This window comes from Streptomyces sp. NBC_00016, from assembly GCF_045040885.1.
Classification (GTDB): domain Bacteria; phylum Actinomycetota; class Actinomycetes; order Streptomycetales; family Streptomycetaceae; genus Streptomyces; species Streptomyces coriariae.
Window position 1 is genome coordinate 2,173,640 of sequence record NZ_CP108304.1, and the last position, 115,343, is coordinate 2,288,982.

96 protein-coding genes and 4 pseudogenes (2 of these 100 running past the window's edge) are annotated in these 115,343 nt (G+C 71.6%); 40 read left to right on the forward strand and 60 right to left on the reverse strand.

The annotated features are described in order from the left end of the window. A protein-coding gene (locus OG933_RS09705) for a cellulase family glycosylhydrolase (RefSeq protein ID WP_405626529.1) crosses the window boundary here: on the reverse strand, positions 1–544 show its 5' end (the start). The gene continues 968 nt to the left of window position 1, outside the view; 544 of the gene's 1,512 nt are visible here — the first part of the coding sequence; it begins with the start codon at positions 542–544; its stop codon lies beyond the left edge, outside the window. A 265-nt stretch (positions 545–809) separates the two neighbouring features. Between OG933_RS09705 and OG933_RS09710 the strand changes: the two genes are divergently transcribed. Both OG933_RS09710 and OG933_RS09715 read left to right on the forward strand, forming a co-directional pair. Beyond that, complete coding sequence (locus tag OG933_RS09710; protein WP_405626531.1) at positions 810–3,725, forward strand: glycoside hydrolase family 48 protein; 2,916 nt, start codon at positions 810–812, stop codon at positions 3,723–3,725. Positions 3,726–4,002: 277 nt separating this feature from the next. Next, a complete protein-coding gene (locus OG933_RS09715; protein WP_405626532.1) occupies positions 4,003–6,681 on the forward strand; it encodes a cellulose binding domain-containing protein in 2,679 nt (892 codons plus the stop codon). Between the two features lie 49 nt (positions 6,682–6,730). Here the strand turns inward: OG933_RS09715 and OG933_RS09720 are convergent, their stop codons facing one another. Together OG933_RS09720 and OG933_RS09725 are read right to left on the reverse strand one after the other, a co-directional pair. Continuing rightward, positions 6,731–8,605, reverse strand: coding sequence for a rhamnogalacturonan lyase (locus OG933_RS09720; protein ID WP_405626533.1), 1,875 nt, complete (start codon positions 8,603–8,605; stop codon positions 6,731–6,733). Positions 8,606–8,701: 96 nt separating this feature from the next. Further along, positions 8,702–9,670 carry a helix-turn-helix transcriptional regulator gene (locus OG933_RS09725; protein WP_405626535.1) on the reverse strand — a complete coding sequence of 323 codons (969 nt, stop codon included), beginning with the start codon at positions 9,668–9,670 and terminating at the stop codon, positions 8,702–8,704. A gap of 142 nt (positions 9,671–9,812) precedes the next feature. Between OG933_RS09725 and OG933_RS09730 the strand changes: the two genes are divergently transcribed. Next, entirely contained in the window at positions 9,813–10,274 is a 462-nt protein-coding gene (locus OG933_RS09730) for a hypothetical protein (protein ID WP_405633316.1), read from the forward strand. Continuing rightward, positions 10,271–10,795 (forward strand): hypothetical protein, encoded by a 525-nt coding sequence (locus tag OG933_RS09735; protein ID WP_362522950.1) that lies wholly within the window; start codon positions 10,271–10,273, stop codon positions 10,793–10,795. The genes OG933_RS09730 and OG933_RS09735 overlap by 4 nt, the downstream gene beginning before the upstream one ends. Here OG933_RS09735 and OG933_RS09740 read toward each other — a convergent pair. The 3 genes from OG933_RS09740 to OG933_RS09750 form a co-directional block, all read right to left on the reverse strand. After that, positions 10,743–11,507 (reverse strand): class I SAM-dependent methyltransferase, encoded by a 765-nt coding sequence (locus OG933_RS09740; protein ID WP_054241572.1) that lies wholly within the window; start codon positions 11,505–11,507, stop codon positions 10,743–10,745. The two genes, OG933_RS09735 and OG933_RS09740, sit on opposite strands and share 53 nt — an antisense overlap. A gap of 131 nt (positions 11,508–11,638) precedes the next feature. Continuing rightward, entirely contained in the window at positions 11,639–11,944 is a 306-nt protein-coding gene (locus OG933_RS09745) for a 4a-hydroxytetrahydrobiopterin dehydratase (RefSeq protein WP_327185939.1), read from the reverse strand. An 87-nt stretch (positions 11,945–12,031) separates the two neighbouring features. After that, a complete protein-coding gene (locus OG933_RS09750; RefSeq protein ID WP_362522953.1) occupies positions 12,032–13,102 on the reverse strand; it encodes an ADP-ribosylglycohydrolase family protein in 1,071 nt (356 codons plus the stop codon). A gap of 29 nt (positions 13,103–13,131) precedes the next feature. Here OG933_RS09750 and OG933_RS09755 point away from each other — a divergent pair, with 29 nt between their 5' ends. From OG933_RS09755 to OG933_RS09775, 5 genes are all read left to right on the forward strand, one after another. Then, positions 13,132–13,980 carry a helix-turn-helix domain-containing protein gene (locus OG933_RS09755; protein WP_405626538.1) on the forward strand — a complete coding sequence of 283 codons (849 nt, stop codon included), beginning with the start codon at positions 13,132–13,134 and terminating at the stop codon, positions 13,978–13,980. Between the two features lie 109 nt (positions 13,981–14,089). Beyond that, entirely contained in the window at positions 14,090–14,953 is an 864-nt protein-coding gene (locus OG933_RS09760; RefSeq protein ID WP_405626539.1) for a helix-turn-helix domain-containing protein, read from the forward strand. 151 nt (positions 14,954–15,104) lie between these two features. Continuing rightward, entirely contained in the window at positions 15,105–15,926 is an 822-nt protein-coding gene (locus OG933_RS09765) for an SAM-dependent methyltransferase (protein WP_405626540.1), read from the forward strand. 143 nt (positions 15,927–16,069) lie between these two features. After that, positions 16,070–17,803: a right-handed parallel beta-helix repeat-containing protein gene (locus tag OG933_RS09770; protein WP_405626542.1), complete on the forward strand. Its 1,734-nt coding sequence runs from the start codon at positions 16,070–16,072 to the stop codon at positions 17,801–17,803. After that, on the forward strand, positions 17,800–18,207 hold the full coding sequence (locus OG933_RS09775; protein WP_405626544.1) for a hypothetical protein: 408 nt from the start codon (positions 17,800–17,802) through the stop codon (positions 18,205–18,207). The genes OG933_RS09770 and OG933_RS09775 overlap by 4 nt, the downstream gene beginning before the upstream one ends. Positions 18,208–18,302: 95 nt before the next feature. Here OG933_RS09775 and OG933_RS09780 read toward each other — a convergent pair whose 3' ends face one another. Then, positions 18,303–18,728 (reverse strand): OsmC family peroxiredoxin, encoded by a 426-nt coding sequence (locus OG933_RS09780; RefSeq protein WP_020125610.1) that lies wholly within the window; start codon positions 18,726–18,728, stop codon positions 18,303–18,305. 222 nt (positions 18,729–18,950) lie between these two features. On the opposite strand from OG933_RS09780, the gene OG933_RS09785 reads away from it, so the two are divergent. Beyond that, on the forward strand, positions 18,951–19,733 hold the full coding sequence (locus tag OG933_RS09785; RefSeq protein ID WP_405626546.1) for a tetratricopeptide repeat protein: 783 nt from the start codon (positions 18,951–18,953) through the stop codon (positions 19,731–19,733). Beyond that, positions 19,723–22,299 (forward strand): VWA domain-containing protein, encoded by a 2,577-nt coding sequence (locus OG933_RS09790; protein ID WP_405626548.1) that lies wholly within the window; start codon positions 19,723–19,725, stop codon positions 22,297–22,299. Before OG933_RS09785 ends, OG933_RS09790 begins: the two co-directional genes overlap by 11 nt. A gap of 22 nt (positions 22,300–22,321) precedes the next feature. On the opposite strand, the gene OG933_RS09795 is transcribed toward OG933_RS09790, so the two are convergent. From OG933_RS09795 to OG933_RS09810, 4 genes are all read right to left on the reverse strand, one after another. Next, a complete protein-coding gene (locus OG933_RS09795) occupies positions 22,322–24,118 on the reverse strand; it encodes a DUF2201 family putative metallopeptidase (RefSeq protein ID WP_405626550.1) in 1,797 nt (598 codons plus the stop codon). Next, complete coding sequence (locus tag OG933_RS09800; protein WP_362522971.1) at positions 24,115–25,176, reverse strand: MoxR family ATPase; 1,062 nt, start codon at positions 25,174–25,176, stop codon at positions 24,115–24,117. Before OG933_RS09800 ends, OG933_RS09795 begins: the two co-directional genes overlap by 4 nt. Before the next feature lie 107 nt (positions 25,177–25,283). Further along, positions 25,284–27,398 carry a phage holin family protein gene (locus OG933_RS09805; protein WP_405626551.1) on the reverse strand — a complete coding sequence of 705 codons (2,115 nt, stop codon included), beginning with the start codon at positions 27,396–27,398 and terminating at the stop codon, positions 25,284–25,286. Between the two features lie 82 nt (positions 27,399–27,480). Next, positions 27,481–27,882 (reverse strand): hypothetical protein, encoded by a 402-nt coding sequence (locus tag OG933_RS09810; protein ID WP_020125604.1) that lies wholly within the window; start codon positions 27,880–27,882, stop codon positions 27,481–27,483. Between the two features lie 84 nt (positions 27,883–27,966). Between OG933_RS09810 and OG933_RS09815 the strand changes: the two genes are divergently transcribed. Both OG933_RS09815 and OG933_RS09820 read left to right on the forward strand, forming a co-directional pair. After that, a complete protein-coding gene (locus OG933_RS09815) occupies positions 27,967–28,740 on the forward strand; it encodes an MBL fold metallo-hydrolase (protein WP_405626553.1) in 774 nt (257 codons plus the stop codon). Next, positions 28,737–29,366: a DedA family protein gene (locus OG933_RS09820; RefSeq protein WP_054241583.1), complete on the forward strand. Its 630-nt coding sequence runs from the start codon at positions 28,737–28,739 to the stop codon at positions 29,364–29,366. The genes OG933_RS09815 and OG933_RS09820 overlap by 4 nt, the downstream gene beginning before the upstream one ends. Before the next feature lie 266 nt (positions 29,367–29,632). Here OG933_RS09820 and OG933_RS09825 read toward each other — a convergent pair whose 3' ends face one another. The 4 genes from OG933_RS09825 to OG933_RS09840 all read right to left on the reverse strand — a co-directional run bounded on the left by OG933_RS09825 (position 29,633) and on the right by OG933_RS09840 (position 33,965). After that, entirely contained in the window at positions 29,633–30,694 is a 1,062-nt protein-coding gene (locus OG933_RS09825; protein WP_362522977.1) for an MBL fold metallo-hydrolase, read from the reverse strand. Then, on the reverse strand, positions 30,691–31,938 hold the full coding sequence (locus OG933_RS09830) for an aminotransferase class I/II-fold pyridoxal phosphate-dependent enzyme (protein WP_405626555.1): 1,248 nt from the start codon (positions 31,936–31,938) through the stop codon (positions 30,691–30,693). Before OG933_RS09830 ends, OG933_RS09825 begins: the two co-directional genes overlap by 4 nt. Before the next feature lie 329 nt (positions 31,939–32,267). Then, positions 32,268–33,014 (reverse strand): hypothetical protein, encoded by a 747-nt coding sequence (locus OG933_RS09835; RefSeq protein ID WP_405626557.1) that lies wholly within the window; start codon positions 33,012–33,014, stop codon positions 32,268–32,270. A 156-nt stretch (positions 33,015–33,170) separates the two neighbouring features. Next, entirely contained in the window at positions 33,171–33,965 is a 795-nt protein-coding gene (locus tag OG933_RS09840) for an RNA polymerase sigma factor SigF (RefSeq protein ID WP_362522983.1), read from the reverse strand. Positions 33,966–34,223: 258 nt separating this feature from the next. Here OG933_RS09840 and OG933_RS09845 point away from each other — a divergent pair, with 258 nt between their 5' ends. From OG933_RS09845 to OG933_RS09855, 3 genes are all read left to right on the forward strand, one after another. Further along, complete coding sequence (locus OG933_RS09845) at positions 34,224–36,020, forward strand: thiamine pyrophosphate-requiring protein (protein WP_405626558.1); 1,797 nt, start codon at positions 34,224–34,226, stop codon at positions 36,018–36,020. Positions 36,021–36,098: 78 nt separating this feature from the next. Beyond that, entirely contained in the window at positions 36,099–36,479 is a 381-nt protein-coding gene (locus tag OG933_RS09850) for a DUF2795 domain-containing protein (protein ID WP_362522987.1), read from the forward strand. A 76-nt stretch (positions 36,480–36,555) separates the two neighbouring features. Continuing rightward, complete coding sequence (locus OG933_RS09855; RefSeq protein WP_362522989.1) at positions 36,556–37,098, forward strand: type 1 glutamine amidotransferase domain-containing protein; 543 nt, start codon at positions 36,556–36,558, stop codon at positions 37,096–37,098. A gap of 315 nt (positions 37,099–37,413) precedes the next feature. On the opposite strand, the pseudogene OG933_RS09860 reads toward OG933_RS09855, so the two are convergent. The 3 genes and pseudogenes from OG933_RS09860 to OG933_RS09870 all read right to left on the reverse strand — a co-directional run. Then, positions 37,414–37,668: pseudogene (locus tag OG933_RS09860) on the reverse strand (DUF6158 family protein); the annotation flags it as partial. 87 nt (positions 37,669–37,755) lie between these two features. Further along, positions 37,756–39,375, reverse strand: a complete 1,620-nt coding sequence (locus tag OG933_RS09865) for an ABC-F family ATP-binding cassette domain-containing protein (RefSeq protein ID WP_054241590.1) — start codon at positions 39,373–39,375, stop codon at positions 37,756–37,758. 80 nt (positions 39,376–39,455) lie between these two features. Then, a complete protein-coding gene (locus tag OG933_RS09870) occupies positions 39,456–40,115 on the reverse strand; it encodes a histidine phosphatase family protein (RefSeq protein WP_405626559.1) in 660 nt (219 codons plus the stop codon). A gap of 68 nt (positions 40,116–40,183) precedes the next feature. On the opposite strand from OG933_RS09870, the pseudogene OG933_RS09875 reads away from it, so the two are divergent. The 3 genes and pseudogenes from OG933_RS09875 to OG933_RS09885 form a co-directional block, all read left to right on the forward strand. Beyond that, a pseudogene (locus OG933_RS09875) lies at positions 40,184–40,780 on the forward strand (phosphatase PAP2 family protein); the annotation flags it as partial. A 113-nt stretch (positions 40,781–40,893) separates the two neighbouring features. Further along, the gene (locus tag OG933_RS09880; RefSeq protein WP_405626561.1) at positions 40,894–41,715 is read left to right on the forward strand and encodes a class I SAM-dependent methyltransferase; all 822 of its coding nucleotides are present in this window, start codon (positions 40,894–40,896) and stop codon (positions 41,713–41,715) included. 119 nt (positions 41,716–41,834) lie between these two features. Next, positions 41,835–42,005, forward strand: a complete 171-nt coding sequence (locus OG933_RS09885) for a hypothetical protein (RefSeq protein ID WP_054241705.1) — start codon at positions 41,835–41,837, stop codon at positions 42,003–42,005. Positions 42,006–42,064: 59 nt separating this feature from the next. Here the strand turns inward: OG933_RS09885 and OG933_RS09890 are convergent, their stop codons facing one another. From OG933_RS09890 to OG933_RS09955, 14 genes and pseudogenes are all read right to left on the reverse strand, one after another. After that, positions 42,065–42,349, reverse strand: a complete 285-nt coding sequence (locus tag OG933_RS09890) for a gas vesicle protein K (protein WP_020125588.1) — start codon at positions 42,347–42,349, stop codon at positions 42,065–42,067. Next, entirely contained in the window at positions 42,346–42,534 is a 189-nt protein-coding gene (locus tag OG933_RS09895) for a gas vesicle protein (protein ID WP_054241593.1), read from the reverse strand. Before OG933_RS09895 ends, OG933_RS09890 begins: the two co-directional genes overlap by 4 nt. After that, complete coding sequence (locus OG933_RS09900) at positions 42,531–43,304, reverse strand: GvpL/GvpF family gas vesicle protein (RefSeq protein WP_362522997.1); 774 nt, start codon at positions 43,302–43,304, stop codon at positions 42,531–42,533. The genes OG933_RS09895 and OG933_RS09900 overlap by 4 nt, the downstream gene beginning before the upstream one ends. Before the next feature lie 71 nt (positions 43,305–43,375). Beyond that, a pseudogene (locus OG933_RS09905) lies at positions 43,376–43,702 on the reverse strand (gas vesicle protein); the annotation flags it as partial. Continuing rightward, complete coding sequence (locus OG933_RS09910) at positions 43,699–44,886, reverse strand: SRPBCC family protein (RefSeq protein ID WP_405626563.1); 1,188 nt, start codon at positions 44,884–44,886, stop codon at positions 43,699–43,701. The gene OG933_RS09910 and the pseudogene OG933_RS09905, both read right to left, overlap by 4 nt. Continuing rightward, positions 44,883–45,587: a DNA primase gene (locus OG933_RS09915; RefSeq protein WP_405626564.1), complete on the reverse strand. Its 705-nt coding sequence runs from the start codon at positions 45,585–45,587 to the stop codon at positions 44,883–44,885. Before OG933_RS09915 ends, OG933_RS09910 begins: the two co-directional genes overlap by 4 nt. Continuing rightward, complete coding sequence (locus OG933_RS09920) at positions 45,584–45,847, reverse strand: gas vesicle protein GvpG (protein WP_020125582.1); 264 nt, start codon at positions 45,845–45,847, stop codon at positions 45,584–45,586. Before OG933_RS09920 ends, OG933_RS09915 begins: the two co-directional genes overlap by 4 nt. 7 nt (positions 45,848–45,854) lie before the next feature. After that, positions 45,855–46,607, reverse strand: coding sequence for a GvpL/GvpF family gas vesicle protein (locus OG933_RS09925; protein WP_405626565.1), 753 nt, complete (start codon positions 46,605–46,607; stop codon positions 45,855–45,857). Further along, complete coding sequence (locus OG933_RS09930; protein WP_327185907.1) at positions 46,604–47,041, reverse strand: gas vesicle structural protein GvpA; 438 nt, start codon at positions 47,039–47,041, stop codon at positions 46,604–46,606. The genes OG933_RS09925 and OG933_RS09930 overlap by 4 nt, the downstream gene beginning before the upstream one ends. Positions 47,042–47,099: 58 nt before the next feature. After that, a pseudogene (locus OG933_RS09935) lies at positions 47,100–47,426 on the reverse strand (gas vesicle protein); the annotation flags it as partial. Between the two features lie 249 nt (positions 47,427–47,675). Further along, entirely contained in the window at positions 47,676–48,608 is a 933-nt protein-coding gene (gene ligD / locus OG933_RS09940) for a non-homologous end-joining DNA ligase (RefSeq protein ID WP_405626566.1), read from the reverse strand. Then, positions 48,605–50,461: a transketolase gene (locus OG933_RS09945; RefSeq protein ID WP_405626567.1), complete on the reverse strand. Its 1,857-nt coding sequence runs from the start codon at positions 50,459–50,461 to the stop codon at positions 48,605–48,607. Before OG933_RS09945 ends, ligD begins: the two co-directional genes overlap by 4 nt. A gap of 4 nt (positions 50,462–50,465) precedes the next feature. After that, complete coding sequence (locus OG933_RS09950) at positions 50,466–52,274, reverse strand: NAD(P)/FAD-dependent oxidoreductase (protein WP_405633319.1); 1,809 nt, start codon at positions 52,272–52,274, stop codon at positions 50,466–50,468. Between the two features lie 259 nt (positions 52,275–52,533). Continuing rightward, positions 52,534–53,034 carry a phage holin family protein gene (locus tag OG933_RS09955; protein WP_405626570.1) on the reverse strand — a complete coding sequence of 167 codons (501 nt, stop codon included), beginning with the start codon at positions 53,032–53,034 and terminating at the stop codon, positions 52,534–52,536. Positions 53,035–53,199: 165 nt separating this feature from the next. Here OG933_RS09955 and OG933_RS09960 point away from each other — a divergent pair, with 165 nt between their 5' ends. Together OG933_RS09960 and OG933_RS09965 are read left to right on the forward strand one after the other, a co-directional pair. Beyond that, positions 53,200–53,550: a VOC family protein gene (locus OG933_RS09960; RefSeq protein ID WP_020125573.1), complete on the forward strand. Its 351-nt coding sequence runs from the start codon at positions 53,200–53,202 to the stop codon at positions 53,548–53,550. A gap of 86 nt (positions 53,551–53,636) precedes the next feature. Then, on the forward strand, positions 53,637–53,984 hold the full coding sequence (locus OG933_RS09965) for a DUF6204 family protein (RefSeq protein WP_405626572.1): 348 nt from the start codon (positions 53,637–53,639) through the stop codon (positions 53,982–53,984). Here OG933_RS09965 and OG933_RS09970 read toward each other — a convergent pair. The 6 genes from OG933_RS09970 to OG933_RS09995 all read right to left on the reverse strand — a co-directional run bounded on the left by OG933_RS09970 (position 53,956) and on the right by OG933_RS09995 (position 60,053). After that, positions 53,956–54,507 carry a GNAT family N-acetyltransferase gene (locus tag OG933_RS09970; RefSeq protein WP_267021502.1) on the reverse strand — a complete coding sequence of 184 codons (552 nt, stop codon included), beginning with the start codon at positions 54,505–54,507 and terminating at the stop codon, positions 53,956–53,958. The two genes, OG933_RS09965 and OG933_RS09970, sit on opposite strands and share 29 nt — an antisense overlap. A 20-nt stretch (positions 54,508–54,527) precedes the next feature. Continuing rightward, positions 54,528–54,776, reverse strand: coding sequence for a LapA family protein (locus OG933_RS09975; RefSeq protein WP_362523016.1), 249 nt, complete (start codon positions 54,774–54,776; stop codon positions 54,528–54,530). 71 nt (positions 54,777–54,847) lie between these two features. Next, positions 54,848–55,771, reverse strand: coding sequence for an LD-carboxypeptidase (locus OG933_RS09980; protein ID WP_362523018.1), 924 nt, complete (start codon positions 55,769–55,771; stop codon positions 54,848–54,850). Then, positions 55,768–57,825, reverse strand: a complete 2,058-nt coding sequence (locus tag OG933_RS09985) for a S9 family peptidase (RefSeq protein ID WP_405626575.1) — start codon at positions 57,823–57,825, stop codon at positions 55,768–55,770. The genes OG933_RS09980 and OG933_RS09985 overlap by 4 nt, the downstream gene beginning before the upstream one ends. 15 nt (positions 57,826–57,840) lie before the next feature. After that, a complete protein-coding gene (locus OG933_RS09990) occupies positions 57,841–59,145 on the reverse strand; it encodes a M20/M25/M40 family metallo-hydrolase (RefSeq protein WP_362523022.1) in 1,305 nt (434 codons plus the stop codon). Between the two features lie 74 nt (positions 59,146–59,219). After that, a complete protein-coding gene (locus tag OG933_RS09995) occupies positions 59,220–60,053 on the reverse strand; it encodes a M55 family metallopeptidase (RefSeq protein ID WP_405626577.1) in 834 nt (277 codons plus the stop codon). Between the two features lie 240 nt (positions 60,054–60,293). Between OG933_RS09995 and OG933_RS10000 the strand changes: the two genes are divergently transcribed. Then, positions 60,294–61,241, forward strand: coding sequence for a sigma-70 family RNA polymerase sigma factor (locus OG933_RS10000; RefSeq protein ID WP_405626578.1), 948 nt, complete (start codon positions 60,294–60,296; stop codon positions 61,239–61,241). A 70-nt stretch (positions 61,242–61,311) separates the two neighbouring features. On the opposite strand, the gene OG933_RS10005 is transcribed toward OG933_RS10000, so the two are convergent. The 5 genes from OG933_RS10005 to OG933_RS10025 form a co-directional block, all read right to left on the reverse strand. Continuing rightward, positions 61,312–61,665 carry a DoxX family protein gene (locus OG933_RS10005; RefSeq protein WP_020125564.1) on the reverse strand — a complete coding sequence of 118 codons (354 nt, stop codon included), beginning with the start codon at positions 61,663–61,665 and terminating at the stop codon, positions 61,312–61,314. A 101-nt stretch (positions 61,666–61,766) separates the two neighbouring features. Continuing rightward, positions 61,767–62,492, reverse strand: a complete 726-nt coding sequence (locus OG933_RS10010) for a class I SAM-dependent methyltransferase (protein WP_405626580.1) — start codon at positions 62,490–62,492, stop codon at positions 61,767–61,769. A 151-nt stretch (positions 62,493–62,643) separates the two neighbouring features. Beyond that, on the reverse strand, positions 62,644–65,196 hold the full coding sequence (locus OG933_RS10015; protein WP_362523031.1) for a SpoIIE family protein phosphatase: 2,553 nt from the start codon (positions 65,194–65,196) through the stop codon (positions 62,644–62,646). A 154-nt stretch (positions 65,197–65,350) separates the two neighbouring features. After that, positions 65,351–67,747, reverse strand: coding sequence for an MFS transporter (locus tag OG933_RS10020; RefSeq protein ID WP_405626582.1), 2,397 nt, complete (start codon positions 67,745–67,747; stop codon positions 65,351–65,353). 153 nt (positions 67,748–67,900) lie between these two features. Continuing rightward, complete coding sequence (locus OG933_RS10025) at positions 67,901–68,344, reverse strand: SRPBCC family protein (RefSeq protein WP_054241614.1); 444 nt, start codon at positions 68,342–68,344, stop codon at positions 67,901–67,903. A gap of 201 nt (positions 68,345–68,545) precedes the next feature. Between OG933_RS10025 and OG933_RS10030 the strand changes: the two genes are divergently transcribed. The 3 genes from OG933_RS10030 to OG933_RS10040 all read left to right on the forward strand — a co-directional run bounded on the left by OG933_RS10030 (position 68,546) and on the right by OG933_RS10040 (position 71,847). Further along, on the forward strand, positions 68,546–69,589 hold the full coding sequence (locus tag OG933_RS10030) for an Rv2578c family radical SAM protein (protein WP_362523035.1): 1,044 nt from the start codon (positions 68,546–68,548) through the stop codon (positions 69,587–69,589). A 225-nt stretch (positions 69,590–69,814) separates the two neighbouring features. Continuing rightward, positions 69,815–71,392, forward strand: a complete 1,578-nt coding sequence (locus tag OG933_RS10035) for an alpha/beta hydrolase (protein ID WP_405626584.1) — start codon at positions 69,815–69,817, stop codon at positions 71,390–71,392. A gap of 56 nt (positions 71,393–71,448) precedes the next feature. After that, positions 71,449–71,847, forward strand: coding sequence for a RidA family protein (locus OG933_RS10040; protein WP_362523039.1), 399 nt, complete (start codon positions 71,449–71,451; stop codon positions 71,845–71,847). An 81-nt stretch (positions 71,848–71,928) separates the two neighbouring features. Here OG933_RS10040 and OG933_RS10045 read toward each other — a convergent pair whose 3' ends face one another. Together OG933_RS10045 and OG933_RS10050 are read right to left on the reverse strand one after the other, a co-directional pair. Further along, positions 71,929–72,915, reverse strand: coding sequence for a tryptophan dimethylallyltransferase family protein (locus OG933_RS10045; RefSeq protein ID WP_405626586.1), 987 nt, complete (start codon positions 72,913–72,915; stop codon positions 71,929–71,931). Between the two features lie 431 nt (positions 72,916–73,346). Continuing rightward, positions 73,347–73,922 (reverse strand): adenylosuccinate lyase, encoded by a 576-nt coding sequence (locus OG933_RS10050; protein WP_362523043.1) that lies wholly within the window; start codon positions 73,920–73,922, stop codon positions 73,347–73,349. A 436-nt stretch (positions 73,923–74,358) separates the two neighbouring features. Between OG933_RS10050 and OG933_RS10055 the strand changes: the two genes are divergently transcribed. The 10 genes from OG933_RS10055 to OG933_RS10100 all read left to right on the forward strand — a co-directional run bounded on the left by OG933_RS10055 (position 74,359) and on the right by OG933_RS10100 (position 86,735). Further along, positions 74,359–76,164: a 3-hydroxyacyl-CoA dehydrogenase family protein gene (locus OG933_RS10055; RefSeq protein ID WP_405626588.1), complete on the forward strand. Its 1,806-nt coding sequence runs from the start codon at positions 74,359–74,361 to the stop codon at positions 76,162–76,164. A 136-nt stretch (positions 76,165–76,300) separates the two neighbouring features. Next, on the forward strand, positions 76,301–77,116 hold the full coding sequence (locus tag OG933_RS10060; protein ID WP_200839964.1) for a TetR family transcriptional regulator: 816 nt from the start codon (positions 76,301–76,303) through the stop codon (positions 77,114–77,116). A gap of 431 nt (positions 77,117–77,547) precedes the next feature. Further along, positions 77,548–78,885 carry a crotonyl-CoA carboxylase/reductase gene (ccrA, locus tag OG933_RS10065; RefSeq protein WP_028806122.1) on the forward strand — a complete coding sequence of 446 codons (1,338 nt, stop codon included), beginning with the start codon at positions 77,548–77,550 and terminating at the stop codon, positions 78,883–78,885. A gap of 17 nt (positions 78,886–78,902) precedes the next feature. Continuing rightward, positions 78,903–80,930: a protein meaA gene (locus OG933_RS10070; RefSeq protein WP_362523047.1), complete on the forward strand. Its 2,028-nt coding sequence runs from the start codon at positions 78,903–78,905 to the stop codon at positions 80,928–80,930. Continuing rightward, a complete protein-coding gene (locus OG933_RS10075) occupies positions 80,927–81,886 on the forward strand; it encodes a CoA ester lyase (RefSeq protein WP_020125550.1) in 960 nt (319 codons plus the stop codon). Before OG933_RS10070 ends, OG933_RS10075 begins: the two co-directional genes overlap by 4 nt. Before the next feature lie 5 nt (positions 81,887–81,891). Beyond that, the gene (locus OG933_RS10080) at positions 81,892–82,416 is read left to right on the forward strand and encodes a MaoC family dehydratase (RefSeq protein ID WP_362273271.1); all 525 of its coding nucleotides are present in this window, start codon (positions 81,892–81,894) and stop codon (positions 82,414–82,416) included. Between the two features lie 2 nt (positions 82,417–82,418). Next, positions 82,419–83,633, forward strand: a complete 1,215-nt coding sequence (locus OG933_RS10085; RefSeq protein ID WP_362273270.1) for an acyl-CoA dehydrogenase family protein — start codon at positions 82,419–82,421, stop codon at positions 83,631–83,633. A 170-nt stretch (positions 83,634–83,803) separates the two neighbouring features. Beyond that, positions 83,804–84,460 (forward strand): phosphatidylserine decarboxylase, encoded by a 657-nt coding sequence (locus OG933_RS10090; RefSeq protein ID WP_020125547.1) that lies wholly within the window; start codon positions 83,804–83,806, stop codon positions 84,458–84,460. Positions 84,461–84,482: 22 nt separating this feature from the next. Continuing rightward, positions 84,483–85,301: a CDP-diacylglycerol--serine O-phosphatidyltransferase gene (pssA, locus tag OG933_RS10095; protein ID WP_081549332.1), complete on the forward strand. Its 819-nt coding sequence runs from the start codon at positions 84,483–84,485 to the stop codon at positions 85,299–85,301. Between the two features lie 207 nt (positions 85,302–85,508). Beyond that, entirely contained in the window at positions 85,509–86,735 is a 1,227-nt protein-coding gene (locus tag OG933_RS10100; RefSeq protein WP_405633322.1) for an alpha/beta hydrolase, read from the forward strand. A 7-nt stretch (positions 86,736–86,742) separates the two neighbouring features. Here OG933_RS10100 and OG933_RS10105 read toward each other — a convergent pair whose 3' ends face one another. Then, positions 86,743–87,861: a glycerate kinase gene (locus OG933_RS10105; protein ID WP_267021761.1), complete on the reverse strand. Its 1,119-nt coding sequence runs from the start codon at positions 87,859–87,861 to the stop codon at positions 86,743–86,745. 210 nt (positions 87,862–88,071) lie between these two features. Between OG933_RS10105 and OG933_RS10110 the strand changes: the two genes are divergently transcribed. Next, entirely contained in the window at positions 88,072–89,160 is a 1,089-nt protein-coding gene (locus OG933_RS10110; RefSeq protein ID WP_405626590.1) for an ADP-ribosylglycohydrolase family protein, read from the forward strand. Positions 89,161–89,272: 112 nt separating this feature from the next. Beyond that, positions 89,273–89,773, forward strand: coding sequence for an NUDIX domain-containing protein (locus OG933_RS10115; protein ID WP_405626591.1), 501 nt, complete (start codon positions 89,273–89,275; stop codon positions 89,771–89,773). Positions 89,774–89,800: 27 nt separating this feature from the next. Here the strand turns inward: OG933_RS10115 and OG933_RS10120 are convergent, their stop codons facing one another. Beyond that, positions 89,801–90,001: a type II toxin-antitoxin system VapB family antitoxin gene (locus OG933_RS10120; protein ID WP_054241626.1), complete on the reverse strand. Its 201-nt coding sequence runs from the start codon at positions 89,999–90,001 to the stop codon at positions 89,801–89,803. A gap of 77 nt (positions 90,002–90,078) precedes the next feature. Here OG933_RS10120 and OG933_RS10125 point away from each other — a divergent pair, with 77 nt between their 5' ends. Continuing rightward, a complete protein-coding gene (locus OG933_RS10125) occupies positions 90,079–90,813 on the forward strand; it encodes an SIR2 family NAD-dependent protein deacylase (RefSeq protein WP_405626593.1) in 735 nt (244 codons plus the stop codon). A gap of 31 nt (positions 90,814–90,844) precedes the next feature. On the opposite strand, the gene OG933_RS10130 is transcribed toward OG933_RS10125, so the two are convergent. From OG933_RS10130 to lpdA, 8 genes are all read right to left on the reverse strand, one after another. Next, the gene (locus OG933_RS10130) at positions 90,845–91,867 is read right to left on the reverse strand and encodes a TolB family protein (protein ID WP_405633326.1); all 1,023 of its coding nucleotides are present in this window, start codon (positions 91,865–91,867) and stop codon (positions 90,845–90,847) included. A gap of 23 nt (positions 91,868–91,890) precedes the next feature. Beyond that, positions 91,891–93,159 carry an MFS transporter gene (locus tag OG933_RS10135; protein ID WP_405626595.1) on the reverse strand — a complete coding sequence of 423 codons (1,269 nt, stop codon included), beginning with the start codon at positions 93,157–93,159 and terminating at the stop codon, positions 91,891–91,893. 5 nt (positions 93,160–93,164) lie between these two features. Then, on the reverse strand, positions 93,165–94,055 hold the full coding sequence (locus tag OG933_RS10140) for an alkaline phosphatase family protein (protein WP_362523057.1): 891 nt from the start codon (positions 94,053–94,055) through the stop codon (positions 93,165–93,167). A 204-nt stretch (positions 94,056–94,259) separates the two neighbouring features. Continuing rightward, positions 94,260–94,769 carry a methylated-DNA--[protein]-cysteine S-methyltransferase gene (locus OG933_RS10145; RefSeq protein WP_405626597.1) on the reverse strand — a complete coding sequence of 170 codons (510 nt, stop codon included), beginning with the start codon at positions 94,767–94,769 and terminating at the stop codon, positions 94,260–94,262. Positions 94,770–94,778: 9 nt separating this feature from the next. Then, entirely contained in the window at positions 94,779–96,269 is a 1,491-nt protein-coding gene (locus tag OG933_RS10150) for an AlkA N-terminal domain-containing protein (RefSeq protein WP_405626599.1), read from the reverse strand. Positions 96,270–96,384: 115 nt separating this feature from the next. Next, the gene (locus OG933_RS10155; RefSeq protein WP_362523063.1) at positions 96,385–96,849 is read right to left on the reverse strand and encodes a hypothetical protein; all 465 of its coding nucleotides are present in this window, start codon (positions 96,847–96,849) and stop codon (positions 96,385–96,387) included. After that, the gene (locus OG933_RS10160) at positions 96,846–98,132 is read right to left on the reverse strand and encodes a hypothetical protein (RefSeq protein ID WP_405626600.1); all 1,287 of its coding nucleotides are present in this window, start codon (positions 98,130–98,132) and stop codon (positions 96,846–96,848) included. Before OG933_RS10160 ends, OG933_RS10155 begins: the two co-directional genes overlap by 4 nt. A 133-nt stretch (positions 98,133–98,265) precedes the next feature. Next, positions 98,266–99,678: a dihydrolipoyl dehydrogenase gene (lpdA, locus tag OG933_RS10165; protein ID WP_405626601.1), complete on the reverse strand. Its 1,413-nt coding sequence runs from the start codon at positions 99,676–99,678 to the stop codon at positions 98,266–98,268. Positions 99,679–99,764: 86 nt separating this feature from the next. On the opposite strand from lpdA, the gene OG933_RS10170 reads away from it, so the two are divergent. Beyond that, positions 99,765–100,115 (forward strand): DUF6980 family protein, encoded by a 351-nt coding sequence (locus OG933_RS10170; RefSeq protein ID WP_405626603.1) that lies wholly within the window; start codon positions 99,765–99,767, stop codon positions 100,113–100,115. 147 nt (positions 100,116–100,262) lie between these two features. On the opposite strand, the gene OG933_RS10175 is transcribed toward OG933_RS10170, so the two are convergent. Both OG933_RS10175 and OG933_RS10180 read right to left on the reverse strand, forming a co-directional pair. Next, complete coding sequence (locus tag OG933_RS10175) at positions 100,263–104,171, reverse strand: glycoside hydrolase family 2 TIM barrel-domain containing protein (RefSeq protein ID WP_405633328.1); 3,909 nt, start codon at positions 104,169–104,171, stop codon at positions 100,263–100,265. 203 nt (positions 104,172–104,374) lie between these two features. Then, positions 104,375–108,535, reverse strand: a complete 4,161-nt coding sequence (locus tag OG933_RS10180) for a molybdopterin-dependent oxidoreductase (RefSeq protein WP_405633331.1) — start codon at positions 108,533–108,535, stop codon at positions 104,375–104,377. Positions 108,536–110,247: 1,712 nt separating this feature from the next. On the opposite strand from OG933_RS10180, the gene OG933_RS10185 reads away from it, so the two are divergent. Next, the gene (locus OG933_RS10185; protein WP_362523076.1) at positions 110,248–111,147 is read left to right on the forward strand and encodes a TetR/AcrR family transcriptional regulator; all 900 of its coding nucleotides are present in this window, start codon (positions 110,248–110,250) and stop codon (positions 111,145–111,147) included. A gap of 380 nt (positions 111,148–111,527) precedes the next feature. On the opposite strand, the gene OG933_RS10190 is transcribed toward OG933_RS10185, so the two are convergent. The 3 genes from OG933_RS10190 to OG933_RS10200 form a co-directional block, all read right to left on the reverse strand. Then, the gene (locus tag OG933_RS10190) at positions 111,528–113,093 is read right to left on the reverse strand and encodes a polysaccharide lyase family 1 protein (RefSeq protein WP_405626604.1); all 1,566 of its coding nucleotides are present in this window, start codon (positions 113,091–113,093) and stop codon (positions 111,528–111,530) included. Between the two features lie 929 nt (positions 113,094–114,022). Next, entirely contained in the window at positions 114,023–114,520 is a 498-nt protein-coding gene (locus tag OG933_RS10195) for a hypothetical protein (protein WP_362523080.1), read from the reverse strand. Positions 114,521–114,924: 404 nt separating this feature from the next. Then, positions 114,925–115,343, reverse strand: partial view of a hemolysin III family protein gene (locus OG933_RS10200; RefSeq protein ID WP_405626606.1) — the 3' portion only. 376 nt of this gene lie beyond the right edge of the window; the window shows 419 of its 795 coding nt (coding positions 377–795); its start codon lies beyond the right edge, outside the window; the stop codon is at positions 114,925–114,927.

Here is a 115,343-nt window from a genome sequence, read left to right on the forward strand (position 1 = left end):
CGGCGTCCACGAGCTTGTTTCCGGAGACGTGCAGTGCGGGCGGCTCGTCACCGGTGTCCGGCGGATCCGTCGTGGGTGGTGTGGTGGGTGGTGTGGTGGGGGTGGGGGTGGGCGTGGGGGTCGGGTCGGAGTCGGCGTTACAGGTCGTGCCGTTGAGCTTGAACGTCGTCGGTGCGGCGTTCGACTTCGAGGTGGAGGCGATGAAGCCCGCGCTGAGGCTCGCGCCGGTGCCCAGGGAGCCGTTCCAGCTCTCGTTCGCGGCGGTGACGGTGGTGCCGGACTGGGACCACTTGGCGCTCCAGCCCTGGGTGACCTTCTGGCCGTCCGCGAAGTCGAAGGTGAGGTTCCAACTGCTCAGGGCTGCCGCATTGTTGGTGATCTTCACGGCGCCCTGGAAGCCGGCGTCCCACTGGCCGGTGACCGAGTACTCGACCGTGCACGCGGGCACGGCTCCCTGCGCCGTGACGACCGGTAACAGGGCGCCCGCAACGAGGGCGACCGTGCCGGCCACGGCTAAAAGTACTGAACGCGGGGGGTGTCGCATGAGCGACTCCTTGCAGCTCAGGCGCGTCGTGAACAGACGCGTCGACTGATGGAACCGCTCCCACTGGTGTCTCGAAGCTAGCGCCAAGTGTCGGCAAAGAACAGAGGCGTCACTGACTTTCCCTCAACGTCCCTCGTCGAATCTTTTCGACTCTTCAAGCATCTTGACCGCCCCCACCCCCATCCCCACTATGGGAGCGCTCCCACTGGTTCAAGGCTTGTTGCTCCTCCCCCACTTCTCCGAGCCGCAAGGAGGAACCAGCACCATGGATCCCTCACGCAGACGCCGCGGGGCGCGGCGCCTGTGGACCGCCGCTCTGGCGGCCCTCGCGCTTCCCCTCGCCATGCTGAGCACGAGCACAACTCCCGCCCAGGCGGCCGCACTTCAGTGCAGCGTGGACTACAAGACCAATGACTGGGGTTCCGGCTTCACCGCGGACCTCACCCTCACCAACCGCGGCACCGACCCGATCAGCGGCTGGGCCCTGACGTACTCCTACGCGGGCAACCAGAAGCTGACGAACGGCTGGAACGGCAGCTGGTCGCAGTCCGGTCAGCAGATCACGGTGAACAACGCCTCCTACAACGGGACGATCGCCGCCGGAGCCGCGGTCAGCACGGGCGGGCAGTTCACCTACAGCGGGACGAACGCCGCTCCCGCGAGCTTCGCAGTCAACGGCACCACGTGTGTCGGCGCGCACCAGCCGCCGGTCACCGTGCTGACCAGCCCGACCGCGGGCGCGGTCTACACGCAGGGGGCCGCGGTGCCGCTCGCGGCGACCGCCGCGGCCGCCGACAGCGCGACCATCAGCAAGATCGAGTTCTATGACGACACGACCCTGCTGGGTACGGACACGAGCTCGCCGTACACGCTGTCCGCCTCCGGGTTGTCCGTGGGCAGTCATTCCCTGGTCGCCAAGGCGTACGACAGCCTGGGCGCTTCGGCCTCGTCGACCCCGGTCGGCATCACGGTCGCCTCGGGACCGGCCGTGGTCGCCTCCACCAACCAACTCGCCGTCCAGCAGGGCAAGACGGGCACCTACTCGCTGAAGCTGTCGACCCAGCCGTCGGCCAACGTGACCGTCACGACCGCCCGCACCACCGGTAACACCGGCCTGACGGTGACGGGCGGCGCGAGCCTGACCTTCACGCCGTCCAACTGGAGCGCCGCCCAGAACGTGACCATCACGGCCAACGCCTCGGGCACGGGCGCCGCGACCTTCGAGTCGACGGCCACCGGGCACGCGAAGGCCTCGGTCACGGCCACCGAGATCGCCGGAACCAAGGCGTACGACGCCCGGTTCCTCGACCTCTACGGCAAGATCACCAACCCGGCAAACGGTTACTTCTCCCCCGAGGGGATCCCGTACCACTCGGTCGAGACCCTGATCGTCGAGGCCCCGGACCAGGGGCACGAGACCACCTCCGAGGCCTACAGCTACCTTCTCTGGCTGCAGGCGATGTACGGGAAGATCACCGGCGACTGGACCAAGTTCAACGGCGCCTGGGACATCATGGAGAAGTACATGATCCCCACCCACGCCGACCAGCCGACCAACTCGTTCTACAACGCCTCCAAGCCGGCGACGTACGCACCCGAGCTGGACACCCCGAACGAGTATCCGGCGAAGCTGGACACCGGTGTGTCCGTGGGATCGGATCCCATAGCCGGTGAACTGAAGACTGCATACGGTACGGACGACGTCTATGGTATGCACTGGCTTCAGGACGTCGACAACACCTACGGCTACGGCAACGCGCCCGGTAAGTGCGAGGCCGGCCCGACCGACACCGGCCCGTCGTACATCAACACCTTCCAGCGCGGCTCGCAGGAGTCGGTGTGGGAGACGGTGCCGCAGCCGACCTGCGACGCCTTCAAGTACGGCGGCACGAACGGGTATCTGGACCTGTTCACCGGCGACGCCTCCTACGCCAAGCAGTGGAAGTTCACCAACGCCCCGGACGCCGACGCGCGGGCCGTGCAGGCCGCGTACTGGGCGGACATCTGGGCCGAGGCACAGGGCAAGGGCAGTGACGTCTCCGCGACCGTCGGCAAGGCCGCGAAGATGGGCGACTACCTGCGCTACTCCATGTACGACAAGTACTTCAAGAAGATCGGCAACTGCGTCGGACCGACCGCCTGCGCGGCCGGCACCGGCAAGGACGCCTCGCACTACCTGATGTCCTGGTACTACGCCTGGGGCGGCGCCACGGACACCAGCGCCGGCTGGGCCTGGCGCATCGGGTCCAGTCACACCCACGGCGGCTACCAGAACCCGCTGGCCGCCTACGCGCTCAGCAGTTACGCCGACCTGAAGCCCAAGTCGGCGACGGGGCAGGCGGACTGGGCGAAGTCGTTGTCCCGGCAGCTGGAGTTCTACCGCTGGTTGCAGTCCAGCGAAGGCGCCATCGCGGGCGGGGCGACGAACAGTTGGGCGGGCCGCTACGCGACTCCCCCGACCGGCACGTCGACCTTCTACGGCATGTACTACGACCAGCAGCCCGTCTACCACGACCCCCCGTCCAACCAGTGGTTCGGCTTCCAGGCGTGGTCCATGGAGCGGGTCGCCGAGTACTACCAGCAGACGGGGAACGCGAGCGCCAAGGCGGTCCTCGACAAGTGGGTCGACTGGGCGCTGTCCAAGACCACGATCAACCCGGACGGCAGCTTCCTGATCCCCTCCACGCTCCAGTGGTCGGGCCAGCCCGACACCTGGAACGCATCAAGTCCCGGAGCCAATACGGGACTTCACGTCACCGTCGCCGACTACACCAACGACGTCGGCGTGGCCGCCGCGTACGCCAAGACCCTGACGTACTACGCAGCCAAGTCCGGTGACACGAAGGCGAAGACGACCGCGAAGGCTCTCCTGGACGGGATGTGGGCCAACAACCAGGACGCCCTCGGCATCGCGGTGCCGGAGACCCGCGCCGACTACAACCGCTTCGACGACGGCGTGTACGTCCCGAGCACCTTCAGCGGCAAGATGCCGAACGGCGACGCGATCAACTCCTCCTCGACCTTCGCCTCGCTGCGGTCCTTCTACAAGAACGACCCGGCCTGGTCGAAGATCGAGAGCTATCTCGCGGGCGGAGCCGCGCCCGTGTTCACGTACCACCGCTTCTGGGCCCAGGCGGACATCGCCCTGGCCATGGGCTCGTACGCGGAGCTTCTCGAATAGGCCCCCGCTGAGCGCTCCGCGGGTCGGACGGTGTTCGTCTGCGGGCCGGATGTGGCCGGTCACGCAGCTCCCGGCGCCCCCTGGCCGCCCCTTCGGGGCTCGGGGGGCGCGGGGTGGCACCGCCCGTCGGCGCGGTCGCTCGAGGTTTCGCGTACGTGGCCCCGCCACCTGACGGCGGGGCCCAGGCCGGGCGGCCCCCACCGCGCAGGGGGCCGCCCGGCAGTCGCACGTCCCCCATCCCCCCGCACACATGGCTTCGCGAGGAAGGACCCCCACCGTGCGAAGAACCGGCATCCTCATGGCCGTGTCGGCGCTCGCCGCCGGCCTGATCGCGGGCAGTCCGCCCGTACTGGCCGCGGACGGCAGCCCGCAGACGACGCTGGCCGCAGAGTCGTACACCTGGAAGAACGCCCGGATCGACGGCGGCGGCTTCGTGCCGGGCATCGTCTTCAACCGCAAGGAGAAGAACCTCGCCTACGCCCGCACCGACATCGGCGGCGCGTACCGCTGGCAGGAGTCGAGCAAGACCTGGACGCCGCTGCTGGACTCGGTCGGCTGGGCGGACTGGGGGCACACCGGCGTGGTGAGCCTGGCCTCCGACTCCGTCGACCCGAACAAGGTGTACGCGGCGGTCGGCACGTACACCAACAGCTGGGATCCGGGCAACGGGGCCGTGCTGCGCTCCGCCGACCGGGGCGCGAGCTGGCAGAAGACGGACCTGCCCTACAAGCTGGGCGGCAACATGCCCGGCCGCGGCATGGGCGAGCGCCTGGCGGTCGACCCGAACAGGAACAGCGTGCTGTACCTGGGCGCGCCGAGCGGTAAGGGCCTGTGGCGGTCGACGGACTCGGGAGTCACCTGGTCGCAGGTGGCGAACTTCCCCAATGTCGGCAACTACCAGCAGGATCCGACCGACACCAGCGGGTACGCCTCCGACAACCAGGGCATCGTCTGGGTCACCTTCGACGAGTCCACGGGGACGTCCGGCAGCGCGACGAAGACGATCTACGTCGGCGTGGCGGACAAGGACAACGCCGTGTACCGGTCGACGGACGCGGGCGCGACCTGGACACGGCTGGCCGGGCAGCCGACCGGATACCTGGCACACAAGGGTGTACTGGATACCGTCAACGGCTATCTGTACATCGCATACAGCGACAAGGGCGGGCCGTACGACGGCGGCAAGGGCCGGCTGTGGAGGTACGCGACGGCGACCGGGACCTGGACGGACATCAGTCCGGTGGCGGAGGCCGACACGTACTACGGCTTCAGCGGACTGACGATCGACCGGCAGAAGCCGGGCACCGTCATGGCCACCGCCTACAGTTCCTGGTGGCCGGACACCCAGATCTTCCGCTCGACGGACAGCGGGGGCACCTGGACGAAGGCATGGGACTACACGTCGTACCCCAACCGTGCGAACCGGTACACGATGGATGTCTCGTCGTCGCCGTGGCTGACCTGGGGCGCCAACCCGTCGCCGCCGGAACAGACGCCCAAACTCGGCTGGATGTCCGAGGCGTTGGAGATCGACCCGTTCAACTCCAGCCGCATGATGTACGGCACGGGGGCGACGCTCTACGGCACGGAGAACCTGGCCAACTGGGACAGCGGGGGCCAGTTCACCATCAAGCCGATGGTGCAGGGGCTGGAGGAGACGGCCGTCCTGGACATCGCGTCTCCGCCGTCCGGCGCTCCGCTGCTCAGTGCGCTGGGCGACATCGGCGGCTTCCGCCACACGGACCTGACGAAGGTGCCGTCGATGATGTTCACCTCCCCGAACTTCACGTCGACGACGAGCCTGGACTTCGCCGAGACGAACCCGAACACGGTGGTGCGCGTAGGCAACCTGGACTCGGGTCCGCACGTGGCGTTCTCGACGGACAACGGCGCCAACTGGTTCGCGGGGACGGACCCTTCGGGGGTCAGCGGTGGCGGAACGGTCGCCGCGGCGGCGGACGGGAGCCGCTTCGTGTGGAGCCCGGCGGGCGCCGGTGTGCAGTACACCACCGGTTTCGGCACCTCGTGGCAGGCGTCGAGCGGGATCCCGGCCGACGCGGTCGTCGAGTCCGACCGGGTCGACCCCAAGACCTTCTACGGTTTCAAGTCGGGCAAGTTCTACGTGAGTTCGGACGGCGGCGCGACCTTCACCGGGTCCGCGGCGACCGGTCTGCCCAGTGGGGACAGCGTGCGATTCAAGGCGCTGCCGGGCACGAAGGGCGATGTCTGGCTGGCGGGCGGGGCGAGCGACGGGGCGTACGGGCTGTGGCACTCCACGGACTCCGGCGCGACCTTCACCAAGCTGTCGGGTGTCGAGCAGGCCGACACGATCGGGTTCGGCAAGGCGGCGACGGGCGCGTCGTACCAGACCCTCTACACCAGCGCGAAGATCGCCGGAGTGCGTGGCATCTTCCGCTCGACGGACAAGGGCGTGACCTGGACCCGCATCAACGACGATGTCCACCAGTGGGGTTGGACGGGAGCGGCGATCACGGGTGACCCGCGGGTGTACGGGCGGGTCTACGTCTCGACGAACGGCCGGGGTGTCATCTACGGCGACACCTCCGACACCGGCGGCGGGGACGGGGGTACGGATCCCACGGACCCGACAGATCCCACCGACCCCCCACCGACCGGTGCCTGCGCGGTGACGTACACCGTCACCAACCAGTGGTCGGGGGGCTTCCAGGCGGACGTCAAGCTCGCCAACACGGGCACGAGCGCCTGGTCCGGCTGGAACCTCAACTGGGCTTTCCCCAACGGCCAGACCGTCTCGCAACTGTGGAACGCCGACTACACGCAGTCGGGTTCGACGGTGACGGCGAAGAACGTGAGCTGGAACGCCAACGTGGCGGCCGGTTCGTCCGTGAGCTTCGGCTTCACGGGCAGCTGGTCGGGATCGAACACGAAACCGGCGGCGTTCAGGCTGGGTGAGCAGAGCTGCACGGTGAGCTGACGACCGTGGGTGCGCGCCCCGGGGACCGGGACGCGCACCCCTCGCTCGCTCAGGGCGTGTAGACCGTCGGGCGGGGTGCCGTCGGCATGCCGTTGCCGAGGAAGTAGCTCGGGTGCGGCGGTTGGTTGTATGCGGTATTTTGCCAGGCCAGGCCGGTGCGGTACATCGTGTCGTGGAGCAGGGTCGTGATGCGTGTCGTCGTCTCGTACGGCGTCGAGAAGACACGCAGGGCCGTGTTGTCGCTGGTCGGCCAGATGACCTCCTCGCGCCAGTCGCCGAGGATGTCGCCGGACAGCGACGGGGTCGCCTTGGTGCTGTTGTTGGAGTGGACGCCCGAACCGGTCAGCAGGCGGGTGTCCGAGGACGTGCCGTACTTGTCGATGTGGGTGCCGTCGAGGAGCTCGCGGACGGGGTCGGCGTCCCACCAGGAGAGGAAGTTGACGGAGGACGGCTCCCGGCCCTTGGTCGCGCCCGCCTCGTCACGGATCGAGGTGTCGGAGGCCGACCAGACCTCGGCACCGTCGTTGCCCGCCCAGATGTCACCGGCGACTCCGCGGCCGTTGTCGCAGCAGGCGGCCAGCTTCCAGTCGACCGTGCCGTTCGCCGGGTTGATGTACAGCTCGGCGGGCTGACCGGTCGACTCCGAGACCTTGAAGTACTCGAGGCCGGCGTGCGAGGGGTCGAGGTCGCCGAGGTGCTGGGCGTCGCCGTGGCCCGTCTTCGTGGTCCACAGGCCGTTTCCGTTGTCGTCGACCGCCATCGCGCCGTAGACGATCTCGTCCTTGCCGTCGCCGTCGACGTCCCCGACGGAGAGGCTGTGCGAGCCCTGGCCGTCGTAGCCCTTGCCGGTGTTGCTGGAGGAGTTGGTGTCGAAGGTCCAGCGGCGCGTGAAGGCACCGTTCCGCCAGTCCCAGGCGGCGATCACAGTACGCGTGTAGTAACCGCGTGCCATGATCAGCGAGGGGCGGGAACCGTCCAGGTAAGCGGTTCCCGCGAGGAAGCGGTCGACGCGGTTGCCGTACGAGTCGCCCCAGGACGAGACGGTGCCACGGGCCGGTACGTAGTCGACGGAACTCATCGCCTTGCCGGTCTGGCCGTTGAACATGGTCAGGTACTCGGGGCCGGACAGCACATAGCCGCTGGAGTTGCGGTAGTCGGCGGAGGAACTGCCGATCACCGCGCCCGTGCCGTCCACCGTCGCGTCGGCGGTCTTCATGGCAATCTCGGCCTTGCCGTCGCCGTCGTAGTCGTACACCTGGAACTGTGTGTAATGGGCGCCGGAGCGGATGTTGCGGCCGAGGTCGACGCGCCACAGGCGGGTGCCGTCGAGCTTGACGCCGTCGACGATCGTGTTGCCGGTGTAGCCCGACTGGGAGTTGTCCTTCGCGTTGGTCGGCTGCCACTTCAGGACGATGTCCAGGGCGCCGTCCCCGTCCAGGTCTCCGATGGAGGCGTCGTTGGCCTCGTAGGTGTAGGCGACGCCGTCGGGGGTCGTGCCGCCGGCCGGCGGGGTGATGGGGACGTCCTTGTAGCCGGTGCGGAACTGGATCGCGTGGACGGAGTCGGCCTGTTCGACGCCGTTCACGATCGCGCGGACCGTGTAGTCGGCCTGAGACGGGGCGCCGGAGTGGAAGTAGTTCGTGGAGCCGGTGACCGGCGCCGAGTTGACCTTGGTGCCGGCCCGGTAGACGTTGAAGGAGACGCTGTCGGGGTCGGTGCCGAGCCAGCGCCAGCTGACCAGGTTGCCGCTGTCGGTGTGCACGCTGACGACGCCCCGGTCGAGGGCCTCCACCTGGCGGGCCGTGGCGGCCTCGGCGGTGCCGGCGCCGAGTGTGGTCAGTCCGGCGCCGACCAGGGCCGTGGTGGCGACCAGCGCGGAGAGGACGACCCCTCGTCCGCGGTGCCTGGGCGAAGGGGGATCCACGTGCGGATGAGGCTCCGGGTACGGATGGGAAGGCGGGTGCGGATGCGGGTGCTGCACGAGACGTACCTCCAGGGAGGGACGGATGGGTTCCGTCTCTCAGTTGCCGCCGTCCACGGGCGAGTTGCCGTACACCGCGGCCAGTTCCGACACCGTCCGGGCGATCCGCTCACGCAGTTCCGGCGGCTGGAGCACCTCGATGTCCGCACCCAGCCGCAGGAATTCGGCGTGGGCGTGCTCGACGGACTCGATGGGGACCCTGGCCACCGTCCAGTCGTCCGCCGCGGCGGGTGCGTCGAGTCGCACCGCACGGGCGAGGGTCACTCCCGGGGCCAGTCGCACCACCGCCTCCGCCCCGCCCCCGTACAGCCGCTCGCGGAAGCCCTGCTGGTACGCCGTCCAGTGGGCGGCCAGGTCGAAGCCGTCCGGCCGGGTGAACACCTCGTCGGAGGCGGTGAGTTCGAGGATCTGGTCGACGCGGAAGGTGCGCGGTCCCGGGCCGGCGACGACGTACCAGCGTCCCGCCTTCAGAACCAGGCCGTAGGGCTCCAGCCGACGTTCGACGTCGGTGGGCTCACGCCAGCGACGGTATACGGTATGCAGAATCCTGTTGTTCCACACCGCGTCGGCTACCGCCGCCAGATGCGGCGTCTCGTCCGCCCCCGCGTCCGTGTACCAGCCGGGAGCGTCCAGGTGGAAGCGGCCGCTGATCCGGTCCGCGTGCGCCCGCAGTTCCGGCGGCAGCGCGGCGCGGACCTTCAGCTGGGCGGCGGCCAGGACCGGACCGAGGCCCAGCTGGGCGGCGGGACCGGGGACACCGGCCAGGAACAGGGCCTCCGCCTCGTCGGCGGTCAGCCCCGTCAGACGGGTGCGGTAGCCGTCGAGCAGGCGGTAGCCGCCGGCATGACCGGCGTCGCCGTACAGCGGGACACCCGCGGCGCCCAGTGCCTCCACATCCCGGTAGACGGTACGCACCGACACCTCCAACTCCTCCGCGAGCTGGGCGGCGGTCATCCGGCCCCGGGTCTGGAGCAGCAGCAGGATCGACACGAGTCGGCTGGACTTCACTGACACATGGTGTCAGTGAAGCGGGCCTAGCGTCCTGCCCATGACCCCTGCTTCCGATGTTTCCGAGGATCTCCATCCCCTCGCCCCCTCCCCATCGCCATCCCCCTCCCCCGCGCTCCCCTTCGCGGAGAAGCTGCTCACGGTGCTCCCGCCGATCGAGGTGGCGGGGCGGTGGATCAAGCGTTACCACGTCACCTCCGACCCGGCGGGCATCGCGCCCGGGGTGGAGAGGGCGGCGTACGCGATCCTTCCCGAACTGCTGCCGGCGCCGGACGGGACGCCGCCCGCCACCTTCGTCGTACTGCACCGGGGCGGCGACGACGGCGCCTACCTCAACGTCTACAGCTGGGTGTGGGACAACGTCCTGCACTTCCGGGGCGCGGCCGCGGGCCAGCCGGTGCTCGGCTGCCCGGACGACGACCCGAGCCACTTCGTGACGACCGACCGGCCCTGGATCGGCTGCGTCTGGGAACTGCCGCCGATCCTGCACGAACGGGACGCGTGGGTCCGGCACATGCTTGCCCGCCGCGCACCCGAAGTCCCAGACCTCGACGCCTACTTGACCGATTCCCTGCCCGAGGGAACGACGGGGGACCGCTCATGAGCAGCCCGCACGACTTCGACTTCCTCCACGGCGCGTGGGAGGTCAGGCACCGCCGGCGCACCGAGTTCCTCGACCCCGACAGCGACTGGGAGGAGTTCCCGTCCACAGCCCACTGCCGGCCGCTGTTCGACGGAGCCGCGAACATCGACGAGATCGACATGCCGCACCTCGGAGCGAAGGGGCTGACACTGAGGCTCTTCGACCGGGAGAGCGGCCAGTGGTCGCTGAACTGGTCGTCGAGCCGGAGCGGCAGGCTGTTCCCGCCGATGATCGGCGGCTTCGGCGACGCCGACGAACACCACGGCGGCCGTCGCGACCGCGGTGAGTTCTACGGCGACGACACGCACGACGGCAAGGACGTGAGGGCCCGGTTCGTCTGGTCCGGGGTGTGCGACACGTCCGCCCGCTGGGAGCAGGCCTTCTCGCTGGACGGCGGGGAGACCTGGCTGACCAACTGGATCATGGACTTCAGCCGTCCGGAAGGGGACCGGGAACCGGTTTCCGAAACGCCCTCAGCGTGAACGCGGGGTCCGGGCGGGGCCGGTCCTGGTCGGGCAGCGCCGCGAGGCGGGCGGCGAACCCCTCGGCCAGGGGGTGACCGGGCGGCAGGGTGACGAACCAGCCGCGGCGCAGGTCCACGATGGCCCGGCGCGGGCTGCGGCCCTGCCCCCGCCCGGCGAAACGGGCCTGCCCGGCCGGGACCAGGCCGGCTTCGACGGCGTACGACGCCACCAGCGCCGCGGTGTCGGAGGCCGGGCGGTGCGGGCGCGAGGACAGCACGACATCGATGTCGCTGCCCACGTTGTGGGAGGCACCCTTGTCGACGGTGGTGACGTACACCCCGCCGGGCCGCAGCACCCGGGCGCACTCGGCGACGATCCGCCGCGCGTCCGTGGCGTCCTCGACGAGGTGCAGCAGCCACACGCTGCTCACGGCGTCGAACTCCCCGTCCCGGAAGGGGAGTCGGCGGCCGTCGGCGAGGACGACCGCTCCGGGCAACCGGGCGGCGGCGTGGCCGACCATGGCCGGCGCCCGGTCCAGGCCCGTCACCCGCAGGCCGGGGCGCCCGGCCGCGAGGCGCCGGGTGACGATGCCCGTGCCGCAGGCCACGTCCAGCAGGCTGCGCGCCCGGGCCGGTACGAGACCGAGGACGCCCTCCGCGGCGGCCGCCGCCCTGGGCTCGCCGCCGCGCCAGGCGTCGTAGCGTTCGGCTTCCTCGTCGTAGTCCAGCACCCGCGCCCCCGTTCCGTGACCACCGACCACCGCACCCCTGCCCGTACAGTCCCGCGCTGCCCGCCGAACGCCGCGCCCGCACCGCCCCTTCCGTCGCGCGGGTCGGCGCAAGTCGGCGCGGTCGGTGCAGGTCAGCGCGCTCCGTGCGCGGGGGCCACGGCCTCCACGCGGCGGGCGAGTTCGACGTCGAGGTCGGTGACGGTGCCGCCCGCGCTGTGGGTGTTCACGGCGAGGGACACCGTGTTGTAGCCGAGGGTGAGCTCGCAGTGGTGGTCCAGCTCGTCCTGGATCCGCGCGACATGGACGACCAGGGCGGCCGCGGCGAAATGGGAGTCGAGCCGGTAGGCGCGGGTCAGGCGGTCGCCGTCCAGGGACCAGCCGGGCAGCTCCGACAGCCGGTCCTCGATCTCCTTCTGCGACAGCGGTTCGACGGCCATGGCACGGCTCCCTTCCTGATGTCGCGTACCTGTCCAGCGTGCCACAGGAAAGCCGTGACGGCCCTGGTCACCAGTGCGGCTCTCGGCTCAGTCGCGCAGGCATTCGGCCGCCAGGTCGTCCGCCAGCGCGGCGATCACGGCCCGGCCCTCCACCTGCTCCAGCCACTCGTGCGGCAGCCCGCCGTCGCCGTGCCGCGCGCCCAGGATGTTGCCGCAGATCGAACCCGTGGAGTCGCTGTCGCCGGAGTGGTTCACGGACAGGAGCAGGGCGTCCTCCACCCCGTGCGTGACCAGCGCCGCGTAGACGCCGATGGCGAGGGCTTCCTCGGCGACCCAGCCGGCGCCCAGCCGCTCCACCTTCCCGGGGCTCGGATCGCCCTCGGCGGCCAGGTCGAGGGCCTGGTTCAGGGCGGCCGAGGTCTCCTCGTGGCCGGGGTGGCGGCCGAGCAGCCGCAGGGCGCGCAGGGTGGCGCCTTCGACGGACTCCCCCCGCGTCAGGTACGCCACGATCGCGGCCAGCGCTCCGGCCGCGTAGTAGCCGGTCGGGTGGCCGTGGGTCGTCTGGGCGCAGCGGGCGGCCATGCCGAAGGCGAAGTCGGCGCAGGGGTGGGCCAGACCGAACGGCGCCGAGCGCATCACGGTGCCGCAGCCCTTGGAGCCGGGGTTGACCGGCCCGGGCGCACCGCTCAGCTCGGCCCGCGGGTCGGGAACGTGGCTCTGGGCGAGCCCGGACAGGCAGGCGTTGCCGGGGGCGCGGCGGGCGTACAGCCAGCGCTCGGCGAGGAGGCCGCCCGTGACCCCGTCGGCCGGCCCCGGCCGCTGCTGGGTCTCGAGCCAGCGGCCGTAGGCCTGGCGCACCAGGGCGGTCTCCGCCCCGCCGATGCCCTTGAGCCGGGCCCTCCTGGCCGCCGTACGAAGGCCCTCGACGGTGAACAGGGTCATCTGGGTGTCATCGCTGACGCGGCCGACCACACCCTCGCCGTCGGGCACGAGCCGGGTCAGGCCCCTGGGTCCGTGGGCCGCGCGGATCTGATCGAGGGAGGAGAACTCGACCGCGTAGCCGAGGGCGTCGCCGAGCGCCCCGCCGAGGAGGCAGCCCCGTACCCGGGCGCGGTACACCGCCGTCGACTCCAGGGAAGACTTCCGCCAGTCGTTCATCCAAGCGCTCCTCAACTACGGTCTTGCGTATGACCATTGTCCCGCCCGGTACGAACGCCTCCTCCGCCGCCCCCGCGGGCCAGGGCGTCGGCCCGCTGCTGCGGGCCTGGCGGGAGCGGCGGCGGATGAGTCAGCTGGAGCTGGCCCTGCGCGCCGACTCCTCGGCCCGGCACATCAGCTTCGTCGAGACGGGCCGGTCACGGCCCAGCGAGGAGATGGTGCTGCGGCTCGCCGAGCACCTCGACGTGCCGGTGCGTGAGCGCAACGCGCTGCTCCTGGCGGCCGGTTACGCCCCGCACTACCCGCAGACCCCGCTGGACGACCCGGCGCTGGACGCGCTGCGCGCGGGTCTGGAGCGGCTGCTCCAGGGCTACGAGCCGTATCCGGCGCTGGTGATGGACGCGCGGTACGACGTGGTGGCGGCCAACCGTGGGATCACGATGCTGCTGGAGGGCGTCCCGGAGTCGTTGCTCGCGCCGCCGCTCAACGCGATGCGCCTCACCCTCCACCCGCGGGGTCTCGCACCGCGCATCCATAACCTGCGTGAGTGGCGCGGTCACCTGCTGGCGCAGATGGAGCGGCAGATCGCCCTGTACCGCTCGGCACCGCTGCGGGAGTTGTACGAGGAGGTCGCCGCGTACCCGGTGGCGGAGGACGGGCCGGCGACGGCAGGCGGGCCCGTGGACGAACCCGCCGATCCCGTCCAGCACTTCGCGCTGCCGATGCTGATCGAGCACGAGGGGCGGGTGCTCTCCTTCATCTCGTCCGTCGCCACCTTCAACACCCCGATGGACGTGACGGTCGCCGAGCTGGCCGTCGAGACGTTCCTCCCGGCGGATCCCGCCACGGTCAAGTACCTCCACTCGCTGATCAACTGACGTCACCTCAGACAAGAATCCAGATGAATGTTCGACTCCGTTCCCGTGAGAGTGACGCCGGAACGTGGCACACTGGCCCGCGTGCCTCGAGGCGTAGGGGAGACGTGGGGTGAGTGAACGACGGCCCGCACCCACGGTGGGCCAGGTGGTACTGGGCAGGCGGCTCCAGGAGTTGCGTGAGGCGGCCGGCCTCGGCCGCGAGGAGGCGGCCCGCGCCCTGCGCGTGGCCCCGGCGACCGTGCGGCGCATGGAGACGGCCGACGTCGCCCTGAAAGTCCCCTATGTACAGGTGCTGTTGGAGGCCTACGGCGTCGGCGACGAGGAGGCCGAGGTCTTCGTCTCGCTCACCGAGGAGGCGAACCGGCCCGGTTGGTGGCAGCGCTACCACGACGTGCTGCCGGAGTGGTTCAGCCTGTACGTGAGCCTGGAGGGCGCGGCCCGGCTGATCCGCTCGTACGAACCGCACTTCGTGCCCGGGTTGCTGCAGACGGAGGCCTACGCGCGCGCCGTACTGGAAGCCGGGACCGTCGGGCAGACGACCCCGGAGTCGATCGAACGGCATGTGTCGCTGCGTCTCGCCCGCCAGCGGCTGCTGGACAGCGGCGATCCGCCCCATCTGTGGGTGGTGATGGACGAGACGGTGCTGCGCCGTCCGGTGAGCGTGGACGCCGCCGTGATGTCCGAACAGCTCGACAAGCTGGTGGAGTTCGCCGAGCGCGACCGGGTCACCCTGCAGGTCTCCGAGTTCGCGGCCGGCCCGCATCCGGGGACGTCCGCGCCGTTCTCGCTGTTCCGTTTCGCCGAGCCCGAACTGCCCGACATGGTCGTCACCGAGTACCTGACCGGCGCGCTGTACCTCGACGATCGCAAGGAGGTCTCCGCGCACCTGGAGGTCCTCGACCACATGACGACGCACGCCGCGTCCGCGCAGCACACCAAGAAGATCCTGCGGGACGCCCGCGAAAGCCTCTGAGCACGGCCCGTCGCCCCGGGCCTCCTCCCGACTTCCGGCCCCTGACCCCCGGCCCCTGACTCCTGACCCCCGGCCCTGGACCCTGGCTCCCGGGCACCGGCTCCTGACTTCTGAACCCCTGGCTCCTGACTCTCCTGGAGGCGAGACCCGCATGACCGGATCCGAGGCCGAGCAGGCATCCGCCCGCATCGACACCAGCAGGCCGCATCCGGCCCGCGTCTACGACTGGTGGCTGGGCGGCAAGGACAACTACCCCGTCGACGAGGAACTGGCCCGCAGGATCCTCGCCGTGGACGGCACGGTGCTGCGCGGGGCGCGGGCCAACCGACGGTTCATGCAACGGGCCGTCCGCACCGCCGCCGAGGCCGGGATACGCCAGTTCCTCGACATCGGCACCGGCATCCCCACCCAACCCAACCTGCACCAGGTGGCGCAGGGCGTGGCCCCGGAGTCCAAGGTCGTGTACGCGGACAACGACCCGATCGTGCTGCGGCACGCGGAGGCCCTGCTGCACGGTTCGGCGGAGGGCTCCACCCGGTACGCGCACGCCGACGTCCGCGACCTCGACACGCTGCTGCACCGGGCCGCCGACACCCTGGACTTCACGCGGCCGGTCGCGCTGTCGCTGGTGGCGCTCACCCACTACCTGAGCGACGACCCGGCGGGCGACGACGTGCACGGCCTGCTGAAGAAGTACGTCGCCGCGCTCGCGCCGGGCAGCTGGCTGATCCTCTCCCAGGTGACCCCGGACCTGAACCCCGCCGCCATCGAGAAGGCCGCGGAGAACTTCCGGCGCAGTGGAACGCCTTTCTACCCGCGTTCCCTGGCCGAGTTCGCCCGCTTCTTCGAGGGCCTGGAACTGCTCGGACCGGGCGTGATCCCGGTCTCCGGCTGGCGCCCGGAGCCGGAGGACGTGGCAGTCCAGGCGGAGGGCATCGTGCCGGTGTACGCGGGGGTCGCCCGCAAGCCCTGAGCCGCCACCGGGGCGCGTCCGCGGCGTGGAGGAGGTCGGGTGAAGGCCACCGCCTGCACCCCCGGCGCCGCCGACCCCTCCGGTAGCATCGGTGACCGGGAGTCGACGATTCGTCACGGGCGGGCGCTGCGGGGGACGCGGGCATGGTCAAGAGGTACGTGGTCGCGCCGCACGGAGGTCGTGGCACCCACCCCGACATCGGGTCCGCGCTGCGCGCCGCGACCGCGCGGGGCCGGGCCGCGAGGGTGGAGATCACTCCCGGCCACTACGAGGAACGGCTCTCCGTCCGGGGCGAGATCGAACTGGCCGCGCTCGGTGACGCCGGCTCCGTGGTGGTGAGCGTTCCCCGCGGGACCGTGCTCGACGTCTCGGGTTCGGTCGTGGTCCGGGGCCTGGTGCTGGTCGGCCGGGACGCCGACGCCGGCGTCGTCGACTGCCACGCGGGAACCCTCACCCTGGACCGGGTGGCGATCCGGGCGCACAACGGGGTCTGTGCGCACGCCCGGCCGGGTACGTCCGTGACGTTGACGGACAGCGAGTTCCGGTACGGCCGGACCGTCTTCGCCGGCGCCGCCGGGCAGGTCGAGCGGTGCCGGTTCACCGACGCCGCCGACAACGCGGTCGCGGTGATCGAGAACGCCCGGGTGCTGGTCCGGGACAGCCGGTTCGACGGCAGCCGGATCCACGGCGTACGCGTCAGCGACGCCTGGGCCCACCTCGTCGGGTGCGAGGTCACCGGCGCCGAGCAGGCGGCCGTCATGGCGGACACACGGGCGGAGTTGACGGTCGAGGGGTGCACGGTCGTCGCCACCCACATGGCGGGCCTGGCCTTCATCGAGCAGTCCCGGGGCTCCGTGCGGGGCACCCGCGTCACCGACGCCGAGAACGGGATCCTGGTGGCGAGCGGTGCCGACCCGACGGTGCGCGGCTGTGTGTTCGCCGACTGCCGCGACACCGGCATCCACGTCCAGGACTCGGGCCGTGGCACGTTCGAGGACTGCGAGATCACCGGCGCGGGAAACGTCGCGGTGCTATCGACCCGGGGCGGTGCTCCGCGGGTGACGGGCTGCCGCGTCTCGGCCGGCAATGTCGGCATCGCCGTCACCGACAAGGCCAGAGGCCACTTCACCCGTGTCGACGTGCGCGGCCTGACCGGCGTCGCGCTGCGGGTCTGGGACGAGAGCAAGGCCGAGTTCGCGCAGGTCCGCGTCGAGCGCTGCCCGTTCGGCCTGGAGACGCGGGGCAACGGCGGTACGACGGCCGAGCTCACCGACGCGAGGATCCTCGACTTCGACATGGCCGCCGTGGCCGCCGTCGGCCAGTCCCGGGTGACCCTGAGAAGGGTGTCGGCGCAGCGCGGGCTGCTGGGGTTCGGCGCCGGCGAGGAGGCGCAGCTGCACGTGCACGACAGCGAGGTCTCCGCGGTGAGCACCGGTGGGGCCCTGGCGTTCGGCACGGCGCGGCTCGTCGCGCGGAACCTCACCGTCACCGGCGCGGAGTCGTACGGCCTGTGCGGCACGGGCTCCGCGTATCTGGACGTCGCCGACAGCCGTTTCGAGGACTGCGCGGCCACGGGACTGCGCTGCGACGACGCCTGCGGCGGCCGGCTGGCGGGCTGTGCCGTGACCGGGGCGACGGGGGTGGCCGTACAGCACAACGGCCGCGTCGAACTGGTCGAACTCCGGACGTCGCTGCCGGTCAGGGAGATCACGGAGCCGCCCCCGCCGCCGACGATCGTCAACCACTACCACGGGCCGGTCTTCGTCGAGGCGGTCCACAGCGCCCAGTTGGCGTGGAACAACACCAACGTCAGCCAGCAGCAGACCAACCAGAGCGACCAGAGCAACGAGAGCGATCAGGACGGAGTCGGCCGATGAACGACCCGCAGCAGGTGCACCATTACGACGGTCCGGTGTTCAACGGGGGTGTGTCGAACGCCCAGTTCGCCTGGAACAACGAGACGGCCACCCAGAACCAGCAGCTCAACAACACGGTCGCCCCGGGACACGAGGCGCTCGCGACGCTGGTGACCGAGCTGCTCCGGCAGCTGCCCGCGGCCGGGCTGGGCGACCAGGAGCGCGAGGACGCCGAGAGCGCTGCCCAGGAGGTCCTCGCCGAGATCACCGGCCCGCAGTCGCCCGAGCCGGGCAGGCTCCGCCGCTCGGTGACCATGCTCAAGGGAGCCCTGGCCCCCGTCGCGACCGGCCTCGCGGCCGGGACGGCGGTCGGGGCGCAGGAGTGGGCGCAGTCCGCGATCAGGGGGCTGACGGGACTCGTCTGAGCCGGCGCGGCCCTGCCCGGCGAGGGAGGGCCGGACGGCACGACGGGGCGCGGGGGCCTCGTACGGCTCCCGCGCCCCGGACCCGACGCGGCGGCTCAGGCGAGCTTGGCCGACAGGGTGATGGTCGTACCGGTGAGCGCCTGGCTGACCGGGCAGTTCTTCTTGGCGTCCTCGGCGGCGGCGGCGAACGCGTCGTCGTCGAGACCGGGGACGGTGCCCTCCACGGTCAGGTGGATGCCGGTGATGCCCTCTCCCGGCTGGAAGGTGACGTCGGCGGACGTGACGAGCTTGGTGGGCGGGGTACCGGCACCGGCCAGGCCGTGCGAGAGCGCCATGGAGAAGCAGCTGGAGTGGGCGGCGGCGATCAGCTCCTCCGGGCTGGTCTTGCCGTTCGCCTGCTCGGCGCGCGAGGGCCACGACACCGGCTGCTGGCCGATGCCGGAGGAGTCGAAGGTCACGACCCCGTTGCCCTCGAGCAGGTTGCCTTCCCAGACGGTGTGTGCGGAGCGCGTGGTTGCCACGACGAATCCTTTCGAACTGTGACGGTGGAGACAGCGGGCGGTTCCGTTGACGGATGCCTGGCACCCATCCGATCACACCCGGCGTCGATCCACCCACCGGACAGGGCGGCCACCGCCGGGCGCGTCGCCGGGGCTTCGCCCGTTTCGGCCGGATATCACAGCCGGGCATCGCTGCCCTCGGAAGTCCTGACGCGCGACATGGTGAAGCCATACAGTCCATACATGCTCGAACTCTTCCAAGTCCTCGGGGGCATAGCGGGATTTGGCGGCGTCGCGCTCGGTGTGCTGTACCTGCTCTACCGGGACTTCGTGCGCGACATCATCCGCAACAAGATGTTCCGTGCGCTCACCGCGACCCAGGCGACCGCCCTCTTCGGCGCTGTCATCGTGCTCACCTTCACCGTCGCGATCCTCGGCATCTTCGCCACGCTCGCCGAGAGCAAGAGCGTCCAGCAGTTCGTCGTGCTCGTCGGCATGCTCCTGGTGTTCCTGCTGGCCGTGCTGTTCATCGCGGCCCGGGTGGCCACCGGCAGCTCCCGCCGGGCACCGCGTGCCGCCGGGACGACCGGTGTCGAGCGGTCGCTCACCACCGTGCGCAGACATGTGGAGCGGGACGAGCCGGAGCCGGCGGAGCGTGCGCTGGAGGCGTCCCGTCTGGACCGGGAGTCGGAGGAGTTCTGGTACTGGAAGGCCCGGATCGCCCTCGCCCGCGGAAACCGGCAGGGGGCCGCCCGCTATGCCGACGAGGCACTGGGCCTGGACGCCCGCAGCCCGCACGCCCTCGCCCTGAAGATCATGCTTCTGCTGCTCGGCAACGATCCGGCGCAGCGGGACCGGGCGGTGCGGCTGGCCGGGGAGAGTACCGGGCTGAGCGCCGAACTCGACACGTGGTTGCGGCGGTTGCGGGCCGAGAACATGTTCGACGGCGGGATGCGCACGCGGACCGGTTTCGAGGCGCGCTGTCCGCTTCCCACAAGAACGACGGAGGGTGTGCATGCCGACTGAACCGAACGCCGCGGCGAGCGCGGAGACGGTCCTGTACGTGGGGCCGCTCGCCGGTGACGGCACCGGCGAGGCATGGGAGAGGAGGTTCCGGCGGCAGTCCCGGTGGTCAGGGTCACCGGCCCCGGTGATCGCCCGGACACCCGAGGAGGTCGACGCGTTCGTCGCGAACCGGCCCGGCGCTGTCGTCCTGGTCCATCCCGGCGACCGGGCCCCGGCACCGTCGCCGCCGGACGGCGAGGTCCTGTCCAACTTCCTGCGGGCCCGGGGCGTGCTGGTGATGTGCGGCACGGGCGCGGGAGGGACCGCGCCCGTGCCGGGGCCGCCGCTGCCGGGCCCGGCGCTGCTGCTCACCCGGTTACCGTCGGCACCGGGGCGCGGATGGTTGTCCCGTCACCGTCACAGTGGGCGGGAGGCGCAGTGCCGGGCGTTCGCGGAAGCCCGCGGTCTGTCGGCCGCCCCCACCCTGACGACGGCTCCCGATCCGTTGTACGCGCCGCCGGACGGGTTCACCGTCGTGATCCATCCCGACGTCACGACTCCGCCCCCGGGAAGTCCCGACGAACCCCTGTGGCACTGGTTGCGGCAGGGGCTGGTGATCCGGCCGTGGCCCACGGCGCCCGAGGCCGCCCGGCGTTTCTCTGCCGGACTTCGAGGCGAGTCCTCGGACACCGGGCTGTCGGACCGGTTGTTGCCGAGGGGCCGCCGGGCCGCCCAGAATCCGCCCCCGCAAGGCGCAGGGGATGCTCACGCCGCGCCCGTCGAGGACCGCTGCCTGCCCTTCGACGGCGACAGCGAGCCCACCTATTTCTCCGACTCCTACAGAGCCCAGGCCGCGCCGCCGCCCAGCTACGCCGGCCCGCGGCCCTCCTATGACTCGGCACCGCTCCCCGACTTCCTCCGGCCGGACGCCGACTTCATGCTGCCGCCCCCCTCGATGCCCGCTTCCGCCGGGTGGCCGGCCGGTCCCCCCGGCCGTCCCCACACCCCCCGCGACATCTCCCGCCCCCTCCCCCACGACGGCCTCTACGTGCGCCGCAACAACGCCTTCGGCACCCGTTCCGCGCTCGGGGTGAAGGAACTCATCGAGCAGGGCGTGATCGTCGGGCAGGAGCACATCAGGTTCGACGACTTCGTGGTGTCCCGGGACGGGCAGGTTCCCGGACCGCGGAGCGGGGAGGCCATCGCCGTCAGTCATGGACTCACCGCGGTGACGGGTGAGTTCAAGGCGCACGAGGCGACGACCCACTTCGTGGAGATCGCCCTCAAGGCCGGCCCGACGCCCGCGGACCCTGCTCTCGCCTCCGCACCGCTGCCCGTCAACTTCGTCTTCGTCGTGGACACCAGCGGTTCGATGCAGGGCGAGAAGCTCGACACCGTCAAATCGTCGCTGCACACGATCTACGGACAGCTGCGTCCCACCGACTGCCTGGGCATCATCACCTTCGACCACCGGGTGCGCACCGTCCTGCCCGCGGCCACCAAGGAGGAACTGGAGCGGTCGGGGAACTTCGCGTCGGTCGTCTCCGGACTGGAAGCGGGCGGCGGCACGGACATCAACCTCGGGGTGCAGTACGGCATCGACGAGATCGGCCGCAACGCGGTGAGCGGGCGCACCGTCAACTGCCTGTATCTCCTGTCCGACGGCTCCCCGAACTCCGGCGAACGGGACTGGGTCAACATCCGCAGGAACATCGGGGCCCGGGTGCGCAGCGGCCTCACCGTGTCGTGCTTCGGCTTCGGCTCCGACGCGCGCATGCCCGAACTGTCGGCGCTCGCCGGGGTGGCCGGCGGGCACTCGACCTTCGTCACCCGGCCCGAGCAGGTCAAGGCCGATCTGCTGGAGGACCTCGGCCGACGCGACCACCTGGCCGCCGTCGACATCCAGCTCCGGCTGGACATCGACCCGGCGGTGGAGATCCGGCACGTGTACGGGCACGACCCGGTCACCGACCCGAGAGCCCGGGCAGAGGTGTTCCAGCAGGCGCGGCAGGCCGCCGAGCGAGCCCGCAGCGACTACGGCGCCGACGCCCTGCCCGACATCATCACCGCCGAGAAGGGCATGCGGATCTTCGCACCCGACCTCGCCTTCGAGGAGACCTACTGGGTGGTCCTGGAGGTACGGGTGCCGACCGGCCGGGAGCCGTCCGCGCTGGGGACGGCGACCGTGCAGTACGTGGACACCCTGGCCCGTGAGAGCCGTCGGCACGAGTTCGACCTGGCGCGGGACACCTCCCTCGCCCCGGAGACGGTCCTGGTGCACGGCATCGGACTGTGGACGAGCGAGGTGACCTTCCACGCGCTGGACGACCTGTACGAACGGGACAAGGAAGCGGCCAAGCGCCGCCTGGAGCGCCACCTGAAGGCGCTGGAGGCCGCACACGCCCACCATCCGGCCCCGGAGTTCCGCGACGACCGGGTCACCCTCAGCAAATTCATGTCGCTGGCCGACTCCCTGGGCACCATGGTGTCCTTCACCGACTCCCCCGGAGGCGGCTTCGGCGGTCCCGCGGTCCAGCTGATGAACGACTTCGGACGGGTCCGCTCCGGACACTGGGCACGCCACTGACCAGACCGGTGCGACGGGTCGCTCACCGCACCCGGAACACCGGCCCCCGCGCGGTGAACGGCAGTCGACGACCCTGCGGGATCAGGTACGCGTGCTCGCGCCGTACCCGCAGTACGTCGCACCAGCCGTCGGTGATGACGAGCAGCGGCGCGCCCGGCGGGAAGTCGTCGGCGCGGTGCAGCAGGTCGATGCCGGGCTGCAGGACCGTACCGCCGCGGCCGTGCACCCGGACCCGGCCGGCGATCTCGGTGACCGGCAGATAGCCCGCGTCGTGCGCGGCCGCGTCGCAGAACACGACCCGGGCGGCCGGGACGTCGCGGGCCTCGGCGTACGAGGCGATGGCGCCGAGCGCCTTGCCGAGCAGGGTGCGGTCCATGGAGCCGGAGGTGTCCAGGACGACGCCGAAGGTGCAGCGGGCGATCTCCTCGGGCGGGAAATAGCGGCCGGCGCGCGGGATGTCGGGGGTGGAGGCCTGTCGGCGCGCGGGACGGGCGTAGGTCCGCACCGGCTCGGGGCGCGGCACGAACTCGTCGAACCAGCGGGCCAGTCGGGCGTCCCAGGGCAGCGGCGGGTGGCTGAGGGCGCGGATCTCCTCCACCAACCCGCCGGGCAGGAAGCCGCGTTCCTGCCGCTGGTGCAGTTCGAGGCCCTGGGCGAGACCGCGCCGGTAGAAGCCGTCGAGGTCGACGTAGTCGCAGGGCGGGCCGAGCGGGGCGCCGAGAATGTCGCCGAGGCCCTTGCCGCGCAGGGTGGCCAGCCGTCGCATCCGGCGCAGGTCCACGGTGATGCGGTCGTAGACCTCCTCCGCGGACAGGCCCGCCAAGTCGGCGTCGTACAGCAGCCCTTCGGGCATCGTGCCGACCTGCATCTCGCGCAGCCAGCCGTTGATGACGTAGTCGCAGGCGACGTTGAAGAGGTAGGGGTCACGGGTGCCGCAGCGGTCGCCGTGGCGCAGGGCGGCGTGCAGCATCTCGTGGGCGAGGACGAACCGCCACTCCTCGTCCTCGTAGCGGCGCAGCGGGTTGATGTAGATCTCGCCCGCCTCCGCGTTCACGGCGGCGATCGAGATGCCGTGCGCGCGGGCGAGTTCGGCGTCGGCGACGAGCTTGATGCCGGCCGCGAGGCCGCCGAGCAGCGGGTAGGACGAGACGAACCAGCTCAGCGCCCGCTCCCAGGGACGCAGGGGGGTCACCTCGCCGTGGAGGGAAGAGCGGCGGCCGCCCGCCATGTCCATCGCGGCGGACACCGTCCGGGTCAGGGCGGTGGCGAAGGCCAGCGGCCAGTCCGGCATCCGGCGCCCGGACCAGGTCCACCGCACGAGCACCTGGTCGGCGGCCGTCCCCGCGGTGCCGCAGTGCTCGTAGGCGGCCGGCAGCCCGGTGCGCCGCCAGCGGGCGGCGAGCTGCTCCTCGTCACCGCCCGGGTACGACGACGGCAGCTCGTCGGGGGCGCGGCCGACCGGAAACGTCAGCAGAAAACGGTTCACGACCATGCAGCGCGCGGCGAGGTCGTACCGGTCGGGCTGGGCTCGCTCGCTCGGGGCCGCCGGGAGGTGTCCGAAGCCGAGGTGGAGGGCGGCGTGCGCGAGGGACCAGGCCCACAGGTCGGGGTCGGCGAGCCGGGTCGGGTGGGCGTGCAGGGTGCCGTTGGAGTCCGCGCGGACCAGTCCGTCGCGGGGAGCCATGGTGCACTCCTCGCGGCGGCAGGTGTCGAAGTCGACGGCGGCGAGCGCCGGGTTGCCGCGCAGCGCCAGCCTTCCGGACTCGAACGCCTCCGCGGCGAGGTCCCGCTTCTTCTTGTCGCGGTCCTCCCGTTTCACCGGCGTGCCTCCACCAGGCGGGGCATGTCCCGGGCCGCCTCGACCAGGAACCAGGCGGGCAGCACCGGGTTGCCGTCGGCGTCGGAGGCGATGACGGTCTGGGCGACCTCGACGGATATCTCGGCGAGCTGCACGAGCAGCGACTTGGCGCGGTACGCGGTCTGCCGGCCCTTCGCCGACATGTGCTCCCGGACGGCGGGGAGTTCCTTGACGAGCCGGCCGCGGAACGAGTCGGCGAGGTAGTAGAGCAGGTCACGGTCCTCGACCCGGCGCGGCCAGGGGGCCTCGCCCTTGAGGATGGCCTCGATGCCGTACCGGCTGCGCACGATCTTGACGTAGCCGCGGAAGGCGGTGGCGTGCGCGGGCGTCAGCGTGCCGTGCGCCAGCACCGTGAGGGTGTCCTCGTCGAGGTCGGGCCCGAAGGAGTGCAGCGCGTCGGAGAGCATGTGCCAGGAACGGGGGGTGGAAAACGGTTCCTCGGTTTTCGGCGGCTTGGACCACAGGTGGTCGGGCCGGTCGGTGAGGTGGTCGAGGATCCAGGGGTGGATGTCGTTGTTCGCGGCCCACGTCAGCCAGTCCTTCGCGGACGCCTCGAGGTGCACATGGGTGAGGCGGTTGACGAGTGCGGAGGCGATGGGCCGGGCGAGCGCGTTGTCCGTGGCCCGGTTCCCGGCGCCGATGACGATCGAGCCCTTGGGGAGCTCGTAGTTGCCGATCCGCCGGTCGAGGATGAGGGAGTAGAACGCCTTCTGGACATCGGGCGTGGCCGCGTTCAGCTCGTCCAGGAACAGACAGTACGGCTCGTCACGGGCGATGGCCTCCGGCGGACAGAACACCGAGCGCCCGTCCCGGATCTGGGGGACGCCGATCAGGTCCTCGGGCGCGAGCTGTGTACCGAGCAGACTCACGCACTCCAGCCCCAGCGACTCGGCGAAGTCCCGGACCAGCGAGGACTTTCCGATACCGGGTGCGCCCCAGAGGAACACCGGCCGCACGGTGGCGAGACCCAGGAGCAGTTCGGGGATACGGGAAGGCGTGACAGTGACGGCAGCCTGCAAGACAGAGGCTCCTCGAGGGATGCGGAAGGGGCGCGAGCGCGCGGGATCCGGACGACCGGACCGGTACGGACAGTGTGTGCGTACGGCTCCTTCGGCGCAGCCCAATTTCAGGCGGCGCGCTCCTCCGGTGCCGTCTCGAGCGGTATCTGGGGCCCGTTGGACTCGCGCAGCCAGCGGCGCAGGACGCGGTGCACGTGCTCCGCGCCGATCAGCTCCTCGTCGTCCTCGACGGGGGCGGACAGCGCGAGCGGGGACAGCAGGAACGGTCTGGCCTGCGCGCCGCCGAGGCCGCCGTGGGAGCCGATCTGCTCCTCGAAGGCGAGGACCTCGCCGTCGGCCGGGTCGTGGAAGGAGTTGACCATGATGTCGGCGGTGTGCGGGAAGGAGTGGGTGCGGCGCACGGCGTCGGCGGCTCCGGGCCCGAAGGCGGCCAGCGGGCCGGGCGTCCGGTCGAGTTGGTCCAGCGGTATCTCCGCGCCGTACGCGCCGAGGACGACCCCGCCGTGCTCCTCGCTGCGGACGAGGAGGAAGCCGATGCCGGGGTGGTTGGCGAGGGTGGTGAGCAGCGCGGGGTGGCGGGCGTCGATTTCCTCCTTGCTCATCCGGTGGGGCACGTCCGGGAACGAGATCAGGCCGAGGTTGCCCGAGGCCAGCACGATCGGTTCCGAGCGGCGGCCGGTCGGGCGGTGGCGTTCGCCGCTCTCCTCGACGGGCCGGCGCAGCGCCGCGCGGACGGCCGCCCGGGCCTCGGCGCCGCTGTGGGTGCGTTCGGCCTTGCGCGGCACGGCCAGCCCGCAGCCGGCCCGCACCAGGTTGCCGAGGGTGAGGCCGTAGCGGGCGCGGAACGTTTCGCCGGGGCTCTGGCCGTGGTCGGACAGGACGACGATCCGATAGGGGCGCGGTGCGTGCTCGGCCACGTTCTCGATCAGCGCGAGCGCCCGGTCGAGGCGGCCGAGGACCTGCTCGGTGTCCCGGCCGAGCGGCCCGGAGTGGTGCGCGACCTCGTCGTACGCCACCAGGTCGGCGTAGACGGCGGTGCGGCCGGCGAGCATGTCGCCCATCACGGCGGCCACCACGACGTCACGTTCGACGACGGTCGCGAAGGCGCGGACGAGCGGGTAGAGGCCGCCGCGTCCGACGCGTGGGCGCTCCTGGCGCAGCCGGGCGCGGGTGGACTGGCCGCTCTCGCGGCCGACCTCGGCGACGAACGACAGCGCGGTGCGCACGGCGTTGGCCGGGTCGGAGAAGTAGGCGAAGTAGCCGGACCGGGACCGCGTCTCCCGGCTGCGCCGACGGGTGGCGATGGACAGCACGAGGGCCTGCTCGTCCGCGCCGCCGCTGAAGAGGTTGCCGCGGCTCGCGCCGTCGGCGGACAGCAGTCCGCCGTCACCGGTGCGCTCGACCGCGCGGCGCTGGAGTTCGGCGGCGCTGGTGGGACGGTTGCAGACCATCACCTCCCCGGTGTCCTTCTCGTACCAGCGGAAGGCGGGCACGTCGTGGTTGCTGCCGTGCAGGATGCCGAGCTGGCTCGCGCCGGTCTGGCTGGACCAGTCGGTGTGCCACCGGGTGAGCCGGTGGCTGGCGCGCGGGGCGCCGCTGCCCGCGCGGCCCTGCCCGCGGCCCTGTTGCGGGGCGCTGCCCAGCCATCCGGCGACGGTCGGCATCAGCCCCTTGCGCACCGCCGCGGCCAGCACGTCGTGGCCGACGCCGTCGAGCTGGAGGAAAACGGTGCCGGGCGTGGCGGGGCAGGCGGCGCCGCCTCTTCGGCGGCGGTCGGCGAGCCGGTACAGGCGGCGGCGGTAGGCGTCGTCGTCGCGTACGGCCAGCGCGCCGCCCGTCGCGGAGGCGACGGCGGACATCACGGCGGCGACGATCACGGCGGTCTCCGGGGCGGCCTCGCTCTGCCCGGAGGGGTTCAGGCGCAGGGCGAGCAGCAGCAGCGAGCCGTTGAGGAAGAACACCAGCAGGCCGAGGACCAGCGCCGGTACGAGCAGCAGCAGGCGCACCAGCAGGGGCCAGGCCAGGGCCGACAGCACACCGAACACCCCGGCGCCGACGGCGGCGGTCATGGCGATGGTGGTGGCGCTGGCGCCGTCGGCGGACTGGAGGCGGAAGTCGGGCAGGATCCCCGCGAGCACCAGCATCGTGAGCGTGGAGACGCCCCACACCGCGACGCTCCGCCCGGCCTGACTGACGGCCCGCCGCCACCGCACCCCACGCACGCCCCGTACACCTCACGTTCCGGCCCCGACGCCCGGGGGCCGCCCTCCACCCTGTCATATCGCGGTGACAGGCACCCCGCGGCTACCGCCCGTCGTAGCCGGCCGTCGGCATCGACAGCCGCCGGTGCACCCGGGCCTTCATCTGCGCGTCGTAGGCGGGCTCGGCGCTGCCGACGGTCTCCACCCGTACACCGCGCCGCGCGCACTCCGCGGAGAACTCCTCCACGGACGACAGCGCGCTCTCCAGCACCCGGCGGCTGGGCGCCACGAACAGGTCGACGCCGGCCCGGATGCCGTCCCACAGCACGCAGTGGTCGGCGCGCAGCCCGCGGACCAGCAGTTCCCGGCTGACGACGTAGCCGCGCTCGGCGGCCCACCGCGCGCACATCGCGTGCTGGCTGCGGGAGTCCACCAGGAAGGGATCGGCGTCCAGTTCCTCCAGCGGCGTCAGACTCGCGATCGCCGTGACCCGCACCGGTCCCATGGCGTCCCCCTCACCTCCGGGTTTCGCCGCCGACCCTACTCCTGCCCGTAGGCTTCGGGGGAGTCGCGCGAAGGAGGCAAAGAGGTGGCGGTGGAGATCACGTGGTGGGGGCACGCCACCTGCACGGTCGAGGATTCGGACGTACGTGTGCTCACCGATCCCCTGTTCGCGCGCCGTCTCGCGCATCTGCGCCGCCGCCGGGGCGCGCCGCCCCCGCCCGGCGCCTGGCGCGCGGACGTGGCGCTCGTCTCCCACCTGCACGCCGACCATCTGCATGTGCCCTCGCTTGCGCGCCTTGCGCCGGGCACGCGCCTGCTGGTGCCCCGGGGCGCGCCGCGCGCCGTCCCCGGGCTGCGCCGGCTGCGGCATCTGCGGCTGAGCGAGATGGCGCCCGGGGACGAGACCACCGTCGGCGACGTGCGGATACGGGCCGTGCCCGCGCGCCACGACGGGCGGCGGCTGCCGGTCGGACGGCACCACTCCCCCGCGCTCGGGTACGTCGTCGAGGGCGAGGCCCGGACGTACTTCGCCGGGGACACCGGCCTGTTCGAGGACATGGCCAAGGAGGTCGGGCCGGTCGACGTGGCGCTGCTCCCGGTGGGCGGCTGGGGGCCGTATCTCGGCGAGGGGCACCTGGACGCGGGGCGCGCGGCCGAGGCACTGGTCCGGCTGGCGCCGCGCACCGCGGTGCCGGTGCACTACGGCACCTACTGGCCGATCGGCATGGACGCCGTGCGCCCCCATGAATTCCATGCTCCCGGCGAGGAGTTCGTACGGCTCGCGGCGGAACGCGCGCCGGACGTCGTGGTGCACCGGCTCGGGCACGGCGAGAGCGTGCGCCCGGAGGTCTCCCGGTGAAGTGGTGGCTCGCCGCGACCGTGACGGTCGTGCCGACGGAGGCCACGCAGCAGGCCCTCGGCTATCCGTCGTTGTTCCTGCTGGTGCTGATCGGGGCGCTGGTGCCGGTGGTGCCGACGGGGGCGCTGGTGAGTACGGCGGCGGCGGTCGCCGTCCATCAGACGGTGCCGTTCGCGCTGGCGATGGTGTTCCTGACGGCGTCGCTCGCGGCGTTCTGCGGGGACGCGGCGCTGTACTGGCTGGGGCGGCGCGGGATGCGGTCGAAGAACGGCTCGCGCTGGCTGGAGGCGATCCGCTCGCGGGCTCCCGAGGAACGGCTCGAGCAGGCGCAGGACAAGCTCGCCCACCACGGCACGGCCGTACTGGTGCTGTCCCGGCTGGTGCCGGCGGGCCGGATACCGGTGATGCTGGCCTGTCTGATGGCGGAGTGGCCGCTGCGCCGCTTCGCGCGGGGCAATCTCCCGGCGTGTCTGGCCTGGGCGGTGACCTACCAGCTGATCGGGATCCTCGGCGGCTCGCTGTTCCCCGAGCCCTGGGAGGGCGTGGTCGCGGCGGTCGCGCTGACCGTGGTGATCAGCGCGGCCCCGAGCCTGTGGCGCCGGGCCCGGGGAACCAGGGCCGCGTAGTCCGGGACCCCTGCCGTCCGGCGCCCGTGCCGGTACGCCAGCCGCGGTGCACCGGGCCGGTGTCACACCGGTACGCATGCCGCACCGGTACGTGCTCCACCGCGGCACCCGAGGTGCTCCCGTACGCGCGCCACCCTGGTACCCGTACGACTTCGGTACCCGAGCAGCCCGAGTGCCCGTACGGCTCGGATGCCCGCGTCACTCCGGTACCTGTACGACTCCGGTACCTGTACGACTCCGGTACCTGTACGACTCCGGTACCCGCGTCACTCCAGTACCCGTGCGCCTCCCACCGGCAGGTCCCACAGGTCGTCCCGGTCCAGCCCCGCCTTCTCCCAGGCCGCACGCACGCGTGTGAGGGGCTCGAGGACGGGCTCGGCGGACAGCACGAACGTGCCCCAGTGCATCGGGGCCATCCGCCGCGCCCCGAGGTCGAGGGTGGCGCGGACCGCCTCCTCCGGGTCGCAGTGGACGTCGCTGAGCCACCAGCGGGGGTCGTAGGCGCCGATGGGCAGCAGGGCGAGGTCGATGCCCGGGTAGTGCTGTCCGATCCGGGAGAACCAGTGGCCGTAGCCGGTGTCACCGGCGAAGTAGACACGCAGGCCGTCGGGGGCGGTGAGCACCCAGCCGCCCCAGAGGGAGTGGCAGGTGTCGGTGAGGGACCGCTTGGACCAGTGGTGGGACGGCACGAAGTCGAAGCGCACGCCGGAGAGTTCGGCCGCCTCCCACCAGTCCAGCTCGGTGACCCGGGTGAACCGGCGGCGCAGGAACCAGCGTCCGAGCCCGGCCGGCACGAACACGGGTGTGTCGCGCGGGAGCCGGCGCAGCGTGGGGGCGTCGAGATGGTCGTAGTGGTTGTGGCTGATGACGACGGCGTCGACGCGCGGGAGCGCCTCCCAGGGGACGCCGACGGGAGTGATCCGGGCCGGGGTGCCGAGGATGCGGCGGGACCAGACCGGGTCGGTCAGGACGGTGAGGCCGCCGACGCTCACCACCCAACTGGCGTGACCCGCCCAGGAGACGGCGACGGTACGGGCGTCCACCCGGGGCAGCGGGGCGGGTGCGAAGGGCAGCCGGGGAACGTCGGCGAGGCCGTCCCGGCCGGGCCGCACGGAACCCTCGCGGGCGAACCGGGCGAAGGCCTTGAGGTTGGGCAGGGGTGAGGTCAGCCGGTCGTGGAAGGTCCGCGGCCACACCCGCCGCTCTCCCAGGGGGCGGGGCGCGGCGAGCGGCGGGGCGGGGGGCGCGAGCGGGGCCAGGGGGGCCGGGGCGTCGGCGTCCTCGGTGGTCACCGTGCCGGTGGTGGTCGACTCGGACTGCTGCGTCATCGAGGAGGCTCCCATCGCTGAGCGTCGTCACGGAGATCGTCGAAGACCGACCTCAAGAGCATCAACGCGCGTTGCACGTGTGGCAGTTCCAACGGTGCGGGTGACGTGAGGCATTCCGTGCGCTGCGCGTCCGTACCGTCCAGCAGCATGCCGGTGGACAGCCGGACGCGCAGCGCGCCGAGCTCGTCCCCGAAGCGGTGTCCGCCCGGCGCGGGCATCCCGAGCCGGGCGGCGAGGAAGTCCTCCAGGTCCTGTGCGTCGCCGACGCCGTGCGCGGCGAGCGCGGTGCGCAGCGGGCCCAGATCGACGTACAGGTGACGGCCGGCCCGGGGCGGGAGGGCGAGGCCGCCCGCGGCGACCACGGTGGCGTACACGGCGTCCGCCACGCGCGCGTGCAGGCGTACGGCGGCGGCGACGCGCGCGGTGACCGGCTCGGGCTCGGTCAGGGCGTACGCGGCCGCCGCGGCGACCGGAGCGGCCACGCGCGCGCCGAGCGCGGTCAGGACGTCGAGCACCCGCGCGTGCAGGTCGTCGCCGACGGCCGAGGCGGGGAACCGGGCGACGGCCGCCGGCCAGCCGGTGGGCAGCAGCGCACCGGCGAGGTCGCTGACGACGGTGACCTGCTCGGGCAGCATCTCGGCGGGGCTGACCAGCACGGTGTCGTGCGGGGCGTGCAGCGTGTCGCGCCAGGTCTCGTCGCTGATCAGGTGCAGGCCCTCGCCCGCGGCGGCCTCCACCGCCTCGTGCAGCACCTCGGGCGGCGCCACGGTCCCGGTGGGGTCGTCGGCGACGGACAGCACCAGCAGCCGCGGGTCGCCGCCCTCGGCGCGCACCCGGCGCACGGTCTCCAGCAGGGCGTAGGGGTCCGGGACGCCGCCGCACTCGGCCGGTGTCGCCACGTGGAAGACGGGTCTCCCCAACAGGCGGGCGTACGGCGCCCACCAGGCCGCGCAGGGCCGGGGCACCAGGACATCGCCGCCCAGGGCTGCGGTCAGCGCGAGCAGCAGGGTCGGGGCGCCGGGCCCGGCCACGACGCGTCCCGGCTCGGCGGGGGTCCCACGCCGCTCCCAGTAGCCGTGGGCGGCGTCGAGCAGGGCGGGGCCGCCGCCGACCGGCTCGGCGTCGGCGCGGCCGGCGGCCCGGGCGAGCACCGAGACGAGTTCCGGCAGCACCGGCAGGCCGTCCAGGGGCAGTGGCGGGCCGTAGCGGACGGGCCCGTGGTCCTCCAGTGCCGTCCGCCGCATGCCGTCCTCCGCGCAGTCCGTCCCTGATGCCCTGCCTGGCACTGGTGTCCCGCCTGGTCCTGGTGCCGCGCCTGGTCCTGGTGCCGCGCCGGGTGTGGCGCCGCGCCCGGTGCGGTGCCCGCCGCGCTGTGCCGTACCCGGCCGCCGGGCGTCGTCGTGGGCCGGGCGGGGCGTCGCGTCCCGTGCGGGGCCCGGCGGCCCTGCGGGGCCGGGCGCTCGTACGGGGCCGGTCGTGCCCCTGGGCTCTGAGTACCCCGTGGGACCGCACCCCATGGCCGTCCGGCACGTTGCGCCGGTCACAGCCCGGGCCGGACCGGCTCTCCGGCGGGTCAGACGCCGCCCTCGGGGTCCCGGCGGCGCAGCCGGTGCACGGACAGGCCGAGCGCGCCGGCGATCAGCAGGCCGCCGGCGGCGAGCGCGGGGACGGAGTCGGTGAAGGCGCCGCCCTCTCCGGCCTGCACACCGTGCCCGACGGTCGCGGGGGCGCAGCCGGCCTCGTGGGACGCGGTGGCCCGGGGCCGGGGCTCGGGCGGGGCGCACGGCTCGACGGTGCGGCAGGTGTCGGTCTGCCCCGGGGAGGTGTCCTGCGCCGGCGGGCACGGCCGGCCGGTGGCGCAGGACGCGGCGGACGTCGACCCGCACGGCTGTGGGGCGCCACGGGCCACGTCCAGCGTCGCGCTCCACGGCTTGCCCTGTCCGCCGGGCGCCGCCGGACAGCTGCCGTCGACGGTCCAGGCGGCGTCGGGTCCGACCGCCTCCGGGCTCACCTCCAGATCGGCTGCGGGCGCGATGCGGGCGGTGCCCCGGTAGGCGGGCCCGGACTGCGCGCCGTCGGCGCCGGGGACCTTGCTCAGTTTGACGGTGCCCTCGGCGAAGGCCTGCGAGGTGGCGTCGAGGCTCTCGGGCGCGGCGGTGCCGAGGGGGCCGCAGGAGACGGACACGGTGACGCTGCCGCCCGGGGCGACGCTGCCCGGGCTGACCTCCGCCGCCGGATCCGCGGACGCCGCCGGACCGACGGCCACCAGGACGGCGCCGGCCACGGCGAGGGTGGACAGGAGGTGAGCGGTGCGACGCATGGGACGGTTCCTTCGGCCGACGGCTGCGGGCGGGGCGTTGCCGCCCCACCGCCATCAGAGCCCGAGGACCCGCCGTCCGCGCGCGGCCGGACGCCATTGGCGGGACGCAGGCCACCAACCGGGTGACCGCCGACGCCCCGCACCCGCGGGTTCCTGCTACGCCGCGTCGTTCAGGACCTGTTCCCGCAACCGGTTGCAGCACCGGTTGATCAGCCGGGACACATGCATCTGCGAGATGCCCAGCCGATCCGCGATCCGACTCTGCGTCATGTCCTCGAAGAACCGCATGTACAAGATCGCCCGCTCCCGCTCGGGAAGCGCGGCGAGCCGTGTCCTGACGGCCTCCCGGTCGACGACCGTGCCCAGCGCCGGGTCCGCCACCCCCAGTACGTCAGCGAGCGAGTAGCCGTCCTCGCCGCCCGACAGCTCCGCGTCCAGGGACAGCGCGGTGAAGCTCTCCAGCGCCCCCATCCCGGTGCGCACGTCCTCCTCGCTGAGCTGCGCGCGCTCGGCGATCTCGGCGACGGTGGGCCGCCGCCCGGAGACGGTCTGGGCCAGTTCCTGGTCGGCGAAGCGCACCCGGTTGCGCAGTTCCTGGACCCGGCGCGGCACGTGCAGGGTCCACATGTGGTCGCGGAAGTGCCGCTTGATCTCGCCGGTGACGGTGGGGACGGCGTAGCTCTCGAAAGCGTTTCCGAGTTCGGGGTCGTAGCGGTCCACGGCCTTGACCAGGCCGAGGGCGGCGACCTGACGCAGGTCGTCGAAGGCCTCGCCGCGGCTGCGGAAGCGGCCGGCGAGACGGTCGGCCATGGGCAGCCAGGCCTCGACGATCTGGGAGCGGAGCGTGTCGCGCTGGGGCCCAGGCGGCAGGGCGGCGAGCCTGCGGAAGGCGTCGGCGGTGTCGGGGGCGTCGTCGTGCGGATGGCGCTTCGCGTTCGCTCTGTTCGGCATGGGGTGTGGCAACTCCCTTGGAAGTGCTCTGGGTTGGCCGGTCACCGGGGAAGCGCGACAGCGGCCCGACCGGGCCGCCGCGGGGCGCGGAGTCGCTGCCTCCCACGGACGTGCCTCCGGTCCGAAGCACTGAGTCGCGCCTGCCCCGGACTCCCCCCGCCAAACACCGCCCAGGTTTTCCGGCGGCCCCAGGGGTCACACGGAACGGGACACGACCTTCACCTCGTGTCCATGTCCCCTGCCCAGGAGGTCACTTCCATGAGCGTCAAGGTCTCCGACCACGTCCTTCAGCGGCTGCGGGAGTGGGGGGTGGAGCAGGTCTTCGGCTATCCGGGCGACGGCATCAACGGCCTGCTCGCCGCCTGGGGCCGGGCCGGGGACGAGCCGCGTTTCGTGCAGTCGCGGCACGAGGAGATGTCCGCGTTCCAGGCGGTCGGCTACGCCAAGTTCAGCGGCCGCCTCGGGGTGTGCGTGGCGACTTCGGGGCCGGGGGCGATCCACCTGCTCAACGGCCTGTACGACGCGAAACTCGACCATGTGCCGGTGCTCGCGATCGTCGGCCAGACGCACCGCTCGGCGATGGGCGGCTCGTACCAGCAGGAGGTGGACCTGCACACGCTGTTCAAGGACGTCGCCTCGGAGTTCGTGGAGACGGTGACGGTCCCCGAGCAGTTGCCGAACGTCCTGGACCGGGCGATCCGCACCGCCTACGCCCGCCGCTGCCCGACCGCGGTCATCATCCCCGGCGACGTGCAGGAGCTGGCCTACGAGGCGCCCACCCACGAGTTCAAGATGGTGCCGTCCAGTCTCGGCCTGAGCGGTGGGACGACGATCCCGTCGCAGGAGTCCCTGCGCTCGGCCGCCGACATCCTCAACTCCGGTGACAAGGTGGCGATCCTGATCGGACAGGGCGCCGCCGGAGCCCGGACCGAGGTCGAGCGGATCGCCGAACTGCTCGGCGCCGGCGTCGCGAAGGCGCTGCTCGGCAAGGACGCGCTGAGCGACGAACTCCCCTACGTCACCGGCTCGATCGGCCTGCTCGGCACCCGGCCGTCCTACGAGCTGATGCGCGACTGCGACACCCTGCTGACGATCGGCTCGTCCTTCCCGTACACACAGTTCCTGCCGGAGTTCGGCAAGGCGCGGGGCGTGCAGATCGACATCGATCCGCACATGATCGGGATGCGCTACCCGTACGAGGTGAACCTCGTCGGCGACGCCCGGGAGACCCTGCGCCGGCTGATCCCGATGATCAGGGGCGAGGAACGCGGCCGGGAATGGTTCGAAACCGTTTGTGACAACGTACGGCGCTGGGACGACGTGCTGGACCGGCGGGCGGGGCTGTCGGCCGACCCGATCAACCCGGAGTACGTGGCCCGCACGCTGTCCCCGCTGCTCCCGCCGGACGCGATCGTCACCTCGGACTCGGGCTCGGTGGCGAACTGGTACGCCCGTCACCTCACGCTGCGCCCCGGCATGCGCGGTTCCCTCTCCGGCACGCTGGCGACCATGGGCTGCGGTGTGCCGTATGCGATCGGCGCGAAGTTCGCTCATCCGGACCGGCCGGTGATCGCGCTGGTCGGGGACGGGGCGATGCAGATGAACGGTCTCGCGGAGCTGATCACGGCCGCCAAGTACCAGGACCGCTGGCCGGACCCGCGGCTGATCGTCGCGGTGTGGAACAACCGGGACCTGAACCAGGTGACGTGGGAGATGCGCGCCATGGGCGGCGCCCCGTCGTTCCTGCCCTCGCAGGAGCTGCCGGACGTGCCGTACGCGGCGTTCGCCCGCTCCCTGGGGCTGACCGGGGTGCGGGTGGAGACGCCGCAGGACGTGGAGGCGGGCTGGCGTACGGCCCTGGAGGCGGACGGCCCCGCGGTCGTCGAGTTCCTCACCGACCCGGCCGTGCCCGCGGTCCCGCCGCACGCCACCTGGGAGCAGATCGAGGCCACGGTCGCCTCGGCCCTCAAGGGCGACGCCGACCGGGGCTCCATGATCAAACAGGGCTTCAGGGCGAAGGTGCAGGAGTTCCTGCCGGGGCGGCAGGAGAAGTAGCGCGGCGACCCCGTGTCGGCTCCCTGTCCTCGGGTACGCGGTGGCCACCGACACCGACGAAGACCCGGAGGGAGAGACATGCAGCGAGGCAGCGACCGGCTGAGCGTGCACCGGGACGACGAGATGAAGCACGAATTGCAGGGTCTGCTGAGGTCCGGACACCCCACGCGGGTGGAGGAGTGGCACGACCCCGAGCCGTCCGCCGAGGACGACCCCGAGATCTGGGGCGGGCCGGTGGTGCCCGGGAGTTCCCGGGCGACGCTGGAAACCGTGCGACTTGAGCTGGCACGGACCCTGGGACGGAGTTCCTTCCCCGCGGGCGCGGGCGCGCTGGCCGTGGGCCTGCGCCGCAAGAACGCGCCGGACGCGCTGGTGGACGCGGTCCGGCAGCTGCCGGGCAAGGCCCGCTACGCCAACGTCCAGGAGCTGGCCGAGGCGCTGATCGGGAGCGGCCGGTGACGGCGCGGGGCCCGGCCGACGGGAACGGGCCCACTGACGTAAGGGCCGCAAGGACACGGAAAGGACGTTGACCCTCATGCGCATCGCGTTTCTGACGGCACCCGAAGGCGTCGAGCAGGTCGAGCTCACCGACCCCTGGCAGGCGGCGGTGGACGCGGGCCACGAGCCCGTCCTGGTGTCGACCGAATCCGGCGAGATCCAGGCGTTCAACCATCTCGACAAGGCGGACACGTTCTCGGTGGACGAGGTCGTCGGTGAGGCGTCCGCGGAGTCCTTCGGCGGGCTGGTCCTGCCGGGCGGCGTCGCGAACCCCGACTTCCTGCGCACCGACGGCAAGGCCGTGGCGTTCGTCAGGGACTTCTTCGAGCAGGGCCGGCCGGTCGCCGCGATCTGCCATGCCCCGTGGACCCTCGTCGAGGCGGACGTCGTACGGGGCCGGGTCCTGACCTCGTGGCCGAGCCTCGCGACGGATCTGCGCAACGCGGGCGCCACCTGGGTCGACGAGCAGGTGAAGATCTGCGACCACGGCCCGAGCAAGCTCGTCACCAGCCGCAAGCCGGACGACCTGAAGGCCTTCTGCGAGGCGTTCCTGGACGTGTTCACACAGGAAGCACGCTGACCGTCGGCCGTTGGTCGACGACCGGCGGCCGGCGGTCTGCGGTCTGCGGTCTGCGGTCTGCGGTCTGCGGTCTGCGGTCTGCGGTCTGCGGTCTGCGGTCTGCGGTCTGCGGTCTGCGGGACACTGTATACAGTCTGCGACCGACCGGAGACCGCAAGCGGTCGGGCGGCTCCGGTGGGCTCAGGCCCCGCCGGGGCCGCTCGTCGTTCCCGGGCGTCCCGGACCCCACTTGCCGACCGGGGTGCCCGCCGGGCCGCCGCCCTCCCCGGACGTCCGGCTCCCGGCCGGAGCCCGGTGCGAGCGGACCTCGTCGACTCCGACGGCCCGTTCCCTCGCCCCGTCCCGGGTACGGCCCGGCGAGACGAAGCGGCGCGGGTTACGGCGCAGGTACTCGCCCTCCAGCTGGGCCATACGGCCGTTGTGGGCGCGCAGGGCGTCGTTCGAGCCGTACAGCAGGGTGTCGTGGCGCGTGCGGTGGATCGTCTCCAGCTCTTTCATCAGCTGCTGGTCGTCCAGCCGGTCCGGGTCGACTCCGGTCATGGTCATGCCCCGCTCGTCGTGTTCGTCCATGCGGTTCGGGTACCTCACCCGGGAGCACGTCTCCGCCTCCACTGTACGAACATTTGGGCCCCCGGGCTCTCCGTGCGGGCCGGCTCCCTACCTGGCCCGCTCCACACGCCGCTCGTCCCACACCGGCTCCGCGGTCTCCCGGACCCGGCCGTCGCTGCCGAAGACCAGGTAGCGGTCGAAGGAGCGGGCGAACCAGCGGTCGTGGGTGACGGCGAGGACCGTACCGTCGAAGGCCTCGAGGCCCTCCTGGAGGGCTTCGGCGGACTCCAGGTCGAGGTTGTCGGTCGGCTCGTCGAGGAGCAGGGCCGTGACGCCCTGCAGTTCCAGCAGCAGGATCTGGAAGCGGGCCTGCTGGCCGCCGGAGAGCCGGTCGAAGGTCTGTTCGGCCTGCTGGGTCAGCTCGTAGCGGCGCAGCCGGGACATGGCCGCGCCCCGGTCCTGGGAGTGTTCGCTCCACAGGATGTCCAGGAGCGTGCGGCCCAGGAGCTCGGGGTGGGCGTGGGTCTGGGCGAAGTGCCCTGGCACCACACGCGCGCCGAGCTTCCACTCCCCCGTGTGCGTCACGGTGTCGCCTGCCAGCAGCCGCAGGAAGTGCGACTTGCCCGAGCCGTTGGAGCCGAGGACGGCGACCCGCTCGCCGTAGAAGACCTCCAGGTCGAAGGGCTTCATCAGACCGGTGAGCTCGAGTCCCTTGCAGGTGACCGCCCTGACGCCGGTGCGGCCGCCCTTGAGGCGCATCGTGATGTCCTGCTCGCGGGGCGGCTCCGGCGGCGGGCCGGCCTCCTCGAACTTGCGCAGCCGGGTCTGGGCGGCCTGGTAGCGGGAGGCCAGCTCATGGCTGATGGAGGCGGCCTGGCGGAGGCTCAGGACCAGCTTCTTCAGCTGGGCGTGCTTCTCGTCCCAGCGGCGGCGCAGCTCCTCGAAGCGGGCGAAGCGTTCGCGACGGGCCTCGTGGTAGGTGGCGAACCCGCCGCCGTGCACCCAGGCGTCGGCGCCGGCCGGGCCGGGCTCGACGGAGACGATCTTCTCGGCGGCGCGGGAGAGGAGTTCGCGGTCGTGGGAGACGAAGAGGACCGTCTTGCGGGTCTCCTTCAGCCGTTCCTCCAGCCACCGCTTGCCGGGCACGTCGAGGTAGTTGTCCGGCTCGTCGAGCAGCAGCACCTCGTCGGTGCCGCGCAGCAGTGCCTCCAGCACGAGCCGCTTCTGCTCGCCGCCGGAGAGGGTGCGGACGAGGCGGAACTGGGCCTTGTCGTAGGGGACGCCGAGCGCGGCCGTGGTGCACATGTCCCAGAGCGTCTCGGCCTCGTACCCGCGCACCTCGGCCCAGTCGGAGAGGGCCTGCGCGTACTGGAGCTGCGCGGCCTCGTCGTCGACGGTCATGATCGCGTGCTCGGCCTTGTCGACGGCCTTCGCGACCTCACGGATGCGGGGCGAGGCCACGGACACCAGCAGGTCGCGGACGGTCGTCTCGTCCCGCACGGAGCCCACGAACTGGCGCATCACGCCGAGGCCGCCGGACACGGTGACGGTCCCGCCGTGCGGTTTCAGCTCGGCCGAGATCAGCCGCAGCAGGGTCGTCTTGCCGGCGCCGTTGGGTCCGACCAGCGCCACCACGGCCCCTTCACCCACCCGGAAGGACACGTCGCCGAGCAACGCCCTCCCGTCGGGGAGGTAGTACTCGAGGTGCGCGGCTTCCAGGTGTCCCATGGGGACGCATTCTGCGTTCCGCCCACGGGATGCGGCAAACCGTTATGCGCGGCGGGCCGGGGAAGGCGCGCCGCCGCCCGTCAGCCGCCGGCGCCCGCCACCGGCTGTCCCGCCGGGCCGCCCTCACCTGCGGGCACGACCGTCGCTCCCGCCCAGGACAGGGCCTTCCACCCGTCGCCCGGGGAGCCTTCGAGGACGACGGTGCCGGTGTTGGCGAGGCGGTTGGCCGCGGCGAAGGGAACGTCGACGTTGTCGGCGCGGGTGGCCGCCCAGGCGCGGATCGCGGCGCCGTGGCTGACCATCGCGACGGTGCCCGCGCCGCTCGCCGCGGCCTCGGCGACCACGGCGTCGTACCGCGCCAGGAACTCGGTGCCGCTCTCGCCGCCCGGCATGCGCAGCTCGACGTCGCCCTGCGCCCAGGCGAACACGGTGCGCATGTAGAGCTCGCCGCGCTCCGAGTTGCCGGGCACCATCTCCAGGTCGCCCGCGGAGATCTCCCGGATGCCGTCGCGGACCAGGATGCCGAGACCGCGGGCGGCGGCCAGCGGCGCGGCGGTGAGCTCGGTGCGCACGAGGGTGGAGGCGTAGAGGATCTCGATGTCCTCGTCGGCGAGGGCCTGCGGCAGGGCGGCGGCCTGCTGCGAGCCGAGTGCGGTGAGGCCGGGGCCGGGGACGGCGGTGTCGAGCAGGTAGTCCACGTTCGTGGGGGTCTGGCCGTGGCGGACGAGCAGCAGTCGCATGCAGTGACCCTCCGATGTCGAAAGCCGCCCCCGCACAAGAAACGGCCACTTCAGGGTACCCGCAGCGCATGATGTCCGACGTCGATCTCACCGTCCTGAAGCCCGGCCGGCACGGCCTGCGCGATCTGTTTCTCGCCCTCGACGACCAGGTGTTCGCGTTCGCCGCCGAGCGGCACTGGCCGGCCGCCGAACCGATCCTGCCGCGACTGAGCCGCAGCGCGAACCACGGCGTGCTCTGGTTCGCGACGGCGGCGGCCCTCGCCGTGTCCGGCACGCCCCGGGCCCGCCGCGCCGCCGCGCGCGGGCTGGCCTCCCTCGGCCTGGCGTCCCTCACCATCAACACCGTCGGCAAGCGCTCGGTGCGCCGGACGCGGCCCGTGCTGGACGCGGTGCCGCGGGGGCGGCGGCTGAAGCGGCAGCCGATCACCACCTCCTTCCCGTCCGGTCACTCCGCGTCGGCGGCGGCCTTCGCGGCCGGAATCGCCCTGGAGTCGCCGGTCTGGGGCGCGGTCGTGGCGCCGGTCGCGTTCTCGGTGGCGATGTCCCGGGTGTACACCGGCGTCCACTTCCCGAGCGACGTGCTCGCGGGCGCGGCGTTGGGCGTCGGCGCCGCGTTCGCCGTCCGGCACGCCGCGCGCCTGCGTCGGCGAAGTCAGCCGGGCGCGGAGGGCGACTGACGAACCGTCAGCCCACATTCCAAGACAATCGGTCTCACCATCCGAGCATCGGCGTACCGTGAGGGAACCGGGGATCCGGTTCGTCGAGAAGGGGTAGAGCCATGCCGAAAGCACAGGAGACGGCCGTCTACACGCACGGACACCACGAGTCGGTGCTGCGTTCGCACACCTGGCGGACCGCCGCCAACTCCGCTGCCTACCTGCTCGGTTCACTGAAGCCCCACATGAAGATCCTGGACATCGGCTGCGGTCCCGGCACCATCACCGCCGACCTGGCCGCCCTGGTCCCCGACGGGCACGTCACCGGGGTCGACCAGGCGCCGGGGATCCTGGAGCAGGCACGGGCGACGGCAGCCGAGCGCGGTCTGGCCAACATCGACTTCGCGGTCGCCGACGTGCACGCCCTGGACTACCCGGACGACACCTTCTGCGTCGTCCACGCCCACCAGGTGCTCCAGCACGTGGGCGACCCGGTGCAGGCGCTGCGCGAGATGCTGCGGGTGACGAAGCCGGGCGGGTACGTCGCCGTCCGCGACTCGGACTACGCGGCGATGACCTGGTACCCCGCCTCGCCCGGGATGGACGACTGGCTGGACCTGTACCGCCGGGTGGCCCGGGCCAACGGCGGCGAACCGGACGCCGGGCGCCGGCTGAAGTCCTGGGCGCTGACCGCGGGGTTCACCGACATCACGGCCACCTCCGCCACCTGGACCTTCAGCACCGCCGAGGAGCGGGCCTGGTGGAGCGGCCTGTGGGCCGACCGCACCGTGGCCTCGGCGTACGCCGAGCGCGCCACCGGGGGCGGACACGCCACGGTGGAGGAACTGCAGGCCGTGTCGGAGGCCTGGCGGGAGTGGGGGCGGCGGGAGGACGGCTGGTTCAGCGTCCTGCACGCGGAGATCCTGTGCCGAAAGGCCCGCTAATCCGCGGACGAATCGCGAACGAATCACGGGCGAATCGCGGGCGAATCACGGACCGTGCGCAAATGAAGCGCGAATGATTCCTGCAATCCGGGAAACACGCATTGCAGGAGGTTGACACTATGGTTCCCGTTCTGCTGGTTCTGCTGCTGGTGCTGATTCTCTTCGGCGCCGGGTTCGCGGTGAAGTTGCTCTGGTGGATCGCCCTCGCGGTCCTCGTCCTCTGGCTGCTCGGCTTCCTGGCTCGCGGAACCAATTCCGCGGGAGGCAGGGGTCGCTGGTACAGGTGGTGAACCGAGGCACCGAAGCAATAAGGAAATAAGCAACACCCGCTTCCCCGGGCGTGAGCGACTCACTCCCGGGGAAGCAGCGGTCCCAGCGGCCCGAGGTCCAGATTGAGGTCCTCGGGCCGCAGTCCGTAGCGTTCGCGCAGCTCGGTCATCCGGTCGTCGAGCAGCATCAGGGTGAGCCCGATCCGCTCCTCCTGCTCCTCGTTCAGGTCACCCGTGTCGAAGCGGCGCAGCGCCTGCCGTTCCATCAGCTGGCGCAGCAACTCCACGACGGTCAGCACGAGTTTCACCAGATCGCGCTCGACGGTGTCGGGCTCGAGGTCGAGATGGTTGCGGCGTTCGGTCACGGCGACTCCCCCCATGGCGACGGTACTTGCTCATTGACGGAGCTGATCAGCGCGTTGAGGTCGATGCGGACGAGGTCGACGTCCGCGATGCGCAGCGTGATGTCCCCGGTGATGACGACCCCGCCGGCCAGCAGCCGGTCGAGCAGGTCGACGAGGGCGACCTCACGGCGCTCCACCACGGTCATGCGCCCTCCCCCGGCTCACCGGCGGACTCCACGAAGGAATAGGCCGCCCATGGCCCCGTGAGTTCGACACGCATTCCGGATTCCTCCCCCTTGGTACGGTCCACCATTTCCACGAATTCCTCGGACTCCGCGCGCGGAACGAGATAGGCGGCGTTCAGCACATTCTGTCCGGACGCCTTGGAAAGGGCGGAGTTCTGCGGCGGGTGGAGACGGGCGTCCTCGGCGTGCGCGGACAACGTCTCGTGGAGACTTCCGGCGAACCGTTCGGCACGCTGCCAGGTGTCGTCGTGGGCCCGGGCCTTCGAGCGCCGCTGCATCAGGTAGTCCCGGCCCGAAGCCGGCTTCGTCACGGCTTGCTCGGCCTCCTGCGCCTCGGGCTCGACGTAGACCTTCACCCCCCACTCGACCCGCCCCGCGAGCCGGTCCAGGACGCGCCGGAAGTCCTCCTCGCGCTCCTCCATCATCACGCGGACCCCGCTGTCGTCCCGGAACACCGTGGCGAGCCGGAGCGGCAGCGGGGTGGTGACGGCCGTGAGGGAGTCGATCACCTGCTGATGGGCGCGGGCGGTCTCCGTCAGCCAGTCCAGGTCCTCCAGACGGCGGCGGAGCGGCTCCTCGGCGAAGTCCCGCTCCGGCACATGGCTGACCACGGCGATCAGGCCGCGGTGGGTGAGCAGTCGGGGCGGATCGCCCGCCACCCCCGGCAGGTCGGCCTGGAGGGGCGCGCCGAGGGGGTGGCAGACGGCGTACACGTACCGCAGTCCGGTCATGGTGACTCCTCTCGGACGTCCTTGGGGGCGCGGCTCTCACTCGGGGTCCGGCCCTTCTTCAGTGCGCGGCTCTCCTCCGGGGCGCGGCCCAGCTCCAGTTCCTCCAGCCGCGCCAGCCGCTCTCGCAACTCGGCGTTCTCACGCGCCAGTTCGTTGCGGCGGGCGCCGGAGGAAAGGGCCGGGTCGTCCTCCCACCAGTCGATGCCCATCTCCTTGGCCTTGTCGACGGAGGCGACGATGAGGCGGAGCTTGATGGTGAGCAGTTCGATGTCGAGCAGGTTGATCCGGATGTCGCCCGCGATGACGATGCCCTTGTCGAGGACGCGTTCCAGAATGTCCGCGAGGTTGGCTCCGCCGCCCTGGCCGTACGGCTCCGGCATCCGGCTCGGCATGCTCATCGTCGGGTCCTGGCCTTCTCACGGGTGCCCTCGGCCCGGGGCTCCTCCTCGGGCTCCTCCTCGTCGTACTCCTCGTACTCGTCCTCGGCGGCCTCCGGCTCGCCCTCCTCCGCTTCGTCCTCCTCCTCGTACTCGCCCTCGGGCTCCGCTTCCTCGTCCTCGACTTCCTCGTCCTCGGCGTACGGGCCCTCGTCCTCGTACTCCTCATCGTCCTCCGGGGCGGTGTCCTCGGCATCCCGCGCCTCGGCGCCCTCCTCGGGCTCGCCGTTCTCCTCGTTCTCCTCGTTCTCCTCGTCCTCCTGGGCGACCGCGTCCTCGTGGGAGGTGACGACCTCGCCGTCGCGGATCTCACCGCGCCAGCTGTCCTCCGCCTCCCCCTTGATGGTGATGAAGCGGGCGAAGTTCTTCAGGTCGAGGCGGGCGCGGCGGCCCTGGGCACGCCAGATGTTGCCGGTCTTCTCGAACAGACCCGTCGGGTAGTACTCGATGATCAGCAGGATCCGGGTGAGGTTCTCGCCGAGCTCGTGGAAGGAGACGACGCCCTTCGTCGTGCCCTTGGCGCCCTCCGACGTCCAGGCGATCCGGTCGTCCGGCACCTGTTCGGTGGTCTTCGCCTTCCAGCTGCGGTTGGACCAGAAGACCTTCGCCTGCCAGTCGCTGGTGGTGTCGTCGGCGCGGTTCGCGCTCTTGACGCCCTTGGCGAAGGTGCTGAAGTCCTGGTACTGCGTCCACTGGTCGTAGGCGGTGCGCAGCGGCACGCCGACGTCGATCGTCTCCATGATCACGGTCGGCTTCTTGCCCGCGCTCTTCTTGCCCTTGCCGCCCTTGCCGCCGAGGCTCTTGAACGCGCCGGTCACCTTGTCCTTGGCCCGCGAGGCGCCGAGTTCCAGCGCGGTGCGCAGCGGTCCCTTGCCCTCGGCGACCTTGCGGCCGCCTTCGAGGGCGAGTTTGGCGAAGCCCGGGCTGTTGCCCTCGGCGATGTCGTTCAGTTTGGCCGTGGTGTCCCCGAGCTTGTGGCCGACACCGGCCAGCAGGCGCGTGGCCTGCGCGGCGAGGTACTCCTGTACCTCTTCCTTGAGCCGGTCGGCGGCCTCGCTGTGAGCCACTCCGGAGAGCGGGTTGCCGCCCGCCGCCTTGCCTGCCGCGGAGGTCGCGGACTTGGCGGATCCGAGGGTCTCGGTCATCGGTCACCGCCTCCCTTCGGCCGCCGGGACCGGGATGCGGTGCCCGAGGCGGTCTTCGCTGCGGTGCTCGTGCCCGTCTTGCGGGCCGACGCGGTCTTCTTCGCGGCCGGCGTGCGGGCCGCGGTCTTCTTGGCGGGCGCCTTCTTGGCGGGGGCCTTCTTCGCGGGGGCCCTCTTGGCCGTCTTCTTGGCGGGCGCCTTCTTCGCCGCCGTCTTCCTGGGCTGCTCCTCTTCTTCCTCTTCTTCCTCTTCTTCCTCTTCTTCCTCTTCCTCGTCCTCCGCGGCGTCCTGAGGCTCCTCGTCCTCCTCGGCGTCCTGCGGCTCCTCCTCGTACTCCTCGTCCGCCTCGTCCTCGGCCTCGTCGTCCGCGTCCTCACCCGGCACGACGCCCTCGAGCTGGTCGCGCACCTCGGCGGTGCGGCCGTGCAGCCGGTCCGCGAGCGCATCGATCTGCCGCTCGACCATGGCGCCGGAGGCGGCCTTGCCGACCCCGCGCAGGTCCTGGCGCAGCTGGTCCCCGATCTCCTTGAACTGCGGGTTGTCCTGCAGTTGCTGGGAGACCAGGTCCGCGATGCCCTTGGGGGTCAGGTTCAGCCGCTTGCCGGCCACCAAGGAGCCGACGGCGAAGGCCAGTTTCAGCTTCTTGGTACGTCCGAGGAGATACCCGGCCCCGACCGCGAGACCCAATGCCGTTCGATTCATCCTGTCCACCCGTCGTCCGTCCCCGCGCTTCTGCGCGTCGCGCTCTCCAGCCGGTCGAGGAGCTCGTCCTCCTGCTCGTCGAACTCCTCCTCCGTGATCTCGCCTGCGTCCAACCGCTCTTCCAGACGCGCGAGTTCGGCCCGGACCGTGGCGGGGTCGTAGTAGATCCGCTCGGCCTCCTTGACCACCTGTTCGATCACCCAGCCGCTGCCGCGCACCGGGGCGAACGGCAACAGCAGCACCTCTGAGATGAGTCCCATGGCGCACCTACTCCGTGCTGGTGCCCGCCGGTTCGGCCGGGCCGGGTTCGACGAAGCTGTACGGCGGCAGCGGCCCGTTGACGCGCAGTTCGAGGTGCGGACGGCCCTTGCGGAGCTCCTCCGCGGCCTCCAGGAACCGGGCCGCCGAGTCGCGGTCCACCAGGAACGAGACGTTGACCAGCCAGCCGGTGGACTCGGGGCCCACACTGGTGGCCGCGGCCAGCGGCTCGAGGTTCTGCTGCACGTCGGCCGCGTCCTCGGCCTCCTTGGCCTTCACCGCGGCGGCCACCATCTCGCCGAGCTGCAGTTTCTGCTCGTAACTGCCGCCGCCGGCCTGCCGGTTGGCCTCCGCGAGGCCCCGCAGTTCAGGACTCTCGGCCATCACCTGGTGCAGGACGGCCTCCTCGACGTGCGAGGCCTTGATGTTGTACTCGACCCTGCCTTCGAGGGCCCGCAGGCGCTCCTCGTAGTGCTCGGTGCGCTCGGCGAGGACCCCGGTGACGGAGCTGTCGTCGGGGGCGACGCTGCCGAACCGCATGGGCAGCACGCAGCCCTCGGCGCCCGCCTCGGCGAGCACGGTCTGGTGGGCGAGCAGCTCCCTGCGTTTGGGCCGCAGCCCCTCGGGGGCGTCGCTCACGACCGCCGCCAGCGCGCCCTCCTTCAGGACGCGCACCGGCAGGGCCGGATCGCCGACACCGGCCAGGCCGTCCGGAAGGTCGGGGTGCGAGCTCGCGACGATGCCGTACACGTATGTGCTCACTCCTGCTCCTCCTTCCTGCGCGCGGTCGTGCTCTTGCGGGCTCGCGGCCTGGAGGCCCGCTCCTCCTGCTCGGAGCCCTCGTCACGGGCCTGCTTGAAGGCACCGGAGATGGTCTCCGCGGCGCCGGACAGCGCGCCCTTGGACTTGCCGCGCGCGCCGGACTCGGTGATCTCGCCGACCAGGTCGGGCAGGCCCGGGCTCTTGCGCGGCCCCGCCTCCAGGTCCAGCCGGTTGCACGCCTCGGCGAAGCGCAGGTAGGTGTCGACGCTGGCCACCACGACCCGTACGTCGATCTTGAGGATCTCGATACCGACCAGGGAGACCCGTATGAACGCGTCGATGACGAGACCCCTGTCGAGGACGAGCTCCAGCACGTCGTAGAGGCCGCTTGAGCCGCCTCCACCGCCGGACTGCTGGGCCGGAACAACGGTCATGTCGACCGCGCCTCCTTGTCTGGGATTGGTTGATCGGGAACGACTGCGGGCCGGCGGCCTAGCGGCCGCCCGTCCGATGTGCGTCGGAGCGTCCACGCTCGTAGCGGCGAACGCGCCGGTAGCCGGTGAGCTGGCCACCGGGATCGAGCTCGACCTGATAGCTCGCCATCAGGCTCATCGTGTCGGGCACCCGGGACAGCTCCAGGACCTCGACGTCCAGGGACCAGCCGTCTTCCGTCTGCTCGAAGGACGAGACGCTCTCGGCGGTCATCCCCGTCAGCTCCGTGAGCTGGGCGCGCGCCTCGCGCAGCACCTCCATGGGGCTCGGCCGGTCGTCCGCCACGTCGTCCTTGCCTTTCTCGCTCGTCGGAGTCCGCGAACTCTCCGGACTCTGCGAACGTGGTGATCTCTGCGGTCTCTTCGGTCTCTGGGTCGGTCCCTGTGAACCCTGTGGAGTTCGCGTGGTCCCTGAGGTCTCCGCGGTCCGCGAGGTTCGTGAACTTTGTGAGTTGTGTGATTCAGGTGATTCATGTGCGTTACGTGCATTGCGTGACGCATGTGACTGTGCTGTGCTTTTTGTGTTCACCATGGCCACCTCTTCTTCCGGGTGGCCCAAAGGCTCTTGGCCAAACCTTCACGCCGCTCGGAGTGCGTCGAGCCGGCGCCGGGCCGGGCCCAGGGCGCGCCCGCGGCCCGTGAGCGCCGACCAGGGACGGGAGTGAGCCTGCTCGGCGGCGTCGGCGATGGTCCAGCGGCGCGGGCCGAGCTCCGGGTCGTGCAGCTGCTCCCAGGTGATGGGCGTGGCGACGGGCGCCCCGGGCAGCGCGCGCACCGTGAAGGGGGCGACGGCGGTCTGCGCGTAGCCGTTGCGCTGCACGTCCAGGTAGAGCCGGTCGCCGCGGTCCTTCTTGCGGGCGGCCGTGGTCAGCCGGTCGGGGTGCTCGGCGACGAGCAGTTCGGCGGCGTCCCGGGCGAAGCCGCGCACCTCGTCGAAGCCGTCGTGCCCGTCGACAGGGACGACGACGTGCAGTCCGCGCGAGCCCGTCGTCATCAGGGCCGACGGCAGCCGCAGCTGGTCCAGGAGCTCCCCGAGCCACTCGGCGGCCTCCCGGACGGCGGCGAAGCCGGAGCCGTCGGCCGGGTCGAGGTCGAAGACCATCAGGTCCGGACGGTCGACCCGGCCGACCCGGGACAGCCAGCGGTGCAGGGTGAGGCACGCCTGGTCGGCGAGGTAGGCGAGGGTGGCGGACTCGTCGCAGACGGTGTGGCGGACGGTGCCGTCCTCCTTGGCCACCTCGGCCCGCGGGATCCACTCCGGGTAGTGCTCGGGGGTGTTCTTCTGCATGAAGCGGGGCCCGTCGATCCCGTCCGGGTGCCGTTCCAGCATCAGCGGACGGCCGCGCAGCTGCGGCACCATGAACGCGGCGACCGACCGGTAGTAGGCGACCAGATCGCCCTTCGTGTACTGCTTCGCCTCCGCGCCGCCCGGGAAGAGCACCTTGTCCGGCCGGTGGACCTCGACGCTGCGGCGGCCCACCCGCACCTTCCGCACGGCGTCACCGCTCACGGCGCGATCGCCTGCTCCACCAGCAGCCGGGCGGACGCGGCGATCGACTCGGCGTCGATGCCCGCGGCGTGCAGCTGCTCGGCCGGGCTCGCCGAGCCGGGCATCGTCCGGACGGCGAGCCGCACCAGCCGGGGCACCGGCCGCCCGTCGAGGAAGGCGTCGAGGACCGCGTCCCCGAGGCCGCCCTGCTCGTGGTGGTCCTCCACGCTCAGCAGCAGGCCCGTCTCCTCGGCGGCCCGGCGCAGCGTGGCCCGGTCGACGGGCTTGACCGAGTACAGGTCGATCACCCGGGCCGCGATGCCCTCGCCGTCGAGCGCCTCGGCGGCCTTCAGCGCCTCGTGCACGGTGACGCCGGCCGCGACGATCGTCAGCCGGTCCCGGTCGGAGGAGCGCAGCACCTTGCTGCCGCCGACGGGGAACTCCTCGTCCGGCCCGTAGAGCACCGGGTCGGCGCCGCGCGAGGTGCGCAGGTAGCGGACGCCGTCCAGGCCGGCCATGGCCGCGACGAGCCGGGCGGTCTGGTGGGGGTCGCACGGGTAGAGCACGGTCGAGCCGTGCACGGCCCGGAACATCGCCAGGTCCTCCAGACCCATCTGCGAGGGCCCGTCCTGTCCGATGGCGACCCCCGCGTGCGAGCCGACGAGGTTGATGCCGGCGCCACTGACCGCGGCCATCCGGACGAAGTCGTGGGCCCGGGTCAGGAAGGCCGCGAACGTCGAGGCGTACGGCACCCAGCCGCGCGTCGCGAGACCGACCGCGGCGGCGACGAGCTGCTGTTCGGCGATGTAGCACTCGAAGAACCGGTCCGGGTACTCCTTGGCGAAGGCCTCGGCGCGGGTGGAGTCGCTCACCTCGCCGTCGAGGGCGACGATGTCCTCGCGGGCGGCGCCGAGAGCGGCCAGGGCCTTGCCGTAGGCGTCACGGGTCGCCACGCCCTTCTCGCGGTCCTCCCCCTCCCAGCGGGGCAGCACGAGGGGCCCGGTCGGGACGGAGTGCAGCATGCGGGCGTCGGCCGGCCCGGGCACGTGGACCCGCAGGTCACGGATGCCGCCCAGCTCCTCGATCGCCTCGTCGGCGTCGGGCAGCGGCTTGCCGTGCAGGCCCTCGCGGTCCTCGACGGACCGGACGCCCTTGCCCTTGAGGGTGCGGGCGAGGATCGCGGTGGGCTGCCCCAGGGTGGAGGCCGCCTCGCCGTAGGCGCGGTCGACGGCGTCCACGTCGTGTCCGTCGATCTCGATCGTGTGCCAGCCGAAGGCCTGGAAGCGGCGGGCGTAGGCGCCGAGGTCGTGGCCGTGCCGGGTGGGACCGCGCTGGCCGAGGCGGTTGACGTCGACGATCACCGTGAGGTTGTCGAGGTGTTCGTGGCCCGCGTGCTCGGCGGCCTCCCACACCGAGCCCTCGGCGAGCTCGCTGTCCCCGCACACCACCCACACGCGGTAGCCGATGCGGTCCAGCCGCTTCCCGGCCAGCGCGATGCCGACGCCCACCGGAAGACCCTGGCCGAGCGAGCCGGTGGCCGTCTCGACCCACGGCAGCCGCTGCGGGGTGGGGTGTCCCTCGAGCCGGCTGCCGAGTTCGCGGAAGGTCAGCAGCTCCTCGTCGTCGATGGCCCCGGCGGCCTTGTAGGCCGAGTACAGCAGGGGGGAGGCATGGCCCTTCGAGAGGACGAAGCGGTCGTTGCCCGGGTGCGCCGGGCGGTCGAAGTCGTAGCGGAAGTGGTTCGCGAGCAGTACGGCCATCAGGTCCGCGGCCGACATCGAGGACGTCGGATGGCCGGACCCCGCGGCGGCGGAGGCACGCACACTGTCGACCCGCAACTGCTGTCCGAGTTCGGTGAGTTCGGCGGTGTCCATCTGGCTACCGGTCTCCTTTCGCGTCGCGGGCGTCGCCGCGCTCGGCGGGGCCGGGGCCGGGCTCGCTCCCGGCGCTCTCGTCGTTCCGCGCGGCCGCCGGTCCGGAACTGTGCCGCCCCACCTCGGGCGTCGGCGAGTCGATCGACTGGGAGCCCTCCTCCGGCGACGACTGCCCCGCACGGGACCCGCTCCCACCGCCCGAATGCCGTCCCACCTCGGGTGTCGGCGAGGTGATCGACTGGGAGCCGTCCTCCGGGGAGGGGTGATGCTCGCCGGACCCGTCGGTCGCCTTGTCCGTGTCGTTCACGTCGTTCACGTCGTTCACGTCCTTCATGTCCTTCATGTCCTTCACGTCCTTCACGTCGTTCCCCTCAATCCGGTCGTCCACGTTCTTGTCGTACGGGTTCTCGCCGTCCGTGCCGTCCGCGTAGTCCGCGCCGTCCGCGTCGTTCCCGGCGTTCACGTCCTCCTCGGTGGCCGCGCCGGGGCCGGAGGCCGCGGGCTCGTGCCGGTGGTCCCCGGGTACCCGCGCCAGTTCCGGCGACGCGGTGTCCAGCGGTACCGACCAGGACCGGACCAGACCCAACTGGACGTCCTGCCGCGGGAGCACGGCGTCCAGCAGCCAGTCGGCGGCGACGCGCACCCGGTTGCCGGGCATGGCGGCGAGATGGTAGCCACGGGCGACGGCTCCGGCCACGGGGCCGGACAGGTGGACGCCGAGCGGATTGGCGGCGGCCTGCACCCCGCCCAGGTCCACCACGAATCCCAGGTCCTTGTGCCGGTACGGCCGCAGACCGGCCGCACCGCCGCCCTCGACGAGCGAGGCGGCGACGTTCTGCCCGGCCACCCTGCCCTGCCGCCAGGCGTGCTGCGCGGTCATCGGCGTGTACTCCCCGGGCCTCTCCAGATCCGGTACCGCGGCGGCGTCACCGCACGCGAACACCTCGGGCCTGCCCGGCACCTGGAGCGTCGGCTCGACGAGCAACCGCCCGCGTTCCATGGGCAGCCCGAGCGACTCCGCGAGAGGATCGGGCCGTACGCCCACGCACCACGCCAGGGTGCGGGTGTCGACGAACTCGCCGTCGGTCAGCAGGACTCCGTCGCGGGTGGCCTCCTTGACGGAGGTCCCCATGCGCACCTCGACGCCCCGCTCGCGCAGCACCCGGTCGGCGGTGCGGGAGAGCCGTTCGTCCAGCTCGGGCAGGACGCGCGACGCGAGATCGAGCAGCAGCCAGCGCGGCCGTATGCCCCGCCGCAGGGGGTGGGCGCGGACCAGGGCATCGGTGAACAGCTGTCCCTGCGCGGCGACTTCGGTACCGGTGTAGCCCGCGCCGACCACGACGAACGTACAACGCGCCGTGCACTCGTCGGCGTTCATGCCGGAAGCCGCCAACTCCACCTGCCGGGTGAGGTGATCGCGCAGGTAGAGAGCCTCGGGCAGGCCGCGGAACCCGTGCGCGTGCTCGGCGACCCCGGGGATGGGCAACAGCTTGTTGACGCTGCCGGCGGCCAGCACGAGCCGGTCGTAGCCGAGCGTGCCCTTGTCCCCTTCGGGGTTCGTGTAGTGGACGGTGCGCGCGTCGAGGTCCACGTGCTCGGCCTCGCCCAGCACCGGCCGCACCTCGCGCAGGGTCCCCGACAGGGAGACGGTGACCCGGCGCGGCTCGAGGATGCCCGCCGCCACCTGGGGCAGCAGGGGCAGGTACAGGAAGTAGTCGGTCGGGTTGAGCAGAGTGATGTCGGCCCGTCCCCTGGCCGCCCGCGCCAGGGTCCGGGCCGTCCGGTACCCGGCGAAGCCGGCTCCGACGATCACGATGCGGGGACGCCTCACGGTGGGCCTCCGAAGGGGTTCGGACGGTTGTCGTACGAAGGTTTCCGCGTCCCCCCGGCAGGAGCCGCCAAACGTGCGCCGGTGTCCCCTCCGGGCGCCCGGCGTCCGCGGCGCGACGGCCCCGAAGGAACCGGGAACGCCCACACGCGCCGGGCGGCCCCGCGGCAGCGTGTGCCGCGGGGCCGCCCGGATGCCGAACACGTGACGCGGATACGTCACTTCGGCGGACGTGTACCGCCCGTCAGACCCGGTGCGGGCTCTCGGGGTCGATGTCGTCGGCGCGCGGCGCCCCGCCCGGTTCCGGCACCTGGGCGCCGGGCGCGGTCGGCGGCATCGGCGGGTACGGCAGCCCGGTACCACCGGGCGGTCCGGCCGGCGGCGTACCGCCGATGACCCGGCCGGAACCCTTGTCCGGTGCGGCCTCGAGCCCGGCCGTGGGCGGCGACGACGCGTGCGGCTTGGCGGCGCCGCGCAGCAGGTAGGCCACCACTGCGAGGATCGCGGCGGTGATCAGCGCCGCGGCCCAGTCCGGCAGACCGATGCCGAGGGCGAGCCCCACCGCGAGTGCGACGGCCGCGCCCGCGTAGAGGGCGACGGCGCCGGACGCCGCGTAGAGCATGGCCGTACGGCGCTGCTTGCGGGTCTGCTCGCGCAGCTCCTCGCGGATCGTCTCGCGCGCCACCTGCGCCAGCTCGTCGACCAGATGCTTGTCCAGATGCTCCAGGTGATCCATGCGCTCCATGGGCCTCGGGTACCCGCTGTCATGGACGCTTAACTCCGCGGACCGGCCTGCTGCAACGGCGGGGAGCGAACCGGGAAGGGGCCGGGGAGGGCGCCGGGGAGGGGCCGGGCGGGGATCGGGTGAAGGGATCACCTCACCGCGGCCGCCCCAACTAGGCTCGTCCGCATGGACATTCTGGGAGCCACACTGCGTGTCTGTGTCGACGATCTGGAGACCTCGGTCTCCTTCTACGAGCGGCTGGCGGGCACCGGCGCGCTCCGCTTCGAGCGGGGCGGTGTACAAGTGGCCGCGGTCGGCTGCTTCCTGCTGATGAGCGGGCCTCCGGCCGAGCTGGAGCTGCTGCGCAAGGTGGCCGCGACGATCGCCGTCGCGGACGTGGAGGAGGCCCACCGGACCCTCACCGAACTGGGCGCGGACGTCATCGCCGGCCCGGTGCCGACCCCGGTGGGCCGCAACCTGATCGCCCGGCACCCGGACGGAGCGGTGTACGAGTACGTCGACCGGCGCGGGTCGTGAGGCGCCGGGCCCGACGAAATTCCGTGGGCGGTGGGTCGTCGCGGACGTAAAGTCGGGCGTTCGACGACAGGCACGAAGGAGCGGCAGTGAGCGAGCAGCACACCTACCGGGTGATCGTCCGGGGCACCTGGGACGGCCTCACCGACGAGGCCCGGACCCGTCTCCTCGCCGAGGCCGCCGACCACGGCCTGACGAGCATGCGGTTCACCGAGCAGGGCACGCTGTCGTACGAGCCGTCGCCGCTGAAGCACTTCTCGATGCGCTACGTGGTGGTGTCGGACGCGGCGGACGGCGAGGAGATGGCGGGCGCGCTCGCCGAGGAGCGCGCCGAGGCGACGCTGCGGGAGCTCGGCCACGGCTTCACCGGGCTGCGGTCGACGGTCACCGACCTCGACACGATGAAGATCAACTACAAGTCCGCATCTCGGCGGTGATCGCCCACCGCTCGTGGTCCCGCCACTCCCCGTCGATGTAGATCATCTTCGGGGAGAAGCCCTCCCGGCGGAAGCCGCAGCCGCGGGCCAGGGCGATCGAGGCGACATTGCCGGGCTGCGCGTTGATCTCCAGCCGGTGCAGCCGCATCGGTCCGAACGCGTGGCCCACCACCAGGTCGAGCGCCTCGCGCATCAGCCCGCGCCCGGCCGCGTGCGCGAAGGCGCCGTAGCCCAGCGCGCCGCACTGGAAGCCGCCCTCGACGATGTTGTTGATGTTGACGAACCCGGCGACCGCCCCGTCCTCCAGGGTGCACACGAGGAAACCGGCCTTCGACGGGTCCTCGATCAGCCGGCCCGCGTAGGCCGTGTACGCGGCGGCCGTGGCCGGCGGGAACAGCCACGGGTGGTGCAGATCCTTGCTCTCCCGCGCGCGGGCGGTGAACTCCGGCCCGTCCTCGTAGGTGAAGTGGCGTATGCCCACGCGGGGGCCCTCGGCGAGGTATCGGGATGCGGTGTGCGGCATCGGGACAGCCTACGACGAGGTCACCTGCGCCGTTTCCTGAAATACGCCAAGGAGGCGCCGCACAGGACGCCGATGACCGCCATCGCCAGAAGCGCCGTCCACAGCGGCACCGTCACCTCGGGGACCAGCAGCCGGATCTTCACGGTGCTGGTGTTCTGGAAGATGAAGACCAGGGTGAGGACGGCGAGCGCCAGGACGACGATCCGGCCCGGCGTCAGCGCTTCGTTCCTGCCGCCGCTGCGGGACGCCTTCGTGGTCTTCGTGCTCATACGACCAGCCTGAGCCCTGCGCCACGCTCACGCACGGTGAGGCGCGCCGCCGGGTGAGGCGGGCCGGGGGATCAGCGCAGGGCGGGGGTGTCGAGGGTCAGCGTGCCCTCGTCGGCGTCGAGCACGGCGGGCACGCCGAAGGGCACGGTGAGCGCCCCCTCGCAGTGACCGAACCCGAGCTCCTCGACGACGGGGACGCCGAGGCCGCCGAGCCGGTCCACGAGGACCGGGCGCAGCTCCTCGTAGGGGCCGCACCTGTCCCAGGAGCCGAGCGCGACACCCGCGACGCCGTCGAGCCAGCCGGTGCGCAGGAGTTGGGTGAGGGCCCGGTCGACGCTGTACGGCCGCTCCCCGACGTCCTCGATCAGCAGCAGACCGCCGCGGGCACCGGCCCGGGTGTGCGGGGTGCCGTAGCCGGTGGCCAGCAGCGCCAGGCAGCCGCCCAGGGTGACGCCCCGCGCCCGGCCCGGAGCGATCGCCGTACCGGTGGAGGCGAGCGTGCGGACGGTCTCCGGCGCGAACAGGGTGGCCCTGAGGTGCTCCTGACCCCGGGCGCTCTTGATGAAGTCGATGCCCGCGGCCGCGGGCCCGTACAGCGTGACCAGGCCCAGGCGGAGGGCGAACGCCTCGTGCAGGGTGGTGCTGTCGCTGAAGCCGACGAACACCTTCGGTCCGGCCGCCCGCATCGCGTCCCAGTCGAGCAGGTCGACGAGCCGCTGGGCACCGTAGCCGCCGCGTGCGCACAGCACGGCGTCGACGCCCGGATCGCACCAGACCCGCTGGAGGTCGGCCGCCCGGTCGGCGTCGGTGCCCGCGAGATGCGGCAGCCGGTCGTGCCGGTCCAGCACATGGGGGGCGACCACCGGGTCGAGGTCCCAGCCGCGCAACAGGTCGAGGCCGGCCTCCAGCCGCTCCTCCGCCACCGGCCCGCTGGGCGCGACGACCGCGACCCGGGCGCCGGGGGCGAGCCGCGTCGGCCGCACGAGTTCCTTCACCGCACAAGCTCCAACCTGGGGATTCCGGGCGGGCACAGCCCGAACGCCTGAGCGTACAACGACAGCTCGGCCTCCAGGGCGCGCACCATCGTGGCCGCCCGGCGGAAGCCGTGCCCCTCCCCCTCGAACGCCAGGTACGCGTGCGGCACCGGCCGCCCGGCCAGCCGGGCCAGGAACCGCTCGCACTGGGCGGGCGGGCAGATCACGTCGTCCAGCCCCTGGAGGAGCAGGAACGGCACGGTGATCCGGTCGGCGTGCTCGATCGGCGACCGTTGCGCGTACCGGGCGGGCACCTGCGCGAGGGGCCCGACGAGACTGTCCGGGTAGCGCGACTCGAAGTCGTGGGTCCCGCCCGTCGCCCAGCCCACCAGGTCCAGCACGGGGTAGCGGATCGTGCCGCAGGCGTAGACGTCGGTGCCGGCCAGCGAGACGGCGGCGGTCCAGCCGCCCGCGCTGCCGCCCCGGACGGCCAGCCGCCGGCGGTCGGCGGTGCCCTCGTCGGCGAGCGCCAGGGCGACGGCCGCGCAGTCCTCCACGTCGACCACGCCCCACTGCTCGCGCAGCCGCTCCCGGTACTCCCGCCCGTACCCGGTGGAGCCGCCGTAGTCGACCTCGGCGACCCCGATGCCCCGGGAGGTGAAGTAGGCGATCTCCAGATCCAGTACGAGCGGGGCGCGATCGGTGGGCCCGCCGTGCGCCCACACGACGTAGGGCGGCAGTTCGTGGCCGGGCGCGACCTGTCCGGGGTGGTGGGGCGGGTAGACGTGCGCGTGGATGTCACGACCGTCGGGGCCGGTGAACGTACGGATCCGGGGCTCGGGGTAGTAGGCCGGGTCCACCGCGTCGTCGTGCGCGGCTCCGACCACCCGGGCCCGGCCGGTCCTGGCGTCCAGCTCCACCACCTCGTACGCGCTGCGCGGGCTGGCCGCGACGCCGACGACGCGTTCCCCCTGCACCGCGAGGGTGGGCGCGAACTCCGTCCACGGTCCGGCCGCGTCGACGAGCTCCTCGGTCTCCGGGTCGAGGATCCCGAGCACGGTGGACCCGCGGCCGTGCACGACCGCGACGAGCCCGCTCTCCAACGGCGCGAACCAGCGCTGCCCGAGCTTCCACAGGGCTCCGCCGAACTCCTCCTCGCGGGGGCAGACGGGCTGGTGGTCGCGGTACAGGTTCCACCAGCCGCTACGGTCGCTTGTATACAGTAGACAGTCTCCTGTGGACGGTTGCCCGTCAGCCGCGGACGGTCGACCGTCCGCAACCAGCTGTCGCCCGTATCCCGTCGACGGCATCCAGTCGACCTGGGCGATCGACTCCCCCGGTCCGCCGGCCACCACCCGGGCGCCGCTCAGGGTGCCGTCACCCGTGACGTCGGCGACGACCACCTCCGTGCCCTCCCACGGCATCAAGGGGTGGTCCCAGGCCAGCCAGGCAGCCCGGCGGCCGTCGGACGACAGACGGGCCCCGGTGACGAACCGGCGCCGATCGTCGGTGAGTTCGCGCACGGCGGCGCGATCCTCGGCGGCCGACCCGTCCAGCGGCACCGCGGCCAGCAGCCGGCGCACGTCGGTCGGCCCCTCACCCGTGAACTCCTCCAGCACGCACCACACTTCGCCCCGCGCCGGCAGCAACTGCGGCTCCACCCAGCGCAGTCCGCCCCCTACGGACGAGACGGGAGTGAGCGGGCGTGGCCCATCACCCGACGCGGGCCCGGACCCGGACCCGGCCCCGGACCGGGGCTCGTACACGTACAGCCGCTGGTCGGCGAAGTGCACGAACACCACGAGGAGCCGCCCGTCGTGCTCGGCACCGGCCCACGGCTGTCCCCCGTACTCGACGACCCGGCTGCGGACGTTCCAGGGGGCGGGCAGGAGGGACTCCTCCGTGCCGTCGGGCCGACGCCGGACGAGGGTGCGGCGTCCGTGCTCGGCCGGCCGGGGCGCGGTCCACCACACCTCGTCGCCGACGAAGCCGACGTACTCGGGGCGCCCGTCGTGCGTGGCCGCGAGGGTCGCGTCGATGGGCGAGGGCCAGGAACCGTACGGCAGGACCTGCACATTCTCCCCGTTCGCCTAGGCCGTTCGCAGGAACCGGTCGAGTACCCGGACGCCGAAGTGCAGCGCCTCCACCGGGACCCGTTCGTCGACACCGTGGAAGAGGGCCTGATAGTCGAAGCCTTCCGGGAGCTTCAGCGGTGCGAAGCCGTAGCCGGTGATGCCGAGCCGCGAGAACTGCTTGGCGTCCGTCCCCCCGGACATGCAGTACGGCACCACGTGCCCCTCGGGCGCGAACTCCTCGACGGCGGCCCGCATACGGGCGTAGAGGGGGGCGTCCACAGGTGCCTGGAGGGCGACTTCACGGTGGTGGAACTCCCAGTCGACGTCGGGCCCGGTGAGTCGGTCGAGCGTCGCGCGGAACTCGTCCTCGCCGCCCGGGAGATAGCGGCCGTCGACGTAGGCGACGGCCTCCCCGGGGATCACGTTGACCTTGTAACCTGCGCCCAGCATGGTCGGGTTGGCGCTGTTGCGGACGGTCGCCTCCACCAGGGCGGCCGCCGGTCCGAGCTTCGCCAGCAGACCGTCCACGTCATGCAGGTCGGCGTCGACGCCGTACAGCGCGGCGAGTTCGGTGAGGGCGGCACGGACGGTCGGGGTGAGCCGCGGGGGCCATTCGTGCTCGCCGATGCGGGTCACGGCGGCGGCCAGTCGGGTCACCGCGTTCTCCCGGTTGACCTTGGAGCCGTGTCCGGCGCGCCCGCGGGCGGTGAGCTTCACCCAGCCGGTCCCGCGCTCACCCGCCGCGATGGGGTAGATCTCACGCCCGGCGCCGTCATGGAAGGTGAACGCCCCGGATTCACCGATGGCCTCGGTGCAGCCCTCGAAGAGTCCCGGATGCCGGTCGGCGAGGAACCCGGAGCCGTCCTCGGCGCTGGCCTCCTCGTCGGCGGTGAAGGCGACGACGAGGTCGCGCCGGGGCCGGACGCCCTGCCGGGCCCAGGACCGCAGCACGGCCAGGATCATCGCGTCCATGTTCTTCATGTCGACGGCGCCGCGCCCCCACACGACCCCGTCGCGCACCTCCCCGGAGAAGGGGTGGACGCTCCAGTCGGCGGCCTCCGCGGGCACCACGTCCAGGTGACCGTGGACGAGCAGCGCGTCCGCGGCCGGGTCGGTGCCCTCGATCCGCCCCACGACGTTGGTCCGCCCCGGGGTGCGTTCGAGGAGTACCGGCTCGATGCCCGCCTCGGCGAGCAGTGCGGCGGCGTACTCGGCGGCGGGCCGTTCCCGGCAGTCGCCGCCGCCGCGATTGGTGGTGTCGATGCGGATGAGATCGGAGGTGAACCGGACGACCTCCTCCCGTGCCTGCGCGTCAGCCATGCCGCTCCTGCCTCAGCCTTCGCCTTCGCCCCGGCCCCTGCCGCCGCTCCCGCCCGTGCCCCGGGCGTCGCTCCTCAGCCATACTGCTCCTCGATCGCGGCCGAGACGATCGTGGTGACCGCCTTGAAGGTACGGATGCCCTCGTACATGGTGCCGCTGGTGTACGCGATCTTCCGCTCGCCGGCGCGGGCGACGCCGGGCACGACGGTGGCCGCCATCGCGAGATGCTCGGCGTCGAACTCCACGGCGACCGTGAACGGCCCAGCGCTCATCGGTTCCTGACGGATGGCCAGCCGGGTCGCCTCCTTCGCCGCTGCCCGGATGTCGGCGGCCGTGCGGGCCGGGGTACGGCACACGGCCGCGTACCGGGAGACGTGGTCCTTGACCGCGACCTTCAACGCCTCGGGCGCGTACCCGAGGGCGTCCTCGCAGGCCACGTCGTCACCGGTGACGAGGACGACCGGCACCCCGTACTCGGCGACCACGTGCGCGTTGAGCAGCCCCTCGCTGGCCCGTACGTCGTTCAGCCAGACGCCGGTGAGGGAGTTGGCCAGGTAGGTGTGGGCCAGGACGCCCTCCATGCCGGCGCCCGCGTGGTAGCCGACGAAGGCGATGCCGTCGACGTCCCCGTGCTGGACGCCCTCCACCATGGAGAGGGACTTGTGCCGGCCGGTGAGCATCTCCGCGCGGTCGTCGAGCTGCTCGAGGAGCAGGTTGCGCATGGTCGAGTGGGCCTCGTTGATCAGGACCTCGTCCGCTCCGCCGTCGAAGAAGCCGAGCACGGCGGCGTTGACGTCCGAGGTGAACATCGACCGGCACCGCTCCCACTCCGGTGCCCCGGGCAGTACGTCGGCCGGCCAGGTGACGCCCGTGGCGCCCTCCATGTCGGCGCTGATGAGGATCTTCATGTCCGGCCCCCGTCCTCTCAAGGAATCCCGAGCCTATCGGGCCGCCCCTCGGATTGCCGGGCAGCGACTCCCCTCGCACGGGAGCTTCCCCACGGCGACCACCGCCTCCGGCCGCCGCCCTCCCCGCCCTCGGCCCGCGCTGGCCCCGTACTCGAAAATCCCCTGATGCGGCTGACCCCGCGCGTGTGGTGATCTGGGCACGCACATGCGCACCGCAGTGACACGAACGGGGACCCTGCCATGACCACGTACACCGCCCTGCCACCGGAGCGCTTCGAGGCCGACCGGCCTCATCTGCGTGCCGTCGCCTACCGCATGCTCGGCTCGCTCGGCGAGGCGGAGGACGCCGTTCAGGAGACCTGGCTCAGGGCGGCCCGGGCGGACGTCGGCGATGTGGACAACCTCAGCGGGTGGCTCACCACGGTCGTGGGCCGGGTGTGCCTGAACATGCTCCGCTCCCGAAGGACACGCCCCGAGGTGCCGTTGGACGCCCGGGTGAGTGAGCCCGCCGCCGGGACGGCGGAGGGCGGCGACCCCGAGGAGGAGGCGCTGCTCGCCGACTCGGTCGGGGTGGCGCTGCTGGTCGTGCTGGACAGGCTCGCCCCGGCCGAGCGGCTGGCGTTCGTGCTGCACGACCTGTTCGCCGTGCCGTTCGACACCATCGCCCCGATGATCGAGCGGACTCCGGCCACGACACGGCAACTGGCCAGCCGGGCCCGCCGCCGCGTCAGGGGCGGCGCCCCCGCGGCCGTCGCCGACCGGGCCCGGCAACGCCGGGTCGCCGACGCGTTCCTGGCCGCGACGAGGGGCGGCGACTTCGAGGCGCTGCTCGCCCTGCTGCACCCGGACGTGGTCCTCACCGCCGACCGCTTCGTCGTCCCGACACCGGAGCCCGTCACCGTCGGCGGCGCCCGCGCCGTGGCCGAGGGCGCGATGGCGGCGACCGGCCGGGCCCGGTTCACCGGCCTCGCCCTGCTCGACGGCCGGGTCGGCCTCGCGATGGCGCCGCACGGCAGGCTGCGGCTGGTCCTGCTGTTCACGCTCGCGGAGGGCGCCGTCACCAGGATCGACGTGGTGGCGGATCGGGAGCGGCTGGACGGCATCGAGGTGGCGGTCCTCGACACCGTCGGCGCCGAAGCCGTCGGCGCCGGACCCGCCGACACAGCGGCCGTGAGCGCCGAGGACTGACGAACGGGTGGGGGGCCGACCGGAGTTCCCGGTCGGCCCCTCACCTGTCCCTCGCCCTTTCTCAGAACGCTCAGAACGCCAGCACCAGCGAGGCCACCGCCGGTGCCGCGTAGACCAGCGGGAACGGCAGGTGCGCGAACCAGCGGGCTCGCAGCACGGTGCCGGCGGCGCCGAGGAAGTACAGGATCAGACCGATCGCGGCGAGCACGCCGACCACGGGCACGAACAGCCCGGCCAGCAGACCGGCCGCGCCCGCGGCCTTGGCCGCGCCGAGCCACGGCCACCACGAGCGCGGCACTCCGTAGTCGGCCAGCGGCTTCACCGTCCACTCGGCGCCGAGGAAGATCGAGGCGGCCGAGAAGCCCGCCATGACGGCTCCGACAACGGTGACGACGACGTAGGCGGTGGAGTGGTCAGTGAACATCTCAGCAGCTCCTCAGGGGGTTTCCGTGCGTTCCTGGACCCCTGACACGGTGCGCCGGGCGAGTGTGACAGCCACGAGGGCCACTTTCGATGTGACGGCCATCACTCGATGCGGGCGGCCACCTGCCACTTCGACGGCAGCTCGATCCGGGTGCCGTCGGGCGCGAACTCGGTGGTCACGAGGGGCAGTTCACCGGAGGCCAGAACCGTGAGGCCGGCGGTGCGCAGATACCTGGGCACCGCGTCGTCGGCCACTTCGCCGGGGGCGATGCCGTGCCGGAAGATCGGCGCGAGCTTCGGCGGCGGGCCGTCCGGGCTCTGTGCCAGTCCGCCGAGGACGGGGCGGGCGGCCTCCGACAGTTCGACGAGGAAGACCCGCCCGCGCTCCCCCAGCAGCGCGGCGATCCCGTCCACCAGCGGCTGCCGGTCGTCGGGCTCGCATTGGTGCAGGACGCCCCTCATATAGACGTTGGTGTCCCCGAGTTCGGCGTGCAGTGCCTCGGCCGCGCCCTTCTCGGCCGCGTCCAGCAGCCGGTACGTGGCCTGTCCGGCGGGGTCGGCGCGGCGGGCGTGGTCGAGGGCCGCGGCGGACAGGTCGGCGCCGACGACGTGCGGAAAGCGGTCGGCGAAGTACCGGGTCTGGGTGCCGTTGCCGCAGCCGAGGTCCACCAACGCCAGTCCGGGGTCGGCGAGATGGGGCTCGAAGAGGGCCAGGTGGAGGGCGGCGGTCACCTTCGGGTCGGCATCCCAGAAGACACTGCCCGGTTCCTCCGGGGCCTCGCGCCAGAAGCCCTCCCATGCCTCCCGGTAACGACTCGTCACGCTCATGCACAACTCCCCAGAATGCAAGGCCGATCCGCCGCAAGTGACGGGCGAGTACGGTCTATCGCTCCCCGGTCGGCGCGACAAGCGTGGTGCGCATTCCTTCACGCCGCGTTCGAGATCCGTCCGCCGTCCGACGCATCCCGGCCGGTCGTGCTCAGCGCCCCGCGGGACGGCGCGGCAGCGTCAGCTCGAACCACACGGACTTCCCCGCTCCCGTACGGCTGGTGCCCCACTCGCGGGCCAGCACGCTGACCACGCGCAGGCCCCGCCCGGCCTCGTCGCCGGGCCCGGCGCTCAGCAGGGTCGGCAGTTCGTGGTCGTCGTCCTCGACCTCGCACAGCAGTGTGTCGCCGCGGACGAGGCGCAGCGCCACGGGGCTCCGGCGGGCGTGCCGTACGGCGTTGGTGACCAGTTCGCTCACCATGAGCGCGGCGGCGTCGGCCGACTTCGCCAGACCCCAGTCGTGCAGCTGTTCGCGGACCACCGCGCGGGCCCGGCCGACCTGCGCCGGGTCGAGGGGGAACCGCCACTCGGCGACGTCGTCCGGCCCGATGCCGTTGAGGCGGGCCAGGAGCAGGGCCACGTCGTCCTTGCGGCCGCCGCGGGTGTTGAGGGCGCGGATGATGGTGTCGCAGGCGTCGTCCATCGAGGCGGCCGGGTGGGCGGCGGACTCGCAGAGGGTCGCGAGCCCCACGCCGATGTCCTCGCCGCGCACCTCGACCAGCCCGTCGGTGCACATCACCAGCCGGTCACCCGGCTCCACGCGCACGTGTACCGACTCGAAGGGCACCCCGCCGACCCCGATGGGCGCGCCGGTGGGCAGGTCGAGGAGTTCGCTGCGGCCGTCGGCGGCACGCACCAGCACGGGTGGGATGTGGCCCGCGTTGGCGAGGTGCAGCTCGCCCTCGATCGGGTCGTAGACGGCGTACAGACAGGTCGCGAGGTAGGTGTCGCCGAGCCGTTGCGCCAAGTCGTCGAGATTGCGCAGGAGTTGGGCGGGCGGCAGGTCCAGGGCGGCCATGGTCTGCACGGCCGTCCGCAACTGCCCCATCATCGCGGCCGAGTTGAGCCCGTGCCCCATGACGTCGCCGACGACGAGGGCGGTGCGCGCGCCGGGCAGCTTCACCGAGTCGAACCAGTCGCCGCCGACCCGGCCGAGCAGCGTACCCGGCAGATAGCGGGTGGCGATGTCGCAGCCCGCCATCCGCGGCGGGATGTGCGGCAGCATGCTGTCCTGGAGGGTCTCGGCGACGCTCTCCTGGTAGGTGTACATGCGCGCGTTGTCGAGCACGAGGCCCGCACGGGCGGCGAGTTCGGCGCCGGTGACCCGGTCCATGTCGTTGAAGAGGGCACGCTCGGGGTGGCGCAGGAGGATCATGAAGCCGAGGACGACGTTCCGTGCCTTGAGCGGGACGACCAGCATGGAACGGCCGGTGATCAGGGGCCGGATGTCGCGCTTCTCGAACTGCGAGGCGATGGCGTGGCCCATCTGCTCGCTGATGCGCGGCACCAGGACGGGCTGTCCGGTCGTCATGCACTGGAAGAACGGGGTGTGCGCGGGGAACGGCATGGCCTCGCCGACGGGTACGACGTCGTCCCAGCGGCCGGGTTCGTCGGTGTGCTCGACGGCGACCCGGTGCCACATGGTGGTCGTGTCCGGCACGCCGTCGGGGAACCCCTCCCCGGCGACGACCTGTTCGCGCAGATAGGTGCCGGCGACGTCGGTGAAGCGCGGGACGACGGCTCTGCTGACCTCGAGGATGGTGCGGGAGAGGTCGAGGGAGGTGCCGATCTTCCCGCTGACCTCGTTGAGGAACTCCAGCCGCTCACGGACGGCGACGTATTCGAGGTCCTCGCCCTCGTCGACGAGCTCCTGCGGTACGGGCATCCCTTCGGCGGCGACGCGGGCGGCCCGCTCGCGGCGCGCTCTGCGCTCGACGCGCCGGGCCACGCCCCAGTCGGGGGTCACGGGCACCCGGTCGTTCTGACTGAACTCCAGGACCGGATAGCCGAGTTCGAGGATCTGCGCGACGATGCGGGCGCCTTCGCCGACACTCATGCTGGGCAGGATCTCGGGCAGCCGCCGGGCCAGTTCCGCGGCGCCGGGGAAGTCGGTGTGCAGGGCGAAGGCGGGCGCGATGCGTTCGACGGCCAGAGGGTCCGCCGGGTCGTCCTGGTGCAGTGCGGCCGCGTCCGCGGCCAGTACCAGCAGCCGTTCCGTGCCCGGTCCGACCAGGGGGTACGCCCACCACAGCACATCGGTCCGACCACCGTCGCGGTCCTGCCCGGGCACGGTCAGCCGGGCCCGTCCGGCGGCCGGGTAGCCGAGGCCCCGGTCGAGGGAGGAGTCGAGGCCGGGCCCGAGTCCGTCGTAGGCGGCGTAGTCCCCGTAGCCGTCGTACCCGCCGCCCGGAAGATCGTCGTCCGGCTCGGGGAGCGCCCCGGAGACGGGGAGCAGGTCGATCGCGGGCCGGCCGATCGCCTCCTCCTTGACGACGCCGAAGAGCCGGCGTGCGCCGGTGCTCCAGTGGGAGACGAGTCCCTCGCGGTCCACCACGACCACGGCCAGGGGGACGCGCCCGGCGTCGACCGACTCTCCCCCACCCTCCGGGCGGGGGGACCCCCAGCTCGCTTCGCCCGCCGTGTCGGCCGCGTCGCTCCCGGCTCCGCGGCTGGGAGGTACGTCCCTCTCGGTGCCACGGTCCATGGCCCAGGCCCTCTCTCCCCAGAGCTGTGCAAGATCTGTCCCGCCGTCACCACCGTACGGCGCACGTCCGTCGGCATGTGCGGCAATCCTGGAATTGGTTTCAGCCGGGCGCGCCGGGGTACGCCGCCCGTCCCGGCGTCCGCTCGCGACGGGTTCAGTCCTCGTGGCCGAGCTGGAGGTCGCGTTCCGTGCGTCCGCCGCCCGCGACTTGGAGGACGGTGGCGACCGGCGGGTAACCGGCGGCGATGACGGTGTACTCGCCGCAGGACCGGTCGACGAAGCGGAAGGCGCCGTCGGGCCCCGTGGTGAGGGTGTCCACGACGTTGCCCGCCGCGTCCAGGAGGGTCACGCGCGCGTCCTCGACGGGCCGCCCGCCGGTGGCCCGGACGGTGCCGCGCAGCAGGGCGCCGCCGGCGAGTTCGATGTCCTGGCGGGTCTCCCTGGCGGCCTGGACGCTGACCGGAACGGCGGCCGGACGGAAGGCGGGCGCGCCGGCGGCGAGGGTGTACTCCCCGGCGACGAGTTCGGTGAGGACATAGCCGCCCTCGAAGCCGCTGCGGGTGCTCGCGACGACCTCACCGTGCACGTCGGTGAGGGTGACGGTGGCCTCCCGCACCGGGGAGCCGTCGGCGGTGACCACGCTCCCGGCGAGGCGTCCGGCGCCGCCGAGGACGACGTCCAGTTCGACGGGGCGCTCGCCGACGGTGACGGAGACGGCCCGCGGCTGGTGGCCGCCGGCGGCCGCGATCAGGACGTACGGCCCGGAGCCGGGCGCGGCCAGCGCGAACCGGCCGTCCTCGCCGCTGGCGTCCCGGCCGATCTGCAGCCCGGTCACGTCGATGAGCGTGAGCGCCGCGCGGGGCACCACGGTCCCGTCGGGATGCCGCACCGCGCCGCGGACGGGGACGCCGGCGGTGTGCGGCGCGTCGAGTGCGAGGGCCTGCGGGACCGCCGTGATCCCGGGCGCGGGTTCCGTCGCGGCGGCGTGGTGGGACACCAGCGGTTTCTCCTCGAGGAAGAAGGCGACGAGCAGGCCGAGGAGCAGCACCGGCACGAGGTAGAGGAAGATCCTCGGCATGGCGTCGGCGTAGGCGCGGATGTAGGCGTCGCGCAGCTCCGGGGGCAGGGCGTGGACGAGCTGCGGGGTGAGGGACTCGGGGTCGGGGAGGCCGCCGCCGGTGCGGACGGGCAGGCGGGCGCGCAGGGCGTCGGTGAGCCGGCCGGCGAAGAGCGTGCCGAAGATCGCCGCGCCGACACTGCCGCCGATCTGCCGGAAGTAGGTGTTGGCGCTGGTGGCGGTGCCGAGGTCGGCGGGGCGCACGGAGTTCTGCACGGCGAGGACGAGCACGGGCATCACCAGCCCGATGCCGGCGCCGAGGACGGCCATCCAGAGGCTGTACTGGAGCCGGGGTGTGTCGACCTCCAGCCGGGACAGCAGCCACATGCCGAGGGCGGCGAGGGCGCTGCCGAGGACGGGATAGATCTTGTAGCGGCCGGTGTGCGTGATGAGCTGTCCGGAGAGGACCGACGCGCCCACGATGCCGCCCATCATGGGCAGCATCAGCAGCCCCGACTCGGTGGCGGTGGCCCCGTCGACCATCTGCAGGAAGGTCGGCAGATAGCTCGCGGCGCCGAACAGTGCGACGCCGATCACCAGGCCGACCAGCGCGGTGACGTTGAAGACGGCGTCCCGGAACAGCCGCAGCGGGATGAGGGGTTCGGCGGCGGCGCGCTCCACGGCGAGGAACAGGACGGCCGCGGCGGCCGCTCCCGCGCCGAGGCCGAGGATGACGCCCGAGTCCCAGGCGTGCCGGGTGCCGCCCCAACTGGTGAGCAGGACCAGGAAGGTGGAGGCGGCGGCGAGCAACAGGGCGCCGAGGACGTCGAATCGGGGCTTCGCCGTCGGCTTCGGCAGCTTCAGCACGACGGTGACGACGGCGAGGGTGAGAAGGCCGAAGGGGACGTTGAAGTAGAAGCACCAGCGCCAGGAGAGGTGGTCCGTGAAGTAGCCGCCGAGCAGCGGTCCGGCGACCGAGGCGAGGCCGAAGGCGGCGCCGATGAGGCCCATGAACCGGCCGCGCTGCCGGGGCGGCACGATGTCCGCGATGATCGCCTGCACGCCGATCATGAGACCGCCGGCGCCGACGCCCTGGACCGCGCGGAAGGCGATCAGCTGGTCCATGGTCCCCGCCCGCCCGGCGAGCGCGGAGCCGATGACGAAGACCACGATCGCGAACTGGAAGACGCCCTTGCGGCCGAGGAGGTCGCCGAGCTTGCCGTAGACCGGCAGTCCGACGGTGGCGGTGAGCAGGTAGGCGGTGATCGCCCAGGACATCCGGTCCAGGCCGTGCAGTTCGCCGACGATCTTCGGCAGGGCCGTGGCGACGATCATCTGCTCCAGGGCCGCGAGGAGCAGGGCGAGCATCAGGGAGAAGAAGATCAGCCGCACCCGGCGCCGGCCGGGTTCCGGCGGGCCGGCCGGCACCGGTGGCCGGTCCTTCGCGGCAGGTGCCGTGACCGGCTCGTCCTGTGCCAGCGTGGTCCCGCCCATGTGCCGCTCCCCTCGTCGCGCCTGCCACGCAATTCCCGCGTAAAGCGACAACTACGAGCAAGCGCGACGAGTTACGGCGCCATCCCGGTCACAAGAGAGATCCACTCGAACCGGTGAAGGGAGGCAACGCGCGCGGAGCGCACGGGTGTTGATCTACTTCTCGACCTCGGTGGCGAGGTTGGCCAGAATCAGGTCGTAGATCCGGTTGAGCCCCTTGGGCGCGAACGTCCTCTCGAAGAAGCCGCCGACGCCGCCGGCGCCGTTCCAGGTGCTGGTCACGACGACGCGGGACTTGCCCTCGCCCGCCGGGGTGACGCGCCAGACGGTGACCATCGAGGAGTTGCGGTCCTTCTCGACGAGCTCGCCGTCGGTCGGCTCGGCGACCTCCAGGAGGCAGTCACGGACGCGCTTGCTGGTGGCCTGGAGCTTCCAGTGGACGAGGGTGCCCTCGCCGTCGCCGCCCTCGCGCACCTCGTACTCGCTGAAGTGCTCGGGCAGCAGCTTCCCGCGCGCGCCGCTGTAGTCGGCGATGGTGTCGAACACCTTCTCCGGATCCGCGGCGACGACCCGCTCGGTGGTGGCCTCGACCTGCGCCATGGGGTTCCTCCACGTCTGTGTTGCTCAGGGTTGTTCGGGGTTCCTCAGGTTCGGGGCAAGCCAACCACCCCGGTCCACGGCCGCCCAAATCGGGGTCCCGGAAGCGATCGCGGGGCGATCGAAATCGGTTCCCGAAAGGTTCCTCGCACGATCATGGGAACACATGTTCTATTGTGGGGTCAGTGCTACCGAGGAGGCGTCATGCGCTGGGACAACCTCACCGTGGAGACCCGCCACGACCGGCCGGCCGATGCCGCGCTGTTCGGTGCGGACGCGGTCACGACCAGGACGTTCGACACGCCCGAGTTCGCCGGCATCACGTTCCACGAGATCCGGGCCCGCTCGATCCTCAACCGGGTGCCGGGGGCCTCCCGGATGCCGTTCGAGTGGACGGTGAACCCCTACCGGGGCTGCACGCACGCGTGCGTGTACTGCTTCGCCCGCAAGACGCACAGCTATCTCGACCTCGACACCGGGACCGGCTTCGACACCCAGATCGTCGTCAAGGTGAACGCGCCGGAGCTGCTGCGGCGCCAGCTGGCCTCGCCCCGCTGGCACGGGGAGCACGTCGCGATGGGCACGAACGTCGACTGCTACCAGCGCGCGGAGGGCCGCTACCGGCTGATGCCGGGCATCCTGTCCGCCCTGCGCGACCGGGCGAACCCCTTCTCGATCCTGACCAAGGGAACCCTGATCCTGCGCGACCTCGACCTGCTGCGGCAGTCCGCCGAGGTGACCGACGTCGGCGTCTCGGTCTCCGTCGGCTTCACCGACACCGAACTGTGGCGCACCGTGGAACCGGGCACGCCCGCTCCCCAGCGGCGCCTGGACGTCGTCAGGACCCTCACCGACCACGGGATCGGCTGCGGGGTGCTGATGGCGCCGGTGATCCCGTTCCTCGGTGACGAGCCGGCCCAGCTGCGCGCCACCGTGCGGGCGATCGCGGCCGCCGGGGCCACCTCGGTCACCCCGCTCGCGCTGCATCTGCGCCCCGGCGCCCGCGAGTGGTTCATGGCCTGGCTCGGGCAGCACCACCCGTACCTGGTGCGCCGGTACGAGCGGCTGTACGCGGACGGCGCCTACGCCCCGAAGTGGTACCAGCGGCGGATCACCCGTCAGGTCCACGAGCTGGCCGAGGAGTACGGGATCGGCCCCACGCGTGCGGGGATGCCCCGCCGGATCCAGCGGCCCGAGCCGGAGGAGGAGCCGACCGGCTCCGGGCCGACCCAGCTCTCGCTGATCTGAGCGCACTTGATCCGAGCACGCTGATCCGAGCGCACTTGATCCCGGCGCACTGATCCGAGCGCGCCGGCGCGTTGATCTGTGCGCGTTCGAGCGCATCCGGCGACCCGATCGGGTCAATCAACGGCGGAACAGGTTCTGACGGACGCTCTTTTCGGGACGATGCGGCAAGGGCCGTGACCTGCGGTCCGACCACCTCCGGCCCCTTCGTCGCCTCTGGAGCACTCCATGAACCAACGCGCAGCCGTGCTGTGCGCTGCCGCCGTCGTCGTGGCCGGGACGGTCACCGCCGTGCCCGCCGCCGCGACCCCTTCACCCTCCGCGGAGCCCGCCCGCGCGGCGGCGCTCTCCTGGAAGAACTGCGGCACCACCGGGCAGCCGAAGCTCCAGTGCGCGTCCCTGAAGGTGCCGCTCGACCACGCGCAGCCGAGCGGTGAGCAGATCACGCTGGCGCTCTCCCGCGTCCCGCACACCGCGAAGACGTACCAGGGCCCGCTCCTGGTCAACCCCGGTGGCCCCGGCGGCCGGGGGCTGAGCCTCGCCGGATTCGTCGCCTCGGCGCTGCCGAAGGCGGTCGCGGCCCAGTACGACGTCATCGGCTTCGACCCGCGCGGGGTGGGCAAGAGCACCCCCGCGCTGGACTGCGCGCCCGGCCACTTCGCGACCGTGCGCCCGGACTCCGTGCCGAGCACCGAGGCGATCGAGAAGGCCAACGTCGCCCGCGCGCGGTCCTTCGCGACGGCCTGCGCGAAGAAGTACGCGCGCGTGCTGCCGTACATCGACACGGTCAGTGCCGTGCGGGACATGGACGCGATCCGTGCCGCGGTCGGTGCGCGGCGGCTGAACTACTTCGGCTACTCGTACGGCACCTACCTCGGCGCGGTGTACGCCAAGCTCTATCCGCAGCGGGTACGGCGCCTGGTCCTGGACTCGATCGTCGACCCCACGGGCGTCTGGTACGAGGACAACCTCACCCAGGATCTGGCCTTCAACGACCGGCACCGCGCCCTGATGGCCTGGATCGCCAGAAACGACAAGGCGTACAAACTCGGCACCGACCCGGAGCAGGTCGAGACCAAGTGGTACGGGATGCGGGCGGCCCTCGCGGCCAAGCCGGCCGACGGCAGGGTGGGCGCCTCGGAGCTGGAGGACACCTTCCTGCCCGGCGGCTACTACAACGGCTACTGGCCCCATCTCGCCGAGGCGTTCGCGGCGTACGTGAACCGCAAGGACGCCGCCCCGCTGGTCGAGGCGTACGAGAACTTCGCCGCCGTCGACGCCGCCGGGGACAACGGCTACAGCATCTACACCTCGGTGCAGTGCCGTGACGCCTTCTGGCCGCGCGACTGGGACGAGTGGCGCACGGACAACTGGTCGGTGTACGCGAAGGCACCCTTCATGACCTGGAACAACGCCTGGTACAACGCGCCGTGCGCGTTCTGGCCGACCGGGTCCGTGGGGCCGGTGAACCTCACCAACGGCGAGCTGCCGCCGGCCCTGCTGTTCCAGGCGACGAACGACGCGGCCACCCCGTACGAGGGCGGCGCGACGGTCCACGCGCTGCTGCGCGGTTCGAGCCTCGTCGTCGAGGAGGGCGGCCAGAACCACGGCATCACGCTGAGCGGGAACACCTGCCTGGACAAGCACCTGGCGGCATACCTGGCCGACGGCACGGTGCCGCGCGGGACCGGCGGGGTCGACGCGGTGTGCAAGGCGCAGCCCGACCCGAAGCCGTCGGCCTCGAAGGCCCCCTCACCCAAGGCCCACGGCTCGACGCTGCACGGGCTGCTGGGATTCCGTGACTGAGCGGTGATCACCGACCCGTCGGGGGCGTTGTCGGACCCGTGGTCCACCATGGACGCATGAGCGAACCGACCAGGATTCCCGCCCCCGACGGAGTCGCCGCCGCGGCCCAGTACTCGCATGTCGTCATGGGGACCGGCCGTTTCGTGGCCGTCGCCGGTCAGCTCCCGCTCGACGAACACCGCAGACTGGTCGGCGAGGGCGACCCGCAGGCCCAGGCCCGCCAGGTCTTCGAGAACCTGCGCCGTTGTCTCGCCGCGGCCGGCGCGAGCTTCGACCACGTCGTCAAACTCACCTATTTCGTCACGGACATGGCCCACATGCCCGCGATCCGCGCGGCCCGCGCCGCCCACATACCCGACGACCGCCTCCCCGCCGCCTCGGCCGTACAGGTCGCCGCCCTGGTCCACCCGGACTTCCTGATGGAGATCGAGGCGTTCGCGGTGGTGGGCGACTGACCCCGCCGACCGGCCCCGCCGGCGGAGCCCGCACGCGGGTGCCGGAGCGGCTGTGGAGGGGCCGTCATCCGTGGTTCTGGTTCAGATCGCGGGGTCGGCGTACGTGTTGAACCGCAGGTACAGACCGATGTCCGCGGGCAGGTCCTGCGAGATCGTCCGGTAGCTGCACAGCTCCTGCAGCTGCCCGGCGCCCTGCGGCAGCTCCGCCGTCAACCGCCGCAGAACCTCGGCGTGCGGACGCGGGTCGATCCCCTCCAGCTCCATGAGCCGGGCGATGCGTACGGCCGCCTCCGCGTCGGTGCGGGTGTTGTTCGGCAGCCGCAGGTAGACGTTGGCCTCCTCGGGGCCGGGCACGCCCTCCCGGAAGGCCAGGCAGGTCATCGGCTCGTTGCTCACGGCGCCGCCGTCCGGGCCGTAGATCACGGTGCGCGCCCGGGCCGCCCGGACCGGGTCGTGGCGGTGCGCCAGGGCCGCCACGGTGTCCAGCTCGTCCATCGGCATGGGGAGGTGCCGGAAGTAGACCTTCACCCGGGAGGCGCCCCCGCCGTCCAGATCGAGGGCCATGAGCTCCAACTCGTGCCCCCGACGGGCCAGTTCCTCGCCGCGCTGTGCCACCGGTTCCCAGGCTTCCGCCAGGCCCAGCCGGTGCATGGCCTGCGTCATGACGTCGTACGCGCGGTCCAGGCCGTGCACCTGCGGGTTGAGGTAGACCTTGTAGTGGGGCCGCTCCCCCGGCCGCCAGGCCATGGAGTGCCAGATGGTGGCCCGGTAGCGATCGGGGGCGGACGTGAGGAACAGGTCCTCGACATCCAGGTATCGCGCGATGTCCGTCCCGGGTCGCCCGGCGAGTCTCCGCGTCAGCCGGCGGCCGGCCTCCTGGCAGCCGAGCGGGGTGCCGTCGGAGCCGAGCGACTCGAACAGGATGCGGACCTCGGGCCGGCCGGCCTTCCAACTGATGGAGAGTTCGGCGGGGAAACCGTCGGCCGAGACGAACGAGGGCGGATCGCATCGCGTGCCCATGGGCCGCTCGCCCCACGGGTGGAGCGCCTCCCGCAGGTCCTCGAGCACACTCTCCGTCTCCCACAGGTCTGTACCCAAACCCCCGCAGACCGCCGACCACTTGTCTTCCAGGAACTGCCCGAATGTCTTGGTCGGATCTTGAGGCGATCTCAGGACTGATATCTCATCGGGCAGTTGTGTGCTGGTCACGGCCTATACCCTCCACAGCCGGACTGATCCGGCTCGTCCGCGGTCACTTCGGCAGCAGCCCGACGGGCGCGCCGCCCCTCTGCAGTCCGGCGGAAGGCGATCTTCCCATCGCGAAGATATTCGAATCTCGAACTAATGGGCGACAAGGTCGTCATGCCTGAGCCGCGCCCGGATGCCGCGTGCGCGCGGACCGCGGACGCCGGGTCGGGTGCCGGACGCGGCGACTGACGCGGGGGCTGACGCGGGGGCCGACACGGGGTCCGACGTGGCGTCCGCGGTCCGGGGGCGGCTCAGCGCTGGCCGGGGATCCGCGCCAGCGCGTGTACGGCCGCCTCCGCCAGTGCCGGGTGGGCCAGGGCGTCGTTGAGTACCGGCCGGGCGCGGTCGTCGGCCAGGGTGCCCAGTCCTTCCACGCAGGCGAGGGCCACCCGGCGGTGGGGGTCGTGCGGGCTCAGACGTCGCCGCAAGGTCGTGATCAGCGCGGGTACGGACTCGGGTGCGCGCAGCTCCACCAGCAGCCGGACGGGGTGCAGGGCGTAGGCGACACGCAGTTCGTTGGTGGCCAGGGCGGCCGCGGCGCGGGCGGTACGGGGATCGTCGAGCCGGGCCAGCGCGTGGGCGGCGGAGGCGCAGCGCGGCGGATCACGGTGGTTGAGCAGCAGGACGAGCGCCTCGAAGGCGCGCCGGTCCCCGGCGCGGCCCAGCCGGAACGCGGCCAGCTCGCGGGCCCAGAGGGGCTGCCCCGACTCGGTGAGCACGCCCGCCAGTTCGTCGTGGTCCGCGGTACGCTCCAGCCGCTCGTAGGCCGCCGTCGCGCCGGACTCGCGCCGTAAGCGCTCCGTGAGTGATCGCAACTCTTCGTCCATGTGCCGAGCGTAGGGGCTGCGCTGTGCGCGGAGGCGCAAACCGGGCACCCGGTCCGTCCGGCCGGATGGGGACGTTCGAGCGAAACAGGTCACAGTCCCAGGGGCTGGCGCGCTCGTTACCCACCGGTTAAGCTCATACGAGCGAGTCAATCACTCGCTTCACCTCCTCGTGGCGGCCTGGTGACGCAGTCGCCGCGAGAAGTCGGTTCGGTACCACCTGTACCGCTGTACGACCCGGCCACGGGACAGGGCCGGTCGGATCTCCCGTTCGCTCCGGGCGTGTGCGCGCCCTCGGCGACGGCACCGGGCGTGTGCGCTCGTCAGCCCGGAAACACCCGCAAATCCTTCACCGCACCCGGTGCGCCCGGGCCTCGCAGAGGCCGCTCGGCGCACCCGGGCGCGTTCCCAGTCGTCACCTCATTTCTGGAGTCCCGCGATGGTCGCTCCCCTGTCCGACACCCCTCTGTCCCCGCTCCGGACGATCGCCGTCATCGGCCTCGGCACCATGGGCACCGGCATCACCGAGGTCCTGGCGAAGGCCGGGCGCGAGGTGATCGGCATCGACATCAGCGAGGCCCAGGCCGCGCGGTCCCTCGCCGCGGTGGAGGCCTCCACCGCCCGCGCCGTGCAGCGCGGCCGGCTCACCGAGCAGGAGCGCGCCGCGGCCCTGGCCCGGGTCCGCGTCTCCACCGACCTGCGCACGGCGGCCGACGCCGACCTCGTCATCGAGGTGGCGCCGGAGTCGTACGAGATCAAGCAGCAGATCTTCCGCGAGCTGGACGGGCTGGTGCGGCCCGAGACCATCCTCGCCACCGGAACCAACGCGCTCTCCGTGACCCGGCTCGCCGCCGACTCGGCGCGTCCGGAGCGGGTGTTGGGCCTGCACTTCTTCAACCCGGCGCCGGCCATGAAGCTGGTCGAGGTCGTCTCCTCGGTGCTGACCGCGCCCACCGCCGTCACCGCCGTCACCAACCTCGCCCTCGACCTCGGCAAGGAGCCGGTCGCGGTCGGCGACCGCCCCGGCTTCGTCGCCGACGGCCTGCTGTTCGGCTACCTCAACCAGGCCGCCGCGATGTACGAGGCCCGGTACGCCTCCCGTGAGGACATCGACGCCGCGATGCGGCTGGGCTGCGGACTGCCGATGGGCCCGCTCGCCCTGCTCGACCTGATCGGCGTGGACACCGCCCGTACGGTCCTGGAGGCCATGTACGCCGAGTCCCACGACCGGCTGCACGCCCCCGCGCCGATCCTCAAGCAGCTCAGCGAGGCGGGCCTGACCGGCCGTAAGTCGGGCCGCGGCTTCTACACCTACGACGCCCCCAACAGCGCGACGGTCGTCCCGGACGCGCTGACCCCCCTGTCCGGCGAAGGCGGGGCCCCCGGCCGGCCGGTCCGTTCGGTCGGTGTCGCCGGCTCCGGCACCATGGCCTCCGGTATCGCCGAGGTCTTCGCCAAGGCCGGTTACGACGTCGTCCTCGCCGCCCGCAGCGAGGAGAAGGCGCAGACCGCCAAGGCCCGGATCGGCAAGTCGCTCTCCCGCTCGGTCGACAAGGGCCGGCTGACCGCGGAGACCGCCGCCCAGATCCTGGACCGGATCACCCCGGCCGGCTCCTACGACGCCTTCGCCGACGTCGACCTCGCGCTCGAGGCGGTCGCCGAGGACCTGGAGGTCAAGCAGCAGCTGTTCGCGACGCTGGACAAGGTGTGCAAGCCCGGCGCGGTCCTCGCCACGACGACCTCCTCGCTGCCGGTCGTCGCCTGCGCCCGCGCCACCTCGCGCCCGCAGGACGTGATCGGGATGCACTTCTTCAACCCGGCGCCCGCGATGAAGCTGGTCGAGGTCGTGCGTACGGTGCTGACGGCCGACGACGTCCACGCGACGGTCCGCGAGGTGTGCGGGCGGATCAAGAAGCACGCGGTGGACTGCGGGGACCGCGCGGGCTTCATCGTGAACGCGCTGCTCTTCCCGTACCTCAACAACGCGATCAAGATGGTCCAGGAGCACTACGCGTCCCTCGACGACATCGACGCGGCGATGAAGCTGGGCGGCGGCTACCCGATGGGTCCCTTCGAGCTGCTGGACGTCGTCGGACTCGACGTCTCCCTGGCGATCGAGAAGGTGCTGCACCGCGAGTTCCGGGACCCGGGCCTGGCCCCGGCCCCGCTCCTGGAGCACCTGGTGGCCGCGGGCTGCCTCGGCCGCAAGACCGGCCGCGGCTTCCGCGAATATGCCCGCCGCTGACGGTATCGGCGACCGGCTCCGCACGGACGAGGACTGGGGCGGGCTGCTCGACCCCGCCCTCGGGCCCCCGCCCGCCGAGGGCGGGGGAAACCCCGGACAGGCGCACCGAGCTGCGCACATGCAGTACGTTCGGGTCATGCCCCAGCCCGCCAGGTCCTCACGTACGCCAGCCACGCCCGACGCGCCGGAGAGCGCCGCGGGCAGCCGCGCGGCAGCCCAGCGACTCAAGATGCGCCGAGAACTGGCGGCGGCGGCGATGGAGCTGTTCGCGACCAAGGGGTACGAGGCGACCACCGTCGACGAGATCGCGGCCGCGGCCGGAGTCGCCCGCCGGACCTTCTTCCGCCACTTCCGCTCCAAGGAAGAGGCGATCTTCCCCGACCACGACGACACCTTGATCCGGGCGGAGGCCGTGCTCAACGCGGCCCCGGCGCACGAGCATCCGCTCGACACGGTCTGCCGTGGGATCAAGGAGGTCATGAAGATGTACGCGGCCCGGCCGGAGATCTCGGTCGCCCGCTACAAGCTGACACGCGAGGTGCCCACCCTGCGCGAGGCGGAGATCGCGTCGGTGGCCCGCTACGAGCGCCTCTTCACCCGCTACCTCCTCGGGCACTTCGACGAGCACGCCCACGACGACGACGCCAACGACGATCCGCTGCTCGCCGAGGTCGCCGCGTCCGCCGTGGTCACCGCCCACAACCACGTGCTGCGGCGCTGGCTCAGAGCCGGCGGCCAGGGCGACGTCGAGACCCAGCTCGACCATGCCTTCGCGATCGTGCGGAAGACGTTCGGGACGGGTATCGGAGCCGGCCGCAGCAGCGCCGGCGCCCCTCAGCCGGCCCCGGCGGCGGTCTCCGCCCAGGGCGAGGTCCTGGTGACGGTCGCCCGTACCGACGCCTCGCTGGACGAGGTCATGCGCACCATCGAGCAGGCTCTCAAGGAGCGCTGAGCACCTCTCGGAACCCCTTTCACGCTGTGACGACGGCCACCCCATCGGGTGGCCGTTTTGGCATGTCAGAGCCCCTTTTCGCGCACATTTCAGAGCCCGTTCGATCGATCATCGCTCATTTGTTACGTAAAGATTTCAGCTGAGACCAAGTTCTGGCACTCAGTGCCTTGCGGGGTGACACGCGGTGTCATACGTTGAAGGTGTCCGGGCGGCCGGCGTGCAGAGACCATTCGTACGTCGGCTGTCCCCGCAAGCTCATGGTTTGCGCGCCCGGACGCCTGCGTCACAGGCAACCTCCCGCGCCACAAAGCGCTGCCGAACAGCACATCCGCCGAACCGACGGCACGTTCACCCCAAACCCTCAGCAGCACCGACGTAACCCTCAGCGCCCCGCCCTCAGGGCGCTCACCGCCGGAGGCAACACCGTGACCATGCAGAAGATCCTGGACGCGATCCAGTCGCCGGACTCGACGCCGGACGACTTCGCCGCACTGCCGCTCCCCGAGTCCTACCGCGCGATCACCGTGCACAAGGACGAGGCGGAGCTGTTCGCCGGGCTCGAGAGCCGCGACAAGGACCCCCGCAAGTCCCTCCACCTGGACGAGGTGGCCCTGCCCGAGCTCGGTCCGGGCGAGGCCCTGGTGGCCGTCATGGCCTCCTCGGTCAACTACAACTCCGTGTGGACCTCGATCTTCGAGCCCGTGTCGACGTTCTCCTTCCTGGAGCGCTACGGCAGGCTCAGCGAGCTCACCAAGCGGCACGACCTGCCGTACCACGTCATCGGCTCCGACCTGGCGGGCGTCGTCCTGCGCACCGGCCCGGGCGTCAACGCCTGGAAGCCGGGCGACGAGGTCGTCGCGCACTGTCTGTCCGTGGAGCTGGAGTCGTCGGACGGCCACAACGACACGATGCTCGACCCCGAGCAGCGCATCTGGGGCTTCGAGACCAACTTCGGCGGCCTCGCGGAGATCGCCCTGGTCAAGTCCAACCAGCTGATGCCGAAGCCGGACCACCTGTCGTGGGAGGAGGCGGCGGCCCCCGGCCTCGTCAACTCCACCGCCTACCGGCAGCTCGTCTCCCGCAACGGCGCCGGCATGAAGCAGGGCGACAACGTCCTGATCTGGGGCGCCAGCGGCGGACTCGGCAGCTACGCCACGCAGTTCGCGCTGGCCGGCGGCGCCAACCCGATCTGTGTCGTCTCCTCCCCCGAGAAGGCCGACATCTGCCGGGCCATGGGCGCCGAGGCGGTCATCGACCGCAACGCCGAGGGCTACAAGTTCTGGAAGGACGAGCGGACCCAGGACCCGAAGGAGTGGAAGCGTTTCGGCAAGCGCATCCGCGAGTTCACCGGCGGCGAGGACATCGACATCGTCTTCGAGCACCCCGGTCGCGAGACCTTCGGCGCCTCGGTCTACGTCACCCGCAAGGGCGGCACCATCACCACCTGCGCCTCGACCTCGGGCTACATGCACGAGTACGACAACCGCTACCTGTGGATGTCCCTGAAGCGGATCATCGGCTCGCACTTCGCCAACTACCGCGAGGCCTGGGAGGCCAACCGGCTGATCGCGAAGGGCAAGATCCACCCGACGCTGTCGAAGGTCTACTCCCTGGAGGAGACCGGCCAGGCCGCCTACGACGTGCACCGCAACCTCCACCAGGGCAAGGTCGGCGTCCTCGCGCTGGCCCCCGAGGAGGGTCTGGGTGTGCGCGACGAGGAGAAGCGCGCCCAGCACATCGACGCCATCAACCGCTTCCGCAACATCTGAGACACCCGGGGTCATAGATGACTGAGCGTCAGAAGGACCGGCCGTGGCTCATGCGCACGTACGCCGGTCACTCCACGGCCGAGGCGTCCAACGAGCTGTACCGGCGCAACCTCGCCAAGGGCCAGACGGGTCTGTCGGTCGCGTTCGACCTGCCCACCCAGACCGGCTACGACTCCGACCACGTCCTCGCCCGCGGCGAGGTCGGCCGGGTCGGCGTGCCGGTGGCCCATCTCGGTGACATGCGCAGGCTGTTCCAGGACATCCCCCTGGAGCAGATGAACACCTCGATGACGATCAACGCCACCGCCATGTGGCTGCTGGCGCTCTATCAGGTCGTCGCCGAGGAGCAGGGCGCGGACATCACCCTGCTCCAGGGCACGACCCAGAACGACATCGTCAAGGAGTACCTGTCCCGGGGCACGCACGTGTTCCCGCCGGGGCCGAGCCTCCGTCTCACCACGGACATGATCGCGTACACGGTCTCCCACATCCCGAAGTGGAACCCGATCAACATCTGCAGCTACCACCTGCAGGAGGCCGGGGCCACGCCGGTCCAGGAGATCGCGTACGCGATGTCCACGGCGATCGCCGTGCTGGACGCCGTCCGCGACTCCGGACAGGTGCCGGCCGAGAAGTTCGGCGAGGTCGTCGCCCGTATCTCCTTCTTCGTCAACGCGGGCGTCCGCTTCGTCGAGGAGATGTGCAAGATGCGCGCCTTCGGCCGCATCTGGGACCGGATCACCCTCGAGCGCTACGGCATCGAGAACGCCAAGCAGCGCCGCTTCCGCTACGGCGTCCAGGTCAACTCCCTGGGCCTGACGGAGGCGCAGCCGGAGAACAACGTCCAGCGGATCGTCCTCGAGATGCTCGCCGTGACGCTGTCGAAGGACGCACGCGCGCGTGCCGTGCAGCTGCCCGCCTGGAACGAGGCCCTGGGCCTGCCCCGCCCCTGGGACCAGCAGTGGTCGCTGCGCATCCAGCAGGTGCTCGCCCTGGAGAGCGACCTGCTGGAGTACGAGGACATCTTCGAGGGCTCGAAGGTCATCGAGACCAAGGTGGGCGAGCTGGTCGAGGCGTCCCTCGCGGAGATCGACCGGATCCAGGAGATGGGCGGCGCGATGGCCGCCGTCGAGTCCGGCTACCTCAAGTCGCAGCTCGTCTCCTCGCACGCCGAGCGCCGGGCCCGGATCGAATCCGGGCAGGAGAAGATCATCGGCGTCAACATCTTCGAGACGACCGAGCCCAACCCGCTCACCGCGGATCTCGACACGGCCATCCAGACGGTCGATCCGGCGGTCGAGGCCCGGGTCATCGCCTCCCTCGAGAACTGGCGCGACACGCGCTACCAGCCGCCCTTCAACCACCCGCGCCCGTGCAAGGCGCTGGAGAAGCTGAAGGAGGCCGCCAAGGGCACCGCCAACCTCATGGAGGCCACCCTGGAGTGCGCCAGGGCCGGGGTCACGACCGGCGAGTGGTCCGGGGCGCTGCGCGAGGTGTTCGGCGAGTTCCGCGCCCCGACCGGGGTGTCGTCGGCGCCGGTGGCCGTCCCGGCCGAGGAGGGCTCGGCCATGGCCGACGTCCGCCGCCGGGTCGATGTGACCGCGAAGGACATGGGCGTCGGCAAGCTGCGCTTCCTGGTCGGCAAGCCGGGCCTGGACGGGCACTCCAACGGCGCCGAGCAGATAGCCGTCCGCGCGCGGGACGCCGGCTTCGAGGTGGTCTACCAGGGCATCCGGCTGACGCCCGAGCAGATCGTGGACGCCGCGCTGGAGGAGGACGTGCACGCCGTCGGCCTGTCCATCCTCTCCGGCTCGCACGCCCAACTGGTGCCTGACGTCCTCGAACGGCTGCGTGTGGCCGGTGCCACAGACATCCCGGTGATCGCCGGTGGCATCATCCCGAATGGAGACGCCGAACAGCTCAGGGCTGCCGGCGTGGCCGCGGTCTTCACCCCGAAGGACTTCGACATCACCGGAATCATCGGCCGCATCGTCGACGAGATCCGGAAAGCGAACAAGCTCGACCCCCTGGAGGTCCCCGCATGACCGTCAACCGTCTGCGTCCCCGCCGCTCGTGTCTCGCGGTCCCGGGCAGCAACCCCCGCTTCCTCGAGAAGGCGCAGGGCCTCCCGGCGGACCAGGTGTTCCTCGACCTCGAGGACGCGTGCGCGCCGCTCGCCAAGCCCGAGGCGCGGCACACCATCGTCAAGTTCCTCAACGAGGGCGACTGGACGGGCAAGACGAGGGTGGTCCGGGTCAACGACTGGACGACCGAGTGGACGTACCGCGACGTCGTGACGGTGGTCGAGGGGGCCGGACCCAACCTCGACTGCATCATGCTGCCGAAGGTGCAGAGCGCGCAGCAGGTCGTCGCGCTGGACCTGCTCCTGACGCAGATCGAGAAGACCATGGGCTTCGAGGTCGGCCGCATCGGCATCGAGGCGCAGATCGAGAACGCGCAGGGCCTCAACAACGTCAACGAGATCGCCACGGCTTCCCAGCGTGTCGAGACGATCATCTTCGGCCCGGCCGACTTCATGGCGTCGATCAACATGAAGTCGCTGGTCGTGGGCGAGCAGCCGCCCGGCTACCCGGCGGACGCCTACCACTACATCCTCATGAAGATCCTGATGGCCGCCCGTGCCAACGACCTCCAGGCGATCGACGGCCCCTACCTCCAGATCCGCAACGTCGACGGCTACCGCGAGGTCGCCGGACGCGCGGCGGCCCTCGGCTTCGACGGCAAGTGGGTGCTGCACCCGGGCCAGGTCGAGGCGTCCAACGAGATCTTCTCGCCGTCGCAGGAGGACTTCGACCACGCCGAGCTGATCCTGGACGCGTACGACTACTACACGTCCGAGGCGGGCGGCAAGAAGGGCTCGGCGATGCTCGGCGACGAGATGATCGACGAGGCCAGCCGCAAGATGGCGCTGGTCATCTCCGGCAAGGGCCGCGCCGCCGGCATGCAGCGCACCAGCAAGTTCGAGATCCCGGAGGGCTGAGCGCCATGCAGTTCGGACGCACCTACGAGGAGTTCGAGGTCGGGGCGACGTACAAGCACTGGCCGGGAAAGACGGTCACGGAGTACGACGACCACCTGTTCTGTCTCCTCACCATGAACCACCACCCGCTCCACATGGACACCAACTACGCGGAGCAGACGACCGACTTCGGCAAGAACGTCGTCGTGGGCAACTACATCTACTCCCTGCTGCTCGGCATGTCCGTGCCGGACGTCTCGGGCAAGGCGATCGCCAACCTGGAGATCGAGTCGCTCAAGCACGTGGCGCCGACCTTCCACGGCGACACGGTCTACGGGCAGACGACCGTGCTCGACAAGTGGCCGTCGAAGTCGAAGAACGACCGCGGGATCGTCTACGTCGAGACCAAGGGCTACAAGCAGGACGGCACCCTGGTCTGCGTGTTCCGCCGCAAGGTGATGGTGCCGACCGAGACGTACATCAAGGAGCGCGGCGGCGAGCAGCCGGGCCGCCCGGAGCTGAACGACCCTTCGGAAAAGACGGAGAAGTAGCCATGGCGCGCCTCGCCCAGACCGCCGGTCTGACCGACATCCAGCAGGAGATCCTCTCCACCGTCCGCGACTTCGTGGACAAGGAGATCATCCCGGTCGCGACCGGGCTGGAGCACCGCGACGAGTACCCGCAGCAGATCGTCGACGGCCTCAAGGAGTTGGGCCTGTTCGGCCTGATGATCCCCGAGGAGTACGGCGGTCTGGGCGAGTCGCTCCTGACGTACGCCCTGTGCGTGGAGGAGATCGCCCGCGGGTGGATGTCGGTCTCCGGCATCATCAACACGCACTTCATCGTGGCGTACATGCTCAAGCAGCACGGCACGCAGGAGCAGAAGGACCACTACCTGCCGAAAATGGCGGCCGGCGACATCCGCGGCGCCTTCTCCATGTCGGAGCCGGCTCTCGGCTCGGACGTGTCCGCGATCACGTCGAAGGCGGTGAAGGACGGCGACGAGTACGTCCTCAACGGCCAGAAGATGTGGCTGACGAACGGCGGCACGTCGTCGCTGGTGGCCGTTCTGGTCCGAAGTGACGAAGGACACTCCCCCGAAGAGGCGGCCGCCAAGCCGCACAAGTCGATGACGACCTTCCTGATCGAGAAGGAGCCCGGCTTCGGTGAGGTCCGCCCCGGCCTGACCATCCCGGGCAAGATCGACAAGATGGGGTACAAGGGGGTGGACACCACCGAGCTGATCATGGATGGCCTGCGCCTTCCCGCCGATCGCGTGCTCGGCGGGGTCACCGGCCGAGGTTTTTACCAAATGATGGACGGGGTCGAGGTGGGTCGCGTCAATGTCGCGGCCCGTGGTTGCGGCGTCGCCCAGCGTGCCTTCGAGCTGGGCGTCTCGTACGCCCAGCAGCGCCACACCTTCGGCAAGCCGATCGCCCAGCACCAGGCGATCCAGTTCAAGCTCGCCGAGATGGCTACCAAGGTCGAGGCCGCCCATGCCATGATGGTGAACGCCGCACGCAAAAAGGACTCCGGGGAACGAAACGACCTTGAGGCAGGGATGGCGAAGTACCTCGCCTCCGAGTACTGCAAGGAGGTCGTGGAGGATGCCTTCCGGATCCACGGAGGCTACGGCTTCTCCAAGGAGTACGAGATCGAGCGCCTCTACCGCGAGGCCCCGATGCTGCTGATCGGTGAAGGCACCGCAGAAATCCAGAAAATGATCATCGGGCGCAGGTTGCTCGAGGAGTACCGGTTCCAGGGCTGATTGTCCGGGTTGGGGGTGTTTTCTTCGAGAAGAAGATCACACCCCGTCAACTTCCCTCTGCCGTCGACTCGGCTTCCTTGCTTACCCAGTTGTGGCCCCGAACCGCTACGATCGCGGAAAGCCGCCGTCCCCCCGTCGAAGCGCGGCATCATCCGCTACGAAGGTCATCCATGCCCCACAGCCAAACCTCTGCACACCGCGACAGCCTGGTAGGCGCACGCCTCGCGCGCGGAGCATCGCCGTGGCTTCTGCCGACCGTCGCCACCGCAGCCGTCAGCCTGCTGCGCGCCCGCCGCTCGGGTGCCGCCAAGGCCGTCGCCGTGCCCGCCACCGCTCTCGCGGCGGGCATGCTGTGGTTCTTCCGCGACCCCGAGCGCGAGATCGCCTCGGGCCGGGTCATCTCCCCCGCCGACGGTGTGGTGCAGAGCATCATGCCGTGGAAGGACGGACGCACCCGGGTCGCGATCTTCATGAGCCCGCTCAACGTCCACGTCAACCGCGCGCCGCTGGCGGGCACCGTGACGTCGGTCGAGCACATCCCCGGCGGGTTCGTGCCGGCGTTCAACAAGGAGAGCGAGAACAACGAGCGCGTCGTCTGGCACTTCGACACCGAGCTCGGTGACATCGAGATGATCCAGATCGCCGGAGCCGTCGCCCGCCGCATCGTCCCCTACATCCCCGAGGGCACGAAGGTCGAGCAGGGCGAGCGGATCGGCCTGATCCGCTTCGGTTCGCGTGTCGACATCTACCTCCCCGAGGGCGTGGACGTCGCGGTCGAGGTGGGGCAGAAGACCGTGGCAGGGGTGACTCGCATTGACCGTGATTGACCCGGAGACCCAGGCGGGCTGGGTGCCCGAGGCCGACGAGGTGGACGAAGAGGAGGAGATGCCCCTCTCTCTCCGCCTGTCGATAGCGGACACCCTCACCCTCGGCAACGCAACGTGCGGCTTCATGGCGGTGTACTTCACCACCACCGGCATCCTGATCCCGCACCTCACCGGCAGCCAGGAATCCGGCATGGCCCGCCACAGCGCGGCCACGGCGGTCATCCTGATGCTGTGCGCGGCGGTCTTCGACCTGTTCGACGGCCTGGTCGCACGCAAGCTGCGCTCCTCCCCGATGGGCGCGGAACTGGACAACCTCTCGGACCTGATCAGCTTCGGTCTGGCCCCGGCGTACTTCGTCCTGGTCTACGGCATGGTCGCCGACGACGCCCACCAGCGGGTGGCGGCGGTCGGGGCGATCGTGGTGCTGCTCGCGGTGGTGCTGAGGCTCGCGAGATTCTCGTGCGTCACTGTCAAGGACGGCACCTTCCAGGGCATGCCGTCGCCGTTCGGCGCGCTGACGGTCGTCTCGATCGTGCTCCTCGAGCTGCCGTTCGTCGCCACGCTCATGGCGATCATCGGCACCGCCTGGCTGATGGTGAGCCGGGTCGAGTACCCGAAGCCGCGGGGCCGCCTCGCCGGCGCGATGCTCGCCTGGATCGTGCTGTCGATGGGCCTGCTGGCGGCCTGGGCGTTCGACGCCCCGAGCGGTCAGCTCCTGCTCCAGACCGGCTGCGCGCTGCAGCTCGTCATGGGCGCGGTCATCCCCCTGTTCGCCACGGCCCGCCGGGTGAACAACTTCCGCGACAACCGGCGCGAGGCACGAGCGGCACAGCTGCCCTGACCTTCGCTCCACCGCTTGACGGGTGCGGCCCGGACCTTCGAGGTCCGGGCCGCACCCGTTTCGCGTTCAAGGTCGTCCGAGGTATGCCCTTGCCTCGTCAACTACTCGCGATCCATGCGCGGTTGCAGAGCGTGAGGAAGAAGAGGACCGTGGAAGGAGGGGGGATTGTACGAGAATCACCCCCTTTTCACCCTTCGGGAGATGGCCATGGCCTCACTCGTCCTCAAGGAACATCTGGTACCGCACATCTCGAAGATCCCCGCGAACTACGGAGACCCGGTACTGCTCGCCGTCAGGGAGTACGACGGCACCCACGGCAGCAACCCGCACAAGCCGGTCCTCATGCTGCACGGCAGAAGCGTCCCGGCACTGGCCGGTTTCGACCTGGCGCCGGTGCCCAACGGGCACGCCACCCGGTACAGCTGGGCCCAGGAACTCGCGCAGGACGGTTACGACGTCTTCGTCATGGATCTCCAGGGCTCCGGGCGGTCGACACGCCCGAAGGTGATGGACGAGCCGTGCAACGCCAACCCGACGCAACAGCAGGCCGTCCTCGTCCCCCACCCGCTTGCGGAACCCTGCTCGAGCCAGCCCCCGTACCCGCACGAGCTGGGCAATACGGAGAGCGAGGCGGCAGAGCTCGCAGCGGTGGTCAAGTACATCCGGGCCGTGCCCGGCCTGGACAAGCCGATTCGATTCGTCGGCTGGTCCGCGGCCGCGCTCGTCATGGGCCCCTACACGCTCCGCCATCCCGAGGACGTCGAGAGCCTGTTCCTGCTCGCCCCGGTCTTCCCGCCGAAGGGGCGGTGGTCGGGGAACCCCGTCGATCCCTTCGGGCGCCCCTCCGGTGTGTCGACGCTGCCCGTGTCCGTACCGCCCAACCTGTTCGGCTTCCCGATGCACGTGGCCGGCAAGACGGGGTTCAAGGCGTCGCTGGTGAGCACCCCCGCCCTGTGGGAGCCCGGCATCGACGAGCGCGCGTGGGACGCCTGCGTGCAGGACGACCCCCTCGCCGGCAAGTGGGGCCCCGAGGAGGCACCGGGCGTGTACGAGGGTGTCCTGCGGTACCGGAACACGTACTCGTGGGGCTGGAACAGCCAGACCGCCGTGTACGAGAACCCGGCCGGCACGCGGGTGCTCGGCAAGAGGGTCCCCGTACTCATCGCCTACGGGGAGCTGGACCGGACGGCGAACAGCCCCGCGACGTTCCCGGACATCCTGCGCTTCTCCGTGCCGGCCCTCTACGACGCCGTCAAGGGACCGAAGACGCTGATGTTCTGCCTGGCCGGCGCGGGTCACTCCCTGGTCTGGGAGACCACCGCGAAGACCGTCCATCACTTCTCGAAGCAGTGGTTCAAGAACGGCAAGGTGGAGGGCCTCGCCAACGGCAGCTACTTCAGGGAGACCGACGGCGACCTGATCCCCCTGCCGTAGCCCCCGCTCAGCTCAGGAAGTCGCGGCCGATCTGTTCCGCCACCCGCTCCAGGATCGGCCCGGCGTCCGAGATGCACCGGGCGATGTCCGGCTCGGCATCCGTCAGCGGATAGGCGCGGCGGATGCCGGCCCGGCCCAGCTCCGCCGGGGGCAGGGCGAGGCGGCCGCAGACGGCGACGACCTCCTTGCCGGCCGCCCGGGCTGCCGCGGCGACGCCCGCGGGGGCCTTGCCGTGCAGGGTCTGCTCGTCCAGCGAGCCCTCACCGGTGATCACCAGCTCGGCCCGTTCGAGCGCCGGCGCGAAGCCCAGCACGTCGAGCATGACCTCGATGCCGGCGCGGAAGCGGGCGCCGACGAGCAGCGCCCCGTAGCCGATGCCGCCCGCGGCGCCCGCGCCCGGTGCGGCGGCGTACTCCGCCGCCTTCGACCCGAGCGCCGTCTCCAGTACCTCCGCGTAGTGCGTGAGCGCCGCGTCCAGCGTCTCGACGTCGTCCGGCGAGGCACCCTTCTGCGGGCCGTACACCGCCGGTGCGCCCTTGGGGCCCGTCAGCGGGTTGTCGACGTCGCTCGCCAGGACCAGTTCCACGGAGGCCAGCCGGGGATCCAGCTCCGACAGGTCGGCGCGGGCCAGCTCCGCGAGACCGCCGCCGCCGGGGGCCACCGGCTCGCCGTCCTCGTCGAGGAACCGCGCGCCGAGCGCGGACAGCATGCCCGCGCCGCCGTCCGTGGTGGCGCTGCCGCCGACCCCGAAGACGATCGTCCGCACTCCCGCGTCCAGCGCGGCCCGCAACAGCTCTCCCGAGCCGTAGGTCGACGCCGTGAGGGGCGCGAAGACGCCGGCCGGGAGCCGCTGCAGGCCGCTCGCCTCCGCCATCTCCACGACCGCCGTGTCGCCGCGTACCGCGAACGCGGCGGTCACCTCCTGCCCGAGAGGCCCGGCGACCCGCACCTCCCGGCGTTCGAAGCCCGCCGCGACCGCCGCGGCAACGGTCCCGTCACCGCCGTCCGCGACGGGCAGGGCCTCCACCTCGAGGTCGGCCACGACCCGGCGCAGCCCGGCCGTCACCCGCTCGGCGACCTCCACGGCCGTCAGCGAGCCCTTGAACTTGTCCGCGGCCACGAGCACCCGTCGGGTGCCCCGCGCTGGAGCGTCCGTCACCTTGCATCCCCTTGCTCTCCGGGCCCCGCGCACGTCAGGGCCAGTCGCGCCGCTGCGACCTTAACCGGAAGGCGCCCCCGCCGTCATGCGGTGCCCGGACCCTGGAACGACCCTGAGCGGCGGCTGTGGGCCGTCGCAACCCTCGCGGGTGTCACCGGAATCGGGTAGACCGGACCCATGACCCCTGTGGGTGGCGAGCCGAAGCTCGCCGACCGCGTCCTCGGGGGCTGGCTGGGCCGGATCGCGGGCAACATGCTCGGCAAGCCGGTCGAGCAGGGCGACCTGTGGACGCGCGAGCGCATCGACCGCTATCTGCGGCGGGCCGCAGCCCTGCCGCTCACCGACTACCTGCCCGAGCCGGCCACCGAGGAGGACGGCCTGCGGCTGCGCCCGGAGTGGCGGGAGTGTGTGCGCGGCCGCATCCACGGCAGCTGCCGCGACGACGACGTCGACTACGCGATCCTCGGTCTCGATCTCCTGGAGACCCACGGCTTCGACTTCAGTACCGAGCAGGTCGGCGACCTGTGGCTGCTGCGGCTGCCGTACCTGCAGACGTTCACCGCCGAGCGGGCCGCCTACCGCAACCTGACGGCCGGGCTGAAGCCGCCGCTGACGGCGACCTACGACAACCCGTACCAGGAGTGGATCGGCGCCCTGATCCGCGCCGACATCTACGGCTGGACCTGCCCGGGGCTCCCCCGCCGCGCCGCCTCCCTCGCCCGCCGGGACGCGGTGCTCTCGCACACCGGCAACGGCGTGTACGGCGCGATGTTCGCGGCCGCGCTGATCTCGGCGGCGTTCACCGCGCCGACGGTGCGCCACGCACTCGACGAGGCGCTGGCCGTCGTCCCGGCGAGCAGCCGGCTCGCGCGGACCGTGCGCCGGGTCGCCTCCCTCCACGACACCCGTATGACCTGGGAGGACACGCTCGCCACGGTGAGCGAGGAGACGGCGGGCCTGGGCTGGATCCACACCGTCCCGAACGCCGCCGTCCTCACCGCCGGGCTGCTGTACGGCGACGGCGACTTCACCCGGACCGTCACGCTCACCGTGCGCGGCGGCCTGGACACCGACTCCAACGGCGCGACGGCCGGTTCGGTGGCCGGTGTCCTGACCGGCGCCTCGGCGATCCCGCCGCAGTGGACGGAACCGCTGGAGGACACCGTGCGCAGCGCGGTGTTCGGCTTCGACGGCGCCCGCATCAGCGAGCTGGCGCGGCGGACGCTGCGGCTGGTCGGGGAGCGGGACCGCCCGGCGGAGATCTGAGCCGGAACGCGACCGGCGCGGCCCCCCTTCGCGGCATCCCTTCGCCGGCCGCCCTTAGGCTCGTCGCCCGTACGCTCGTCGCCCTTACGCTCGTCGCCCTTACGCTTGCCGGATGAGCATCCCCGGCACGCCCGACTTCGCGACGTACATCGCCTCCCTGCCGCGTGTCCTGGCCGGCGCCGCCGCGATCTTCCGGGACGCCGAGGGGCGGGTCCTGCTCGTCGAGCCGAACTACCGGGCGGGCTGGGCGCTGCCGGGCGGCACGATCGAGTCCGACACCGGCGAGAGCCCCCGGCAGGCCGCGCGCCGCGAGACGCTCGAGGAGATCGGTCTCGACCGCGAACTCGGCCGGCTGCTCGCGGTGGACTGGGTGCTCGGCCCGGACCGGCCGCCGCTGATGGCGTACGTGTACGACGGCGGGGTCCTCGACGCGGACGACTGCAAGGCGATCCGGCTCCAGGAGTCGGAGTTGCTGTCCTGGCGGCTGGTCCCGCGCGAGGAGCTCACCGACTACCTGCTGGGCGCCCTGGGCCACCGGGTCCTGGCCGCCCTGGACGCGCTCGCGGACGGCTCGACCACGGCGGAACTGGAGAACGGCCGTCCCGCCCGCTGACCCGCGGCCCGCCGGCCCCCGGCCCGCTCAGCCCTCGACGTCGCGCGGCTTGCCGTCCACCTCGCGCAGGGCCTCGTCCCGGACGGCGGTCCTGGCCTCCGTGCGATGGCCGCGCTCGATGTAGTCGCGCACGACCAGTTCGACGGCGTCCTGGGGGTTGCCCACACCGGTGAGCACCATGACTTCGACGACGAGTTCGGCGTCGAGGGAGACAGCGACCTTGGCCATGCGGGGACGGTAACACCGGCCGGGGCGCCGCGATATACGCTCGCGACCCCCCTCCTCCCGGCCCTACGCTCGCCCACATGAGCAAGCCTCTCGTCGCCGTTCTCAGCGGGGCCGGTGTCTCCACGGACTCCGGCATCCCCGACTACCGCGGTCCCAAGGGGCTGTGGCGGCAGGACCCCGAGGCGGAGAAGCTCGTCACGTACGAGTACTACATGGGCGATCCGGAGATCCGGCGGCGCTCCTGGCAGATGCGGCGCAGGACCCAGGCGCTGGAGGCCGAGCCGAACGCCGCGCACCTGGCCGTCGCCGAGCTGGAGCGGTCCGGGGTGCCGGTGCGGGTGATCACACAGAACGTGGACGGGCTGCACCAGCTCGCCGGGATGCCCGTGCGCAAGGTGCTCGAACTGCACGGCAGCGCGCGGAGTGTGGTGTGCACGCGGTGCCACGCCAGGGGGCCGATGCAGGACGCGCTGGCGCGGGTCGAGGCCGGTGAGGAGGACCCGGCGTGCCTGGCCTGCGGCGGGATCCTGAAGCCGGCCACGGTGATGTTCGGCGAGCGGCTCGACCCGGTGGTGCTGGGCGAGGCCGTCGCCGTCACCAAGGCCTGCCAGGTCTTCGTCGCCGTCGGCACGAGTCTGCGGGTCCAGCCCGCCGCCGGGCTGGCCGGCGTCGCCGCCGACCACGGGGCCCGGCTCGTGATCGTCAACGCCGAGCCGACGCCGTACGACGAGATCGCCGACGACGTCGTCCGGGAGCCGATCGGGACGGCGCTGCCGAGGCTGTTGCGGGAGCTGACGCGGACGGAGCTCTGACGGTACGTCCCGTCACCTCGGGTAGGTCCTGTCACCCCAGGTAGGCGGGGGCCACGGCGGAGGTCATGAGGGTGCGGGCCGTGCCGCCGCCGTCGGCGGGGACGGTCCACAGGTCCGAGCCGTAGTCGCCGGGAAGGGCGTAGACGAGGGTGTAGTCGTCGGCCCACAGGGCCTGGTCGTCGATGTTCCGCCGCTCGGCGGTCGCGGTCTCCTTCAGGGTGCGCAGGTCGAGGACGTACAGCCGCCAGGGGGCGTCGGGCGAGGCTCCCCGGACGCGCTTCTTGTAGGCGATCCGGGTGCCGTCGGGTGAGAGCGAGGGGCATTCGACGTTGCCGTGCAGGGTGGTGAGGGTGCGGGCGGCGAGGTTGCCGCGGACCAGGTAGGTCCGGCCGCCGGTGGCCACCGTGGCGTAGAAGCGGCTGTCGTCGGCGAAGGTGACTCCCCAGACGTTGACGTCCGCCGCGCGGTAGGTCCGGCCGTCCTTGACGATGCGGAAGGTCTCCAGGTTGTCGTCGACGGCCCAGGTCCGGGTGTCGGCGATGGCGGTACGGGTGGAGAAGGCGGTGCCGGCGTAGGAGTCTCCGCTGACGAAGACCGTCCAGGCCACCAGACGGCCGGAGGGCGAGACCCGGGCCCGGGTGGGGATGCCGGCCGCCGGGAAGCGGTGCAGCTCGTGCAGGTGCGCGTCGAGCACCACCGCCCGGTAGGTGTCCTCCAGCGCGCCGTGCACCGCCTGGAGGCAGATGCCGGTTCCGGCCGCCGCGTGGAAGCGCAGGCACTTGACGCCCGACGCGGTGCGCGGCCCCTGCGGGTCGTCGGCCGGCACGGTGGCGATCTCGTCGCGGTGCGGGCCCCAGGCCAGGTTGCGCACCAGCAGCCGGCGGCCGGACGTCGGCCGGAGCGAGACGGCACCGGCCCGCACGGTCGGACCGTCGGCCTGCTGCACGTCCCGCACGCCCGACCGGTGGGCGGCGTGCAGCACCGATCCGGTGCCGACCGCGCCGAGCAGCGCCACTGCGACCAGCAGGACCACCAGGCGGGTCGTGCTGGTCATGCGGGTCGTGCGGGTCGTGCGCGTCATGCGGGCACCTCATCGGTGGATCGGAGGACGAACGAGGCCACGACGGCGCTCACGGCCAGCGCGGCGGCGGTGACGGCGAGGGCGGCGCGCCCGCCCCACAGGCTCCAGGCCGCGCCGAAGGCGAGCGAGCAGGTGAAGCGGGCCAGTGCCTGGCCGGTGCCGACCAGCGCCTGACCGGCTCCTTGCTGACGGTCCGGTACGGCGCCGGCGGTGGCGGCCGCGAGGACCCCGTCGGTCGCGGCGTAGAAGGTGCCGTGCAGGACGAGGACGGCGACCACGGCAGGGGCGCCGTGCCAGGGGGAGAGCACCAGGACGTAGCCGAGCAGCAGGACGCCGTGGCCGGCCAGGAAGAGCCGGCGGCTGCCGACGCGGTCGGCGAGAGCGCCGAGCGGCAACGCGAGCAGCAGGAAGACGGCGGCGGTGCCCAGCGGCAGCAGCGGGAAGAGATGGGCGGGCAGGGCCCCTTCGCGCTGGAGCAGCAGATAGAGGAAGGAGTCGCTGACGGTGGTCAGGCCGAGCAGGGTCGCGCACACCGTGATCCCGCGCAGCTCGGGGCGGCGCAGGAGCCCGAGTGCGTCCCGGAGCACCGGCCGGGCCGGTTCGGGTGGTTGCACGGCGCCGGCGGGGACGATGTGGCGGGGCACGAAGAGCACCAGCACCAGGACTCCGAGCACGGCGACGCAGCCGCTGACCGCGAAGACCGCGTCGTAGCCGTCGACGGTGGCCCGCAGCACGGCGAAGGCGACCAGCGGACCGAGCAGCGCGCCGGTGGTGTCCATGGCCCGGTGCACCCCGAACGCCCGTCCCCGGTGACGGGGTTCGGTGGCCAACGAGATCATCGCGTCGCGGGGGGCGGTGCGCAGCCCCTTGCCGGTGCGGTCGGCGGCGAGTACGGCGCTGATCACGGGGAGGGTGTGGGCGAGCAGCAGCAACGGCTTGCACAACGCCGACAGGCCGTAGCCGAGGCCGGCCACCACCTTGTGCCGACGGCCTCCCCGGTCGGCGAGGTGGCCCCCGGCCAGCCGGACCAGGGCCCCGACGCCGTTGTTGATGCCGTCGAGGAGCCCGAACCCGAGCGGTGACAGGCCGAGGCCCGCGACGACGTAGAGCGGCAGGACGGCGGTGACCATCTCCGAGGAGACGTCCGTGATCAGGCTGACGGCGCCCAGGGCCAGCACGGTGGAGGGCACGGCGGCCGGCCGCCGCCCCGGACGGGAGTCCGGGGCGGCGACGGGCTTGGTGCTGCGGGAGTCCGCGAGATACACGGGCGTCAGTTCCAGATGCCGGTGATGTCGGACGCCGAGGAGGCGTTGCCCGCGTGCGCGGTCAGACCCGCCAGGTCCTCCACGGTCCGCAGCACGTTGTAGTGGTTGTAGGTGGTGGAGCTGGAGCTGCCGGGAGTGACGTGCTGCCCGTAGAAAACGGTGGGGATGCGGTTGCCGGACAGCTTGTTGTCCTCGTCGAAGGTGACGGCGAGGATGCTGTTGTGGGTCTTGGCCCAGGTGGCGTAGGCGCCCAGGTTGTTCTTGATCCAGGTGTCGCCCGTGGAGACCGAGCAGTCGTGCATGTCACTGCACAGGTTCGGTACGACGAAGGAGACCTTGGGCAGGGTCGTGTAGTCGGTCGGGAACTGCGCCATGGTCTTCGCGGTGCTCGTCGGCACGTTGGAGAAGCCGAACCACGGGTTGTGCTTCTGGGCGTAGTTGCCGCTGCTGCAGGTCGTGGAGCCCTGACTGGGCAGCGACTCGTTGTAGCTGGCCCAGGTCTTGCCGGCGGCGATCAGCTCCGAGGCGAGGTTCGGCTTGGAGAGCGACCCGACCGAGACGCAACTGTCGTCGGTACGGCCCTGGTTGGACCCCGAGAACAGCATGTAGTAGTTCGGCTCGCTGGGGTGGGTGAGGCCGTAGGACTGGGTGAGGTCGGCGCCACCCGCCTTGAGGGTGTTGTTGAGGTAGGGGGCGCTGGAGCTGCCGATCACCTGCGAGTAGGCGTGGTTCTCCATCACCACGACCACCACGTGGTCGGGGGTCGGGAGAGCCGCCGCCTCGGCGGTGGAGGCCGTGGCGGTCCACACGCCGATCGACGTGGCGGTGAGGGCGACGGCCCCGGTGAGTGCGGCGAGGGGTCGTCGGTTGCGCTGGGAAGCCTTGACGGCGGCCATGACTGTCCTCCGGACAGAAGTGACGGACGTGCGGGGGGGGGCGGCGCCGCAAACCCTAGGAGCCCCGGACCTGGCCTGAGTGAAGGCCAGACGAACGGCGGGCCCCACCGGGCAAAGGTCCTCCCAGCCATAGGTCATGCACAGGTCATGTACAGCAGGAACCCCCGCCCATCCGCTCGACGGCCGTCACGGGGACGTGAGCCCTCAGGCCTCGAGCGAGAAGAGGGCCGTGTCGCCGGGGGCGGTGCCGCCCTCGAAGTCCAGCAGGCGCCGCTTGCGGTCCAGGCCGCCGCCGTAGCCGGTGAGGCCGCCGCCGGCCCCGATCACACGGTGACAGGGCACGATGATGCCGATGGGGTTCCTGCCGTTGGCGAGACCCACCGCGCGGGAGGCGGTCGGATTGCCGAGGGCCTCGGCGAGTTCGCCGTAGGTGCGGGTCTCGCCGTACGGGATCTTCCGCAGTCCGTCCCATACGGAGCGCTGGAACGGGGTGCCGTGCAGGCGGAGTTCGAGGCTGAACTCCTTCAGCTCGCCTGCGAAATAGGCCTCCAGCTGCTCCTCCGCGTCCCCGAACAGGGTGTCGTCGCGAGGGCCGAAATTCTCCTCGGGTGGGCGGTGGCGCTGTTCGGTCATGTAGAGGCCGCACAGGACGCCGTCGTCGGCGACGAGCGTGAGAGGGCCGTACGGGCTGTCGACGATCGTGTGCTGATTCACGGAAGTTCCTTACACGGGGAGGAAGTTGATCGGGTGGCTGTCGGTCGCCCAGAGGTACTGGACGGCGTACGCCCGCCAGGGGCGCCAGCCCGCGGCGCGGGCGGTGAGCGCCGCCGGGGTGGAGGGCAGGCCCAGTTCCTTCGCGGCGCGCCGGATTCCGAGGTCGGTGGGGAGGAAGGCGTCGGGGTCGCCGAGGGCGCGCATCGCGATGACGTCGACCGTCCAGGGCCCGAAGCCGGGCAGCGCGAGCAGGACGGCGCGCGCCTTCGGCCAGTCGCTCTCCACGCCCAGGTTCAGTGTTCCGTCGGCGAGTCGTCCGACGAGGGTGGTGAAGGTGGTGCGGCGGGTGCGGGGCATCGCCAGCGTGTCGGGGTCGACGGCGGCGAGCGCCTCGGCGGTCGGGAAGAGGTGGGTGAGGCCGCCCTCCGGGTCGTCGACCGGTTCGCCGTGCGCGGTGACCAGGCGGGCCGCGTGGGTGCGGGCGGCCGCCGTGGAGACCTGCTGGCCCAGCACGGCACGTACGGCGAACTCCGCCTCGTCGACCGTACGGGGCACCCGGCGGCCGGGCGCCTTGTCCACCAGGGGCGCGAGCAGCGGATCCGTGCGCAGCTGGTCGTCGATGGCGACCGGGTCGGCGTCCAGGTCGAGCATGCGCCGGCAGCGGCTGATCGCGACCGTGAGGTCGCGCAGGTCGCTCAGGGTGAGGCGGCAGCCGATGTGGTCGGGGTTCGGGGTGAGCGCCACGATGCCGTGCCCGTACGGCAGCCGGAGCGTGCGGCGGAACGCGCCGTCCCGCCACTCCTCGACCCCCGGGACGCCGGTCGCGGCGAGGTGCCCGAAGAGGTTGTCCGGGTTGAGCGGGGCCCGGAAGGGCAGGCGCAGGACGAGCGTGCCGGGCGCGGCCGGGCGGGCCGAGGGGTTCTTCCGCGGTACACGGGCGCGCAGTTCGCTCGGGGAGAGCGCGAAGACCTCGCGCACGGTGTCGTTGAAGGTGCGGATGGAGGCGAAGCCGGACGCGAACGCGGCCTCCGCCATCGGCAGTTCGGTCGTCTCGATGAGCAGGCGAGCGGTCTGCGCGCGCTGCGCGCGGGCCAACGCGAGCGGGCCCGCGCCGAGTTCGGCGAGGAGTTGGCGTTCGACCTGGCGGGTGCTGTAGCCGAGGCGGGTCGCGAGTCCGGGCACGCCTTCACGGTCGACGACACCGTCGGCGATCAGCCGCATGGCGCGGGCGACCAGGTCGGCACGCTGGTTCCACTCCGGGGAGCCCGGTGTGGTGTCGGGCCGGCAGCGCTTGCAGGCGCGGAAGCCGGCCTGCTGGCAGGCGGCGGCGCTCGGGTGGAAGACCATGTTCTGCGGCTTGGGCGGCACGACGGGGCAGCTGGGCCGGCAGTAGATGCCGGTGGTCAGGACCGCCGTGAAGAACCAGCCGTCGAACCGCGCGTCCTTGGACCGCACGGCGCGCACACAGCGCTCGCGATCGGTGTACATCCCGTTCTGCATACGTCCAGCATCGGCCAGTCGCCGATCCGGCGCTGGCGAGAATCCGACATCGACCTCGCCTGGCCTGCACCGCTCACCGGCTCCCCCACGGTGCCGGGACGCGGTGGTACCGGCCTCAGCCCGTCCTCTCCGGCCACGACGCCAGCGACCAGATCACGAACACGTCGATCCCCATGACCACGATCGACCAGAGCGGCTCGTAGGGCAGGAACAGGAACTGGGTGACCAGGCTCAGCGCGGCGAGGAAGATACCCGCGAAGCGCGCCCAGGTCACGCCCTTGAGGAGGGCCGCGCCGGTCGCCGCCGCGACGACACCGAGGACGAGGTGGATCCAGCCCCAGCCGGTGAGGTCGAGTTCGTAGGCGTACGAGCCCACGCGGGCGTAGATGTCGTCCTCCGCGATGGCCGCGATGCCCTGGAGAACCGCGAGCACCCCACTGCACAGCAGCAGGACACCGGCGAAGACGACGCCCCCGGCCAGGCCGTCGTGCGCGGCGGGCCGGGACGGGCCGCCGGGGGGCGTGGACCAGGAGGTGCCGATGTCACCGTGCGGCTCTCCGGTCGGGGAGTGCGAGCTCATGCGGGGCTGTCCTTTCGGCGGGGCCGGGTCGCGAGGAAGTCGACGATCGCCAGCGCGAAGAGCAGGGCGAGGGCGAGACCGATCACGACCCAGCCGGTCGGATACGGCCACAGGACAAAGGCCAGGACGGCTCCCGCGGCCAGGATCCAGGTGATCCAGGCGCGGTAGCGGTCGACGAACGGGCCGACGGGGCCTGTGCGCAGTCCGGCGTGGTCGGCGGTCGCGCGCACGGCACCGATGCCCGAGTGCCACAGCCGCCGCACCAGAGCGGCATGGCGGCCGGGCCCGGTCAGCCAGGCGGCGAGGGCGATCACCACGCCGAGGGCGACCACCGACCGCACGGAGGTACGCAGGAAACGGGTGAGCGTGTCGTACACGGACCCGGCGGCCGCCTGGGAGACACCGGCCGGGAGGGCGTCCAGGTAGACGACCCGGAAAACGGTCAGCGCGACGCCCAGCAGGAGCACGGCGAAGGCGAAACAGAGCGCGGCGACGATCAGGACGCGGCGGCGGTGCGCCGAGAGCAGGACGCCCCCCGCCACCAGCAGGACCGCGATGACGGGCAGCCAGAAACCGGCCAGCTCCAGCAGCCGGAAGTAGGTCTTGACCTTGCCGATGTCCTCGGACTCGACGACCGTGAAGTTGGTGTGGATCTCGGGGATCTTCCCCGCGACGGTCATCCCGGAGTCGACCAGCCGTTGCTTGACCTGGTCGACGACCGGGGCGAGATCGACCGTCACCGTGTCGTTCTCGATCTTCACCGCGCCGCCGCCCCTGCCTGTCAGAGCCTTCTCGACGGAGCTGTGGATCCGGCGGTTGGCGTCGACCCAGATCCTCTCGAAGGCGTCGGAGGCCACGACCGCCTGCGCCTTGTCGTGCACGAAGCTGCGGACGGCGCTCTCGAGCGAGGGCCCGAGCCTGCCGAGGGCCTTCTCCAGCAGGGGACGCTGGGCCGGGACGACGTCCTGGAGGAGTGCGGTGAGGTCGATGCGATCCATCAGCGCGTTCGTGACGCGGGTGGCGGCCGCGTTCTGGACGTCCTCGTCGGAGGCCAGCGGGCGGACGGTGTCGACGTAGCGGTCGGTGTCGCCCACGATGCTCGACGTCCAGGCCGCCACCAGGCCCAACGGGGCGAGGACGCAGCCGAGGACGATGAGGACGACCGCGAAGATCGAGCGGACCCGGTGGTGGGTGGGACGACGGGTGCGCTCCTCCTCCAGTGCCGCGATGCGGGCCCTGAGTGCGTCCAGCTCCGCGTCGGCGGGGACACCGCTTTCCGGCATGGCGGAGACTCCCTCGCCGTCGGTCGGGTCCGGCCCGGGTCGGACCGGTGGATGCCAGCACATCCCGGCCGTGCGGCGGCGGCGAGCGAGGCGGGGCCGTTCGGATGAACGACCCCGCCCGCACGGAGGGCCGCTACATGTTGATCATGTGCCCGGCCAGGCCGTGCACGGCCTCCTTGACGGCCTCGCCCAGCGTCGGGTGGGCGTGGACGTTGCGGGCGACCTCGTGGACGGTGAGGTCCCACTGCTGGGCGAGCGTCAGCTCGGGGAGCAGTTCGGTGACGTCGGGGCCGATCAGATGACCGCCGATGAGCTCGCCGTACTTGGCGTCACTGATCAGTTTCACGAAACCGGTGGTGTCGCCGAGACCGTGCGACTTGCCGTTCGCGGTGAACGGGAACTTCGCCACCTTGACGTCGTAACCCTTTTCCCGCGCCTGCGCCTCGGTGTAGCCGAAGCTGGCGACCTGGGGCTGGCAGTAGGTGGCGCGCGGGATCATGGCGTAGTCCAGCTCCATGGTCTCCGCGTCGGCGAGGGTCTCGGCGGCGATGACGCCCATGGCCTCGGCGGCGTGCGCCAGCATCAGTTTCGCGGTGACGTCGCCGATGGCGTAGATGTGCGGGACGGAGGTGCGACAGCGGCCGTCGACGTCGATCGCGCCGCGCTCGGTGACCCGCACGCCCGTGTTCTCCAGGCCGTAGCCGGTGACGTTGGGGGCGAAGCCGATCGCCTGGAGCACCTTGTCGGACTCCAGGACCTGCTGGGCGCCGTCCTTGCCGGTGACCGTGACGAGGACCCGGGGACCGGACTCGTCGATGGACTCCACCCGGGTGGAGGTCAGCACATCGATGCCCAACTTGCGGTACTGCTTGGCCAGTTCGGCGGAGACCTCGGCGTCCTCCAGGGGCGCGACCCGGTCCAGGAACTCGACGATCGTGACCTTCACACCGTAGTTGTGCAGGACGTAGGCGAACTCGATGCCGATGGCGCCGGCGCCCGCGATGACGATCGACTGCGGAAGGTCGTCGGCGAGGATCTGCTCCTCGTACGTCACCACTCGCGCACTGCGCTTGGTGCCGGGGAGCAGCTTGGGGGTCGCGCCGGTGGCGATGATGCAGTGGTCGAAACCGAGGGTGCGGGTCTCCCCGTCGTAACCGGTTACCCGCAGGGTGTGGTCGTCGACGAAAGCACCGCGGCCGTCGAACTCGGTGATCTTGTTCTTCTTCATCAGGTAGTGGACGCCCTTGACCCGGCCGTCGGCGACCTTGCGGCTGCGACGGTACGCCTCTCCGTAGTCGAAGGAGACCTGTCCGTCGACCTTGATGCCGAAGGTCTTCGCCTCACGCGTGAAGATGTGGGCGAGCTCGGCGTTGCGCAGAAGGGCCTTGGTGGGGATACAGCCCACGTTCAGGCAGACGCCGCCCCAGTATTTCTCCTCGACGACGGAGACGCGCTTGCCCAGCTGGGCGGCGCGGACCGCGGCGACGTAGCCGCCCGGACCGGCGCCGAGGACCACGACGTCGAAGCGTTCGTCCTGCTCGGTCATGGATTCGTTTCCTTTTCCGTGGAGTGCGATACGGGTGATGCGTGCTGCCGTTCCGATTCTCGCGCGCCGACGGGGAGAATGTGTGAGTGATCGATCACTGCTGTGCCGAGATGACCCGCCAGGCCGACGGGCGCTGCCGGGTACACCCCGACGTCTTCGCCTGCCCGGACGCGCTGGTGCGGTTCGAACCGAAGTTCCGGGAGTACGGGCTGATCGTCCACGACGGGGGGACGGCCTCCCGGGAGATCGCCTTCTGCCCGTGGTGCGGCGCGCGTCTGCCGGAGTCGCAACGGGACCGGTGGTTCGAGGCGCTCGAGGCCCGGGGGATCGATCCCTGGGAGGACGAGGTGCCGCCGGAGTTCGAGGACGACCGGTGGCTGCGGGAAGGTGTCGCCGACCCGGTGTCGCCCGGCGAAGACCTGCCGCGTTCTCGCTGAGGCGCTGGAGAAGCGCCGGCGGTACGGGCACGCGGGTCCGGCATGCGTTGCCGTGCCCGGGTCCGTACCGCCGGCCGGGGTGGAACCCGTGGAGCGGTAGAAACGGTGGAGCGGTGGAGCGGTAGAACGCTGGAGCGGTGGAAGCGGCTACTCGGAGGTTGCCGTGGGCCGCCGGGACGCGGACGTCGCCTTGTCCACGTCGGTCAACGGCCGGAGCCGGTAGGTGTACGCGTAGTCGCGGTCGGCGAACAGCTTGTACTCGTCGTGGGTGTGCGCGCCCCAGCTGTTGTCTCCGCCGACACCCATCTGCCGGTGGTTCAGGCGCAGTACGACCTCCTTGCGAGGGGTGAGCTGGTAGTCGTGGCGGGCTCCGACGGACAGGTCCTCGGGAGTGAAGTGCGAGGCGTTGAACTCCAGCAGCGGCTCTCCGGAGACCAGCAGGCCGGTGCCGTCGCCGTCGGTGAGGGCCACCCAGCGGACGTCGGTCTTGTTGCCGTTCTCCTGGGGCCGCAGATAGGAGGTCCACTGCCCGGTGACGGTGCCGGAGTACCGGCCCACGTCGGTGGCGTCGTTGCGGTCCCAGTGGTTCTCCTCGGGACCGCGGCCGTAGTAGTGCAGCCTCTCCAGGCGGGCGGGCAGGAACAGCAGCGTGCCGACCTCCGGGATGTACGGCAGGGAGGCGGCGCCCGGGTGCAAGGTGTTGTCGACCTTGATCTCACCGTTTCCGAAAACGGTGTAGGTGGTGGTGTACGTCGATTCCGTCGTGGTGGGCAGCGTGCCGGCCACCTTGATCTCCACGGCCCGGTCGCGCAGCGCCCGCACGCTCACGCCGGTGACCTTGCGACGCGCGCCGGCATCGCGCCAGGTCTGGTTGCGGGTGTGCTGCCCGTTTCCGCGGTCGTTGTCGGTGGGGGCACGCCAGAAGTTGGGGGCCGGTCCCGAGGAGATCAGCCGGGTGCCGTCGGCCTCGTAGGAGGTGATGACGCCGGTCGTCCTGTCGACGGTGACCGAGAAGTTCCTGCCCTTGACGGTGACCGATCCGGCGCTGTCCCGGTGGCTGAGCGCCGGGACGCCGGCCAGGGGCACGGGCGGGACGGCGGGGCTCCCGGCGTCGACGGCGAGTTGGTGTCTCGCCACCTCGAAGCCGGACTTCGCCCACTTCGTCGTCTCCCTGGTGGTGAACGACAGTTGGAGGAAGTACTCGGCGCCCGGCGCCGGTTGGCCGGGCACTTCGAAGGGCACCGTGATGTCCTTGCTCGACAGTGCGGCCACATCGAGTTGGGCACGGCTCAGCTTTCCGCGCCGGACCACTTCCCCGTCCCGCACGAGTTCCCAATGTCCGTCGAATTCACGGATGTTGGTGAACAGGTTCTCGTTGGTGAGGGTGACCGCCGCTCCGGGCGCGAGCAGGCCGCCGGAGGCCGGGGCGGCACCCACGGCCTGGTAGATCCGCTTGACCTCGGCGGACTTGCCGGTGGCCCCGCGGTCGGCGGTGACGATGCCGTCGCCGGAGAACGCACCGTCGTTGGGGTTGTCGCCCCAGTCGCCCCCGTAGGCGCGGAACGACTTCTCGCGGGGGCGTTTCTCGGTGAGGCCGACGGTGGCGGCGTCGAACCAGAACCGTACGCCGTCGTCGCCGGGACCACGGCCGACGGAGGCCAGTTCGGCCGCGCTCAGCGCCCGGGCGTACACGCGTGCCCGCCGGACGGAACCGCTGAACTCCCGGGTCGGGTTGTCGACGTCGGTGGCCAGGGACAGCGGCGCGGTGTTGTCGGCGGGGCGCACGGTGGTGGTGCGGGTGGCCCGGACCACGCCGTCGACATACAGGGTCAGCGTGCCGGCCGCCGCGTCGAAGACACCGGCGACCTGGTGCTCGGAACCGGTCCAGTCGCTCGGCAGTGCCCAGCTCGCGGTGATCCACTGGCCGCTGCCGTAGATGAAGAACTCGAGGGTCCTGTTCGTCTGCTTCAGGGCGTACTGGGTGTCGCCCTTGGCGAGGATCGGCTGGTGGTAACCGGTTACGTGCGGGGTGATCCAGGCTTCCAGCGTGAGGGAGCCCGTGAGGTCCAACGATGCGTCGCGGGCGAAAACGGTTCCGCCCGAGATGCCCTCGTCGCGGGTGAAGGTGCCGCTGGAGGCGATGAGTTCGCCCCTGAGCGCGGCGGGCCCGGCCTCGGTGAACAGCTTGCGGACGGGGGTGGGCCAGTCGAGGGCCTGGTCGACGAAGTCCCAGATCCAGCCGCCCTGGAGCACCTCGTGACGGCGGATCAGATCCCAGTACTTCTTGAAGTTCCCGCTGGAGTTCCCCATCGCGTGCGAGTACTCGATCATCACGTACGGCCGGGTGTCGCTCGTGTCCCGGGCCCGGGCCTCGACGCGGGCGGGAGTGTCGTACATCTCGGAGCGGATGTCGCTGATCCCGGGGCGGTCGTCGCCCTCGTACTGGATGACGCGGGTGGTGTCGTAGGAGCGGATCCAGTCGTGCATGGCGTTGAACGTGGTGCCGCCGCCGGCCTCGTTGCCGAGGGACCAGATGACGACCGACGCGTGGTTCTTGTCGCGGTGGACCATGTTCTGGGCGCGGGCCACGCACGCCGTCGTCCACTCGGCGTGGTTGCCGGGGTACTCGCCCCGGATGCCGTGGGTCTCGAGGTTGGTCTCGTCCACGAGGTACAGGCCGTACTCGTCGGCCAGCTCCAGCCAGAGCGGGTTGTTGGGGTAGTGCGAGGTGCGGACGGTGTTGATGTTCAGCCGCTTGATGATCCCGATGTCCTCGACCAGGTCGGCGCGGCTGAGGGCCGAGCCGCGGGTCGGGTGCATCTCGTGCCGGTTGGTGCCCCGGAAGGAGACCGGCTTGCCGTTGATGCGCATCAGGCCGTCCTTCAGCGCGAACTCGCGCAGGCCCACGCGGTGGGAAAGGGTTTCGATCACCTTTCCGGACGGGTCGCGCAGCCGGAGCACGGCCGTGTAGAGGTACGGATGTTCGGCCGACCACAGGCGCGGCGTGGGCACGGCCTTCGCGGCCTGTACGGCCGTCTCCTCCCCGGCGCCGAGCGCGACGGCCTGTTGCAGGGGCCGGGGCCACACCGGATGCCCGCCCGCGTCGTACAGCTGGGTCTCGACGGAGTAGCGGCCGGCACCCTGTCCGCCGTAGTCCCGCACGCTCGCGGTGACAGACAGCTGAGCCGCCTTGTGGTCGTCGCTCAGCGGGGTGTCCAGCCTGAAGTCACGCAGGTGCACGGCCGGTGTGGAGTACAGGTAGACCGAGCGGAAGATGCCGCTCAGCCGGATCATGTCCTGGTCCTCCAGCCAGTCGCCGTCCGAGTAGCGGTAGACCTCCACCGCGATCTGGTTGGTGCCCGGCTTGAGGTGCGGGGTGATGTCGTACTCGGCGGGGTCGTAGGAATCCTCGTGGTAACCGACCAACTCACCGTTGATCCAAACGTAGTGGGCGGACTTGACCCCTTCGAAGTGAAGGAACGTCCGCCGTCCCGCCCAGCCGCGCGGGACCGTGAAGGTACGCCGGTACTGGCCCACGGGGTTGTAGCGGGTGGGGGCGGCCGGCGGCTGCGCCTCCTCCCCCAGCCCGTTGGCGCCCCACCACGGGTAGGTGATGTTGATGTAGATCGGGCGGTCGTAACCGTGCAACTGCCAGGCGGCCGGAACCGGGATGGTGTCCCAGCCGCTGTCGTCGACATCGGTGCGGTGGAAGTCGGGGTCCCGGTCGTCGGGACGGTCGGCGTGGGCGAACTTCCAGGTGCCGTCGAGGCTCAGCCGGTACGGCGAGCGGGTGCGGTCGGCGGCGAGGGCCTGGGCGAGATCCGCGTACGGCATGAGGGTGGTGTGCGGGGCTTCGGTACCGAGCCGGAAGACGTCGATGGCGCCGTTCCACTCCGGGGTGCCGTCCGCCGCGACGGCCCGGTGGGCGGTGGACGGCGCGGACAGGGCGAGCGCGCCGAGGACGGCGGCCGACCCTTCGAGCAGACGACGACGGCTGACGACCGTCCGCCGGGGGTGGTCCGGTTCCACCCACTGGGGGCGGTCCGGCCGGTCCATGGACGACACATGCGGGTGCGACATGACCACGACCTTCCTCGGGGCGACCCGTGCGGCTTCGCACGGACGGAGGGTGCGTCAGATCTTGTCCACTCCTGTTGAAAAAACGAACATTGACGCGCCGCGATGGCCGAATATCAACTCTCTTCGGCGCAACGCCACTTGGTACCCGCGCCTCCCACGGGCTTTTCTGGTGACTCCCGTCAGTACACGTCCCGCACGTACCGCTTGTCGGAGGCCAGCTGCTTCACATAGGCCGCCGCCTCCGGCTCGCTCAGGCCGCCGTGCAGGACCGCGACGTCACGCAGGGCCAGGTCGACGTCCTTGGCCATCCGGGAGGCGTCGCCGCAGACGTAGAAGTGGGCGCCGTCCTGGAGCCAGGACCACAGGTGCGAGCCGTGCTCGCGGATCCGGTCCTGGACGTAGACCTTGGCGCGCTGGTCGCGGGAGAAGGCGGTGTCCAGACGGGCGAGGGTGCCGTCGTCCAGGAGGGCGGCCAGCTCCTCCTCGTAGTAGAAGTCCGTCGCCCGGTGCTGCTCGCCGAAGAACAGCCAGTTGGGAGCCCGGTGTCCACGTGCCCGGCGCTCCTGGAGGAAGCCGACGAAAGGCGCCACGCCGGTGCCGGGGCCGACCATCACCATCGGAGTGGCCGGGTCGGCCGGCGGCCGGAAGTGCGGGGAGCGCTGCACATGGACGGCCACCTCGGTGCCGGGCTCGGCGTCGGCCAGGAAGGGCGAGCAGACGCCCTGCCGGGGGCGGCCTGCCAGGTTCTCGTACCGCACGACGGAAACGGTGAGCGAGACGAGGTGGGGGTCGGTCAGCGGGCTGGACGAGATGGAGTACAACCGCGGCTGCAGCCGCCCCAGCAACTCGGCCCACTCCTGCGCGTCGGCGCGGACACCGAACTCGGCGGCCACGTCGACGGCCTGGCGGCCCCAGGACCACTTCGCCAGCTCGTCCTTGTTGTCGGGGCGCAGCAGCTTGCGCAGTTCACGTGGGTCGCGGGTGCGGTCGGCGGTGAAACGCAGCAGGGCGGGGGTGATCCGGGTGATGTCGAGGTGACGCAGGAAGGCCTCCCCGAGAGCGACCTCACCGACGCCGTTCACCTGCACGCGCGCGTGGGCGTCGAGGCCCGTGACGCTCAGCCACTCCGCCACCACGTCCGGGGAGTTGAGGGGGCGTACGCCCAGGGAGTCGCCCGCCTCGTAGACGAGCGGGGTCTCGCTGTCGCGGGTGTCGAAGGTGAAGCGGCGTACCTCCTTGCCGGAGCCCGGCAGGCTCAGCAACCGGTTGCCGGTCAGGCGCGCGATGACGGGAGCGGGGCGTTTGGGGCGGGGCACGGCGGGCGCCTTCGGCACGGCGACGGAAACGGTTTCCGCAACGGTCACCGGCGCCTGAGCGGTGACAGGAATCCGGGTGGCAGGAGCGGCCCCGGTGGCCGGGACCTGTCCACCGTCCGGGGCCGCGGGCACCGGTTCCGTGGCCTCCTTCAGGGCGGTGGCCACCTGGTCGAGCCAGGCCTCCGCCTCCGTCTCGTAGTCCGGCTCGCAGTCGGTGCGGGGGGCCAGCCGGACCGCGCCGAGTTCGTCCAGCCGCCGGTCCAGCCGCCGGCCGTGCCCGCAGAAGTCGTCGTACGAGGAGTCCCCGAACGCGAGGACGGCGTAGCGGTGACCTTCCAGACGGCCGGTGTCCAGCGCGTCCAGGCCGTCCCAGAAGCCGGCGCCGTTGTCGGGGGCGTCACCGTCGCCGAAGGTGCTGGTGATCAGCAGCAGATCGGCGTCGGAGGGCAGCGCGGCGGGGTCGGCCTCGTCCATGGCGACGAGGGACGCCGGGTGACCGCCCGCGGCGAGCCGCTCGGCGGTGGTGGTGGCGAAGTCCTCGGCGTTGCCGGTCTGCGAGGCCCACAGGATGACGACCCGGCGCGCCGGGGTCTGCGGCGACATGGCGGTGCCGGTGGCGGTGCGGGAGTACATGCCGGCGAGGGTGCCGTTGACCCACAGCGCGTGCTCGGGGCTGAACGGCGCGTCCGCCGGCAGCACCGGTACCCCGGGGGCGCCGGCCGGGATCCCGGCGAGGAAACCGACCAGGTACTGCCGTTCGCGCTCGGTCAGGACCGGCGGCGGGGCGGGGCGCAGACCGAAGACCTCGGCCGCGGCGGGCAGGACCGCGGTCGGTACGAGCACGGCTCCGGGCCCTTCCGACACCGGGGTCCGGGTGCCCGGCGCGTTCCCGAGCGGGTTCTCCGGCGTCGGCGCCTCCGTGGCCGGCGGCTGCACGGTAACCGGTGTCGACACCTTCGTCAGGGAGACCGCGCACACCTTCAGCTCGGGCTGGAAGGACAGCGGGTCGACGGCGTCGCTGGTGACCGCGTTGACGCTGAGGTACTCGCCGAACAGGTCGTTCCAGTGGAACGGCGCGAAACAGGACCCGGGCAGGACGCGGTCGGTGACGACGGCGGGCAGCACGGCCCGGCCGCGCCGCGAGGCGACCTCGACGGAGTCGCCGTCGGATATGCCGAGCGCGGCGGCGTCCTCGGGGTGCACCTCCACGAACGGGCCGGGATCCAGCTTGTTGAGCTTGGCCACCCTCCCGGTCTTGGTCAGGGTGTGCCACTGGTGCTGGAGGCGGCCGGTGTTCAGGAAGAACGGGTAGTCGTCGTCCGGCATCTCGGCGGGCGGGACATGCGGACGGGGGTGGAAGACCGCGCGGCCGGAAGCCGTGGGAAAGGTGAGCGAGCCGTCGTCGTTCACATAGCGGATCGGGTTGCGGTCGGGGCCGTCGGCGGTGGCCGCGGGCCACTGCACGGGGGTGGCACGCAGCCGGTCGTAGGTCACTCCGCGCAGGTCGTAGCCGGTCTGCGGGTTGTGGGCGCGCTTGATCTCCTCGAAGACCTGCTCGGCGGTGTCGTAGGTGAAACCGCTTTCGTAACCCATGGCGCGGGCGACGGCCGCGATGAGCCGCCAGTCCGCCATCGCCTCGCCGGGCGGGTCGGCGGCGGGCCGGGCAAGGGTGAGGTTGCGCTCGCTGTTGATGAGGACGCCCTCGGTCTCGGTCCACATCGCGCCCGGCAGGACAACATCGGCGTAAGCGTTTGTCTCGGTTTCGGCGAAGACGTCCTGCGCGACGACGAACTCGGCGGCCTCCAGCCCCTCGATGACCGTCCTGCGGTTGGCGACGGAGGCGACCGGGTTGGTGCAGATGATCCAGCAGGCCTTGATGTCACCCTCGGCCATCTTCCGGAACATCTCGACGGTGCCCTTGCCGACGCCGTCGGCCCTGATCGTGCCCGGCTCGAGCCCCCACAGCTCCTCGACGAAGGCACGGTCGCCCTCGACGAGAACGGAGCGCTGGCCGGGCAGCCCCGGGCCCATGTAACCCATTTCCCGGCCGCCCATGGCGTTGGGCTGGCCGGTGAGGGAGAAGGGTCCGCTGCCCGGGCGGCAGATCCTGCCGGTGGCGAGGTGGAGGTTGATGAGCGCGTTGGTGTTCCAGGTGCCGTGCGTGGACTGGTTGAGGCCCATCGTCCAGCAGCTGGTCCACTCCCCCGCTTCGCCGATCAGCCGGGCCGCCGTGCGGAGGTCGTCCTCCGGTATGCCGGTGATCTCGGCGACCGTCGCGGGCGCGTAGTCGGCGAGGAACTCCGGCATGGCCTCCCAGCCCTCGGTGTACGCGGCGACGAAGTCGGGGTCGGTGTGGCCGTTCTCGTGCAGGAGGTGGAGCAGGCCGTTGAGGAGGGCGAGGTCGGTGCCCGGCGCGACCTGGAGGAACAGGTCGGCCTTCGCGGCCGTGGCGGTGCGGCGCGGGTCGACGACGATCAGCTTGGCGCCCGCCTTCACCCGGTCCATCATCCGGAGGAACAGGATCGGGTGGCAGTCGGCCATGTTGGAACCGATGACGAGGAAGACGTCCGCCTTGTCGAGGTCCTCGTAGGAGCCGGGCGGGCCGTCGGCGCCGAGAGAAAGTTTGTAACCGGTTCCGGCGCTTGCCATGCAGAGTCGGGAGTTCGACTCGATCTGGTTGGTACGCAGGTAACCCTTGGCCAGCTTGTTCGCCAGATACTGCGCTTCGAGACTCATCTGACCGGACACGTAGAGGGCGACCGCGTCGGGGCCGTGCTCGTCGACGATCGCCCGCAGCCGTCGTGCCGTCTCGGCGATCGCCTCGTCCACCGGGGCGGGCTCGGGTTCCGCGCCGCGGTCCGGACGGACGAGCGCGCCGGCCAGTCGGCCGGGTGCGGCGAGCATGTCGGCGGTGGTCGCGCCCTTGGTGCACAGCCGGCCGAAGTTCGCCGGGTGCTGCTTGTCACCGGACGCCTTCAGGACCGTACGGCGCCCGTCCGGTCCACGGCCGATGTCGAGGAGCATGCCGCAGCCCACACCGCAGTACGAGCAGACCGTGCGCACCTTCGTCGTGGTCGCGTTGTCGGTCCGCGGGTCCAACGCGGCCACGGGCGCCCCTTTCCTTCTGACGATCAGCCTGGTGAGAGCCTCTTGCAAGCCTCTGTGACGGTACGAACCGTGCATTACACAGGTGTCTCCCGGACCGGCCGCCAGGAGTTAAGCCCGGCGCACACCGGGGGGCGGGCTGATGTGAGCGAGCCGCTGCCACCCGCAGGAGGGCAGGCTACCCGGGGCGGCGGGCGGGGACGTTCCGTGCCGGTGCGGGGGCGGGGGCGGGGGCGGGTGCGGGGTCCGGACGCGTAAGCGGTTACGTTCACCTTGCACGGGGGCGGGGTCCGGACGCGTAAGCGGTTACGTTCACCTTGCACGGGGGCGGGGTCCGGACGCGTAAGCGGTTACGTTCCCCTTGCACGGGGGCGGGGTCCGGGGATGCGCGTTTGCGGTTACCGGCCCGTTGCGCGGGGACGGGGTCCGGGGGTACGCGTAAGCGGTTACGGACCCATTGTGCGGGGACGGGGTCCGGGGGCGCGCGTAAGCGGTTACGGACACGTTGCGCGGGGACGGGGTCCGGGCGCGGGTGTAAGCGGTTTACGGACCCGTTGTGCGGGACAGGTGCCGGGCCCGCGCGTAACCGGTTTCGTCGCCGCTGTGCGGAAACAAGTTCCGGCTTCACAAGCGGTTACGTCGCCGGTGCGCGGAACGGGTTCCGGCTTCACAAGCGGTTACGTTCCCCTTGCGCGAGCCGTCGAGGTCCGGGCTGCGCGAGACCACGCTCCGCGGCTGCTGGGCATACGACTCGGCCGCAGGGACCGGCGACCGGGGTGACCGGCCCCGCACCGAGGCACCCCGGACACGACGCCGGACACGAGCGCGGCCCCACCCCGGTCGCCCCCGTGCGCCACCCGGTCTCACCCGCGCTCGCGCAGCAGTCGTCGCGACCACCAGCCACCACCACCGGCCACCACCAGCCATCTGCGCCGGAAGCCCGGTACCTGCGTGCGCCCCCGGCGAGCCGGCGTACGCGGAGCCGGTACGCACGTTCCTCGCGCACCGAGCAACGGCCACATACAAAGTTGCGGCCCGTTACTTGGTCATGCCCCTGAACGTTTCTCGGGCAGCGGCACACGCGGTGCCGCGGGCGCGACAGGAGGAACAGTGCTCACGGAAGCGTTGTGGGGGCTGGCGACAGCCGGCGGAACGGCGATGGCGGGGGCCGTGGCGACAGACGTCTGGCGGTCTGCACGACTGCGGTTCGCGGGCCGCCACGGCCAGGGGGAATCGGCCCGACGCCGGAGCGCGACGGCGGGGGGTGAGGCGGCGCGGGGCAAGCCGGCGCCGTCCACGGCGGAGCAGGTCACGGCGGAGCAGGTCATCGCGACGCGGGACAAGCCGGAGCGCGTCGAGACGGCGCGAGTCGAGACGGCGCGAGTCGAGGGGGAGACGGTCGAGACGGCGCGCGTCGGGTCGGGCCGAGTCGGTCGTGCGGCCGCGGACATCGCGGGAGCCGGTACGGCGGAGCGGGAGCCCGGTCACCGGCTCGAGTCCCGGTCCCGGTCCCGGTCCCGGCAAAGCAGCTTGCAGCACAACATCGCCCGCGACGGCGGGACGCAGCACATCACCCTGAGCGGGGACCTCAACGTCCACGTTAACGTCGGCCGGGAAGCCCGGGGTCCGCGGTGAGCGGCGAGGCCGGGCACGCGAGCCCGTCGACGGCGGCCGCGGTGCCGGGGCAGAGCAACGCGGCGCAGCACGGTGGCACGCAGTACATCACCGGCGGTGGTGACGTGCGGACCGTCAACGTGTTCGTCGTGCTGCGTGAGCGGCCGGAGGAGGACGACCGCACGATGCCTGCTCCCACCCGCCGCGAACGGCTGCGCCGCCAGATGTCGAGGGATGTGCGCGCGGCGGCGCGGGAGGTCATCACCCGGCAGGGCGTGGAGGCGTTGACGCTCGCCGAGATCGCCCGTCGGGTCGGGGTGACCCCGGCGGCTCTCTACCGGCACTTCGCCGATCTCGGAGACATCGTGCGGCACACGGTGCGGGACATCGTCGCCGAGCTCACGGACCAGTTGCGGGAGGCCATCGAGGGGGAGCGTGAAACGGATTTCGCGGCCCGGCTGATCGCCCCGGCCCGGGTCTTCCGCCACTGGGCCCTGGCACATCGCCAGGAGTTCCGTCTGCTCTTCGGCACGCCCACCGTGGCCGCCGGTGTGACCCACACCGATGTGACCGCCGAGTGGGTCCGGCACCTCGCCGCCCTCTGGGGCGCCGAGCACATGCGGCTGTGGGCGGCCCGCCCCTACCCCATCCTGGCCGACGAGGACCTCGCCCCACGGATGCGCCGGCAGATCGCCGACTACCGCGCCGCCACAGGCGTGGAGATGCCGCTCGGGGCACTGATCGTCATGCTGTCGTGCTGGCGCACTCTCTACGGACAGGTGGCGCTGGAGGTGTTCGAGCACCTGACCCCGTTGGTCACCGACCAGGAGCCGATGTTCGAACTGCTGATGCACGAAAGCGTGACCCGCATGGGGTTGGGGGCCGAATACCGGCCCCCGGACGGCCTCAGGGCGTAGGGATCTCCTCCAGGATCCCTCCGGACCCCGCCAGGATCCCCCTCCGGACCCCGCCACGATCCCTCCGGACCCGTCAGGATTTCCGTCGATCACCTGGCGATGGTCGCGCCACCGCCCGCACCGCCCCCACCGCCCGCATCACCCGCACCGCCCGCACCGCCCGCACCGCCCGCACCGCCCGCACCGCCCGCTGCTCACGGGCAGGAACGGTCGCAGCCGTTCCTGCTCCGCGTCCGACAGATCACCGCGTCCCCCTCGCCCTCCCCCTTCTCCCTCGCCCTCCCCTTCTCCCTCGCCCTCCCCGTTCTCTCCCCCCCCCGCCTCATGACCGAGACGACGAGCTGATCAGGCGGAGGCCACTTGATCGGCCGGACAGCTTCTCAGGCGTAGGTCTCGAACTCGGCCACCCTCGGGGTGGCGGTCGAGCCCGTGATCTCGAAGGTGACCTTCTTCAGCGAGGTGGACGTGAAGGAGATGGTGCCCGCTCCACTGCCCGAGGTCAGCACCGCCCCGGTGTCGGCGTTGAGCACCCGCCAGGAGCCGATGTTGCCGGTGGCACCGGAGGCCTCCCGGATGTTGATCTTGGAGACGGTGGTGGCCGAGCCCCACTTGATCGAGATGGAGCCGGTCGAGCCCGCCGGCGACCAGTAGGTGCTCGTGTCGCCGTCGCGGACGTTGCCGTAGCTGGTGCCGGACGCCTTGCTCGAACCGTCGGCGTCCGCGCCGATGCTCAGGTTGGTCCCACCGGGCGTCGACGTCGCGGTGGCGGTCGGCGTGGCAGTGGCGGTGGCGGTGGCGGTCGACGTGGGATTCGAAGTGGCGGTCGCGGTGGGCGTCGTCGCGGCGCAGTTGCCGTCCGACACCTTCAGGCCGTTGTTGGCGCCCGCGGTCGCGGTCACGATCGACGGCACGCAGGTGGCGGCGTCGAGACTGTAGGCGTAGGGGATGCTGACGGTCGTGTTCGACGTCGGGTTCGGCCCTGCGGGGTTGTTGTCCTCGCCCGGCTCCGACCAGGTCACGTTGTCGAAGATGTTTCCGCTGACCTGCCAGTACCCCGGCAGGTCGGTGTAGAAGGTGCCGAGGACGTCCTTGGAGTCCTTGAAGTAATTGTTGTCGACCTTGGCCTTGCCGCCGGCCCGGGGGTTGATGCCCGATTCGTTCAGGCTGACGTAGTAGTTGTTGTAGATGTGGGCGGTGGCACCGCGCAGCAGGGGGGTGCGGGAGTCGATGTTCTCGTACCGGTTGTGGTGGAAGGTGACCGGCCCGTTGGCGAGGTCGCTGTCGCTGGAGCCGACGAGACCGCCGCGTCCGGAGTTGCGCAGGATGCTGTAGGACAGGGTCACGTACTGGGTGCCGTCCTTCATGTCGAACAGGCCGTCGAAGCCCTCCGACTCACCGCCCGAGGCGATCAGCGTGGCGTGGTCGACCCAGACGTTGTGCACGTCGCTCTCCATGCCGATGGCGTCACCGCCGTTGGAGGTGGGCGAGCCCGACTTCTTCACGTTCTGGACGGTCACGTTCTGGACGATGATGTTGCTGGACTGGCGGATGTGGATGCCGATCTGGTCGAACACGGCTCCGCTGCCGACGCCGACGAGCGTGACGTTGCTGATGCCCTTCAACTCGATCACGCCGGCGGCGGTGTTGCAGCCGGCGCCCGACACCTTCGCGGTGTTGCCCACGGTGACGGTCCCCTCGACCTGGATGGTGATCGGGGTGCTGGTACTGGCCCGGCCGCACAGGGCCTCGTGGATCTGGGTGCCCGTGGTCGCCTTGACCGTCGTCCCGCCGGCGCCGCCGGTGGTGCCGCCGTTCTGGGTGGCGTATCCGGTGGCTCCGGCGCTGGCCGCCGACGCGGTGGGCATGGACAGGACCACGCCTGTCGCAGCCGCCAGGGCCAGCGTGCCGAGTGCCGCGGAGAGTCGCAGAGCGACTGGCTTTCTCATCCTTGCCTCGTCTTTCGTCATCGCGTACGGGGGTGCCGCGCACGTCGGTGCCCTGATCCGGGGCCGTCGAGATCGCGCACCCATGCCATGTTCATGCCATGCGGGTACGGAAGCGGGCCTCTGCCGACCTGGCGTGGATGCCGTTCTCGCCATGGCCGGAAGGGCCGGTGATGCTGATGTGGTGCGGGCAGTGCCGCTGTGATGCCAGCGGCGCGAGGCCACACGGGCGACGCGGCCGGGACCGGGCCGGGACGCACGCATGCCGAGGCGACGCGGGTGGGAACGCCGCCGAGAGCGGGACAACCGGGGGAACGGGACCACGGAAGCCCCGGCCGCCCCCTGGTGCGGGTGCCCGCCACCGCGGCCACGGCGACGAGCGCGATGCGTCCGCGCCCCGGAGCACATCCCGGAGTCCTGGCGCGTCGACACCTCGATGCGGTCGGCCCTGGCCAGCCTTGCGCCGGATCGGTTGCGGCGCGCGGGCTGCTCCACGGCCAATACCGCGGGCCGCTTCCCCGACACGGTCAACAGGCACCGGGAAAGCGCTTTCTCCACGCGAGGATAGGGCGGGCGCCACGGGGTGACAAGTATGTGAACGCTGATCGATCCGCCGAACTCTCGCGGCTACCCGATCGGGACACCCGGGGCAGCGCTACACGCCATGGAGAGCCGCGAACCCTCGCATCCTCGCCGCCTATCAAGCCCCCCCCCCAGAGTTCACATATATGAACTCCCGTACTGGGGAGCGATACTCGCTACTCACTGCTCGCCACTCACTGCTCACTGCTCACTGCTCACTGCTCACTGCTCACTGCTCACTGCTCGCTCGGGGAAGTCCGGTGTGGTTCAGGCCGGTGCGGTTCCGGGGCGTCCGCGAGGGCGCAGGGACTACGCATCCGGGTTGGCGCACCGGACTTCCGACAACGCGTTCAGCAACCGCCGCAGTTGTAGTACAGGACGTCCCAGTGGTTGCCCTCGTCTGCGTAGACGTTGCCGGAGCCCGAGCGGTACTGCGGGGCGCCGTCGCCGCGCAGGCCGATGTAAGTGAAGGTGTTCTTGATGTAGTTGGTGACGCAGGTGTTCTTGCCGTAGTCGAGCTTGTAGCCGTTCCAGTGCGAGTAGGTGCCGCTCGCGTGGCCGGTCTCCGTGCCGCCGGTGATGTTGAGCGCGCAGCCGGTGGCCCGCTTCAGCGTCTGCGCACCCTGGGCGGTGGACAGGTTCAACTGCTCGAAGGACGTACAGGTGGAGTTGTTGCGGTCGGAGCAATTGCCGGACGAGGACCAGGTGATACCCACCTCGCGGAACATCGAGGTGGCCGTGGCGTGACTGACCTTGGTGACGGCGAAGGCGTCGGTCGCGGTGCCGAGGACGGCGACGCCGGGGGCGACCACGAGCGCGAGGGCGGTCAGTGCGGAGCGGAACTTCATGAGGGAACCTTCCTGCGGACGACCGTGCTTCCTGTGGAATGGCTGTGCGGGCGGTGCGGGCAGTGCAGGGAGATGGTGCCCGACCTCTACGCGCGTTCGCCAGAGGACGGCGGTCTTCGAACACCCGGCGCCATGAGCCTCCCCGACATACCTCAGGTGGGCGCCACTCGCCCAACCCCCTGCGGATGTCCTCGACAGCGAACCCGATACAGCGGACGGCGTCGGCGCAGGCTGAGCGAGGCCCCGGACCGGAGTACGGCGGGCAGCACTCACCGCCCAGGTCGTCGCGGAGGTCACCGCGTTGCTCGTCATCCTCAGCCACGCGTGACCAACAGTGCGGGCCTACGAGCGGCAATGTCCCGCAGGTCCCGCGAAACAGCGGCCGTGGCCCGCCGTCGACACGGTCAGGTGGCTGCCAGGAGGATGGCCGTGTAATGCGCGGTGAAGGCGGCGATGGTCAGGGCGTGGAAGACCTCGTGGAAGCCGAACCAGGCCGGTGAGGGGTCAGGGCGCTTGAGTCCGTAGACGACGGCGCCCGCCGTGTAGAGCAGGCCGCCGGCGATGACGAGTACGAGGACGGCGATGCCTCCGGTGCGGGCGAAGTCCGGCAGATAGAAGACGGCCACCCAGCCGAGGGCGATGTAGCACGGGGTGTACAGCCACCGGGGAGCGCCGATCCACAGGACGCGGAAGGCGGTGCCGACCAGAGCGCCTGCCCACACCGCGGTCAACAGCACCCGCTGCTGACCCGTGGACAGCAGCAGTACCGCCAGCGGGGTGTAGGTGCCGGCGATGATCAGGAAGATGTTCGCGTGGTCCAGCC

Coding starts and splice junctions, on each gene's coding strand:
- OG933_RS10030 (WP_362523035.1), top strand. CDS start 68,546: ATGCGCTGGGACAACCTCACCGTGGAGACCCGCCACGACCGGCCGGCC.
- OG933_RS09900 (WP_362522997.1), bottom strand. CDS start 43,304: ATGACCGGACTGCGGTACGTGTACGCCGTCTGCCACCCCCTCGGCGCG.
- OG933_RS09790 (WP_405626548.1), top strand. CDS start 19,723: ATGCCGACTGAACCGAACGCCGCGGCGAGCGCGGAGACGGTCCTGTAC.
- OG933_RS10160 (WP_405626600.1), bottom strand. CDS start 98,132: ATGCCGGAAAGCGGTGTCCCCGCCGACGCGGAGCTGGACGCACTCAGG.
- OG933_RS10025 (WP_054241614.1), bottom strand. CDS start 68,344: ATGGCGCAGGTCGAGGCCACCACCGAGCGGGTCGTCGCCGCGGATCCG.
- OG933_RS09990 (WP_362523022.1), bottom strand. CDS start 59,145: ATGGCTGACGCGCAGGCACGGGAGGAGGTCGTCCGGTTCACCTCCGAT.
- OG933_RS09770 (WP_405626542.1), top strand. CDS start 16,070: ATGGTCAAGAGGTACGTGGTCGCGCCGCACGGAGGTCGTGGCACCCAC.
- OG933_RS10100 (WP_405633322.1), top strand. CDS start 85,509: ATGGCCTCACTCGTCCTCAAGGAACATCTGGTACCGCACATCTCGAAG.
- OG933_RS10050 (WP_362523043.1), bottom strand. CDS start 73,922: ATGGACGAAGAGTTGCGATCACTCACGGAGCGCTTACGGCGCGAGTCC.
- OG933_RS10060 (WP_200839964.1), top strand. CDS start 76,301: ATGCCCCAGCCCGCCAGGTCCTCACGTACGCCAGCCACGCCCGACGCG.
- OG933_RS09745 (WP_327185939.1), bottom strand. CDS start 11,944: ATGGCCGTCGAACCGCTGTCGCAGAAGGAGATCGAGGACCGGCTGTCG.
- OG933_RS09755 (WP_405626538.1), top strand. CDS start 13,132: ATGACCATTGTCCCGCCCGGTACGAACGCCTCCTCCGCCGCCCCCGCG.
- lpdA (WP_405626601.1), bottom strand. CDS start 99,678: ATGACCGAGCAGGACGAACGCTTCGACGTCGTGGTCCTCGGCGCCGGT.
- OG933_RS10000 (WP_405626578.1), top strand. CDS start 60,294: ATGACCACGTACACCGCCCTGCCACCGGAGCGCTTCGAGGCCGACCGG.
- OG933_RS10150 (WP_405626599.1), bottom strand. CDS start 96,269: ATGCAGAACGGGATGTACACCGATCGCGAGCGCTGTGTGCGCGCCGTG.
- OG933_RS09825 (WP_362522977.1), bottom strand. CDS start 30,694: ATGACGCAGCAGTCCGAGTCGACCACCACCGGCACGGTGACCACCGAG.
- OG933_RS09870 (WP_405626559.1), bottom strand. CDS start 40,115: ATGCGACTGCTGCTCGTCCGCCACGGCCAGACCCCCACGAACGTGGAC.
- OG933_RS10140 (WP_362523057.1), bottom strand. CDS start 94,055: ATGGCCGCCGTCAAGGCTTCCCAGCGCAACCGACGACCCCTCGCCGCA.
- OG933_RS09750 (WP_362522953.1), bottom strand. CDS start 13,102: ATGAACGACTGGCGGAAGTCTTCCCTGGAGTCGACGGCGGTGTACCGC.
- OG933_RS10175 (WP_405633328.1), bottom strand. CDS start 104,171: ATGGACCGGCCGGACCGCCCCCAGTGGGTGGAACCGGACCACCCCCGG.
- OG933_RS10005 (WP_020125564.1), bottom strand. CDS start 61,665: ATGTTCACTGACCACTCCACCGCCTACGTCGTCGTCACCGTTGTCGGA.
- OG933_RS09845 (WP_405626558.1), top strand. CDS start 34,224: ATGAGCGTCAAGGTCTCCGACCACGTCCTTCAGCGGCTGCGGGAGTGG.
- OG933_RS10040 (WP_362523039.1), top strand. CDS start 71,449: ATGAGCGAACCGACCAGGATTCCCGCCCCCGACGGAGTCGCCGCCGCG.
- OG933_RS09910 (WP_405626563.1), bottom strand. CDS start 44,886: ATGACCGAGACCCTCGGATCCGCCAAGTCCGCGACCTCCGCGGCAGGC.
- OG933_RS10020 (WP_405626582.1), bottom strand. CDS start 67,747: ATGGGCGGGACCACGCTGGCACAGGACGAGCCGGTCACGGCACCTGCC.
- OG933_RS09865 (WP_054241590.1), bottom strand. CDS start 39,375: ATGGGACACCTGGAAGCCGCGCACCTCGAGTACTACCTCCCCGACGGG.
- OG933_RS09930 (WP_327185907.1), bottom strand. CDS start 47,041: ATGACCGTTGTTCCGGCCCAGCAGTCCGGCGGTGGAGGCGGCTCAAGC.
- OG933_RS09960 (WP_020125573.1), top strand. CDS start 53,200: ATGGACATTCTGGGAGCCACACTGCGTGTCTGTGTCGACGATCTGGAG.
- OG933_RS10070 (WP_362523047.1), top strand. CDS start 78,903: ATGACTGAGCGTCAGAAGGACCGGCCGTGGCTCATGCGCACGTACGCC.
- OG933_RS10055 (WP_405626588.1), top strand. CDS start 74,359: ATGGTCGCTCCCCTGTCCGACACCCCTCTGTCCCCGCTCCGGACGATC.
- OG933_RS10130 (WP_405633326.1), bottom strand. CDS start 91,867: ATGACCAGCACGACCCGCCTGGTGGTCCTGCTGGTCGCAGTGGCGCTG.
- ccrA (WP_028806122.1), top strand. CDS start 77,548: ATGCAGAAGATCCTGGACGCGATCCAGTCGCCGGACTCGACGCCGGAC.
- OG933_RS09880 (WP_405626561.1), top strand. CDS start 40,894: ATGCCGAAAGCACAGGAGACGGCCGTCTACACGCACGGACACCACGAG.
- OG933_RS09975 (WP_362523016.1), bottom strand. CDS start 54,776: ATGAGCACGAAGACCACGAAGGCGTCCCGCAGCGGCGGCAGGAACGAA.
- OG933_RS09970 (WP_267021502.1), bottom strand. CDS start 54,507: ATGCCGCACACCGCATCCCGATACCTCGCCGAGGGCCCCCGCGTGGGC.
- OG933_RS10115 (WP_405626591.1), top strand. CDS start 89,273: ATGAGCATCCCCGGCACGCCCGACTTCGCGACGTACATCGCCTCCCTG.
- OG933_RS10010 (WP_405626580.1), bottom strand. CDS start 62,492: ATGAGCGTGACGAGTCGTTACCGGGAGGCATGGGAGGGCTTCTGGCGC.
- OG933_RS10180 (WP_405633331.1), bottom strand. CDS start 108,535: ATGCTCCTCGACATCGGCCGTGGACCGGACGGGCGCCGTACGGTCCTG.
- OG933_RS10155 (WP_362523063.1), bottom strand. CDS start 96,849: ATGAGCTCGCACTCCCCGACCGGAGAGCCGCACGGTGACATCGGCACC.
- OG933_RS09850 (WP_362522987.1), top strand. CDS start 36,099: ATGCAGCGAGGCAGCGACCGGCTGAGCGTGCACCGGGACGACGAGATG.
- OG933_RS09840 (WP_362522983.1), bottom strand. CDS start 33,965: ATGCCGAACAGAGCGAACGCGAAGCGCCATCCGCACGACGACGCCCCC.
- OG933_RS10015 (WP_362523031.1), bottom strand. CDS start 65,196: ATGGACCGTGGCACCGAGAGGGACGTACCTCCCAGCCGCGGAGCCGGG.
- OG933_RS10080 (WP_362273271.1), top strand. CDS start 81,892: ATGCAGTTCGGACGCACCTACGAGGAGTTCGAGGTCGGGGCGACGTAC.
- OG933_RS09765 (WP_405626540.1), top strand. CDS start 15,105: ATGACCGGATCCGAGGCCGAGCAGGCATCCGCCCGCATCGACACCAGC.
- OG933_RS10125 (WP_405626593.1), top strand. CDS start 90,079: ATGAGCAAGCCTCTCGTCGCCGTTCTCAGCGGGGCCGGTGTCTCCACG.
- OG933_RS09810 (WP_020125604.1), bottom strand. CDS start 27,882: ATGGGACCGGTGCGGGTCACGGCGATCGCGAGTCTGACGCCGCTGGAG.
- OG933_RS09955 (WP_405626570.1), bottom strand. CDS start 53,034: ATGGAGCGCATGGATCACCTGGAGCATCTGGACAAGCATCTGGTCGAC.
- OG933_RS09710 (WP_405626531.1), top strand. CDS start 810: ATGGATCCCTCACGCAGACGCCGCGGGGCGCGGCGCCTGTGGACCGCC.
- OG933_RS09920 (WP_020125582.1), bottom strand. CDS start 45,847: ATGGGACTCATCTCAGAGGTGCTGCTGTTGCCGTTCGCCCCGGTGCGC.
- OG933_RS09855 (WP_362522989.1), top strand. CDS start 36,556: ATGCGCATCGCGTTTCTGACGGCACCCGAAGGCGTCGAGCAGGTCGAG.
- OG933_RS09945 (WP_405626567.1), bottom strand. CDS start 50,461: ATGGACACCGCCGAACTCACCGAACTCGGACAGCAGTTGCGGGTCGAC.
- OG933_RS09995 (WP_405626577.1), bottom strand. CDS start 60,053: ATGAAGATCCTCATCAGCGCCGACATGGAGGGCGCCACGGGCGTCACC.
- OG933_RS10110 (WP_405626590.1), top strand. CDS start 88,072: ATGACCCCTGTGGGTGGCGAGCCGAAGCTCGCCGACCGCGTCCTCGGG.
- OG933_RS09915 (WP_405626564.1), bottom strand. CDS start 45,587: ATGAATCGAACGGCATTGGGTCTCGCGGTCGGGGCCGGGTATCTCCTC.
- OG933_RS10195 (WP_362523080.1), bottom strand. CDS start 114,520: ATGAAGTTCCGCTCCGCACTGACCGCCCTCGCGCTCGTGGTCGCCCCC.
- OG933_RS09885 (WP_054241705.1), top strand. CDS start 41,835: ATGGTTCCCGTTCTGCTGGTTCTGCTGCTGGTGCTGATTCTCTTCGGC.
- OG933_RS10120 (WP_054241626.1), bottom strand. CDS start 90,001: ATGGCCAAGGTCGCTGTCTCCCTCGACGCCGAACTCGTCGTCGAAGTC.
- OG933_RS10035 (WP_405626584.1), top strand. CDS start 69,815: ATGAACCAACGCGCAGCCGTGCTGTGCGCTGCCGCCGTCGTCGTGGCC.
- OG933_RS10075 (WP_020125550.1), top strand. CDS start 80,927: ATGACCGTCAACCGTCTGCGTCCCCGCCGCTCGTGTCTCGCGGTCCCG.
- OG933_RS09835 (WP_405626557.1), bottom strand. CDS start 33,014: ATGCGTCGCACCGCTCACCTCCTGTCCACCCTCGCCGTGGCCGGCGCC.
- OG933_RS10085 (WP_362273270.1), top strand. CDS start 82,419: ATGGCGCGCCTCGCCCAGACCGCCGGTCTGACCGACATCCAGCAGGAG.
- OG933_RS10090 (WP_020125547.1), top strand. CDS start 83,804: ATGCCCCACAGCCAAACCTCTGCACACCGCGACAGCCTGGTAGGCGCA.
- OG933_RS09775 (WP_405626544.1), top strand. CDS start 17,800: ATGAACGACCCGCAGCAGGTGCACCATTACGACGGTCCGGTGTTCAAC.
- OG933_RS09735 (WP_362522950.1), top strand. CDS start 10,271: ATGAGCAGCCCGCACGACTTCGACTTCCTCCACGGCGCGTGGGAGGTC.
- OG933_RS09895 (WP_054241593.1), bottom strand. CDS start 42,534: ATGACCGTGGTGGAGCGCCGTGAGGTCGCCCTCGTCGACCTGCTCGAC.
- OG933_RS09785 (WP_405626546.1), top strand. CDS start 18,951: ATGCTCGAACTCTTCCAAGTCCTCGGGGGCATAGCGGGATTTGGCGGC.
- OG933_RS10190 (WP_405626604.1), bottom strand. CDS start 113,093: ATGAGAAAGCCAGTCGCTCTGCGACTCTCCGCGGCACTCGGCACGCTG.
- OG933_RS09830 (WP_405626555.1), bottom strand. CDS start 31,938: ATGCGGCGGACGGCACTGGAGGACCACGGGCCCGTCCGCTACGGCCCG.